126 protein-coding genes, 1 tRNA gene and 2 pseudogenes (2 of these 129 cut by a window edge) are annotated in these 108763 nt (G+C 64.6%); 54 read left to right on the forward strand and 75 right to left on the reverse strand.

Annotation, left to right across the window (positions count from 1 at the left end; translation table 11 throughout):
• Both HWV23_RS03635 and HWV23_RS03640 read left to right on the forward strand, forming a co-directional pair.
• A protein-coding gene (locus tag HWV23_RS03635; protein ID WP_246282725.1) for a bifunctional metallophosphatase/5'-nucleotidase crosses the window boundary here: on the forward strand, nt 1–895 show its 3' portion. It extends 467 nt beyond the left edge of the window; only the last 895 of its 1362 coding nucleotides appear in the window; the start codon falls outside the window, past its left edge; its stop codon occupies nt 893–895.
• A gap of 128 nt (nt 896–1023) precedes the next feature.
• Nucleotides 1024–1425, forward strand: coding sequence for a universal stress protein (locus tag HWV23_RS03640; protein ID WP_178289065.1), 402 nt, complete (start codon nt 1024–1026; stop codon nt 1423–1425).
• Here the strand turns inward: HWV23_RS03640 and HWV23_RS03645 are convergent.
• A complete protein-coding gene (locus tag HWV23_RS03645; RefSeq protein WP_425487433.1) occupies nt 1409–2512 on the reverse strand; it encodes a mechanosensitive ion channel family protein in 1104 nt (367 codons plus the stop codon). The two genes, HWV23_RS03640 and HWV23_RS03645, sit on opposite strands and share 17 nt — an antisense overlap.
• Before the next feature lie 70 nt (nt 2513–2582).
• On the opposite strand from HWV23_RS03645, the gene HWV23_RS03650 reads away from it, so the two are divergent.
• Nucleotides 2583–3320 (forward strand): proteasome assembly chaperone family protein, encoded by a 738-nt coding sequence (locus HWV23_RS03650; RefSeq protein WP_178289067.1) that lies wholly within the window; start codon nt 2583–2585, stop codon nt 3318–3320.
• Between the two features lie 3 nt (nt 3321–3323).
• Here HWV23_RS03650 and HWV23_RS03655 read toward each other — a convergent pair whose 3' ends face one another.
• Nucleotides 3324–5024 carry a YcaO-like family protein gene (locus HWV23_RS03655; protein ID WP_178289068.1) on the reverse strand — a complete coding sequence of 567 codons (1701 nt, stop codon included), beginning with the start codon at nt 5022–5024 and terminating at the stop codon, nt 3324–3326.
• Nucleotides 5025–5124: 100 nt separating this feature from the next.
• Nucleotides 5125–5934, reverse strand: coding sequence for a transcriptional regulator TbsP (gene tbsP, locus HWV23_RS03660; RefSeq protein WP_178289069.1), 810 nt, complete (start codon nt 5932–5934; stop codon nt 5125–5127).
• A gap of 277 nt (nt 5935–6211) precedes the next feature.
• Here tbsP and glyA point away from each other — a divergent pair, with 277 nt between their 5' ends.
• Entirely contained in the window at nt 6212–7486 is a 1275-nt protein-coding gene (glyA, locus tag HWV23_RS03665; protein WP_178289070.1) for a serine hydroxymethyltransferase, read from the forward strand.
• A 667-nt stretch (nt 7487–8153) separates the two neighbouring features.
• Here glyA and asd read toward each other — a convergent pair.
• The 7 genes from asd to cofD all read right to left on the reverse strand — a co-directional run bounded on the left by asd (nt 8154) and on the right by cofD (nt 13107).
• Nucleotides 8154–9188: an aspartate-semialdehyde dehydrogenase gene (asd, locus tag HWV23_RS03670; RefSeq protein WP_178289071.1), complete on the reverse strand. Its 1035-nt coding sequence runs from the start codon at nt 9186–9188 to the stop codon at nt 8154–8156.
• A gap of 117 nt (nt 9189–9305) precedes the next feature.
• Complete coding sequence (locus tag HWV23_RS03675; RefSeq protein WP_178289072.1) at nt 9306–9497, reverse strand: 30S ribosomal protein S17e; 192 nt, start codon at nt 9495–9497, stop codon at nt 9306–9308.
• Between the two features lie 90 nt (nt 9498–9587).
• A complete protein-coding gene (locus HWV23_RS03680; protein WP_178289073.1) occupies nt 9588–9833 on the reverse strand; it encodes a PLDc N-terminal domain-containing protein in 246 nt (81 codons plus the stop codon).
• Between the two features lie 86 nt (nt 9834–9919).
• The gene (locus HWV23_RS03685; protein WP_178289074.1) at nt 9920–10501 is read right to left on the reverse strand and encodes a DUF447 domain-containing protein; all 582 of its coding nucleotides are present in this window, start codon (nt 10499–10501) and stop codon (nt 9920–9922) included.
• 2 nt (nt 10502–10503) lie between these two features.
• Nucleotides 10504–11337, reverse strand: a complete 834-nt coding sequence (locus HWV23_RS03690) for a triphosphoribosyl-dephospho-CoA synthase (protein ID WP_178289075.1) — start codon at nt 11335–11337, stop codon at nt 10504–10506.
• Nucleotides 11330–12103 (reverse strand): tRNA-dihydrouridine synthase, encoded by a 774-nt coding sequence (locus HWV23_RS03695; protein WP_178289076.1) that lies wholly within the window; start codon nt 12101–12103, stop codon nt 11330–11332. Before HWV23_RS03695 ends, HWV23_RS03690 begins: the two co-directional genes overlap by 8 nt.
• Nucleotides 12103–13107: a 2-phospho-L-lactate transferase gene (cofD, locus tag HWV23_RS03700; RefSeq protein ID WP_178289077.1), complete on the reverse strand. Its 1005-nt coding sequence runs from the start codon at nt 13105–13107 to the stop codon at nt 12103–12105. Before cofD ends, HWV23_RS03695 begins: the two co-directional genes overlap by 1 nt.
• 83 nt (nt 13108–13190) lie before the next feature.
• Between cofD and HWV23_RS03705 the strand changes: the two genes are divergently transcribed.
• The 4 genes from HWV23_RS03705 (at nt 13191) to HWV23_RS03720 (ending at nt 17590) form a co-directional block, all read left to right on the forward strand.
• Complete coding sequence (locus HWV23_RS03705; RefSeq protein WP_178289078.1) at nt 13191–14342, forward strand: HD domain-containing protein; 1152 nt, start codon at nt 13191–13193, stop codon at nt 14340–14342.
• A 315-nt stretch (nt 14343–14657) separates the two neighbouring features.
• The gene (locus HWV23_RS03710; RefSeq protein ID WP_178289079.1) at nt 14658–15917 is read left to right on the forward strand and encodes an HD domain-containing protein; all 1260 of its coding nucleotides are present in this window, start codon (nt 14658–14660) and stop codon (nt 15915–15917) included.
• 71 nt (nt 15918–15988) lie between these two features.
• Nucleotides 15989–17005, forward strand: coding sequence for an amidohydrolase family protein (locus HWV23_RS03715; protein WP_178289080.1), 1017 nt, complete (start codon nt 15989–15991; stop codon nt 17003–17005).
• Nucleotides 17006–17083: 78 nt separating this feature from the next.
• Nucleotides 17084–17590 carry a universal stress protein gene (locus tag HWV23_RS03720; RefSeq protein WP_425487442.1) on the forward strand — a complete coding sequence of 169 codons (507 nt, stop codon included), beginning with the start codon at nt 17084–17086 and terminating at the stop codon, nt 17588–17590.
• Here the strand turns inward: HWV23_RS03720 and HWV23_RS03725 are convergent, their stop codons facing one another.
• Complete coding sequence (locus HWV23_RS03725; RefSeq protein ID WP_178289082.1) at nt 17591–18520, reverse strand: biotin--[acetyl-CoA-carboxylase] ligase; 930 nt, start codon at nt 18518–18520, stop codon at nt 17591–17593.
• A gap of 82 nt (nt 18521–18602) precedes the next feature.
• The gene (locus HWV23_RS03730) at nt 18603–19577 is read right to left on the reverse strand and encodes an ABC transporter permease (RefSeq protein WP_178289083.1); all 975 of its coding nucleotides are present in this window, start codon (nt 19575–19577) and stop codon (nt 18603–18605) included.
• 194 nt (nt 19578–19771) lie between these two features.
• Here HWV23_RS03730 and HWV23_RS03735 point away from each other — a divergent pair, with 194 nt between their 5' ends.
• Together HWV23_RS03735 and HWV23_RS03740 are read left to right on the forward strand one after the other, a co-directional pair.
• Nucleotides 19772–20980, forward strand: coding sequence for an ABC transporter permease (locus tag HWV23_RS03735; RefSeq protein WP_178289084.1), 1209 nt, complete (start codon nt 19772–19774; stop codon nt 20978–20980).
• Nucleotides 20977–22269: an ABC transporter ATP-binding protein gene (locus HWV23_RS03740; RefSeq protein ID WP_178289085.1), complete on the forward strand. Its 1293-nt coding sequence runs from the start codon at nt 20977–20979 to the stop codon at nt 22267–22269. The genes HWV23_RS03735 and HWV23_RS03740 overlap by 4 nt, the downstream gene beginning before the upstream one ends.
• Nucleotides 22270–22273: 4 nt before the next feature.
• Here HWV23_RS03740 and HWV23_RS03745 read toward each other — a convergent pair whose 3' ends face one another.
• A complete protein-coding gene (locus HWV23_RS03745) occupies nt 22274–23224 on the reverse strand; it encodes an asparaginase (protein ID WP_178289086.1) in 951 nt (316 codons plus the stop codon).
• 84 nt (nt 23225–23308) lie between these two features.
• Here HWV23_RS03745 and HWV23_RS03750 point away from each other — a divergent pair, with 84 nt between their 5' ends.
• Nucleotides 23309–23455 (forward strand): hypothetical protein, encoded by a 147-nt coding sequence (locus HWV23_RS03750; RefSeq protein ID WP_178289087.1) that lies wholly within the window; start codon nt 23309–23311, stop codon nt 23453–23455.
• 176 nt (nt 23456–23631) lie between these two features.
• Here HWV23_RS03750 and HWV23_RS03755 read toward each other — a convergent pair whose 3' ends face one another.
• On the reverse strand, nt 23632–23901 hold the full coding sequence (locus HWV23_RS03755) for an amphi-Trp domain-containing protein (RefSeq protein WP_178289088.1): 270 nt from the start codon (nt 23899–23901) through the stop codon (nt 23632–23634).
• Nucleotides 23902–24129: 228 nt separating this feature from the next.
• Here HWV23_RS03755 and HWV23_RS03760 point away from each other — a divergent pair, with 228 nt between their 5' ends.
• From HWV23_RS03760 to HWV23_RS03780, 5 genes are all read left to right on the forward strand, one after another.
• Entirely contained in the window at nt 24130–24405 is a 276-nt protein-coding gene (locus tag HWV23_RS03760; RefSeq protein ID WP_178289089.1) for a PadR family transcriptional regulator, read from the forward strand.
• A gap of 106 nt (nt 24406–24511) precedes the next feature.
• Entirely contained in the window at nt 24512–25666 is a 1155-nt protein-coding gene (locus HWV23_RS03765) for an acyl-CoA dehydrogenase family protein (RefSeq protein ID WP_178289090.1), read from the forward strand.
• 334 nt (nt 25667–26000) lie between these two features.
• Complete coding sequence (locus HWV23_RS03770; protein ID WP_178289091.1) at nt 26001–26213, forward strand: hypothetical protein; 213 nt, start codon at nt 26001–26003, stop codon at nt 26211–26213.
• A 38-nt stretch (nt 26214–26251) separates the two neighbouring features.
• Nucleotides 26252–26791 (forward strand): cob(I)yrinic acid a,c-diamide adenosyltransferase, encoded by a 540-nt coding sequence (locus tag HWV23_RS03775; RefSeq protein WP_178289092.1) that lies wholly within the window; start codon nt 26252–26254, stop codon nt 26789–26791.
• Nucleotides 26792–26869: 78 nt separating this feature from the next.
• On the forward strand, nt 26870–28225 hold the full coding sequence (locus tag HWV23_RS03780; RefSeq protein WP_178289093.1) for an NAD(P)/FAD-dependent oxidoreductase: 1356 nt from the start codon (nt 26870–26872) through the stop codon (nt 28223–28225).
• Between the two features lie 340 nt (nt 28226–28565).
• Here the strand turns inward: HWV23_RS03780 and HWV23_RS03785 are convergent, their stop codons facing one another.
• Together HWV23_RS03785 and HWV23_RS03790 are read right to left on the reverse strand one after the other, a co-directional pair.
• Nucleotides 28566–28895 (reverse strand): hypothetical protein, encoded by a 330-nt coding sequence (locus HWV23_RS03785; protein ID WP_178289094.1) that lies wholly within the window; start codon nt 28893–28895, stop codon nt 28566–28568.
• A 3-nt stretch (nt 28896–28898) separates the two neighbouring features.
• Nucleotides 28899–29258, reverse strand: a complete 360-nt coding sequence (locus HWV23_RS03790) for a helix-turn-helix transcriptional regulator (RefSeq protein WP_178289095.1) — start codon at nt 29256–29258, stop codon at nt 28899–28901.
• A gap of 172 nt (nt 29259–29430) precedes the next feature.
• Here HWV23_RS03790 and HWV23_RS03795 point away from each other — a divergent pair, with 172 nt between their 5' ends.
• The gene (locus HWV23_RS03795; RefSeq protein ID WP_178289096.1) at nt 29431–30273 is read left to right on the forward strand and encodes a formate/nitrite transporter family protein; all 843 of its coding nucleotides are present in this window, start codon (nt 29431–29433) and stop codon (nt 30271–30273) included.
• 61 nt (nt 30274–30334) lie between these two features.
• On the opposite strand, the gene HWV23_RS03800 is transcribed toward HWV23_RS03795, so the two are convergent.
• Together HWV23_RS03800 and HWV23_RS03805 are read right to left on the reverse strand one after the other, a co-directional pair.
• Nucleotides 30335–30643 (reverse strand): DUF7130 family rubredoxin-like protein, encoded by a 309-nt coding sequence (locus HWV23_RS03800; RefSeq protein WP_178289097.1) that lies wholly within the window; start codon nt 30641–30643, stop codon nt 30335–30337.
• Nucleotides 30644–30796: 153 nt separating this feature from the next.
• Nucleotides 30797–31201: a hypothetical protein gene (locus HWV23_RS03805; protein WP_178289098.1), complete on the reverse strand. Its 405-nt coding sequence runs from the start codon at nt 31199–31201 to the stop codon at nt 30797–30799.
• Nucleotides 31202–31317: 116 nt separating this feature from the next.
• Between HWV23_RS03805 and HWV23_RS03810 the strand changes: the two genes are divergently transcribed.
• On the forward strand, nt 31318–31947 hold the full coding sequence (locus HWV23_RS03810; RefSeq protein ID WP_178289099.1) for a DUF2391 domain-containing protein: 630 nt from the start codon (nt 31318–31320) through the stop codon (nt 31945–31947).
• A gap of 18 nt (nt 31948–31965) precedes the next feature.
• Here the strand turns inward: HWV23_RS03810 and HWV23_RS03815 are convergent, their stop codons facing one another.
• The 3 genes from HWV23_RS03815 to HWV23_RS03825 are packed head-to-tail and all read right to left on the reverse strand — an operon-like array spanning nt 31966 to nt 33801.
• Complete coding sequence (locus tag HWV23_RS03815) at nt 31966–32448, reverse strand: DUF2062 domain-containing protein (protein WP_178289100.1); 483 nt, start codon at nt 32446–32448, stop codon at nt 31966–31968.
• Nucleotides 32449–32488: 40 nt separating this feature from the next.
• On the reverse strand, nt 32489–33118 hold the full coding sequence (locus HWV23_RS03820) for a DUF2238 domain-containing protein (protein WP_178289101.1): 630 nt from the start codon (nt 33116–33118) through the stop codon (nt 32489–32491).
• Nucleotides 33115–33801 carry a hypothetical protein gene (locus HWV23_RS03825; RefSeq protein WP_211693310.1) on the reverse strand — a complete coding sequence of 229 codons (687 nt, stop codon included), beginning with the start codon at nt 33799–33801 and terminating at the stop codon, nt 33115–33117. Before HWV23_RS03825 ends, HWV23_RS03820 begins: the two co-directional genes overlap by 4 nt.
• Nucleotides 33802–33981: 180 nt before the next feature.
• On the opposite strand from HWV23_RS03825, the gene HWV23_RS03830 reads away from it, so the two are divergent.
• Genes HWV23_RS03830 through HWV23_RS03840 form a run of 3 tightly spaced genes read left to right on the forward strand, consistent with a single transcriptional unit; the run spans nt 33982 to nt 35187 of the window.
• On the forward strand, nt 33982–34236 hold the full coding sequence (locus tag HWV23_RS03830; protein WP_178289102.1) for an MTH865 family protein: 255 nt from the start codon (nt 33982–33984) through the stop codon (nt 34234–34236).
• 53 nt (nt 34237–34289) lie between these two features.
• Nucleotides 34290–34502: a hypothetical protein gene (locus HWV23_RS03835; protein WP_178289103.1), complete on the forward strand. Its 213-nt coding sequence runs from the start codon at nt 34290–34292 to the stop codon at nt 34500–34502.
• 55 nt (nt 34503–34557) lie between these two features.
• Nucleotides 34558–35187, forward strand: coding sequence for an ArsR/SmtB family transcription factor (locus HWV23_RS03840; protein ID WP_178289104.1), 630 nt, complete (start codon nt 34558–34560; stop codon nt 35185–35187).
• Here HWV23_RS03840 and HWV23_RS03845 read toward each other — a convergent pair.
• The gene (locus tag HWV23_RS03845; RefSeq protein ID WP_178289105.1) at nt 35150–35821 is read right to left on the reverse strand and encodes a metal-dependent transcriptional regulator; all 672 of its coding nucleotides are present in this window, start codon (nt 35819–35821) and stop codon (nt 35150–35152) included. The genes HWV23_RS03840 and HWV23_RS03845 overlap by 38 nt on opposite strands.
• 60 nt (nt 35822–35881) lie before the next feature.
• Nucleotides 35882–36187 (reverse strand): DUF7967 family protein, encoded by a 306-nt coding sequence (locus HWV23_RS03850; protein WP_178289106.1) that lies wholly within the window; start codon nt 36185–36187, stop codon nt 35882–35884.
• Between the two features lie 87 nt (nt 36188–36274).
• On the opposite strand from HWV23_RS03850, the gene hisD reads away from it, so the two are divergent.
• Nucleotides 36275–37540, forward strand: a complete 1266-nt coding sequence (gene hisD / locus HWV23_RS03855; RefSeq protein WP_178289107.1) for a histidinol dehydrogenase — start codon at nt 36275–36277, stop codon at nt 37538–37540.
• Nucleotides 37541–37844: 304 nt separating this feature from the next.
• On the opposite strand, the gene HWV23_RS03860 is transcribed toward hisD, so the two are convergent.
• Nucleotides 37845–38192, reverse strand: coding sequence for a hypothetical protein (locus HWV23_RS03860; RefSeq protein ID WP_178289108.1), 348 nt, complete (start codon nt 38190–38192; stop codon nt 37845–37847).
• 205 nt (nt 38193–38397) lie between these two features.
• Between HWV23_RS03860 and HWV23_RS03865 the strand changes: the two genes are divergently transcribed.
• Both HWV23_RS03865 and HWV23_RS03870 read left to right on the forward strand, forming a co-directional pair.
• Nucleotides 38398–38664 (forward strand): HalOD1 output domain-containing protein, encoded by a 267-nt coding sequence (locus tag HWV23_RS03865; RefSeq protein ID WP_178289109.1) that lies wholly within the window; start codon nt 38398–38400, stop codon nt 38662–38664.
• Between the two features lie 74 nt (nt 38665–38738).
• Nucleotides 38739–39524: an enoyl-CoA hydratase/isomerase family protein gene (locus HWV23_RS03870; RefSeq protein WP_178289110.1), complete on the forward strand. Its 786-nt coding sequence runs from the start codon at nt 38739–38741 to the stop codon at nt 39522–39524.
• 42 nt (nt 39525–39566) lie between these two features.
• On the opposite strand, the gene HWV23_RS03875 is transcribed toward HWV23_RS03870, so the two are convergent.
• On the reverse strand, nt 39567–40715 hold the full coding sequence (locus tag HWV23_RS03875) for a thiolase family protein (protein WP_178289111.1): 1149 nt from the start codon (nt 40713–40715) through the stop codon (nt 39567–39569).
• 292 nt (nt 40716–41007) lie between these two features.
• On the opposite strand from HWV23_RS03875, the gene dpsA reads away from it, so the two are divergent.
• A complete protein-coding gene (dpsA, locus tag HWV23_RS03880; RefSeq protein ID WP_178289112.1) occupies nt 41008–41553 on the forward strand; it encodes a DNA starvation/stationary phase protection protein DpsA in 546 nt (181 codons plus the stop codon).
• Between the two features lie 12 nt (nt 41554–41565).
• Here the strand turns inward: dpsA and HWV23_RS03885 are convergent, their stop codons facing one another.
• The 6 genes from HWV23_RS03885 to HWV23_RS03910 all read right to left on the reverse strand — a co-directional run bounded on the left by HWV23_RS03885 (nt 41566) and on the right by HWV23_RS03910 (nt 44933).
• Complete coding sequence (locus tag HWV23_RS03885; protein WP_178289113.1) at nt 41566–41862, reverse strand: amphi-Trp domain-containing protein; 297 nt, start codon at nt 41860–41862, stop codon at nt 41566–41568.
• A gap of 2 nt (nt 41863–41864) precedes the next feature.
• Nucleotides 41865–42032: a hypothetical protein gene (locus HWV23_RS03890; protein ID WP_178289114.1), complete on the reverse strand. Its 168-nt coding sequence runs from the start codon at nt 42030–42032 to the stop codon at nt 41865–41867.
• A 62-nt stretch (nt 42033–42094) separates the two neighbouring features.
• Nucleotides 42095–42496 carry a metal-dependent transcriptional regulator gene (locus HWV23_RS03895; RefSeq protein WP_178289115.1) on the reverse strand — a complete coding sequence of 134 codons (402 nt, stop codon included), beginning with the start codon at nt 42494–42496 and terminating at the stop codon, nt 42095–42097.
• A 34-nt stretch (nt 42497–42530) separates the two neighbouring features.
• A complete protein-coding gene (locus HWV23_RS03900) occupies nt 42531–42704 on the reverse strand; it encodes a hypothetical protein (protein ID WP_178289116.1) in 174 nt (57 codons plus the stop codon).
• Complete coding sequence (locus tag HWV23_RS03905; RefSeq protein WP_178289117.1) at nt 42705–43901, reverse strand: ABC transporter substrate-binding protein; 1197 nt, start codon at nt 43899–43901, stop codon at nt 42705–42707.
• 75 nt (nt 43902–43976) lie between these two features.
• Entirely contained in the window at nt 43977–44933 is a 957-nt protein-coding gene (locus HWV23_RS03910) for an NAD(P)/FAD-dependent oxidoreductase (protein WP_178289118.1), read from the reverse strand.
• Nucleotides 44934–45189: 256 nt separating this feature from the next.
• On the opposite strand from HWV23_RS03910, the gene HWV23_RS03915 reads away from it, so the two are divergent.
• On the forward strand, nt 45190–45354 hold the full coding sequence (locus HWV23_RS03915; protein ID WP_178289119.1) for a DUF7838 family putative zinc beta-ribbon protein: 165 nt from the start codon (nt 45190–45192) through the stop codon (nt 45352–45354).
• Nucleotides 45355–45889: 535 nt separating this feature from the next.
• Here HWV23_RS03915 and gcvPB read toward each other — a convergent pair.
• Both gcvPB and gcvPA read right to left on the reverse strand, forming a co-directional pair.
• Nucleotides 45890–47377 (reverse strand): aminomethyl-transferring glycine dehydrogenase subunit GcvPB, encoded by a 1488-nt coding sequence (gene gcvPB / locus HWV23_RS03920; protein WP_178289120.1) that lies wholly within the window; start codon nt 47375–47377, stop codon nt 45890–45892.
• Nucleotides 47374–48702: an aminomethyl-transferring glycine dehydrogenase subunit GcvPA gene (gene gcvPA, locus HWV23_RS03925; RefSeq protein ID WP_178289121.1), complete on the reverse strand. Its 1329-nt coding sequence runs from the start codon at nt 48700–48702 to the stop codon at nt 47374–47376. The genes gcvPB and gcvPA overlap by 4 nt, the downstream gene beginning before the upstream one ends.
• Nucleotides 48703–48873: 171 nt before the next feature.
• Between gcvPA and HWV23_RS03930 the strand changes: the two genes are divergently transcribed.
• Nucleotides 48874–49260: a universal stress protein gene (locus HWV23_RS03930; RefSeq protein WP_178289122.1), complete on the forward strand. Its 387-nt coding sequence runs from the start codon at nt 48874–48876 to the stop codon at nt 49258–49260.
• A 106-nt stretch (nt 49261–49366) separates the two neighbouring features.
• Here HWV23_RS03930 and HWV23_RS03935 read toward each other — a convergent pair whose 3' ends face one another.
• Together HWV23_RS03935 and HWV23_RS03940 are read right to left on the reverse strand one after the other, a co-directional pair.
• On the reverse strand, nt 49367–50617 hold the full coding sequence (locus tag HWV23_RS03935) for an ornithine cyclodeaminase, nickel-pincer nucleotide-dependent (protein WP_178289123.1): 1251 nt from the start codon (nt 50615–50617) through the stop codon (nt 49367–49369).
• 206 nt (nt 50618–50823) lie between these two features.
• On the reverse strand, nt 50824–51207 hold the full coding sequence (locus HWV23_RS03940) for a hypothetical protein (protein ID WP_178289124.1): 384 nt from the start codon (nt 51205–51207) through the stop codon (nt 50824–50826).
• 120 nt (nt 51208–51327) lie between these two features.
• Between HWV23_RS03940 and HWV23_RS03945 the strand changes: the two genes are divergently transcribed.
• The 6 genes from HWV23_RS03945 (at nt 51328) to HWV23_RS03970 (ending at nt 57304) form a co-directional block, all read left to right on the forward strand.
• Entirely contained in the window at nt 51328–51780 is a 453-nt protein-coding gene (locus HWV23_RS03945; protein ID WP_178289125.1) for an RDD family protein, read from the forward strand.
• Nucleotides 51781–52013: 233 nt separating this feature from the next.
• Nucleotides 52014–52703 carry an SOS response-associated peptidase gene (locus HWV23_RS03950; protein WP_178289126.1) on the forward strand — a complete coding sequence of 230 codons (690 nt, stop codon included), beginning with the start codon at nt 52014–52016 and terminating at the stop codon, nt 52701–52703.
• Between the two features lie 48 nt (nt 52704–52751).
• On the forward strand, nt 52752–54326 hold the full coding sequence (locus HWV23_RS03955; RefSeq protein ID WP_178289127.1) for an MmgE/PrpD family protein: 1575 nt from the start codon (nt 52752–52754) through the stop codon (nt 54324–54326).
• A complete protein-coding gene (locus tag HWV23_RS03960) occupies nt 54323–55234 on the forward strand; it encodes a diacylglycerol/lipid kinase family protein (protein WP_178289128.1) in 912 nt (303 codons plus the stop codon). The genes HWV23_RS03955 and HWV23_RS03960 overlap by 4 nt, the downstream gene beginning before the upstream one ends.
• An 86-nt stretch (nt 55235–55320) precedes the next feature.
• A complete protein-coding gene (locus tag HWV23_RS03965) occupies nt 55321–56574 on the forward strand; it encodes a PAS domain-containing response regulator (RefSeq protein WP_178289129.1) in 1254 nt (417 codons plus the stop codon).
• A gap of 25 nt (nt 56575–56599) precedes the next feature.
• Nucleotides 56600–57304 (forward strand): fumarylacetoacetate hydrolase family protein, encoded by a 705-nt coding sequence (locus HWV23_RS03970; protein ID WP_178289130.1) that lies wholly within the window; start codon nt 56600–56602, stop codon nt 57302–57304.
• A 305-nt stretch (nt 57305–57609) separates the two neighbouring features.
• Here HWV23_RS03970 and HWV23_RS03975 read toward each other — a convergent pair whose 3' ends face one another.
• Nucleotides 57610–58041 carry a universal stress protein gene (locus HWV23_RS03975; RefSeq protein ID WP_178289131.1) on the reverse strand — a complete coding sequence of 144 codons (432 nt, stop codon included), beginning with the start codon at nt 58039–58041 and terminating at the stop codon, nt 57610–57612.
• A gap of 142 nt (nt 58042–58183) precedes the next feature.
• On the opposite strand from HWV23_RS03975, the gene HWV23_RS03980 reads away from it, so the two are divergent.
• Both HWV23_RS03980 and HWV23_RS03985 read left to right on the forward strand, forming a co-directional pair.
• Entirely contained in the window at nt 58184–58534 is a 351-nt protein-coding gene (locus tag HWV23_RS03980) for an ArsR/SmtB family transcription factor (RefSeq protein ID WP_178289132.1), read from the forward strand.
• Nucleotides 58535–58588: 54 nt separating this feature from the next.
• Nucleotides 58589–58879: a DUF7521 family protein gene (locus HWV23_RS03985; RefSeq protein WP_178289133.1), complete on the forward strand. Its 291-nt coding sequence runs from the start codon at nt 58589–58591 to the stop codon at nt 58877–58879.
• Nucleotides 58880–58882: 3 nt separating this feature from the next.
• Here the strand turns inward: HWV23_RS03985 and HWV23_RS03990 are convergent, their stop codons facing one another.
• The 4 genes from HWV23_RS03990 to HWV23_RS17160 all read right to left on the reverse strand — a co-directional run bounded on the left by HWV23_RS03990 (nt 58883) and on the right by HWV23_RS17160 (nt 61209).
• On the reverse strand, nt 58883–59086 hold the full coding sequence (locus tag HWV23_RS03990) for a hypothetical protein (protein ID WP_178289134.1): 204 nt from the start codon (nt 59084–59086) through the stop codon (nt 58883–58885).
• A 118-nt stretch (nt 59087–59204) separates the two neighbouring features.
• Nucleotides 59205–60398, reverse strand: a complete 1194-nt coding sequence (locus HWV23_RS03995; RefSeq protein ID WP_178289135.1) for a redox-regulated ATPase YchF — start codon at nt 60396–60398, stop codon at nt 59205–59207.
• 84 nt (nt 60399–60482) lie between these two features.
• Nucleotides 60483–61025 carry a GNAT family N-acetyltransferase gene (locus HWV23_RS04000; protein WP_178289136.1) on the reverse strand — a complete coding sequence of 181 codons (543 nt, stop codon included), beginning with the start codon at nt 61023–61025 and terminating at the stop codon, nt 60483–60485.
• Between the two features lie 61 nt (nt 61026–61086).
• Nucleotides 61087–61209 carry a hypothetical protein gene (locus tag HWV23_RS17160; protein ID WP_281362691.1) on the reverse strand — a complete coding sequence of 41 codons (123 nt, stop codon included), beginning with the start codon at nt 61207–61209 and terminating at the stop codon, nt 61087–61089.
• A gap of 96 nt (nt 61210–61305) precedes the next feature.
• Between HWV23_RS17160 and HWV23_RS04005 the strand changes: the two genes are divergently transcribed.
• Complete coding sequence (locus tag HWV23_RS04005; protein WP_178289137.1) at nt 61306–61836, forward strand: P-loop nucleotide/nucleoside kinase family protein; 531 nt, start codon at nt 61306–61308, stop codon at nt 61834–61836.
• A 27-nt stretch (nt 61837–61863) separates the two neighbouring features.
• Here HWV23_RS04005 and HWV23_RS04010 read toward each other — a convergent pair whose 3' ends face one another.
• The 5 genes and pseudogenes from HWV23_RS04010 to HWV23_RS04030 form a co-directional block, all read right to left on the reverse strand.
• Complete coding sequence (locus HWV23_RS04010) at nt 61864–62211, reverse strand: hypothetical protein (protein ID WP_178289138.1); 348 nt, start codon at nt 62209–62211, stop codon at nt 61864–61866.
• Nucleotides 62212–62267: 56 nt separating this feature from the next.
• Nucleotides 62268–63602 carry a cytochrome P450 gene (locus tag HWV23_RS04015; protein ID WP_178289139.1) on the reverse strand — a complete coding sequence of 445 codons (1335 nt, stop codon included), beginning with the start codon at nt 63600–63602 and terminating at the stop codon, nt 62268–62270.
• A gap of 93 nt (nt 63603–63695) precedes the next feature.
• Nucleotides 63696–65060 carry a hemolysin family protein gene (locus HWV23_RS04020; RefSeq protein ID WP_178289140.1) on the reverse strand — a complete coding sequence of 455 codons (1365 nt, stop codon included), beginning with the start codon at nt 65058–65060 and terminating at the stop codon, nt 63696–63698.
• A 63-nt stretch (nt 65061–65123) separates the two neighbouring features.
• Nucleotides 65124–66744, reverse strand: a pseudogene (locus HWV23_RS04025) (spermidine synthase).
• Nucleotides 66745–66894: 150 nt separating this feature from the next.
• Nucleotides 66895–67383 (reverse strand): fasciclin domain-containing protein, encoded by a 489-nt coding sequence (locus HWV23_RS04030; RefSeq protein WP_178291600.1) that lies wholly within the window; start codon nt 67381–67383, stop codon nt 66895–66897.
• 270 nt (nt 67384–67653) lie between these two features.
• On the opposite strand from HWV23_RS04030, the gene arcD reads away from it, so the two are divergent.
• Nucleotides 67654–69111: an arginine/ornithine antiporter ArcD gene (gene arcD / locus HWV23_RS04035; protein WP_178289142.1), complete on the forward strand. Its 1458-nt coding sequence runs from the start codon at nt 67654–67656 to the stop codon at nt 69109–69111.
• 256 nt (nt 69112–69367) lie between these two features.
• Nucleotides 69368–70018 (forward strand): hypothetical protein, encoded by a 651-nt coding sequence (locus HWV23_RS04040; protein ID WP_178289143.1) that lies wholly within the window; start codon nt 69368–69370, stop codon nt 70016–70018.
• Nucleotides 70019–70140: 122 nt separating this feature from the next.
• Here HWV23_RS04040 and HWV23_RS04045 read toward each other — a convergent pair whose 3' ends face one another.
• The 3 genes from HWV23_RS04045 to HWV23_RS04055 all read right to left on the reverse strand — a co-directional run bounded on the left by HWV23_RS04045 (nt 70141) and on the right by HWV23_RS04055 (nt 72595).
• Nucleotides 70141–71514: a uracil-xanthine permease family protein gene (locus tag HWV23_RS04045; RefSeq protein WP_178289144.1), complete on the reverse strand. Its 1374-nt coding sequence runs from the start codon at nt 71512–71514 to the stop codon at nt 70141–70143.
• Between the two features lie 97 nt (nt 71515–71611).
• Nucleotides 71612–72157 (reverse strand): hypoxanthine/guanine phosphoribosyltransferase, encoded by a 546-nt coding sequence (gene hpt, locus HWV23_RS04050; protein ID WP_178289145.1) that lies wholly within the window; start codon nt 72155–72157, stop codon nt 71612–71614.
• 51 nt (nt 72158–72208) lie between these two features.
• Complete coding sequence (locus HWV23_RS04055) at nt 72209–72595, reverse strand: hypothetical protein (protein ID WP_178289146.1); 387 nt, start codon at nt 72593–72595, stop codon at nt 72209–72211.
• Nucleotides 72596–72684: 89 nt separating this feature from the next.
• Between HWV23_RS04055 and HWV23_RS04060 the strand changes: the two genes are divergently transcribed.
• Nucleotides 72685–73359 (forward strand): glycosyltransferase, encoded by a 675-nt coding sequence (locus tag HWV23_RS04060; RefSeq protein ID WP_178289147.1) that lies wholly within the window; start codon nt 72685–72687, stop codon nt 73357–73359.
• A gap of 21 nt (nt 73360–73380) precedes the next feature.
• Nucleotides 73381–73527: a hypothetical protein gene (locus HWV23_RS04065; RefSeq protein WP_178289148.1), complete on the forward strand. Its 147-nt coding sequence runs from the start codon at nt 73381–73383 to the stop codon at nt 73525–73527.
• 15 nt (nt 73528–73542) lie between these two features.
• Here the strand turns inward: HWV23_RS04065 and HWV23_RS04070 are convergent, their stop codons facing one another.
• The 3 genes from HWV23_RS04070 to HWV23_RS04080 form a co-directional block, all read right to left on the reverse strand.
• Nucleotides 73543–74562, reverse strand: a complete 1020-nt coding sequence (locus HWV23_RS04070; RefSeq protein WP_178289149.1) for a deoxyhypusine synthase — start codon at nt 74560–74562, stop codon at nt 73543–73545.
• A 69-nt stretch (nt 74563–74631) separates the two neighbouring features.
• Entirely contained in the window at nt 74632–76047 is a 1416-nt protein-coding gene (locus tag HWV23_RS04075) for a class II fumarate hydratase (protein ID WP_178289150.1), read from the reverse strand.
• A gap of 96 nt (nt 76048–76143) precedes the next feature.
• Nucleotides 76144–76377: a BolA family protein gene (locus HWV23_RS04080; RefSeq protein WP_178289151.1), complete on the reverse strand. Its 234-nt coding sequence runs from the start codon at nt 76375–76377 to the stop codon at nt 76144–76146.
• 100 nt (nt 76378–76477) lie between these two features.
• On the opposite strand from HWV23_RS04080, the gene HWV23_RS04085 reads away from it, so the two are divergent.
• Complete coding sequence (locus tag HWV23_RS04085; RefSeq protein ID WP_178289152.1) at nt 76478–77623, forward strand: tRNA sulfurtransferase; 1146 nt, start codon at nt 76478–76480, stop codon at nt 77621–77623.
• Between the two features lie 3 nt (nt 77624–77626).
• Here the strand turns inward: HWV23_RS04085 and fen are convergent, their stop codons facing one another.
• Both fen and HWV23_RS04095 read right to left on the reverse strand, forming a co-directional pair.
• Nucleotides 77627–78610: a flap endonuclease-1 gene (gene fen / locus HWV23_RS04090; protein ID WP_178289153.1), complete on the reverse strand. Its 984-nt coding sequence runs from the start codon at nt 78608–78610 to the stop codon at nt 77627–77629.
• A gap of 66 nt (nt 78611–78676) precedes the next feature.
• Nucleotides 78677–79255 (reverse strand): GNAT family N-acetyltransferase, encoded by a 579-nt coding sequence (locus tag HWV23_RS04095; protein WP_178289154.1) that lies wholly within the window; start codon nt 79253–79255, stop codon nt 78677–78679.
• A 51-nt stretch (nt 79256–79306) separates the two neighbouring features.
• On the opposite strand from HWV23_RS04095, the gene HWV23_RS04100 reads away from it, so the two are divergent.
• The gene (locus HWV23_RS04100) at nt 79307–79867 is read left to right on the forward strand and encodes a class I SAM-dependent methyltransferase (RefSeq protein WP_178289155.1); all 561 of its coding nucleotides are present in this window, start codon (nt 79307–79309) and stop codon (nt 79865–79867) included.
• Here HWV23_RS04100 and HWV23_RS04105 read toward each other — a convergent pair.
• From HWV23_RS04105 to HWV23_RS04115, 3 genes are all read right to left on the reverse strand, one after another.
• The gene (locus HWV23_RS04105; protein ID WP_178289156.1) at nt 79864–80055 is read right to left on the reverse strand and encodes a hypothetical protein; all 192 of its coding nucleotides are present in this window, start codon (nt 80053–80055) and stop codon (nt 79864–79866) included. The two genes, HWV23_RS04100 and HWV23_RS04105, sit on opposite strands and share 4 nt — an antisense overlap.
• A 102-nt stretch (nt 80056–80157) precedes the next feature.
• Nucleotides 80158–80583 carry a DUF3054 domain-containing protein gene (locus HWV23_RS04110; RefSeq protein ID WP_178289157.1) on the reverse strand — a complete coding sequence of 142 codons (426 nt, stop codon included), beginning with the start codon at nt 80581–80583 and terminating at the stop codon, nt 80158–80160.
• Between the two features lie 40 nt (nt 80584–80623).
• Nucleotides 80624–81952: an OFA family MFS transporter gene (locus HWV23_RS04115; protein ID WP_178289158.1), complete on the reverse strand. Its 1329-nt coding sequence runs from the start codon at nt 81950–81952 to the stop codon at nt 80624–80626.
• A 305-nt stretch (nt 81953–82257) separates the two neighbouring features.
• On the opposite strand from HWV23_RS04115, the gene HWV23_RS04120 reads away from it, so the two are divergent.
• From HWV23_RS04120 to HWV23_RS04135, 4 genes are all read left to right on the forward strand, one after another.
• Entirely contained in the window at nt 82258–82494 is a 237-nt protein-coding gene (locus HWV23_RS04120) for a DUF8015 family protein (protein WP_178289159.1), read from the forward strand.
• A gap of 38 nt (nt 82495–82532) precedes the next feature.
• Nucleotides 82533–83531: an ornithine cyclodeaminase family protein gene (locus HWV23_RS04125; protein WP_178289160.1), complete on the forward strand. Its 999-nt coding sequence runs from the start codon at nt 82533–82535 to the stop codon at nt 83529–83531.
• A gap of 66 nt (nt 83532–83597) precedes the next feature.
• On the forward strand, nt 83598–83897 hold the full coding sequence (locus tag HWV23_RS04130) for a DUF433 domain-containing protein (RefSeq protein ID WP_178289161.1): 300 nt from the start codon (nt 83598–83600) through the stop codon (nt 83895–83897).
• Nucleotides 83898–83903: 6 nt separating this feature from the next.
• Nucleotides 83904–84227, forward strand: a complete 324-nt coding sequence (locus HWV23_RS04135) for a DUF5615 family PIN-like protein (RefSeq protein WP_178289162.1) — start codon at nt 83904–83906, stop codon at nt 84225–84227.
• Between the two features lie 10 nt (nt 84228–84237).
• Here HWV23_RS04135 and HWV23_RS04140 read toward each other — a convergent pair whose 3' ends face one another.
• The 4 genes from HWV23_RS04140 to HWV23_RS04155 all read right to left on the reverse strand — a co-directional run bounded on the left by HWV23_RS04140 (nt 84238) and on the right by HWV23_RS04155 (nt 87000).
• On the reverse strand, nt 84238–85275 hold the full coding sequence (locus HWV23_RS04140; RefSeq protein ID WP_178289163.1) for a presenilin family intramembrane aspartyl protease PSH: 1038 nt from the start codon (nt 85273–85275) through the stop codon (nt 84238–84240).
• 77 nt (nt 85276–85352) lie between these two features.
• The gene (locus HWV23_RS04145; protein ID WP_178289164.1) at nt 85353–85580 is read right to left on the reverse strand and encodes an H/ACA ribonucleoprotein complex subunit GAR1; all 228 of its coding nucleotides are present in this window, start codon (nt 85578–85580) and stop codon (nt 85353–85355) included.
• Nucleotides 85577–85855, reverse strand: a complete 279-nt coding sequence (gene srp19, locus HWV23_RS04150) for a signal recognition particle subunit SRP19 (RefSeq protein ID WP_178289165.1) — start codon at nt 85853–85855, stop codon at nt 85577–85579. Before srp19 ends, HWV23_RS04145 begins: the two co-directional genes overlap by 4 nt.
• Nucleotides 85856–85932: 77 nt before the next feature.
• Nucleotides 85933–87000: a PGF-CTERM-anchored ABC transporter substrate-binding protein gene (locus tag HWV23_RS04155; protein ID WP_178289166.1), complete on the reverse strand. Its 1068-nt coding sequence runs from the start codon at nt 86998–87000 to the stop codon at nt 85933–85935.
• Between the two features lie 57 nt (nt 87001–87057).
• Here HWV23_RS04155 and btuC point away from each other — a divergent pair, with 57 nt between their 5' ends.
• From btuC to HWV23_RS04170, 3 genes are all read left to right on the forward strand, one after another.
• Nucleotides 87058–88104, forward strand: coding sequence for a vitamin B12 ABC transporter permease BtuC (gene btuC, locus HWV23_RS04160; RefSeq protein ID WP_178289167.1), 1047 nt, complete (start codon nt 87058–87060; stop codon nt 88102–88104).
• Nucleotides 88101–89282 carry a heme ABC transporter ATP-binding protein gene (locus HWV23_RS04165; protein WP_178289168.1) on the forward strand — a complete coding sequence of 394 codons (1182 nt, stop codon included), beginning with the start codon at nt 88101–88103 and terminating at the stop codon, nt 89280–89282. Before btuC ends, HWV23_RS04165 begins: the two co-directional genes overlap by 4 nt.
• Nucleotides 89283–89377: 95 nt before the next feature.
• Nucleotides 89378–89632, forward strand: coding sequence for a MarR family transcriptional regulator (locus tag HWV23_RS04170; RefSeq protein WP_178289169.1), 255 nt, complete (start codon nt 89378–89380; stop codon nt 89630–89632).
• Here the strand turns inward: HWV23_RS04170 and HWV23_RS17245 are convergent.
• Entirely contained in the window at nt 89629–89787 is a 159-nt protein-coding gene (locus HWV23_RS17245; RefSeq protein ID WP_425487434.1) for a DUF7563 family protein, read from the reverse strand. The genes HWV23_RS04170 and HWV23_RS17245 overlap by 4 nt on opposite strands.
• A gap of 83 nt (nt 89788–89870) precedes the next feature.
• Entirely contained in the window at nt 89871–90374 is a 504-nt protein-coding gene (locus tag HWV23_RS04175; protein WP_178289170.1) for a cupin domain-containing protein, read from the reverse strand.
• 118 nt (nt 90375–90492) lie between these two features.
• Here HWV23_RS04175 and HWV23_RS04180 point away from each other — a divergent pair, with 118 nt between their 5' ends.
• The gene (locus HWV23_RS04180) at nt 90493–91188 is read left to right on the forward strand and encodes a helix-turn-helix domain-containing protein (protein ID WP_178289171.1); all 696 of its coding nucleotides are present in this window, start codon (nt 90493–90495) and stop codon (nt 91186–91188) included.
• 13 nt (nt 91189–91201) lie between these two features.
• Here the strand turns inward: HWV23_RS04180 and HWV23_RS04185 are convergent, their stop codons facing one another.
• From HWV23_RS04185 to HWV23_RS04200, 4 genes are all read right to left on the reverse strand, one after another.
• Nucleotides 91202–92197, reverse strand: coding sequence for a PGF-CTERM sorting domain-containing protein (locus tag HWV23_RS04185; protein ID WP_178289172.1), 996 nt, complete (start codon nt 92195–92197; stop codon nt 91202–91204).
• A gap of 221 nt (nt 92198–92418) precedes the next feature.
• Nucleotides 92419–92491 (reverse strand) — tRNA-Thr (locus tag HWV23_RS04190).
• 108 nt (nt 92492–92599) lie between these two features.
• Entirely contained in the window at nt 92600–95458 is a 2859-nt protein-coding gene (locus HWV23_RS04195; RefSeq protein ID WP_178289173.1) for a PGF-pre-PGF domain-containing protein, read from the reverse strand.
• 139 nt (nt 95459–95597) lie between these two features.
• Complete coding sequence (locus tag HWV23_RS04200) at nt 95598–96584, reverse strand: class I SAM-dependent methyltransferase (RefSeq protein ID WP_178289174.1); 987 nt, start codon at nt 96582–96584, stop codon at nt 95598–95600.
• A 91-nt stretch (nt 96585–96675) separates the two neighbouring features.
• Here HWV23_RS04200 and dph5 point away from each other — a divergent pair, with 91 nt between their 5' ends.
• A complete protein-coding gene (gene dph5, locus HWV23_RS04205) occupies nt 96676–97476 on the forward strand; it encodes a diphthine synthase (RefSeq protein WP_178289175.1) in 801 nt (266 codons plus the stop codon).
• 23 nt (nt 97477–97499) lie between these two features.
• Here dph5 and artA (HWV23_RS04210) read toward each other — a convergent pair whose 3' ends face one another.
• The 7 genes and pseudogenes from artA (HWV23_RS04210) to HWV23_RS04240 form a co-directional block, all read right to left on the reverse strand.
• Nucleotides 97500–98468, reverse strand: a complete 969-nt coding sequence (artA, locus tag HWV23_RS04210) for an archaeosortase A (protein ID WP_178289176.1) — start codon at nt 98466–98468, stop codon at nt 97500–97502.
• Between the two features lie 65 nt (nt 98469–98533).
• Nucleotides 98534–99550 (reverse strand): hypothetical protein, encoded by a 1017-nt coding sequence (locus HWV23_RS04215; RefSeq protein WP_178289177.1) that lies wholly within the window; start codon nt 99548–99550, stop codon nt 98534–98536.
• Nucleotides 99547–100500, reverse strand: coding sequence for an archaeosortase A (gene artA / locus HWV23_RS04220; RefSeq protein ID WP_246282727.1), 954 nt, complete (start codon nt 100498–100500; stop codon nt 99547–99549). Before artA (HWV23_RS04220) ends, HWV23_RS04215 begins: the two co-directional genes overlap by 4 nt.
• A 175-nt stretch (nt 100501–100675) precedes the next feature.
• On the reverse strand, nt 100676–103390 hold the full coding sequence (locus HWV23_RS04225; RefSeq protein WP_178288257.1) for a BGTF surface domain-containing protein: 2715 nt from the start codon (nt 103388–103390) through the stop codon (nt 100676–100678).
• A gap of 114 nt (nt 103391–103504) precedes the next feature.
• Nucleotides 103505–103600, reverse strand: a pseudogene (locus HWV23_RS17250) (surface glycoprotein); the annotation flags it as partial.
• A gap of 843 nt (nt 103601–104443) precedes the next feature.
• Nucleotides 104444–104872: a TIGR04206 family protein gene (locus HWV23_RS04235; protein WP_246282728.1), complete on the reverse strand. Its 429-nt coding sequence runs from the start codon at nt 104870–104872 to the stop codon at nt 104444–104446.
• A 37-nt stretch (nt 104873–104909) separates the two neighbouring features.
• A complete protein-coding gene (locus tag HWV23_RS04240) occupies nt 104910–106025 on the reverse strand; it encodes an OBG GTPase family GTP-binding protein (protein ID WP_178289179.1) in 1116 nt (371 codons plus the stop codon).
• A 104-nt stretch (nt 106026–106129) separates the two neighbouring features.
• Here HWV23_RS04240 and HWV23_RS04245 point away from each other — a divergent pair, with 104 nt between their 5' ends.
• Complete coding sequence (locus HWV23_RS04245; protein WP_178289180.1) at nt 106130–106294, forward strand: hypothetical protein; 165 nt, start codon at nt 106130–106132, stop codon at nt 106292–106294.
• Nucleotides 106295–106356: 62 nt separating this feature from the next.
• On the opposite strand, the gene HWV23_RS04250 is transcribed toward HWV23_RS04245, so the two are convergent.
• Nucleotides 106357–107586, reverse strand: coding sequence for an RNA-guided endonuclease InsQ/TnpB family protein (locus HWV23_RS04250; RefSeq protein ID WP_178289181.1), 1230 nt, complete (start codon nt 107584–107586; stop codon nt 106357–106359).
• 309 nt (nt 107587–107895) lie between these two features.
• Here HWV23_RS04250 and HWV23_RS04255 point away from each other — a divergent pair, with 309 nt between their 5' ends.
• The gene (locus tag HWV23_RS04255; protein WP_178289182.1) at nt 107896–108096 is read left to right on the forward strand and encodes a VNG_1110C family protein; all 201 of its coding nucleotides are present in this window, start codon (nt 107896–107898) and stop codon (nt 108094–108096) included.
• A gap of 16 nt (nt 108097–108112) precedes the next feature.
• Here the strand turns inward: HWV23_RS04255 and HWV23_RS04260 are convergent, their stop codons facing one another.
• The gene (locus HWV23_RS04260; protein WP_178289183.1) at nt 108113–108460 is read right to left on the reverse strand and encodes a VOC family protein; all 348 of its coding nucleotides are present in this window, start codon (nt 108458–108460) and stop codon (nt 108113–108115) included.
• Between the two features lie 79 nt (nt 108461–108539).
• Here HWV23_RS04260 and HWV23_RS04265 point away from each other — a divergent pair, with 79 nt between their 5' ends.
• Nucleotides 108540–108763, forward strand: the start of a protein-coding gene (locus HWV23_RS04265; protein ID WP_178289184.1) for a DUF7523 family protein. 256 nt of this gene lie beyond the right edge of the window; only the first 224 of its 480 coding nucleotides appear in the window; the start codon lies at nt 108540–108542; the stop codon falls past the right edge of the window.

A 108763-nucleotide genomic window follows, 5' to 3' on the forward strand; every position in this document is an offset into this window, starting at 1 on the left:
GGCCCTCCGTGACCGCGGCGTCGATTACGTCGTCGCGCTGTCGCATCTCGGCCGCGGGGACGAACGCCTCGCCGCCGCCTGCGATATCGACGTGATTCTCGGCGGCCACGTCCACTCCGAGCGCGTCGAACGGACCGCCGGCACCCTCCTGACCCGGCCGGGCGGGGGCGGCAAGGTCGTCCTCGAAATCGACCTCGCGGCTAACGAGGTGACCCGCCACGCCGTCGCCGAGGCACCGCTGGATGCTGACCTCGCGGCGACCTACCGGAAACGCCTCGACGAGGCCGGCCTCGACGAAGTCGTCGGCCACGTCGCCGAGCCGATTCGCCGCACCGAAGGGGAGGCCTTCCGCGGCGAAAGCCGGGTCGGTAACTTCGTCGCCGACGCCTACCGCTGGGCCGCCGAGCGCGAACTCGGCACCGACCCGCCCGTCGTCGGCCTCCAGAACAGTGGCGGCATCCGGACCGGCGACTCGCTGGCCGGCGACGTAACCGTCGCCGACCTCATCAGTCTCGTCCCCTTCGAGGAGTCGGTCGCGGTCGCCGAACTCTCCGGAGCGGAACTGCTCGACGTCTTCCGGGAAAGCGCCGACACGACCGGCTTCGGCGAATCCGACTGGTGGCACGCCCACGTCTCCGGGGCCCGCCTCGTCTACGATTACACCGAGGACACGCTGGTCGAGGCCACCGTCGGCGGCGAACCCATCGACCCCGAGGCGACCTATCGCCTCGCAACCTCCGAGTTCCTCCTGCATACCGACGCGGAGTTCCCGACGCTCACCGAGCGCAACGCGATTCGGCGACTCGACACTCAATACGAGATTCTGGCCGACTACGCCCGCGCCGTCGGGGTCGCCCCCGAACTCGAAGGCCGCATCGTCCGGACCGGTCTCTGACTGATGCGGCTTGTCGTAACGATTTACCGGGCATCGCCAGTACGGCCGGCGATAATCGATAAAAGACTACAACACGCCGTATGAGGCGACCGGAACCTTGAGGACCGCCCCCCTGCATCCACCAACAAATGACCCTCGTCGTCGTGCCCGTCAGGTATCCGCTCTCGGAGCATTCGCGGGCGACGCTGCAACGCGCCATCGACATCGCCCGCGAGGAGAACGCCGAACTCACCGTTCTACACGTCAACCCCTATCAGACCGACCGCCGAGTGACCCGGACCGAACTCAAACAGGCCGTCGAGGAGGCGTTCGGCCAGTTGGGGTTCGCCCGCTATGTCGTCCGGTCGGGCTTCCTCGTCGAGGAGACCATCCTCGACGAAGTCGCCGAGGAAAGCGCCGATTTCGTCGTCATCGGCCAGAAACAGGCGAGTCGCTGGCGGTCGATGGTTCGCCGCCTCGTCGACGACCCCGATATCGAGGATTTCCTCCGCCGCGAACTCGACTGTCAGGTCATCACGGCGAGTCTGTAGCGTCCGTTTCATCGTCAGGCGGGTTGCCGTCCTCGCTTTCCGGCTCGCCGACCTCCGTTTCCGTTTCTGCGTCCGCGTCCGCCTCCGGTTCCTGCCGTCTCGTCGCGCCGCTCTTCTGGGCCGCTCGTTCCTCGCTTGCTTCCCGCATCGCGACCTGCATCTCGCCGCTGGTATCGTCGAAGACCAGATGCGAGTGCGGGTACGGGATTTCGATGTCGTGTTCGTCGAAGCGGCGCCAGACGTTGGTCATCACCCGCGAGCGGACCGTTGTCTGCTTGTACGGTTCCTGTGCCCAGTAGCGGAGGCGAAGCGACACCTCGCTGTCGCCGAACTCGTTGATGTAACACGTCGGCGAGGCCGGATAGCGGGCGCTCCCGATGCGGATGTCCGGCCCGCCTTTTATTACGCCGTCGGTCTCTCGGGCGCCGGCCTCCAGTTGCTCGCGGGCGGTCTGGATATCGCTCTCGTAGGTGACGCCCACGTCCAGCGTCAGCCGAATCCGGGTGTCCTCCGCGGAGAAGTTGACGACATCGCGTTCCCGCATCGCACCGTTCGGCATGACCATGAACGTGTTATCGAGGGTGAACACCTTCGTGTACAGCAGCGTGATGTCCTCGACGAAGCCCTTGGTCTCGGTGTCCTTTATCTCGATCATGTCGCCGATTTCGTAGGGCTGTTCGGAGAGGACGAAGACGCCGCTGAGGATGTTCCCGATAATCGGCGCGAGGACGATACCCACGACGGCCGAGAAGACACCGACCGAGAGCGCGAGGTTGCCGAAGCCGAGGCCGAAGAACGACAGTGCGACCATTATCGCCGCCAGCACGATGGCTGCCTGCAGGCTCCGAAGGATGGTCCGGGTCACCGACGGGCGCTTGAACCGGCGGGCGACCCGGCGGCCGAGGGCCTGTCTGGCAAGTTTCGAGGCGTAGTAGGCACCGACGACGAGACCGACCGCCAACACCAACCGAACGAGAAACATCGGAACGTAGTCGGGCAGCCACGAGGGGCGAGGCAGCGGGTCCGACGCCTCCGTCGGCGTCGGGGTCGCCACCTGTAGAACTGCCCAGAGACCGTACATACCCATCCCGACGCCGGGGGGCGGAAAAAGCGTTCCGCCCCCGAAACCTAAGACCGCTGGCCACGACGAGAAAGACATGTTCGGCACCCGCGGCCGCCCCGACTTCGATATCAAACTGGACGACCCGACCGAGACCCTCATCGCCGGGTTCGCCGAGTACGGCCTCGCCGGCCTGACGGCCGCCGACTACCTCCGGAAACAACTCGACCTCGAACAGACGGGCCACATCGCCGTCGAGCAGTTGCCCGCGGTGACGCCCTTCGAGGACGGCACGCCCCGTCACCACACCCGTCTCTTCTCGAAGTCGGACCTCGATATCACCATCGCCGTCGGCGAGTTGTTCGTGCCGACCTACGCCGCCGAACCGTTCGGCAACGCCGTCCTCGAATACACCGAATCCCACGACGTCGAGGAGGTGGTCGCCCTCTCGGGCGTCCCGACCGCCCATGGCCCCGACGACCACCGGCCGTTCTACGTCGCCAGCGAGGACTACCAAAAGGACCGCCTCGACGGCGACGACGTCGCACCGATGCCCGGCGGCTTCCTCGACGGGCTCAACGGCGCGCTGATGGAGCGGGCCATTGACGGCCCGTTGAAGGGCTGTATCTTCACCACGCCGGTCCACGAACAGGTGCCGGACGTCGACGCCGCGTTGCGCCTGCTGGAGGCCGTCGAAGCCGCCTACGGCCTCGGCGTCGATACCGCGCCGCTCGAAGAGTTCGCCGCCGCCGTCTCCGAGCAGTACGCGGAACTGGCCGCTCGACTCGAAGCCCAGCAGGAAGAGCAGCTGCCCGAAGACCGGATGTACATGTAGCGGCTACGGGAACGGGTGATGCGGTCGGTCGGGCTGGAATTCGAAGCCCAACTCTTCGGGTACCGACTGCGCACGTTCGCCGAAGTACGCACCGTTAGTGAACAGCGGCTGTGCCTCGGGGACGACGACCCGGACCGCCTCGAAACCGAGCGAGTCGACGTCCCGCGGCGTCACCCGCGCGCCGTAGGCATCGAGGGCAGCGTCGGTCACCCGGTCGACGAGTGCCGAGAGTTCGGCCTCGCCATCGGGTTCCGTCTCGGGGCCGACGCTGTCGGCGGGCACGGTCGTCTCCGGCGAAACGAACTCCCGAGCCGCCTCGGGGAAGTCGGCGTAGTGGCCGATTGCGCCCGATTCGTCGGCCGCACGGTCCGGACCCATCCGCCGGAGTTCCAGCCAGTTCTGAATCGCCTCCTCCAGCGCGCCCCGAGCGGCGGCTTCGGGGTCGAGGTCCGCCGCCATCCCCGCCGCGAAGCGGGGCCACTCGCCCTCGCGGTGGACACAGACCGAGACGACCGGCACGTCGACGTCCTGTGTCAACAGCAGGGCCGTGGCGTCGAGGCCCTCGCTTTTCGCCCGGGCCGCGAGCGTCTCGAAGCCTTCGTCGTCGACGGCCAGGCCGAGCGGGTCGTAACTCGAATACCACGACAGCATCGCCGCGTCCCGTTCGACCACCTCGTAGAGGCCCGACAGGAGTGCCTCGATGCCGTCGTTGCCGAGGCCGAGGCCGGTCGTAATCGACGGCCGGATGTGCCGCTCCGGCGGCGGGAAGACGACGAGTTCGGCCGGCACCTCGACGGCCTCGCCGGTTGCGAGGTCCTCGGCCGGATGCCAGTAGTCGATGGCCGATTCGGCGGGCGGCGAATCGGGTTGGACGAATCGCGACGGTTCGACGGGGGTCGACGGCGACGACGCGAACGCCTCGGTCCGATAGACGGCGGCGCTGTATCGCTCCAGCGCCTCCCCGAGGGCCTTCATGAACGCGGGGTCCCAGTCGGGGCCGACGCCCGCCGCGTGCTCGGGCACCTCGGCGTCCGAGAAGGGCGTCGACGCCAGCGTTGCCAGATAGTATGGCACCGGGAACGACTCCACTTCGCCGATTTCCGTTACCGGCCCGAGGCGGGCGTCGAAGGCGCCCTCAGCCAGCGACAGGGACTCCTCCAGCGAGCGCTCGGTCCGCTCGCGAGGGACCGACCCACGTGTCGGCGTCTCGCCACAGTCGCAGTACGGCAGCGGGAGGACGCGCCGCTCGGCGTGGGGAACCTCGATGACGCCGCCGAGCAGCGTCGACTGGCCGCCCGAAACGAGCGACGTGAGTTCGCGGCCGGCGAGCGCGCCCGCGAACCGGGCGGTGGCGGCGTCGCAGTCGCCGTCGTCCGTCTCGGGGTCGCTCGCTTCGATGCGGCCACGAAGACAGTCATAGCATGCCGTGCCGGGAGCGTAGCCGGAGACGGCGGCGTCGACCCCGGCGACGGGTTTGCCGCCGATGCCGCCGCGCTCGATGGCGACCAGCGGCGTGCCCGACGCTCTGGCGGCCGTCGCCGCCGTAGCGAAGGCGCTGTCGCCGACCGGCGCTGCGACGACAGCGATATCGACGCCGGCTATCGCGCCCGCATCGACGGCCGTCGTCGCCGCCGAGGCGTCCGCGAGCGCGGCCGAAACCGCGTCGATTGCGGAGCCATCGCCGACGAGGCCGACCGTCGTCACGGTATCACCGTCGAAAGGGTCGGAACGAAGCGGTCTGGGAGTCTCATACGCGCCGATTCAGGCGACGCGTCGATAAAAGCACGGAAGGAAGAAGCCGGAATCAGGCGGTAAGCATCGACTGGGCGACGCTGGCGAGGTCGTCAGCGCTGGCCTCGCGGAGCTGGTCGTCGCCCAGTTTCAGGCGCAGGCGCGGGCGGCCGACGTCGATGGGAACCTTCTCGGTGTCGATGAGGCCCATCTCCTCCATGCGGCTCTTGGTCCGCGAGAAGGTGGCCTTCGAGGCGATACCGACGTCCTCGCCCCACTTGGAGATGTCGTAGAGCAAGTCCTCGTTCTTGGCGGCGACGAGCAGCGAGATGGTCACTTCGTCAAGTCCGTCACCGTCGCCGCGGGCGGTCTCCAGCGACGCGAGGACGTTCTCGAAGTCGTCGGCGGTCGGTTCGCCGAGGTTCTCACGGAGGGTCGACTGAACCCGCGAAATCGCGGGCGTCCGGAGGTTGAAGGCCTCGGCGTCGTCCCAGGCGTCGCTGAACCGCTCGTAGGCGCTTTCGATGAACGCCTCGTCGTCGGTGGTCAGGCCGGCGACGCGGCCGTCGGCGCGAACCACCGAGACGACCGATTCGTCGTCGACCAGCAGCGTGTTGGTCGGCTCGTCGTAGGTGCGGATTTCGAGGCGGTCGGCCTCGACGTGGTCGGCCGCACGGCTCGCAACGAGGAAATCGTCCATGACGTCCTTCAGGACGCCCTCGTCGGCGAGCAGTTTGACCGTCGGGCTCTCTTCGTCCATTACCTCGACCAGTTCGTCGATGGTGTCGGCCGTGGGATTCACCACGAACAGCTCGTCGTCGGCCGCGGACAGCGCCTCTGAAAGGACGTCGGCGACGGTCCGCTCGAGAAGGTTTGATTCCATTGGCGTGGTATTTAGTATGTTCTGAAGCGTATTTAATATTAGCGGGATTATGCGCGGAAAACACGCATCCGGATAATAAATAACCGTTATTTCACGGTTGCTCGTATTTTAGTATAGCTGTCCGCGGGTTTAGGTCTGTCGAGATACCGTCAGTTTACGCGAGGAAGGTGGGTTCCTCGGTGATAGGTGGAGGAAGTCACCCTCGAACGGCCATCGACACCGGAGTTGCTTGCCAAGAACGGGTAGCTTCTTGTCTCGGCGTTCCCGACGTTTCCACATGAGCTACGATACGGTGCGTGGCGTCGACCCCGCGCTGGCCGACGCCCTCGAAGGCGAACGCGACAGACAGGAGCACACGCTGGCGATGATCGCCTCCGAGAACCACGCCTCGGAGGCCGTCCTCGAAGCCCAGTCCTCGGAGTTGACCAACAAGTACGCCGAAGGCTACCCCGGCGAGCGCTACTACGCCGGCTGTGAGTACGCCGACGACGTCGAGGAACTCGCCATCGAGCGCGCCGAGGAGTTGTGGGGCGCCGAACACGTCAACGTCCAGCCCCACTCCGGCACGCAGGCGAACATGGGCGTCTACCTCGCGATGCTCGACCCCGGCGACAAGATCCTCTCGCTGGAACTCGAACACGGCGGGCACCTGAGCCACGGCCACCCCGCCAACTTCACCGGCAAGACCTACGAGGTCGAACAGTACGAAATCGACGCCGAAACTGGCTACATCGACTACGAGGCCCTCGATTCGCTCGCCGATGAGTTCGACCCCGACATCATCGTCTCGGGCTACTCCGCCTACCCCCGAGAGGTCGACTTCCAGCGCGTCCAGGAGACCGCCGAATCCGTCGACGCCTACCACCTCGCCGACATCGCCCACATCACCGGCCTCGTCGCCGCCGGCGTCCACGAATCGCCCGTCGGCGTCGCCGACTTCGTCACCGGGTCGACGCACAAGACCATCCGCGCGGGCCGCGGCGGCATCATCATGTGCGACGAGGAGTACGCCGACGACATCGACGCCGCCGTCTTCCCGGGCGCGCAGGGCGGCCCCCTCATGCACAACATCGCCGGCAAGGCCGTCGGCTTCAAGGAAGCCCTCCAGCCCGAATTCGAGCAGTACGCCCAGCAGGTCGTCGACAACGCCAAGGCCCTCGGTCAGCGCCTCCAGAACCACGGCTTCTCGCTGGTCTCGGAGGGCACCGACACCCACCTCGTTCTCGTCGACCTCCGGGATTCCCATCCCGACACCTCCGGCACTGTCGCCGAGGAGGCCCTCGAAGAGGTCGGTATCGTCCTCAACAAGAACACCGTCCCCGGCGAGACGCGCTCGCCGTTCAACCCCTCCGGCATCCGCGCCGGCACGCCCGCATTGACGACTCGTGGGTTCGATGAAGAGGCCTGTGAACAGGTCGCCGACATCATCTACGAGGTCGTCGACAACCCCGACGACGAGGACGTCAAGGCAGAAGCATCGGCGAAGGTTGATGAACTCTGCGAGGAATTCTCCCTCTACGAGGGCGACGGTTCGATTACCGACTACGAATAACTCGCTGGACTCTCCCCGTTTTCTTTCGTTTTTTATAAATAGAGCTTGGCGACCGCTTGACTGCAAACAGCCGGAAAGCCCTCGGCACACTGGCGGTCGCTACGCGCGATATCCTCCCTCCGGTCGGATAGTGCCCGCGTACCGACTAAACTGAACGCCAGCGCGCCTCGCCCTTTCAGTCCACCGGAAGACTCGCTTCGCTCGTCTTCCGAGCCCTCGTTCGCTCCCTTCGGTCGCTCACGAGGACACCAGGGACCGTACCACGCCTGCCCTTCCCCGGGTCGCGCGACGGCCCTGACGGGCCGCACGCGCTCCCGGCCGAGTGGACTTATAAATGGCGCGCGCTGGCCGACCGCCGTGAGCGCACTCGCGAGCGGCGGTCGGGTGCCAGCGCGCGAGGGACGACCGACTGAGCGCAAGCGAAGGAGGGAGTCGGTTGGGGAGGTACGTGGCTGCGGTTGCCGGCCTGGTGGAATCGAAGGGCGAGGGCGGGTACGGGAAGCACGACCCCGCAAGCACCACAGGAGCGAACGGAGTGAGCGACGAGGAGCGCAGCAAGTCGCGCGACCGTAGCCGGCCGAGGGCTTCGGAGATGGTTGCAGTCTCTTTCGAGTAGTAGTTACCAGAAAACCGACCGAGCCAGCCCAAAACGATATTTAAAAGAGACTTACAGGTAGCCTTCTTCGAGCAGGAGTTCGCCGTTCAGGACGCTGGCCCCTGCCGCACCTCGAATCGTATTATGCGCGAGACAGTTGAACTGGACGCCGTCGGGCGTCTCCTCGATGCCGCCCGCAGCCACCGCCATCCCGTCGCCGAGCATGCGGTCCATACGTGGCTGGGGGCGTTCGGGGTCCTCGAAGACGTGGATGAGCGGGTCCGGCGACGAGGGCAGGTCGATGTTCGGGTACTCCTCCATCATGGCCGCAACCTCCTCGGCGGAGGGGTCGTCTTCGAGGTCCGCCCAGACGTTTTCGAGGTGGCCATCGAGGGTCGGCACGCGGTTGCACGAGGCCGAGACCTCCGCGGGGTGGAGGTTGACTTCGGCGCCGTCGAAGGAGCCGAGTAGTTTCAGCGACTCGGATTCCATCTTCTGGGCCTCGCCGCCGATATGCGGGAGGACGTTATCGAGGATTTCCATCGAGGTGACGCCGGAGTAGCCGGCGCCGGAGACGGCCTGCAGCGTGGAGACGTGGACGCGGTTGAGGCCGAAGCCCTTCAGGGCCGCCAGCGTCGGCACCATCGTGATCGTCGAGCAGTTGGGGTTCTTGATGAGCGCGCCGTCCCAGCCGCGTTCGTCGCGCTGGACCTCGATGAGGCCGAGGTGGTCGGGGTTGACCTCCGGGATGGTGAGGGGGATGTCCTCGTCCATCCGGCCGTTCGAGGAGTTCGAGGAGACGACGTAGCCCTCCTCGACGAAGGCGGGTTCGACGTCGGCGCCGACGCTGGAGGGCAGCGACGAGAAGAGAAGGTCGATATCGTCGGGGACCTCATCGGGATCCGTTTCGACGACGGTGGTGTCGGCGACGTCCTCCGGGATGGGGGTATCGACGCGCCACTTCGAGGCGTCTCGATAGGAGCGGCCCGCGCTGGTCGGCGAGGCGGTGAGCGCGGCGATTTCGAACTCCGGATGCGGGTCGAGCAGTTGGATGAGTCGTTGGCCGACGGCGCCGGTGGCGCCGAGGATTCCTACGCGTGTGGACATTGGCGGCGCTAGGATGAGCGGGAGGAAAACGGTTGTGAAAGTGCCAAGCATGGCCGTGGCGGCCGGTCGCCGGACGCGTGGCTACGAGGTGGCGAAAGCGAGAGAAGACAAACCCGACTACGCCGTCTGCGGCGAGCGCATCTTACGGGTGACGTACCCGGCGATGCGGTTGCGGACGCCCTTGGACTCGACGTTCGTGAGTTCGTTTACGACTTCCTTGTTGTGCTCGAAGTCGTCTCCGAAGGCTTTCGGGTATCGTTCCATGAGGAGCTTTCCGGTCTTCTTGACGTAGGCGGGTTTGATAGCCATGGTATCCGACTCTACTGCTGTGTCGTTCAAAAAAGGTTCGAAAGGCCCGCCGACGGGTCCGTGGTGTCGAACCACACGACTGCGCGGGAATCAGACCGTTCCGCGCCCGCCCGGCCCGCCGCCCTGCTGGTCGCGGCCGAGCAGGACGTAGAGGACGATACCCAAAAGCGGGGCGAGAAACACCACGATAGCCCACAGGAACGCGGGATGACTGCTGTTCTGCTTGGCGTCCGAATACGTCCAGACGACCATCGCCAGGAACAGCACCATGAACACCAACCAGATGAGCAACACGGCACCGCCGCCACCGGACTGAAGCGCGATTGTGGAGGGCATACGTCGAGTGCTCCACGTTCAACCGATAAATAACTTCCCGACGGTTGCCGGCTATTCACACGGGTATAAATCCGGTTCTGCGCCGGCTACAAATCCGTATGCTCGCGTAGTCGTTCGAAGGCCGCCCGCTCGCGAGCGCCGCCACAGCGGTCCACCACGCTCTCGAAGTAGTCGATGCGCTCCAGCAGTTCGTCGGTGTCGTATTCGGGCACGTCAAGCCGTGAGACGGCGACCGTCGCCTCGATGACGGCGTAATAGCCGCGATTCATCGTCGGCACGACCCGACGCTCGATGGACGATTCGACCGGCCGGAGTTCCCATTCGACCCACTGTGTACCGCCGCGCTCGCCCGAATCGACCTCCCGAACCTCGACGCGGGCCCACGCGTCCGCCGATTCGAGCACCGGGTCGTCTTCCTCCCGAATCGAGCAGGCCGCATCGACGAAGTCGACGGGGTCGCGCGTGAACTGGACGTAGCCCTCCCCGCGCTCGATGAAATTTCGCCACGTCCGGGTGCGTCCCCACGTCGTCGCCGTCGCCGGCCCGCCCTCCTCGGGCGCGAAAACGCCCAGCGCCGCGACGTTCCAGCGGTCGTTCGGCCCCAGCGTCGTCACGACGGATTCGGTCACACCCGACAGGTCGACGGGCCAGTCGATATCCTCGCCCATATTCACACCTCCAGACCGCGCTCCAGCGCGATGAACAGCGCGGCGGCGGTCAGGTCGGCGGTCGTCCCCGGATTGATGTCCCGCTCGACGAACTCTTCGGCGAGTGCCTCGGCGTCCTCCTCGCCGTCGAGAACCGACTGGGCGCGTTCGGTCGCCTCCGCCGCCGCGGCCTCGCCGGTTCGCGTGACGATGAAGGTGTCCTCCTCGTCGGCGAGCAGACGGAGAAAGGCCCGCGAGGCGCGCTTATAAATCGGGCCGTCGTCGGCCAGTATCCCTTCGGCGGCCGCGAAACTCCGCTCGAAGCCACCGGTCCACTCAGCGGCCACGCCATCGCGGTCCGCGGACCGCTCCATCACGTCGTAGAGGGTCAGTTCGCGCTCCTGAAGCGTCGGCACCGCGTCGCTTCCCCGCCGCACGTCGAGGGCGCCCATATCTTCGGGTGGGTCATCGACGGCCACGTCGACGTGGTCGAAGGCGCGGTAGAAATCGCAGGCGTCGGCGACCGTCGTCGCTTCGACGACCTCGCTCCCACCATCCTGCGAGAGGCGGTCAGTCGCCGCCGCCCCCACCAGCGGCGTGAGCATCAACAGGGCGCCGAACTGGGTGTTTCCGGCCGACTGGTCGCTCATGCCGGCGACGCCGCGCTCGAAGGCGCGGCCGATTCGGGCGCCGTCGGCGGCCATTCGCAGGCCCGACAGCGACCCGACCGCACCGGCCATGAAGTGCTCGAAGCGAAGGTCATCGTAATCCCGGTGCCGGTCGACGTTCCCCGGTTTCGGCGTGCCCGAGACCTCCAATAGCAGCGCCAGTTGGGCGTTTTCCGCGGCGTCACGCATCGGGCGACACCTCCGGGTCGAGGCGGTCGCCTGTCGTGAACCACTCGTCGACGGCCTCGCGTATGCGCCGGAGAACTGTCGGATTGTCCGAGGGTCGGCCGACCGACACCGCGTCGGCGCCGTATTCGAGGTATTCGTAGGCCGTTGCCCGGTCACGGACGCCGTTGTTGGCGATGAGGAACGTCTCGGGTGCCGCCTCGGCCACCTCCGCGACGACAGGTTCGCTGTCCATCGCATCGACGTGGAGCGCGTCGGCGCCAGCGTCGGCCAACCGCGCCGAAAGCGCCGGTAGGTCGACGCCCTCGACCTCGGTGCGGACCTTGACGCTCACGTCCGCACCGGCGTCGGCGGCCGTCGCCACCTGCTCGCAGAGTCGGTCGCCGTCCCGCAGCAGCGACTGCCCGGCGCCCGCAGCGCACATCTCCTCCTGTCGACAATGGGCGTTGATTTCGAGGATAGCGTCGTGGTCAGCGCAGACCGCAGCGGCTTCGGCAATCGGCTCCAGCGTCGCGCTGCGGACGTTGAACGCCGCCCGCACGTCGGCCGATTCGAGCGCCGTGAGTTGCTCGTCGATGAAAGCTATCGGGTCTTCGGGCAGGAACTCGGTTCGCTCTCTGTCGACCATCTCGCGGGCGGCCTCTCGGGTCGCCGAATCGAGCGCGATGCCGCCGAGGAAGGCACACCCGACGTGGGGCGCCGCCTGCTTCGCCCAGTCTGCGTCGGATTCGCCCGACAGCGAAGCGGCCGCAAGTCGTGGCTCGAACATCACGGCACCTCCGCGCCCGCGAGCGAGAGCGCCTCCGTGACGGCCCGACAGACGCGCGCGCCGTCCTCGGGCGTCCCGAGTTCGGTGTCGGTGCGAACGACTGGCCTGTCGAGGCCCGTGCCGTCGGCCTCGTCGAGAACGAACGCGTCGGCGAAGGGGTAGGCCTCGGCGACGCCCGCCGTCGAGGCCTCGTAGCCGGTGGCCGCCATGAGTTTCGCGGCCGGTCCGGAGAAAACTGTATCCTCGATGAAGGGCGAGACGGCGACGACGGGCGTCGATTCCAGCGCCTCGCGGAAGGCGTCCATCGCGAGCATCGGCCCGAGACTCGTGATGGGATTCGACGGACCGATAACGACCGGCGCGTCGAGCGCATCGAGGACGGCGTCGGTCGGGTCGGCCGCCTCGGCACCGCGGAACTCCACGTCCTCGACTGCGGGGTCGGCCCGGCGGTGAACCCAGAACTCCTGGAAATGCATCGGCCCCTCGTCGGTGTGGATGATGGAGGCGACGGGGTCGTCGCTCATCGGGAGGACGGGCCGGTCGACGCCCATGGCCTCACAGAGGATTTCGGTGACGTCGGTGAGGGTGTGGCCCTCGTCCAGCAGGCCGGTGCGGGTGATGTGGACCGCACGGTCGCGGTCGCCCAGTTCCATGAACTCCGCGACGCCCGAAAATCGGCGCCAGCGGGCGATATCGCGGCCGCTCGTCTGGGCCTCGTCGGGGAGATACCGCGGCCCGGTTTCGAGGCCCGCCTGCTCGGCGAGCGCGTGCAGTTCCTCGTGGGTTTCGGTGGTGTCGTCGGCGATGCCCCACCACGTCTCGCGGTCCAGCAGGTCGCCCTCCGCGAACAGCGTGGTGTCGACGTCGGGACAGACCAGCAGGCCGCCCACCTCCACGTCGTCACCGGTGTTGCAGACGACCGGCGTCTCGGCGGGGTCGAAGACGCCGTCGGCGCCGTCGAGGAGTTTCGGCGTCCCCGTCCCGCCGGCGAGGAACGTAACCATACCTCGGCTTTCGCGCCGACGGATTTGTATCTGACCGTTACGCAGACGGGGGCCTTTTGCCGACCACCCCCGAAGGCCCGCCAATGAACGCCATCAAGGACTCCGTCCACGACTGGATACCGCTGGACGACGCCGCGGTCGACCTCGTCGACGCCCCCGCCCTCCAGCGGCTCCGCCACATCAAACAACTCTCGACGGTCCGACTTGTCTACCCCTCCGCCTCCCACTCCCGCTTCGAGCACTCGCTCGGCGTCTACCACCTCGCCCGCGAGGCCCTCCAGCACCTCGGTATCGACGGCGACCGCGCCGCCCACGTCCGCGCCGCGGCGCTCCTGCACGACGTCGGCCACGGCCCCTACGGCCACCAGACCGAGGACGTGATTCGCCGCCATACGGGTCAAGACCACGACGAAATCGGTGAGTTGCTCTACGAAACGACGCTCGCGGAGGTGCTCGAATCCCACGGCCTCGACCCGGACCGCGTGGCCCAACTCGTTGCCGGCAAAGGCGAACTCGGCCAGTTGGTTTCGGGCGAACTCGACGTCGACCGGATGGATTATCTCGTCCGCGACGCCCACCACACCGGCGTCCCCTACGGAACCATCGACCACGGCCGCCTGCTACGGGCGCTCCGGTTCCGGGACGGCCATCTCGTCCTCGCCGAAAACAACGTCCATACCGCCGAATCCATGCTGCTCGCACGGTCGCTGATGGACGGCACCGTCTATCGGCACCACGTCTCCCGCATCGCCGGCGCCATGCTGGAACGGGCCTGCGAGCGCCTGCTCGATGGCGGCGTCACCGTCGACGAGTTCCGCCGGATGGCCGACCACGACCTGCTCGTCGCCCTTCGCGAAGGCGTGCCGGACCTCGGAAAGCGCATCGAGCGTCGTTCGCTTTATAAGCGTGCCGTCTGGGCGGGCCTCGACCGAGTGCCCGAGGCCGTCACCGAGATGGACCGCGAGGCCGAGCGGCAGGCCGCCCGCGAAATCGCCGACGAGGCCGACGTCGACCGCGAATCAGTCATCGTCGACATACCCTCCCGGCCCGCACTCAAGGAATCCCGCTCGCGGGTCGTCGTCAACGGCGTCGTCCAGCGGCTCGAAGAGGCCTCCGAACTCGTCGGCTCCCTCCGTCGCGCCCGCCGCGCCAACTGGCGACTCGGCGTCTACTGCCCCGAAAGCGACGTTGAAGCCGTCAACCGGGCCGCCAGCGACGTGCTGGGGCTGCCCTGACTGCCCGTTTCTACTTTTAAATCTAACCGCTGTCGCGTGCGAGAAACGCGCGCGAGGGATGAGTAACGCAGGGAGCGAAGCGACCGAGTAACGCAATCGGCTGGGGAGGTGTGTGGTCACTGTGCCGCCCTTCGAGGGTCGTTGTAGTGCTGGTTGAGTAGTCGGGTCCGGAGAGCCGACCGAGGGCTTCGGAAGGTATCGCGGTCCCGTCTCAGTATCAAGCGGCCACGGACCAATCACGGAGCCGCACGAAACCACCTGATACGTCGGTGTCGGGACGACGGTTTTTAAACTATGGCGACGAAGCCGGCAATAATGGCGACCATCAAGGACTCCGTCCACGACTATATCACGGTCGAGGGGGTTGCCGAGGACCTGCTGGATACGCCGGCCGTCCAGCGACTCCGGCGCATCAAGCAACTCGGCACCGCCGAACTCGTCTATCCCAGCGCGAACCACACCCGCTTCGAGCACTCGCTGGGCGTCTACCACCTCGCGACGCGTGCGCTCGACAACCTCGGCATCGAGGGCAAGCAGGCCGAACGCCTCCGGGCAGCCGCCATGCTCCACGACATCGGCCACTCGCCGTTTAGCCACAACATCGAGGGGCTCGTCGCCCGCCGCACCGGGAAACTCCACGACGAAGTCGAGGACCTGCTGAAAGAAGGCGAAGTCGCCCGCGTGCTCGCACTCCACGATATCGACCCCGGAAAGGTCGCGGACCTGGTAGCCGGGGAAGGGCAGTTCGGCCAGTTGGTTTCGGGCGAACTCGACGTCGACCGGATGGACTACCTCGTCCGTGACGCCCACCACACCGGCGTCCCCTACGGCACCATCGACACGGGGCGGTTCGTCCGGGAGTTGCGGTTCGTGGACGGCGACCTCGTACTGGCGGAAAACAACGTCCAGACCGCCGAATCCCTCCTGCTCGCGCGGGCGCTGATGAATCCTGTCGTCTACAACCACCACGTCGCCCGAATTTCGAAGGCGATGCTCCGGCGGGCGACCGAGGGCCTGCTGGAAGCCGGTAACGCGACCGCCGAGGAAGTCCGGCGGATGGACGACCGCGACCTCACGGTGGCGCTCCGGAACTGCCCCGAGACGGCTGAGTTCGCCGAGATGCTCGATACGCGAACCCTCTACAAGCGCGCCGTCTGGGCGGAGTTACGGGACGTCCCCGACGAGATTATCGAGGCGGACCACGAGACGGTCCGGGAGTACGAGCGGGAAATCGCCGCCCGCGCGGAGGTCGACCCCGATGCGGTCATCCTCGATATCCCCTCGCGGCCGACGATGCGCGAGTCGTCGAGTCGCGTCGTCGTCAACGGCGAGGTCCGGAAACTCACCAGCCAGTCGACGCTCGTGAAGGCGCTGCAGCGCGCCCAACACGAGCAATGGCGGATGGGCGTCTACGCGCCGGATTCGGTCACCGAGCGAGTCGGGCAGGCCACCGAGGACGTGCTCGGCCTCGATTTGGAGGCGCTGGTCGTCGACGTCCGGCGCGGGATGCACACGACGCTCGACGAGTTCGGCGCCGACGTGGGCGTCGACGCCGGGCCCGGTGCCGACGAGTAGGCCTGAGACGGACCATCTACTGGTCACCGAGTAGCGACCCGTTTTTATCCGAGACGCTCGCAGAAGTCGCTATGGAACTCTCGGGTACGATTCTCGCTGGTGAGGACTACGAACCCGTCGAGGGTCGCGTCGTCGTCGAGGACGGCGAAATCACGGCCATCGAGGAAGCCGAAACCGCCTCGTCAGATATCATCTGTCCGGCCTTCGTCAACGCCCACACCCACATCGGCGATTCCATCGCCAAGGAGGCCGGCCGCGGCCTCTCGTTGGAGGAGTTGGTCGCGCCGCCGGACGGCCTGAAACACCGCCTGCTTCGGGAGGCCTCCCGCGAGGAGAAGGTCGAGGCGATGCGCGAATCACTGCGGTTCATGGAGCAAAGCGGGACGACCGCCTTCCTCGAATTCCGCGAAGGCGGCGTCGACGGCGTCCACGCCCTGCTGGATGCGGCGGCCCACCTCGATATCGAACCGTTCGTCCTCGGCCGCGAGGAGATCGACGTACTGGATATCGCCGACGGCTACGGCGCAAGCGGCGCCCACGACGACGATTTCAACGCCGAGCGAAACGAGGCCCGACGGCAGGACAAGACCTTCGCCATCCACGCCGGCGAGGTCGACCAACACGATATCAACCCCGCTCTCGATTTGGACCCGGATTTCGTCGTCCACATGGTCCACGCACAGGAACTGCATCTCGAACGCGTGGCTGACAACGACATTCCCGTCGCCGTCTGTCCGCGTTCGAACCTCGTCACCGACGTCGGCCTGCCGCCCGTCGAGGACTTGCTGGAACGGACCACCGTCGCGCTCGGGACGGACAACGTCTTCCTCAACAGCCCCTCGATGTTCCGCGAGATGGAATTTACGTCGAAACTGTTCGACGTGACCGCCCCCGAAGTCCTGCACATGGCGACGAAAGCGGGCGCGGACATCGCCGACCTGAACTGCGGCGTCATCGAACCCGGCCGCGAAGCACGCCTGCTCGTTCTCGATGGCGACTCCGACAACCTTACGGGCGCACATGACCCCGTCCGCGCCGTCGTCCGCCGGGCCGGCGTCGACGACGTGAAACGCGTCATCGAACCCTGATATCCGGATTCTTCTCGCGTTGCCGCCTTCGAACGGTCGAAAAGGGTTTGTGTACGTGCAGCCAAATCATGTGTAGTGGTGACAATGTACAATCGAATTCTCGTCCCGACGGACGGGTCGGCGGGGATGAACCGGGTTATCGACCACGCCTCGAACCTGGCGGCGGCCCATGGCGCGGAGATGCATTTCTTCTACGTCGTCAACACGGCCAGTTTCGCCAATCTCCCCATGGAAACCTCCTGGGAGAACGTCACCTCGATGCTCCGCGACGAGGGCGAAGCGGCCCTGCAGGCCGCCGAGCGCCGCGCCGACGTCGACGGCGTCGTAACGGCGCTCGGCGAGGGCCCGCCGAGTAAGGAAATCGTCAACTACGCCGACGAGGAAGGCTGTGACCTCATCGTGATGGGGACCCACGGCCGGGGCGGCCTCAATCGCCTCCTGCTCGGCAGCGTCGCCGAACGGGTCGTCCGCTCGTCGCCCATCCCCGTGATGACCGTCCGGGTCGGCGACGACACCGAGGAAGCGCGGGGGGAGGCAAGCGAGCGTAACGCCCCCGAGTCGCCGGTCGGCGAAGCGATGGAATAGTCAGGCCGGTCGCAGGTGCTCGCAGTCGCCCGCCGACACGCGTGTTTTTCCGTCCTCGGTTTCGACCACGAGCGTTCCCGGGAACTCCACGTCGACCGCTTTTCCGACCACGTCGCCGCCCGGCGTCTCGACGCGAACCCGCTTGCCCAGCGTCAGCGATAACTCCCGCCACGCCGGCAGGACGGCGTCGGGGTCGTTGCGCAGTTCGTCGAAGCGTTCCAGCAGGTGCTGTGTCAGGTCCGCGCGGTCGATATCGCCGACCTGCTCTCGAACCGTCGTCGCCTCCGCCGGCACCTCGGAGGGGTCGACGTTCGCGTTGATGCCGATTCCGACGACGACCCACGAGACGCGGTCGGCCTCCCCTTCCATCTCGGTGAGGATGCCGACGATTTTCGCCTCGCTACCCTCGATGAGCACGTCGTTCGGCCATTTGATACCGGCATCGACGCCGACCTCGCGGAGGGCCTCGGCCGTTGCGACGGCGGCGGCCAGCGTGTAAATCGGCACCTGCGCGGGCGGCAAATCGGGCCGGCAAACGAGGCTCAGCCAGATGCCGCCCGACGGCGAGGAATACTCGCGGTCGAGACGGCCCCGGGCGCCCGACTGTTCGTCGGCGAGGACGGCGACGTCTTCGGCGCCGGTCGCGGCCAACTCGCGGGCGCGGTCGTTCGTGCTGCCGATGGTATCGTGGTATTCGACCTCGAATGGTGCGTCGATGCCGAACTCGACGGCCGCGCCGCCGAACTCCGGGACGGCCGTCAGGACGTAGCCGTCCTCGCGGCTCTCGATGTCGAAGCCCTCCTCCTCGCGGAGCGCCTCGACGTGCTTCCAGACCGCCGCCCGGGAGATGTCGAGTTCCGCGGCGATGTCCGGCCCCGAGACCGGCCCCTCGGCCAGCGCCCCGAGAACGCGTTCGCGTGTCTCCTGCATGAGCGGAGGTTTCGCGGGAGACGTATAAAACGGCGTCCGTCCGGGTCGTCGGAGCGTGGTCCCCGCGGTCGTCGCTTTGGGACTATCGCGAGCCCGTATCGACCCGCGGGTCCAGCGCCGTGTACGCGAGGTCCTGTGTGATGTTGCCGACGACGCCGACCGCGGCGATGACGAGCGTCGCCCCCATCAGGACCGGCAAGTCGCTCGTCCAGATGGCATTGTAGAAGACGAGACCGAGCCCCTCGATGGTGAACAGCGCCTCGATGACGAACATCGACAGCGCGATGAGCGCCAGCGTCTCGACGAACGCCAGCGAGACGAGCGGGATGGCCGCGTTCCGGAGGACGTGGCGGGCGACCGTCAACCGGCCGCCGCCCTTCGCTCGCACGAGTTTCGTCAGGTCCGCCGAGACGTACTGCAGCGAATAGGACCGCGCGTAACTGACGATGGCCGCCGAAAGCGTCGTCGCGACGAGCAGTATCGGCAGGACGTACTCGTAGAGGAAGGGCAGAGTCGAGGGGCGAATCGCCTGCGACCGCTGGCCGAATCGGACGCCGATGCCCGCAAGCGATAGCACCATCGCGCCGACCCAGAAGTTGGGGAGGCCGAAGAGCAGGTACGTCAGCCCCCGCGTCGACGTGTCGCTGGCCGACCGCTCGCTCATCGCGGCGTAGAGGCCGACTGCGAGGCCGACCACGAGCGCCACCGCGAGCGCGGGGACGACGTACATCGCGGTCCGGGCCGTCGCGCTCATCACCATCGGGAACACCGCCTCGCCGGTCTGGAAGGACTCGCCCCACTGCAGGGTGAACATCCCGCTCATCCAGTCGACGTACTGTTCGTGCAGCGGCCGGTCGAGACCTCGCTCGCTGAGGTACTCCGTCCGTATCTCCCGGACCTTCTCCGGCGTGGTTCCGCCGCGGCCCTCCAGCGCGAGGATGGTTTCGAGATGCCAGTTTTTCGTCCCCATAACCGCGAGAAAGACCGTCGTCAGGACGGCCCACGCGGCGATGACGCCGAGGGCGATTCGCTGGGCGACGAGTCGGAGGAGGCTCACGGGCGACCACCCGCCGAGCGGTCGGTAATGGAGGGCATACGCCGGAGGATGTTGCGGCGTCCCTTGTCAAACCTTCGTCGTCGACGGGGAGAAACCGCCGGAAACGCCCTCACCAGGTTCGGTACGGACCGTATTCCCCGTCCGATACCAACCTTTATTCGCGTGGGGGTCCCGCCCACCCGTAGTTGCCCTCCATGAGCAGACAGCGTGCAAGCGACGGCGACGGGGGCCCGCCCTCGGCGTCGGTCGCGGAGTTCGAACGCATCGACTGGGAGCGCATCGAGGAGTCGCCGCCCCGCCCCGCGCTCGAACACGTCGTCTTCCTCGTTGGCCTGCTGGCGCTGGGGGCCGTCTACACCTACCACGAGCGGCACGGCGGCGCGTATCTCGTCATGCGCTGGATCGTCACCCGTGCGGACTGGTTGCTGCTGTTTGCCGCCCTCGTACTGGTGGCCTACGGCGCCGTGCCGCTCCTTCGGACGCCCCGACGAACGGTGCGACTGGCCGCCAGACTGCGGCGCCGGCCGGCGACCGCCCTGAGCCTCGTCTTTCTCGCCGGCGTCACCGTCATGGCGCTGTGGGCGCTTCTGACCGACTTCAGACCCGACCTGACGCTCCAGAGCTTCCAGCCACCCGTCTGGGATACCGTCCCCTACGTCGTCTCACAGGGCGATTGCGTCGGCCGTCTTGCCGAGGGATACGACCCACAGCGGCCCTGTTACGGGACGTGGGAGTACCCCCTCGGCACCGACCGCTGGGGCTACGGCATGATCGACCTCCTGCTGGTCGGCGCCCGGCCGGTCGCCTACGCCGCCATCGTGACCCTCGGCGTCATCGTGCCGCTGGCGACCGCCGTCGGCCTCGTCGCTGGCTACTACGGCGGCCTCGTCGACGACCTGCTGATGGGCTACGTCGACGTCCAGTTGAGCGTGCCCGCCATCGTCATCTACCTCATCGTCTTCATGTTCGTTCTCAATTCGATATTCGTCTTCCTCGTGGCCTTCGGCCTGCTCTCGTGGGGCGGCATCGCCCGCATCGTCCGCAGCGAGACGCTCCAGCGCCGCGAGGAGGGCTACGTCCTCTCGGCCCGCGCAGTGGGCGCGCCGGACCGATACATCCTCCGGCGACACCTCCTGCCGAACGTCACCAACACCGCCGTCCCCGCCGCCTTCCACCTCGTCGCGGTCATCATCCTCACCGAGGCCGGCCTGTCCTTCCTCGGCTTCAACGTCGCCTTCCAGTCGTGGGGAATGACCGTCGGCGAAGGCCTGTTCAACGGCCCGCGGACCGTCGTCTGGTGGAACTCGACATTCCCCGCCATCGCGCTGGCTCTGACGGTCGCCGCCTGCAAGGTGGTCGGCGACGGCCTCCGGGACGCGCTGGACCCGCGGGGTGACTCATGAGCGACACCCTGCTTTCCGTCGAGGACCTGCGAACCCACATCCACACCGACGACGGCCTCGTCCGGGCCGTCGACGGCATCTCCTTCGACATCGACCGCGGCGAGACGGTCTGTCTCGTCGGCGAAAGCGGCTCCGGCAAAACGATGACCTGCGACACCCTCTCCGGCCTCGTCGAGACGCCGCCCGCCGAGGTCACGGGGTCGGTCCGCTTCGACGGCGAGGAACTCGTCCCCTTCGATGAGACGGACTTCCGCTCGATACGCGGCGCCGAAATCGGCTACGCCTTCCAGAACGCCCGGAGCGCGCTGGACCCCGTCTACACCGTCGGCGACCAGATTATCGAGGCGATTCGCCTCCACCGCGACGTGAGCACGACCGACGCCCGCGAGCGGGCTATCGACCTGTTGGAGACGGTCGGCATCTCGCCGGCCGATTCCCGCGTCGACGAGTACCCACACCAGTTCTCCGACGGCATGTGCCAGCGGGTCGCCCTCGCTATCGCCCTCGCTGCGGAGCCCGCGCTGCTCATCGCCGACGAACCCACCTCCGCGCTCGACGTGACGATTCAGGCCCGCATCATCGACCTCATCGACGACCTCCGGGCGGACCGGGACCTCGCGCTCCTCCTCGTCACCCACGACCTCCGGGTCGTCGCCGCGCTGGCCGACCGCGTCGTCGTGATGTACGCCGGCACGGTCGTCGAACGCGGCCCCATCGAGGACGTCTTCGCGAACCCCGCTCACCCCTACACGCAGGCACTCTTCGAGAGTTTCACCGGCGACGGCGACCCCGACCGCGAAAGCCTCGCTCGCGACGCCCTGCCGACCGAGGGCTGTCGGTTCCATCCCCGGTGTCCGGCGATAATCCCGCCGGAAGAGGTCGCCCTCCCCCGCGAGCACTGGCAGGGCGTCGTCGCCTTCCGGTTCCGTCTGGAACGGGAGTGGGCCGACGCGGCCGAACTCCGGGCGTCGCTACTTCGGGAACTGCCGCCGGCCGAACGGACCGATTCGGACCTTGACGCGACGGTTCGGGCCGCCTTCGACCTCCCGGACGAGGTGGCCGATACGGACGTCGAATCCGCTCTCGGGACCGCCATCGGAGCCATCGCGGCCGACGACATCGATGAGGCGCGCGAAGCGCTGGCCGACGTAGCGACGAGCGTCTGCGAGCGCGAGTCGCCGTCGCCGGACGCCGCGGAGACGAAACACCCGGTCTCCTGCCACCGATACGACCCGTCGCTTCCGGGGAACTCGGAGACGGGCATCGACCTGGGACCGTCGGAAGAGTAGCCGGCTATTCCTCGAAGCGGTCGAACCGTTCGTCCAGTCGGTCGGCAGCGACCGCGAGCATGCACTCGATGCGCGTCGCCCACGGCGTCGCGTGCGAAAAGCGGACGTGGTCGTATTCCGCCAGCGTCGCAGCGCCGCCGGGGGTGCCGTAGACCGGTTCGGTCGGCCCGGCGTGACACCGGGAGGAAAGGACGACCGGGCAATCCGCGTCGGCGATGGCCTCGCCGATTGCGGCCGTGGTGTTGCCGAGGCCCGTGCCTGCGACGACGACGGCATCGCCGCGCGATTCGGCGTCCGCGAAGGCCTCGTGGCCGACACCGGAAGCGGAGACCACCAGCGGCACCGTCGGGTGGTCTTCGGGGTCGGGGACCGGCAACCGCTCGGCGGGCGCCGAAGGCTCCCGGTACCAGTGGATGCGCTTGCGGGTCAGGCGGGCGACGGGGCCGGTTTCGGGCGACCGGAAGGTATCCAGCGCACTGGTGTGGGATTTCCGGACCGTCGCGGCGTCGTGGAGTTCCTCGTCGAAGGCGACGAACGCGCCTTCGGTGAGCCGTTCGCTGGCCGCCACCCGAACCGCACTTCGGAGGTTCGTCGGGCCGTCGCTGCCGGCCTCGTCGGGGCGGCGCTGGGCGCCCGTGACGACGACCGGTGCCGCCGTCGTGAGGTCGAGATACCGCGCAGTCTCGGCCAGCGTATCGGTGCCGTGGGTGACGACGAAGCCGTCGACGTCGTCGGCCCGTTCGGTGATACGGTCGGCGACGCGGGCACAGACCGCGGGCGACATGTCGAATCCCGGGGAATCGGCGACGCTTTCGACGGTTATCTCGGCGTACTCCTCGATTCCGGGGACGGCCTCGACGAGGTCAGCACCCGAGAGGGTCGGCGCGGCGCCCGAATCGGCGCCCTCCGCGGTCGAGGCGATGGTACCACCGGTCGCGATGACGTGAACGTGCATAGGCCCGTTCGGGGCCGGCGCGGAGTTGGGGCTTCCGGTCGCCGTGTCGCCTACTTTCATTTGTCCCGCCGCCCAGTGTCCGGTATGCGCGACGAAGAGGAGATTCGCGAGCAGTACGAGTTCCTGAAAGAAGAACTGGACGACGAGAACATGAACCACGAGGGCGTCCGGCAGATGTTTACGTACTACAAGCGGGCGCTCGGGTGGGTCCTCGAAGAGGAGTATATCTAGGGCGGCGGTTGACTTCGCCGTGGGCGGTACATTTATACCTCAATACCCGCTTGTATCAGGTGACGCTTCGCTTGGAGGGCCGAAGCGTCAGCGGGGACCTATTCAGGGCGGCAAGCGGCCGACCGGCGTTTTCTGCCGGTCGGCTGCTTTCCTCTCGCTAAACAACGCTCGACAGGTCAGGCTATATCCAGCGACTCGTCTCCGTCGCCGTTCTCGTCCCACTCCAGTTCGAACTCGAGGCCCAACTCCGAGCCGCCGGCTTCCGTCTCGCGTTCGACCTTGACCTCGAAGGCGTGGGTTGCCGGCACGTCGAGCGTGACCGACTCCTCGCCGGCCGACAGCGTCACCGCGTCGCCGCTGTCGAGTTTGTCCGCGATGGACCGCAGCATCGCCGCGGTGTCGCTTCGGGACTGTCGCTGCTCGCTTTCGAAGAGGATTTCTTCCATACCGAAGGAACGCCCCCGACCCTCATAAGCCGTAAGGGAACTGTGGTATCAGCTGACACCTCATACCAACTCACTCACACGTTCCGGTTTTTTATCACGTTCCGTATTCGCCGGTGTATTCAAAGCGGGGTGTAAACCGCGTTCTTCGGGACGGTTTCGCGAGTGGCGCCAGATAGGGTTCGATATATTTAACCTAATTCGACAGTAACATACGAACAGAACTTACCGATGCACGACCTGACAGGATTCCAGCGAGACCTACTGTACGTCATCGCCGGACGCGAAGAACCACACGGGCTAGCGATCAAAGAGGAACTCGAGGACTACTACGAAAAGGAGATTCACCACGGCCGCCTCTACCCCAACCTCGATACCCTCGTCGACAAGGGCCTCGTCGAGAAGGGCCAGCGCGACCGCCGGACGAACTTTTATACCCTCACCCGTCGCGGCCGCCGAGAGATCGAAGCCCGCCGCGAATGGGAAAACCAGTACGTCGACCTTTGATAAACGGACCGGCGTAAACCGGTTACCGTTGTAAACAAGCAGTAGAGATGCTGCAAACGTCGTTAGGAAAAGTTGGTGTTTTATACTAGCAGTCTAACATGGCGGTATGGACTTCGAACTGTCCGAAGAACAAGAGCAACTGAAAAGCGAGGTCCAGCGCTTCGCCGAAAACGAGATCATTCCGGTCGCCAAGGAATACGACCGCGAAGAGAAATACCCCTGGGACGTCGTCGATAAGGCCGCCGAGATGGGCCTGCTGGCACCCCAGATTCCCTTCGACTACGGCGGCGCCGGCTACGACGTGCTCGACACCGCCATCATCGTCGAGGAACTGTTCGCCGCCGACCCCGGTATCGGCCTGTGTCTCTGTTCGACCGGCTTCGGTACGGAGGCCATCATCGAATACGGTACCGAGGACCAGAAAGAGGAGTACCTCGAACCCGTCGCCACGGGCGACGCCATCTCCGGCGCCGCGATTTCCGAACCCGACACCGGCTCGGACGTCTCCAGCGTGAGCACGCGCGCCGAGAAGGACGGCGACGAGTGGGTCATCAACGGCAACAAGATGTGGATTACCAACGGCTCCATCGGCGACTTCTTCGTCGTCCTCTGTCAGACCGACCCCGAGGCCGAGGGCCGCTACAACGGCTTCTCTCAGATCATCGTCGAATCCGACCGCGACGGCTTCGAAGCCGACAAAATCACGGGCAAACTCGGAATCCGCGCGTCCGACACCGCCGAACTCATCCTCGACGACGTTCGCGTCCCCGAGGAGAACCTCGTCGGCACCCGCGGTGCCGGCTTCCTCCAGCAGATGAACTTCTTCGACGAGACGCGTACCGGCGTCGCCGCACAGGGTGTCGGTATCGCCAAGGGCGCCGCCGAGCGCGCCCTCGACTACGCTCAAGAGCGTGAACAGTTCGGCCGCCCCATCGGCGACTTCCAGGCCATCCAGCACAAACTCGCCGACATGCACACCGAAACCGAGGCCGCCCGTAACCTCACCTACAAGTCCGCCTGGTCGGTCGACCACTCCGACGGCCAGCTGACCAAGCTCGCCTCGATGGCCAAGGAGTTCGCCTCCCGCACCGCCGTCAGCAACGCCAACGAGGCCGTCCAGATTCACGGCGGCTCCGGCTACGTCGACGACTTCGACGTCGAACGCTTCTACCGCGACGCCAAGATTACCCAAATCTACGAGGGCACCACCGAAATCCAGAAGATGATTATCGCCCGAGAGCTTCAGGGCAAAGGGTTCTAGGACCCACGTTTTACACCGAACTTTTTGCACGGCGCGCTTCGCGCGCCGGCAAAAACTTCGATGAAAAAGACACGGCGGGCCTCCCTCAGGAAGACTCGCTTCGCTCGTCTTCCAACGCTCCCGCTCACTCCGTTCGCGGGACCTACGGTCGGCCCTTGGTCCCGCGCCTCGCTTCGCTCGGCGGATGCTCCCTCCTGTGGCCCGTCGGGCGACGCTGTATCCATGGCCTGACGGGCCTGCTCGTCGCGTGCCTTCCCACGGTTTCCGTGGGCCTCGCTTCATCCATTTGCGTCGAAACGCACCGTTTACCCGACAGCGGCGCGTCTCTTGGGTAATGCGTAGTTTCGTAGAGGACGGGTTTATCAGGGCGACGACGTTCTTCGCGCTGGCGTTCGGCCTTATGCTGCTCGGCGGATATCTGCTCGGCGAACTGCGGGCCGGCATCGAGTTCGGCCTCCCGCTGGCGGTCGCCATCGGCGTCTTCGCGTATCTGTTTGTCAAGCCGACGAGCGACGAGGACGCTGGCACGGCCGACGATGAGAACTAGCCTCCGCCTATAAGCCCCCGCGGACCGAAGTCAGGGACATGAAAATCTACACCGGTCGCGGTGACGAGGGAATGACCGACCTCCGAGACATGTCCCGAGTCTCGAAGGCGAGTCCCCGCATCGAATCCTACGGCACTGTCGACGAACTCAACAGCGTGGTCGGGCGGATTCGGCCCTCCGGCTACGACGACATCGACGAGAAACTGGCCGCCGTCCAGAACCACCTCCACATCATTCAGGCCGACTTCGCGAACCCGGACCGCGAGGACGAGGACGCGCCGCGGGTGACCGACGAGCACGTCGAGGACCTCGAAGACTGGATGGACGCCTACGACGACGAACTGGAGCCACTGGAGAGTTTCATCCTCCCGGGCGGCAGCGACGCCGGGTCGAAACTCCACCACGCGCGGTCGGTCTGCCGCCGCGCCGAGCGCCGCGCCGTGGCGTTTTCGGCCGACACCGAGGACGTCAACGAGGACGCCATCGCGTACCTGAACCGCCTCTCGGACGCGCTGTTCGTGTGGGCCCGCGTGGTCAACCAGCGCGAGGGGATTCCGGAAGAATCCCCGGAGTACTGAGGCGAGACGGCCGCCCACCCGGGGACATCGCGGCGTCGGGTCAATCCTTTTAAGCCCCACGGGAACGCCGAGGCGTGTATGCAACAGGTAGACGTCGCCATCGTCGGGGGCGGCCCCGCCGGCAGTTCCGCCGGCCACGCGGCCGCCAGCGAGGGTGCCGACGCCGTCGTCATCGAGAAGGGCGTCCCGCGGGCCGACCGCGAGACCCTCGGCCCCGACTCGACGGACGCCGCCGGTATCCTCGATTACTGGGTCGACATCATGAACCTCGGTGAGCCGATTCCCGAGCACGTCAAACACCAGGAACTCGACGCCGCGGAGTTCGTCGGCCCCAACGAATCCGTCGAGTTGACCTCGACGGGCATCGATTCGTCCTACCCCAATTTCGGCTTTACCGTCCACCGGGCCCGCTTCGACGACTGGCTCCGCGAGCGCGCCGAAAACGCCGGCGCCGAATACCGCGTCGGCACCGCCGTCGCCGAGGTCGACAGCGACCTCAGCGGCGCGCCGACCCACACGCTGACGCTCCGGGACGGCACCGAGATTCAGGCCGACTACCTCATCCTCGCCGACGGCCCCCAGCGGACGATTACGGGGACCGTCCTCGAAGACTGGCTGGCCGACGACCAGATGGCGAAACTCGACTCCCGGAAGACCAACCACATCGCCTATCAAGAGTACCGCCGGATTCCGGAGGAACTCTTCGAGGACGACCGCATCAAGTTCTGGTGGGGCTACATGCCCGGCCACACCGCCTACCCGTGGGTCTTCCCGAACGACGAACCGGTCGCCCGCGTCGGCCTGACGATGCCCATCGGGATGGACATCGACGACGTGGCGAACCGCGAGGACTACTGCCTGCTCAATCCGGAGGACGAACGCATCCCCCAGGGCGGCACCTACATCCAGCGCCTCCTCCAGCGGGAGTATCCCGGCTACGACCTCGATGACTTCCCGCTCGTCGAGGACCGCGGCAAATCCGGCGGCACCGAGACCTATCCCATCTCCTCGACGCGGCCCATCGAGTCGCCGACCGATGCCAACGTCGCCATCGTCGGCGGCGCCATGGGCGCGACCTCGGAGTTCCACGAGGGCGGCGACCACGTCGCGATTCGGACCGGCCAGATTGCCGGCACACAGGCCGCCCGCGGCCACCTCGACAGCTACAACGACCGCTGGCACAACGCCATCGGCGACGAGGTGCGGCGCAACTGCGTCTTCGCGGATATGGTCCGGGGTTACGAACCCGACGACTGGGACACTATGTTCGGCCTCATCAGCGACGTCAAGGGCGACGACGCCTTCTCGGCCCACGAAGCCGTCTACGCCGGCTGGACCGGCGCGAAGCTCTTCGCGGAGTACAAATGGAAGAAGTTCGGGTTCCGCGACGGCCGATACGCCCAGATTCGCGAAGACGACTACGGGTCCCTGTAACTTAAGCCCGCAAGCGACCTAGACTTTCTCGCGCACCTTTAGTCCCCGACAGAGCCGCCCCCACGGGCAGCGATGACGGACCGGAGAACCCGGGTGTGCGACATCATCGCTGGTCACGTTCGACCCACCGCGTCGGGTGTTACCGACGCCAATCTGCGAGGTGGCTGACGCCGCCTCGCGTATCCGGTGGCGCTGACGCGTCACCCGCCGCGACGGTGACTCCGTCTCGGCAATTGGAGACGCTACGCGTCTCTCGCCCGCCACGAGGGTTAGCCGACCGACCACGGCATGCCGCCTGGAGTGACGTCGGAAGTTAGTGTTGCGGGCGTACACTTTCGAATTATCGTAGAAACGTCTCCAGCGAGTCGACAACGCGGTCCACGAACTCGTCCGTGACCCGCCCCTGCCACGCGACGAGATCCTCACTCCGGGGCGAATGGACCGCCCACGGCGAGACGAACGATTCGCGGGGGACGCCGCCGACCTCCCAGATAGACTCGTGGAGTGGCAGTGAGGCCTCGTATCTCTTCGTTGAGACGGCAACCGCGACGTATTGTTCGTCCCCGAACGGGTGGGTGTCGTTGTTCACGATGAGCCACGGTCGTTGTCGGTCAGCACCGAGTTTGAACGGGTCGGTACTGCGGACTACGTCACCGCGTTCGGGCTCCATCGGTTATCCGTCCTCGCTCGGATGGGGGTTATCAGGAGCGACGGCATCCCAATCCTCCGAATCGATGCCGCCGTCGTCTTCGTCGAGTCGTTCGCTCACCCGATGCAGGTCGTAGGCGGCGGCGATTCGCTGCTCATCTTCCGCGATTGCCCAGTATTCTCCTCGATGGCGGACGAGGTCGCGCTCCTTCAACCGCGTAAGCGCGGTCCCAACCGTGTTCGGGTCTTCGTCGATAGCCGTAGCAATCTCCGATCGGGTGAACGCTGCGTCCCGGTGCGTGTAGAGATACGTGATGACTTGCTCGGGCACGCTCGGACCGTCCGGCAGGTCCCCCGATTCGAACTCGTCGATGCTCACCGGCATACGACGAAATTAGAGTGCTGATGTAATGAATGTACTGACGTACTTCAGTACAGGTCCGCTAATGGAGCCTCCTCCGGTAGTATTCCACGCACATTCTCGCATACAGCGACAGCCTTCTCCCCATTTAGCAGCCGGATTTATTCGTCTCCCCGTCGAATACTGTGGCTTCCCCATGTCCTCAGACGACGACCCGAGCGGTGCGACGCTGTCGTATCGGAACATCCTGGAACGCGAGATGGAAAACGCCCTCCAGGAGGTCGGCCGGCCGGGGAAGGGGTTGTTCCTCTCGGGGGTTTCGGCGGGACTGAACCTCAGTTTCGGCGTGCTGTTCATGGCGATGGCGCTGACCTACGCCGGGGGGTTCGGCTCCGACCTGACCAAACAGGCGGTGCTGGCCTTCGTCTCCGCCATCGCGTTCCTCTTCGTCGTCATCGGGCAGACCGAACTGTTCACCGCGCAGGCCACGATGGCCGTTCTGCCGGTTCTCGACGGCCGTATCGGCCTCGCGAAATTGGGACGGCTCTGGAGTATCATCTACGCAGGCAATATGCTGGGCTGTGCAGGGTTCGCGCTGCTGATTGCGACCGTCGGGCCGCCGATGGGCATCGTCACCCCGAGCGCGGCGGGGGCGCTGGCGGACGCGCTGACGGGCCTTTCGTGGTGGGTCGTCCTCCTGAGTGCCGTCATCGCCGGGTGGCTGATGGGCCTCGCGACATGGCTGGCGGCCGCCAGCCGCGACACCATCGGCCGGGTCACCGTCGTGTTGCTGATAACCGCCACCATCGGCTTCGGGCCGTTCCACCACGTCATCCTCGGGACGACGGAGTTGCTGACGGCCATGCTGCTCGGACAGGGCGTCGGTCTGCCGGTCTTCGGCGGGTTCCTGCTGGTGGCGACCGTCGGCAACGTTATCGGCGGGTCAGTCTTCGTCGGCCTGCTCAACTACGGCCACATCGCCCTGGCCGGCGATGACGCCGACGTGGATGTCGGCTCGGACGACGAGGACGCCGAATAGCGGGGCATCCCCGACCGCGCTGTTCGCTGTCAGAAGAGGTGTCGCAAGCTCGCTCGGCCGTTCAGTCTTCCTGTACTTCTTCGATGGCTTCCCGCGGCGCATCACAGCCGGGGCAGGAGTCAGGGATGTCGTCCTCGAGTTCGCCCATCTCGCCGCACTCGGTGCAGCGCCACATCAGGTATCCCTCGCCGAACTCCTGACCGGGGAGTTCCTCCTGGTCGACGCCGTCGGAGTCGGTCGTCCCGATTTCCTCGACCTCGAAACCTGCTTCGTTGAGACTGCTGACCCGGCCCAGAAACGTCCCGTCGCCGCTGTATACTGGTTCTCCGGGCTTGACGACCTCGTCATCGGGTTTGTCTGTCGCTTCCATCCTCGATTATTGGGCACAAATATACTTCAATCCGAGGAGCGGGTAACGAAGTTGGTACGTACCCGGCCACTATCCCACAGGAACCCGTCCGCATCCGGCCAGCATCGCCGAAACGTCGCGGTACCGGAGCGGAGTGTCGTGGTTTGCGCTACGTCACGTAATCCACGTTACCCGAATCCAGAGGCCGAACGCGACGGCAAAGAGGAGATGGAAGACCAGCAGACGACGAACCCCGCCGAGTACGTGTTTCTCGCTGACGTACGATGCGAGCGCCGAGACGGCGAGCATCACCGCCGCCCAGAGGCCGGCGGCCGCGAACGCCTCGACGAAGGTGGGCGGAACACCGAGCAACCCGACGACGTATAACTCGATTACCATGAACCCGAGTCCAGCGATGGCGCCGTAGCCGAGCGTTGCCTGCAGGACCCGCCAACGAACCCTGGTGGCGTCCTCGCCCGGTACCTCGAAGGGACGTGGCCCGCCGAGCACGTGAATGGCGATGGCGGCCACCGCGCTCGCGATGAGACCGCCGAGGACGCCGTTTATCAGCGTCGTCACCGTTGCCTCCCGCAGTCGAGTGGAGATGGCATACCGGACGTGGATTCGGGGTAGTGATAAATCCCGACCGCTTCGGTGGGGCGCAGCTTTTAGTCGGCGATAGGTGATTGTAGGCCATGAGCAGCGACGGCCCGGACCCGCGAGGCGACGGCATCGACGTCGGCGACATCCTCGACCAACTCGAGGAACTGGAGGGGTCGATTACCACCTCCGAAGGTCAGGAGGAACTGCGACACACGAAACGGATGCTGAAGCACCTGCCGGTCAGCGAGCGCATCTCGAAGTACACGAGTCGAGACCTGGGAGAGGCGTTCGTCGGCAGCATCATCTTCGGGTTGCCGCTTCTGGTCGAGGACGGCGTCTTCGTCATCGCTCAGTATCTCCTCGATTCGCTGGTCTCGGGCGTTCCCGTCTTCCTGGTCGCCAACGCCGTCTTCGTCGTCGCGCTGACGACGGGACTGCTCTATGCGGTCGACTTCCGGGAGATTCAGATCACGAACCCGATATTCGGGCTGGTACCGCGACGACTCGTCGGCGTCCTCACCATCTCGTTTCTGACGGCGGCCGGCCTGATGGTCATGTGGGGCCGGATGTTCATCGGCGACCCGACCTCCGTGGAGATGGTCGCCCGAATAACGGTCATCTGGACGGCGGCGTCCATCGGCGCCTCGCTGGGCGACATTCTGCCCGGCGAGAGCAAGGGAACCGACCTCACGCTGAGCAACATCGACGAACTGGTCAGTTAAGCGGAGACAGCGAGCGGCTTATTCGCTGGAGACCAGTTCCGAGATACCGAGGTCGCGTTCGTGCATCTCCCGGATGACGCGGAAGGCGAAGGCGTAGCCGGCGATGGTGAGGACCACGGCGATGATGAGGTTGCCGAGCAGAAGCCGTGAGACGACGTCCGGAGCGGCACTGAAGGAGACGGTATAGCTGGCGACGGAGATACCCTCGGGCGGCCCGAGCAGTTGAATCCCGAGCCAGAAACTCGCGGCGTAGACGCCCCACTTGGCGACGGGGTTGAGTACGACCACCGACGCCAGCAGCGCGATTTTGCTGACGCTCTCCGAGAGGGCGGCGATGACGCCGAAGGCGAGGACCCCGGTTCCGAAAGTCGGCAGTGCGGTGATGAAGACGCCGAGCGCGAAACTCCGGGCGACCTGCTGTGGCGAGTGCTCGCCCGCGAAGGCCGTCTCGAGTCGGGAACGGACCCTCGACCGATACTCCGAGAGCCGTCGTCTCACCATTATCGGATACACGCGAGCATTGACTATGAACGCTTTGACGCTATCGCTCCCCGAGCAGGTTCATCCGGACCGTATCAGCGAGCCCGGAGAGATGCGCCTGACCGAACGCGGCGACCAGTATCGCACCGAGGGAGTTGTACATCAGGTCCTTGACGGTGTCGTCGAGGCCGTGCTGGGCCAGCGGCATATCGACGCCCGTGGTGTTCGCAAGGATGTCAAGGCCGAACTCGAAGAGTTCCCAGACGACGCCGAACGCCAGGACGATAACGAGGACGTAGACGAAATAGAATCGTCGCGGCAGGCGAATTTCGTCGCTGTGGAGGTCCACGCCACGGGCGAAGGTGTAGCCGACGCCGGCGACGAGCGTGGCCGACATCGCATGGGTGATGTGGTCCCACCAGGGAATCTGCTGATAGAGGCCCGCCGACCCCATCGTGTGCAGAAACACCGCCAGCGTAATCCAGAGGCCGAGCCACGGGTCCAGCGGAATGTCGTAGTTCCGTTCCAGCAGCGACGGGACGAACGTGATACACAGCGCGATGACGCCGTTGGTGATGGCTTTCGGCGCGCCGACGAGAAGCCCGTAGACGACGATAGCGACCAACGCGAGTTGCATCCCGCGGGTGAGTCGCCGCTGGTTCGGCGGCGAGGGGCGCGGCAGCAGCGTCACCGGCGAATCACGCTCCGGAGGCGGCGCCGGAGTTGATGTCCGCGGCGTTTGAAGTACGCGTCGAAGAGCACGCCCGCGGCCACGCCGGCGAGGGCGACGTAGACCCATTCGACCATCAGGCCGGCGTTGGCGGCCTCCTGTGCGGTGTGGCCGGGCGGCAGGAGGTCGGCGCCCCGTTCCTGCAGGTCACCGAGCAGGTCGGTGCCGAAGGTGCGGTCCATGTTCCAGCGGACGACAGTCCAGGCGGCCGTCGAGGCCATCGTCGCCATGACGACGAAGAGGATGGCGAACCAGTGGGTCATCTGCAGTCGCGTGAACATGTGGAGTTCGACGGTGATCAGCAGCGCGAGCGCGGCAATCGACAGGTAGTAGGCGAACAGGCCGAGTTCGCCGCCGGCGTTCGCGCGGGCGAGAATCGGCAGCAACGCCAACACGAGCAACTCCCACGGGAGCATGACCTGCCAGTCACGATGGGCGACGGGCGGCAGGAGGACGATGGCCGCCGTCGTGGCGACGAAGGCCATCCATAGCCGGTCGAAGTTCCAGACCGTCTCGACGAAAACGGCTGCGAGAACCGCGACCAGCAACCACGCCAGTATCGCGTTCGTCCGGCTGCTCCGGAAGACTCGCGCGAGGACGTCCTCGGTGGACGTGGCGGTGTTCATCCCGTCGCTATCATCCATATCGACATAGCAGGGTGAAACACACTAAAAGACGCCGGCCGACGGCCGGCCCCGAGCAGGGAGGGTTACTCCGAGAGCGGTTCCGTAGCGTCCGCCCCATCACCTAAATCTTACATAGTTAAATGGAGCGGCAATGCGCAGCACAACATTAAATGGGGTGTACGTTGACCTACGTATGCAATGGTCGACAAAGACGATCTCCGTCAGCAGTTCATCGACGCGTTCGAAGGCGCAGACTACCCTGTCAACAGCCCCATGGACCTCGTGCCCGCCCTCCCGCAGGGCCCCGGCACGAAGTTCGAGTCCGGTGACTTCTCCATGACCGCCATGGAACTCAACACCAAGGGCGGGGACAGCCAGGAATTCCCGTACGATGACGTCGAGTCGCTCGTCGACGACATCATGGAAGGCCTCGAAGAGCAGGGCGAGATTTAACGCCACACAACCACCCTTTTATAGCCGTAGCACCGACCGAATAGCGACCGCTGATGCGACAGAACACGTTCGTGAAGCTCTCGGCGCTGGCGCTCGGCCTCGTCCTTCTGAGTTTCATCGTCATGGGCCTCTCGCGGCTGGTCGTCTCCGCCCAGACGGCCAAACTCGTTTCGGCACCGACGATGCTGGCCGGCGGTGCGCTCATCGTCCTGTTGACCGTTCAGTCGGCGCTTGCCGTCGCCGGCATCCGCCCGCTCGAAGAGTGAAACCACGATTTGAACTACCGCAAGGGGTATTCTCCCCCGGGGGCAATCACCGTCAATGAGTCTGTTGCCGAGTCGCCTCGAGGTGTCGTCGTCGCCCGACGAACCACGAGTGCTCGATATCGACGGCGACGCGGCCGGCGAAACCTTCGACGCCCTCGGGTCCGAAACCGCCCGCCGGATACTCGCCCTGATTTACGACGAGCCGCGGACCCCCGCCGAACTCGAAGACCACGTCGGTACCTCCCTACAGAACGTCCACTACCACGTCGACCGGCTGGAAACCGCCGACCTCATCGAACCCGCCGGCACCGGCTACTCCGAGAAGGGCAACGAGATGACCGTCTACGGGCCCGCAAGCGAGGCCGTCGTCCTCTTTGCCGGCGAGGACGGCGACAGTTCCCGCCTCCGTGACGCCCTGACGCGGCTGTTCGGCCTCGTCGCGACGGTGGGTATCGCGACTATCGTCTTCGCCGTCGTCCACGATTGGCTGACCCGAGAACCGGAACGAACCGACGTGACCTTCCAGACGGCGGACGCGCCGAGCGGGGCCGAAAGCGGGGCCGCGGCGCTGACCGCACTCGACCCCGTCGTCGCCTTCTTCCTCGGGGCCTGTGCGGTGGCGGTCGCCGTCGCCGCGTGGTGGTACTTTATGCCTCGGCTTCGGTCGTGGGCGCAGTCTCGATAAGCCGGGCGATTTCTTCGGGCAAACTCTGTTCGCCCTCCGGGGTTCGCACCGTAACGAGTCCGAACGGTGCGATTTCCAGCACTTCGAGTTCGATTCCGGGTTCGATGCCCGCGTCGGCGAGATAGCGCAGTTCCTCGTCGCCCTGATGGCGGATGCGCCGGACGACGACCTCGTCGCCCTCCTCGGCGGTCGAGAGCCGACTGGTCTCCTCGGCGTCGGGCAATCGGAGGTCGGCGTCGGGAATCGGGTCGCCGTGGGGGTCGACGCCGGGGTTGCCGAGCACCTCGGCGATGCGCTCGGTCAACTCGTCGGAGACGTGGTGTTCGAGGCGGTCGGCCTCCTCGTGAACGTCGGCCCAGTCGTAATCGAGTTGCTCGGTGAGAAACGACTCCAGCAGGCGGTGGTGCCGCAGGATTTCGAGGGCGACGACCTCGCCCTCGTCGGTGAGCGTGACGCCGCGGTACTCCTCGCGGTCGATGAGACCACGGTCTTCCAGTTTGCCCAGCATACTGGAGACTGTCGGCGAGGTCACGTCCATGTAATCGGCCAACTCGGAGGTGCCCACCCGTTCGCCCGTCTCGTTCTGGATGGCGTAGATGGCCTTTATGTAGTCCTCCATCACGGCGCTCAGCATTATCCCACCCTTGGCGACTGGGAGGGATAGTGTTTTTCGTCGATAGGACCGGACGCCCGCTCAGATGGCGTCGTCGGGCTCGTTCCGCTCGGCGGTCCGCTGGGCGGCCTGAGCGAGGTATTCCTGTTCGTCCGCGGACGCCTCGCCGAGTTCGCTCGGAGCGACATCCAAGGCGGCTTTCGTCTCCCGTCCGGGCCCCGTGAAACTCGTCAGCGCGCGCTCCTTGCGGAGGTAGCGCTCGCCGTCCAGCGTCGCGTAGGTGAGGATGATGAGGTTCTGCTCGTCGTCGCCGTAGGTGCGTTCGGCGAGCCACACGCGCACCGTGTTTCCGTCGCCGTCAGCGTCGGCCGTCCTCGTTGCGTTCATACCTAAACTACGGCCCGTGGCCGTATGAGTACATCGCCGAGTCCCACGATGGAAACCGCTTTCCGCTCCGCTACCCACGTATCGCACATGAACGTGAGAGCCGTAGCCGACCTCTCGCCCGGCGAGCGAGCGGCGCTGTTCGAACGCGATGCGGGCGTCGCCGAGGTGCGGGATTCGGTCCGCGACATCGTCGACCGGGTCAGCGAGGAAGGCGACGTCGCGCTTCGCTCCTATGCCAGCGAGTTCGACGACGTCGAGGTGGGCAACATCGACATCACCGACGAGGCGGAACGCGCCTACGAGGAAATCGACGACGAACTCCGCGAGGCTATCGAGACGGCCGCCGACAACATCGAGGCCTTCCACGAGCGACAGGCCCCCGAGGACTGGCGCAAGGAGTTCGACGGCCGGGAGTTGGGCCGCCGATACCGACCGCTGGAACGCGTCGGCGTCTACGCCCCCGGCGGCACCGCGGCCTACCCCTCCAGCGTGCTGATGGGCGTCATTCCCGCCAAGGTTGCGGGCGTCGACCACGTCGCCGTCGCCACCCCGCCGGCCGAGACCATCAACCCCGCGACGCTGGCCGCAATCCACGTCGCCGACGCCGACGCCGTCTATCAGGTCGGCGGCGCTCAGGCCATCGCCGCACTGGCCTACGGCACCGAAAGCGTCTCCGCGGTCCAGAAAATCGTCGGCCCGGGCAACAAGTGGGTCACCGCCGCCAAGGCCGAGGTTCGCGGCGACGTCGAAATCGACTTCCTCGCCGGCCCCTCGGAGTTGCTCGTCCTCTGTGACGAGACGGCCGACCCCGAACTCGTCGCCGCCGATATGGTCGCACAGGCCGAACACGACCCCAACGCCTCCGTGGTCTGTGTCACCGCCGACGAGGACACCGCCGAGGCCGTCGTCGAGGAGTGCGATCGGCAGGCCGCCGAACGCGAACGCACGGAGGTCATCGAGGCCGCCCTCGACAACGACGCCTCCGGGGTCCTTCTCACGCGGTCAATGCCCGAGGCCGTCCTCTTCGCCGAGGAATACGCCGCCGAACACCTCTCTATCGTCACCGAGGACGACGAGGGCGTACTGGACCGCATCGATTCGGCGGGCAGTGTCTTTTTGGGCGGCTACTCCCCCGTCGCCGCTGGCGATTACGCCTCCGGGCCGAACCACGTGCTGCCGACGGGCGGCCTCGCGAAGGTCACCGGCGGCCTCTCGGTCGACGATTTCGTCCGGTCAACGACGGTCCAGAAACTCGACGAGGACGCGCTTTCGGACCTCCGTGAGACCGTGACCACGCTCGCGCGAGCGGAAGGGTTGGAAGCCCACGCCGAAAGCGTCGAGAAGCGGTTCTAAGCCACTTTTTGCACGGGGCGCCTGCGGCGCTGCGGGCCGAAGGTCCTCTGGGCGCCAGTCCAGGGACCTATCCAGAGATTATTGGTACCACAGCACACACACCTAGAGTGCAAGGTCAGAAAGGACGCGCGGCCCACCACAGGCACGGAGTTCGTCTAATGGCACACAGCATTTGTACACCGAGAGCCGGCGGGGAGTTGCCCTACTTTCAGCGGCTGTCGCAATCGTTGTTAAACACTGATACCGATGCAACGACCAGACTCCAACAACTGTTCGAACACGAAACCATCGAATTCGACCTAAATTACGCGTTTCTGTCGTAGATGTGGTACGCTTGCAAACTTTTTGCCAGTGTTGCAACAGTAACAAGCAGAAGCGCAAGCGTCAGTGTCGCAAATCCGTACCAGAGATAGTACAAGCCCGCAAGGACGAGAGCAAGGGTGCCGATGACGGGGAGTACATAATAGAAGCATCGCTCACGACCGCTAAGCAGAAATACGCCACCGACACCGCAGACGGCGAAAAGGGCGATACATACCAGCCCAAACAATCCATCCGTACCTAAAAGGGTGAATGCGAAGGCCGACCCGACGATGCCGACCGCTACGGCACCCCAACCGCTAATCCGCAGACGCCACAGGCGAGTGTCCATACTCCGGTTGAATAAGATGAACATGAAAATACTACTAGATTCGCAGTCGCGTTCTCACACCGACTTCGGTCGGGGCACGTAGAAGCAGTAACACCCTGAATCAGTCGGTAGAGGGTATCGATGAAACGGTCGGTGTAGGTAAACGGGAACTAACAGATATTCTATGGTAATAACCCTCTTTTTGATAGGTAGTGCAGAAATGTCTATGGATGTTGAACAGTTTCGCTACGTAGCAGAAGAGGAGGAATCATTAAGCATGGCGGTTGTCAGCGCGGTTGCACAGGCGCATCATGAAGATATTATCGAACAGGATTGGATAATCAACAACGACATCAATACTGATGCGTTGGACGGCCTCTTCCAAGATGGACATTTGAATATGACGCTCCGCTTTGAGGCAGATACGACGACGGTCACGATCGATGCGGACGAGCGGGGTAATCCGGTAATCGAGATCGAATCACACCGCTAAGTTTGCACGCTCGTCCTATCGAGCATCCTTCCGCCGCCGGTACGGCTTTGATGCCGCCGGCCGCACCCTCACCTATGTCCTACGAGACACTCGCCGTCAGTCGCAGCGACGCCGTCGGCCACATTGCCTTCGACCGTCCCGAGGCCCACAACGCCCTGAACGAGCGGATGGGCGACGAGATGGTTGAGGCGGCCCACGACCTCGTCAGTGACGACGAGATTCGGGCCATCGCCCTGACCGGCAACGGCCCCGTTTTCAACACCGGCGCCGACCTGACGATGCTCTCCGGCGACGGGAGCGACGAACCGACGATTCGCTCGCTTGCCAGTCAACTCCACGAGTTCCTCAACCAGATGGTTCACGCGCCCAAGCCCGTCGTGACCGGCGTCAACGGTGTCGCCGCGGGCGGCGGTCTCGGCCCCGCTATCTGTGGCGACATCGTCCTCGCCGGCGAGTCGGCCCGCTTCGAGTTCGCCTACCCCCGCATCGGCCTCTCGGCGGACGGTGGGTCGACCTACCTCCTGCCGCGATTGGTCGGGCTCCGGCGTGCACAGGAACTGATTTTCCGCGACGAACCCGTCGACGCCGCCGAAGCAGAGGAAATCGGCCTCGCGACCGAGGTCGTCCCCGACGACGAACTCGACGAGCGCCTGACCGCGGAGGCCGAACGTCTGTCCGAGGGACCAACACAGGCCTATGCCGCGACCAAGGACCTGCTGGCGGAGAGTTTCGGTAACTCGCTGGAGGCCCAACTCGGCGCGGAAGCCGACAAAATCGCCGGCCTGACGAACACCGAGGACTTCTCGCGCGGCCACGCGGCCTTCGGCGGCGACGAGGATGCAGAGTTCACCGGCGAATAATCGCCCGGGATTCGTCGCGAAAAATCAGAGGTTGGAACCGACTTAGAGCCGTTCGATAATCGTCGCGATGCCCTGCCCGAAGCCGATACACATCGCGCTGAGGCCGTACTGGCCGTCGCACTCCTCGAGCTGGTAGGGCAGTTTGCCGACCAGCGCGCTGCCGGTGGCGCCCAGCGGGTGGCCGTGGGCGATGGCGCCGCCCCAGACGTTCGTCTTCTCCCAGTCGGCACCCGTCTCTTCGAGCCACGCGGCGACGACGCTCGCGAAGGCCTCGTTGACCTCGAAGCGGTCGATGTCGTCGATGTCCATGTCGTTCTGGTCGAGGATTTCCTTCGTGGCCGGAATCGGCCCCGTCAGCATCGTCACCGGGTCGACGCCGACGACGTGGGTGTCGACGATGCGGGCGATGGGGTCCCAGCCGTGTTCCTCGGCGGCTTCCTCGCTGGCGATGAGCAGGCCGCCGGCGCCGTCGACGATACCCGAGGAGTTGCCGGCGTGGTGGAAGCCGTTCTCCTGGCTGCGGAACGACGGCGGCAGGTTCGCGAGTTTCTCGGCGGTCGTACTCGGGCGCGGGTGCTCGTCTTCCTGCACGCGGACCGAATCGCCGTCGAGTTCCGTTTCGACGGGGACGACCTGGTCGTCGTACTTGCCGGCGTCGGCGGCCTCGCCCCAGCGGGACTGGGATTCGGCGGCGAGTTCGTCGAGTTCGTCCCGGGTGAAGCCGTAGTTCTCGGCGATTCGCTCGGCGCCCTCACCCTGCGTTGTGAGTTCGTCGAAATACTCGAAGTAGGTGTCCGTGACGCTCTGGCCGTCCGAGCCCATCGGAACGCGGGTCATGTGCTCGACGCCGCCCGCGATGAGCACGTCGTGATAGCCCGCTGCAATCTGGCCCGCGGCGAAGTTGATGGCCTGCTGGCCCGACCCGCACATCCGGTTGAGCTGGACGCCCGGGATCTTGTCGCCCCAACCGGCGACCATCGGCGCGAGGCGGCCGACGTTGAGACCCTGCTCGTCGACCGGCGTCACACAGCCGTAGATGACGTCCTCGATGGTTTCGGGGTCGAAGTCGTTGCGCTCGCGGAGCGCGGCCAGCGGTTCGGCCGCGAGGTCCTGCGGATGCGTGTCGCTGAACGAGCCGTCTCGCTTGCCGAACGGCGTCCGTACCGCGTCGACGATGACTGGCGTACTCATGTGTCCTGTGAACACACGGTAAGGGGCCCCTTGTGCGTTATGGTGCTTATAAACGGCTCATTCTTATGGGACGTCGGCCGACTCCGCGACTGTGCCGCCGTGCCCGCGCCCGGGGAACAGGGCCCAACGTCGACTGAGCAGGTCAATAAATATACATACGTAGACAGATACGTTTTGAAATATCACCTGTATAGGGGCTCGAAAATGCTCTCTTCGAGACTTTTAGGCGACACGAAAAATTGTTTGTTTGTTGAAAAGATTGAAGTGGGTCGCCGCCCAATGTAGAAACGAGATGAGCACACAGAAGTCCACCCGCCAGCAGGCAGGCACCGTCGAGGAGAACGCGCTTCGACTCGACACCGAGAAGGCCGAACAGATCATCGAGGCGCTGAACACGGACCTCGCGGACGCGTACGTCCTCTACCATCAGCTCCACAAGCACCACTGGAACGTCGAGGGCGCGGAGTTCCTCGAAATCCACGTCTTCCTGCAGGAAGTCTACGAGGACGTCGAGGACGCCGCGGACGAAGTCGCCGAGCGGCTGCAGGCCCTCGGCGGCGTCCCGCACGCCAGCATGACGACGCTGGCGGAGAACGCGACGGTCGAAGCCGAAGACGAGGACGTCTACGACATCCGCACGTCGCTGGAAAACGACCTCGAGATGATGGGCGACATCATCGAGAGCTACCGCGAGCACATCGCGCTGGCCGAGGGCCTCGGCGACTACGCGACCGAGGAGATGCTCCGCGAACAGCTCGAAACCATCGAGGAACACGCCCACCACATCGAACACTACCTCGAGGACGACTCGCTGGTCCTCGAATCCGCGACGAAATAAATCGGTTCTCTTCTATTCGACGTTCGGCGCTTTTTCGTCGGAACGGCCCGGCAGTTCGATTTCCAGTTCCAACTCCGGTTCGCCGACGCCGTCGAAATCCAGTTCCATCTCGACGGGTTCGCCGAAGGCAAAGGGGAGTTCCCACTCGTCGTCGACGATGGTCAACTCATCGCCGTCGCGGAGTTGTTCGCCGAGTTCGATGAGAAACTCGCCGGCCTCGGCGGCGTCGAGGCGGTATTCCTGTTCGAACTCGCGGCCGGTGCGAATAGTCGTTCGGTCCTCGGTGTCGGATGGGTCGGCGTCTGACATGGTTACTCGGTGACTGTGACAGTCAGGTCACTCGCAATCCAGCCGTCGCTGTTGCCCGATTCGATGAGCACCGCCTTACCCGGACTGCTCTCACAGAGCGTGAGCGTTGGACGGCCCTCGGTGGCCGTATCCGGCACCTCGTCAGAGCGCGACCCGATACCGTCTGGCATTACGTGTGTTTAGGTAGACCTAAACCAAAAAGCGTGCGGTTCGAGGCAACCGTCGACTCGGGTCAGTTGCCCTCGGCGGACAGCGCGTCGGGCGACGTCTGCGAGTCGGCGCCTTCGAGCAGAACGGCACCCAACCGCTCGGTAACCCGTGAACTGACGCTTCCCGCGAGTTCCAGCGCTTCGCCGTCCGGGTCTTCGAGGTCGAGCACCTCCCGGAAGAACCGCGCGAGCGTGCGATACGTCTCGTAGAGGTCGGCCGCTTCCTCGCGGCCCTCCGCGGTGAGTTCCGTACCCTCGTACGGTTCGTGGACCACGAGGCCGCGGTCGTCGAGTCGCTGGAGCATCTCCGTGGTGGCCGCGGGCGAGCGCCCGACCGCGTCGGCGACCCGTTTCGGCGACACGGGCACCTCGCCGTCCCGTTCGGCCATGTAGACGACCAGCAGGTACTGGGCAGCCTCGGTCATTCGTCGGCGGTCGGAGCCCCGGTCATGGATTCGGTTATCGGCGAGCTTTCATCGGGTTCTCGGCGGCGATGAACGCCTCGCCGTCGCCGTCGGCGAACGCGATGCCACCACAGTCGAGTCGCCGGACCTCCAGATGTGGAAGGGTCGGCACTCCGTAATCCTCGGGGTCGCGATAGCAGCCGGCGATAGTCCACTCCCGCGCCCGCATTCAGAACTCCCCGTTGATGACGTCCGCGACGCGCTGGCGGTCGAACAGCTGTTCGTCCTCGGGGATTTCCGGATACGGCCCCTCCACGTAGTCGGGCCACTCGCCGAAGGCCTCGGGATACAGTTGCTTGGCGGTCATCTCCAACTGGAAGAGGTTGAGAACTGGCCCCTGATAGCGCGCCCCCTGCGGGAAGACGCGGTCGTTCTTGACGGCGTCGATTTCGGCGGTCACCGAATCCGACTCGAAGTTCTCACGCATCTTCGAGAGGTCCGTCGACGGCTCGAAGCCGCCGAGGAACAGGATGACTTCGGGGTCGGCTTCGAGCAGCGTCTCGCTGTCGACGATAGTGCCGGATTCGATCTCGCCCTCGAAGGCGTCCTTGGGCTTCAGCGGCCGCGTGTGGGAGGTCAGGAACCCGGGATTGCTCAGGGTGTAGGCGTAGATGGTTTCGAGGTCCATCGCCGCAATCATGACCGTCCGCGGGCGGTCGGCGTCGGCCGGGAGGCCGGCCTCGATATCCGCCAGCAGGTCGTCGTGGACGGCCGCCAACTCGCGGTAGCGTTCGCGCTCGCGGAACGCCTCGGCGACGAGTTCGAACTGCTCCCAGAGCCCGTAGTACTCGTAGTCCGACACCCACTCCGGGGGTTCCTGATGGCGGTCACTCAGCGAGTTGCCGAACCACGGCCCGATGTTCTCCTCGACCTCCTGGATATCGCTTCGGCTCCAACTGTCGTGTTGGGTCACCCACGCCGGGTCCGCGAGATGGACGTCGCTGTCGAGTTCGTAGAGCGTCTCCTTGTCCGGTTCCCACGAGGAGTACAGTCCCGACCAGTCGAGCGAGACGCCGGGAAGCCGTTCGACGAACTGGTTCCACAGGCCGTCGTAGTAGTCCGGGGCGTGCAGGGCCGTAATGCCGTCACCGCGTCCGAGCGCGAAGGCCATGTCGGCGTGGTGGGTCAACCGGGTAAAGACCGTCTCCGGCGGCGACTCGAAACGCACGTCGCCGACGGGCGAGATGCCCACGGTGTAGCCGTCGTCGGTGTCACCGCCTTCCTGAGGCGTTTCCCCGCCGTCACCGCCGACGCTCGTACAGCCGGCCACCAGCCCCCCGCCGAGAGCGGCCGCCCCGTATCGCACGGTATCGCGTCTGCTTAGCGTCCGATTCGACGATTCATCGCGGTTCGCGTCGTCTCGCATTATATTTTAGGCCCGCCTAAAAACTTATAACTCCATCGGTTTTTAGGCCCACCTAATTCATCGCAGTCGGTGCAGTTAGTCGTCGGACGTCGGCCGGAGTCCATCGCCGTCGACGTATTCCCGAATCGCGTCGTCGTCGATTGCCGCCAGTAGCTCCGCGTCGTCGACGGCCGAAACCATCGTCTCCACATCCAAGCGGTCGGCAAGCGTCTCGTGGCCCTTCGAGGCTCGGGCGTCGGCCTCCGAAGCCGAGATGTAGGCCGCCATCGACTCGTCGATAAAGGCGTCGCGAACTGCGCGATACCGTTCGGTATCGGCCCCGACCGGTGCGTCCGCACCGTAGTACTCGTCGAAATACTCGACCCAGCGGTCGCGGTCGGTCCACTCCTCGGTCCGTTCGGCCTCGCGGCGAACCCAGTCGACGTTCTCCTCGGTGACCGCCGGCCACCAGTCGCCGTCCAATTTGTCGTCGGCGATGACCCGATGGGCTACGCGTGCGCCACGGCCCGCCGCCATAATGGCCTGCTTGTCCTCTTCGGACGGCGAGACGACGTAGAGGCCCTCGACCGGCGTCGTTCCGTCGGTGTCGGCATAGCTCTTGTCGAAGGTCTCGTGGGTCTCACCGTCGCGTTCGTACGTTTCGAACATCGCCGCCTCGTCGTCGAGGCCGCGCAGGTACTCGCCGTCGTAGCGCGTCGCCGCGACGACACGCCGTGCGCGCACCGACTCGCCTTCCTGTGGCTCGACGACGAACCCCCGCTCCGTCGGTTCGACGGATTCCACGAGGTCCGAAACCACCTCACAGCCAGCCGCCGCTACGTGGTCGTGCATCAGGTCGTAGAACGTCTCGATATCGATGCCCTCGGGGAAGCCGAGGTAGTTTTCGAGGTAGGCACACTGCCTGATGGACGAGCGGCCGCGGTCGAAGATGACCGTATCGAGGCCCTCCCGCGCGGTGAAAACCCCTGCAGAACAGCCCGCTGGACCGCCCCCGACGATAGCCACGTCGTACTCGTTGGCGTCGCTACCCATCCTACGCGTGACCTCCGGTTTCCCGCCCGTCGTTTCCGGCCGGAACCCACGGCCGGGACGATTCCGTCGCCATGTGTTTAGGCCCACCTAAAACAATAAAGCGTTTTCGACGTCTCGTCGGCCGGGGAGTGAGGAAGAACTAGAACAATTTCGTATAGCGCCATATAGTTCATATCGGCGTAAACGGCTCGATTTGGACGTTCAACACCCGGCCGAACCAGTAAACTACAACTGGCCTCCCTGCTAGGCCCCGTGTATGAGCCTCTCGCTGGAAGACGACTGCCCGGAGTGTGGCACCGAGGAATTCTACAAGGCCGCAAGCACCCGCCTCCACCTCGGAGTCAAGCAGAAGTGGCACTGTCCCAACTGCGATTACGGGTTCGTCACGATCAACGGCATCGACACCTCGGCGTCGGCCTGAGTCCGCGACCGCACTCGTTTCTGCCTCACTGTATCCGGAGCCTCGGCCCACCATTTCTACCCACCGCCTCCGTAACCACACCCAGTTTTTGCGCGCATAGCAAAACGACTGTGCGAGCAGCGGTTCGTCGAGTCCTCCCTCTCGCCCCCGCGGTTCAAAAAGGGACCAGTGGTGGGGGGGTAGAGCCCCGAACTCTGGAGTTTCCTTTACGGACGTCGAACCCCAGGTGTAGCTGCGGAGCTGGTGCCTGTCCAATCTCCGAGACCATCAGTGAGTCATGCTTGCTCCATTGGAGTGTTTGCCAATCACATTCTGGATCTCGCCAGCAATGAGTTTCGTCGACAGTCAAATCACCCCCGATTGACCGTTCCGCAGCCGCAGACCCCCACCTAATGACAATTATATAACTAGTTTAGTCACGAATGCCAGTCTCCTCACCGATATATAAACCACATATTGAGATATTAAATACAGATTCGCGCTAAAACCTCAGACATAGATAGCGGCCTGGTAACGGCTGAAAACGGAGAGTGTGCTATTCGTCGTCCAGCGCCTGCCAGGAGAGCCGCGGGTTTCGGGCGGCCGACACCTGATCGATGCGAGCGGCGGCCGTCCGTTCGGGGGCAGCCCCGAGCGTCTCGTCGGTGTCCGCGCGGGCGGCGTTGAACGCCGCGGCGAGTTGGTCGAGCGTGCGCTTGTTCTCGATTTCGGTCGGTTCGGTCATCAGTGCCTCGCCGACGATTTCGGGCCACTTGGTCGTTGGTGGGTGGACGCCGTAGTCGAGCATCCGCTTTGCGACGTCGGCGGCGTCCTGCTCGCCGGCCGAGGCGACGAACTCGTGGTGGAACGGGCCGAACGGCACCTCGTAGTCGACCTCCTCGGCGAGGTAGTTGGCGTTGAGGACGGCCTTCGCGGAGGCGTCCGACAGCCCTTCGTCGCCGAGACGGGCGATGTAGGCGTAGGCCTTCACGAGCACGAGCCAGTTACCCTGGTAGCCGTGGACCTTGCCGATGGAGTGGTCGGGTTCGTAGAGTTCGTACCTTCCGCCGCTTCGCTCCGCTCGCGGCGACTCCCCGCTCGCATTGCTCGCGGGGACTCCATCGGATTTCCGAACGTGTGGGTCCGGCAGGAACTCGGCGAGTTCCTCGGTGACGCCGACCGGGCCAGCGCCGGGGCCGCCGCCACCGTGCGGCGTCGCGAACGTCTTGTGGACGTTGTAGTGCATGATGTCGAAGCCCATGTCGCCGGGGCGGGCACGGCCGAGCAGGGCGTTGAGGTTCGCGCCGTCGTAGTAGAGCAGGCCGCCGACATCGTGGACCATGCCGGCGATTTCCTCGATATCGCGCTCGAAGAGGCCGAGCGTGTTCGGGTTGGTGAGCATGAGCGCGGCGGTATCATCCGAGAGGGCCGCTTCGAGGGCTTCGAGTTCCACGCGGCCGTCCTCCGAACTCGGAAGCGTCACCACGTCGTAGCCGGCCATCGCCGCGCTGGCGAAGTTGGTGCCGTGAGCCGAATCGGGAATGACGACCTCGCTGCGGTCGTCGCCGTTGGCCTCGTGGTAGGCCTTCGCGATGAGGATGCCGGCGAACTCCCCGGCGGCGCCCGCGGGCGGCTGGAGGGTGACGGCGTCCATGCCTCCGATACGCCCGAGGTAGTCCTGCAGTTCGTACTGGAGTTCGAGGGTCCCCTGCACGCTCCGCTCGGAGCGGCCCGGATGGACCGACGCGTCCGGCAGGGCCGCCACGTCCTCGGTGAACTTGGGGTTGTACTTCATCGTACAGGAGCCGAGCGGGAACGGCCCGGATTCGACCCCGTAGTTCATCTCCGAAAGGCGGGTGTAGTGGCGGGCCAGTTCCGGTTCGCTGAGGCTCGGCAGTTCGACGCTGTCGCGGGTGAGGTCGTCGGGCAGCGAGGAATCGACCTCGACTTCCTCGGTGTGCTTCTCCGAGAGCAGCGGTTCGTAGGTATCCTCGTCGTCGACCCAGCGCGCCTGGTCGTAGGTGAGGGGTTCGTCGTCGGTCATCGTGCAGCCTCCTCAAAGGCGGCGACGAAACCGTCGATTGCGGCCTCGTTGGTCTCGGTTACACAGACCTGTACCTCGTGTTCGCCGACGGCGTGGACCGCATAGCCCGCGTCTTCGAGGTCCGAAACGACGGCGGAAGCGGGCTGGTCGGTCCGGGCGACGAACTCCCGGAAGTGATGGCGGTCGTGGACTGGCGCGCGAACACCCTTGATGCCGTCCAAGCGGTCGGCGAGGTCACGTGCGCGGACGACACAATCCTCGGCGAGGTCGACGAGGCCGTCGGCGCCGAGCCATGCAACGTGCATCGCGGTCCGGAGGGCGACCCACGCCTGATTCGTACAGATATTGGAGGTCGCTCGCTCCCGGCGGATGTGCTGTTCGCGGGTCTGGAGCGTGAGCGTGTAGGCGCGGCGGCCGTCGTCGTCCTCGCTGGCGCCGACGAGGCGGCCGGGCACCTGCCGGAGGAACTCCTCGCGGCAGGCAAAGAGGCCGAGACCCATGCCGTAGGCCGTCGGCAGGCCGAGCGTCGCGGCGTCGCCGACCACGACGTCCGCGCCGACGCTTGCGGGTTCTTCCAGAAGGGCGAGGGCGACGGGGTCCGACCCGAGGACGAAGAGCGCGTCGTGATCGTCGGCGATGTCGCCGATTTCGTCGAGGTGCTCCTCGATAGTGCCGCGAACCGTCGGGTTCTCGGCGTAGACGACGAGCGTCTCGTCGTCGACGACATCGGCGAGGGCATCGGTATCGACGTTGCCGTCGTCCATCGGGTAGGCCTCGACGGCGATATCGTGGCCCGTGAGGTAGTTTTCGAGGGTGCCGCGGCGGCCCGCCTGTAGGGATTCGGGAACGAGCACGCGCGAACCGTCTGCCTCCCGAACCCGCGTCGCGAGCGTGGCGGCTTCGCCGAGTGCGGTCGCGGCGTCGTACATCGAGCAGTTGGCGACGCCGAGGCCGGTCAACTCCACGAGCATCGACTGGTATTCGAAGAGCGCCTGCAGGAAGCCCTGGGCGACTTCGGGTTGATACTGGGTGTAACTGGTCAGAAACTCCGAGCGGAGCGACAGGTGGTCGACCATCGAGGGGACGTAGTGGTCGTAGTGGCCACGGCCGAGGAACTCGACGAGGTCGTCGTTCTCGCCGAGCATGCGGCCGACGTGTGACCGAACCGCCTGTTCGCTTCGCGCGTCGATGCCGAAGGCACCGTCGAAGCGGACCTCCGCGGGGATGTCGAAGAGTGCCTCCTCGCTTTCCGCGCCGACCGCCGAGAGCATCGCCTCGGTTTCGGCGTCGGTATGCGGCGCGTAGGGGCTACCGTTGGCTGTCATAGGAAACTGAGCGTGTCCGACCGTTACGTGGCATGGCTAATGATTGCCCCGGTTCAGGTCGCATCCTGTTGTATACCTGAGCGCAGTTTTATTCCTATATATACACGAACGTGTGTGAGACAGTCGATTCGGCGACCGGTTTTAAGACACCTCCGGGCGAGGTATCACGTCATGACGACGTTCCTTGCAGCGACGAACACCGAGGCGACGAGCAAGCGACTCCGACGCTATCTGAAGGACCGCGTTACCGAGGACGATACCGTCTACGTCGTCAACTCGAAACGCGGCGAGGACACGCCGGACGAAGAGATTTACGAGGGCCAAGACGCGATGAAAGCGCTCGCTGAAGGCCTCCCGAACGCCGAAACCCACCAGTTAGTACGGGGGAACGACCCCGAGACCGACATCGAACTGTTCGCCGACAAGCACAACGTCGACGAGGTCGTCATCGGCATCCGCCACCGGAGCAAGACCGGGAAGATGATTTTCGGCTCGACGGCACAACAGGTCCTGCTTTCCTCCGATTTGCCCGTCGTCGCGATTCCGCTATCGAGTTAGACGAAAGCGAGCAAACGCACTGGTTCGGCGGCCGCAGACTGCTGCCGAGAAAATTGAGACCCATCAGCAGCACCAGCAGCGCTGCCGCCACGGCCGCCGAACCGTATCAGTCGTCGAGTTCGACGGCGCCATCCTCGAGCAGGTTCTCCGCGAGGATGGGAACGAAGGTTCCGATGTCGGTCACCATCCCGACCGCCTGCGCGGACCCGCGGTCCAGCAGTTGGGTGACCGTCGCGGGGTTGATGTCGACACAGACGACCCGCGCCGTCGACGGGAGACAGTTGCCCACCGCGACGCTGTGCAGCAGCGTCGAGAGCATCAGCACCATATCGGCATCGCGGGCCTGCTCGCGGATGGCGTTCTGGGCCTCGACCGCGTCGGTAATCGTGTCGGGAAGCGGCCCGTCGTCGCGAATGGACCCGGCGATGACGTACGGGACGTCCTTGTCGACACACTGGTACATGACGCCGGATTCGAGTTTGCCGCTCTCGACGGCCTCCTCGATGCCGCCCTCGCGGATGATTTCGCTGATGGCGTAGATGTGGTGTTTATGGCCGTGGCGAGCGTGGTCCAGCGTCTCGGTGTTGACCCCGAGCGAGGTGCCGTAGAGGTCCCGTTCGATGTCGTGAACGGCGAAGCCGTTACCGATGGAGAGACCGTCGATATAGCCGTTCTCGACGAGGCGCGCGAGGTCCTCGCGGGCGCCCGAGTGGATGAGCGCGGGGCCGGCGACGACGAGAACGTTACCGCCCTCGGATTTCGTCTCCTCGATGGCCTCGGCGATTTGCTGGATGGTCGATTCGGAGGGCCGCTCGCTGGAGATGCCGCCCTGCATGAAGCCGAAGGCCCCCTCCTGACCGCGGGGACGCTCGGGCGGTTGGACGCGGATGCCGGCGTCGCCAGTGACGATGCGGTCGCCCTCCTCGATGGCGTTGAGGACCTTCGTGTACGCGCGGACGCCGTCCTCGGCCTCTTCGACGATGACGGCACAGTCCATCTCGATGTCCTCGACTTCGACCCATTCGCCGTCGTAGCGAATCTGGGTGGGATGATTGGTCGTCGAGTAGAAGCCGTGCGGGACGACCTGGTCTTCCGGCGCCTCCTCCAGTTTTGCGTCGCTGGGGTCCGCCGGGTTCGCGCCGCGCTGGTGGAGGTCGTGGACGATACGCTGGAGGGTATCCTCGTCGTCCGCGGTGACGAGCATCTTGGCGTACGATTCCTGGTCCTTCTGGCGGCCGATGTCGAACTCCTCGACGTCGAAGGAGCCGCCGTGGTCCATGACGATGCTGAAGGCGGCCTCCATCATCCCCGAATCGATGATGTGACCCTCGAGTTCGACGACACGAGAGACGCTCATACGAACCGAGAGGGAAGCCCCCGATAAGTCGGTTGTGGGTCCGAACTGACGCCGCAAGCGCCGACCCGACGGCGTCACTACGGGAAATCGGGTCGAAATTGGGAGAATACTCAAGGGGCGTCTTGGCTACCGTATAGATGGGTGCGACGTGGAGAAAGGGCCACCAGCACCCGACGAGAGGCACCCTGTTCCACCCTACCCCCGCTTTATTCGGCCCGACGGCGAACGTGCCACGCCGTCTCGCTCCGTGCGACCAACCGCTCGTAGAGCGCCCGCAGTCCCGCCGAATCGGTGTTTGGCAGGACGTGGAACTCGATGCGCCCGTCCCGAACCGCGACCCGAAACGTGTCGCCAGTCTCCTCGTCGTGGACCAGATACAGCGGCATCGGTAAATCGAACCAGTCGCCGTATCGATAGAGGTCGTCCTCCAGAACCGCCTCGACCAGCGACGCTAACTCCGGGTCCTCGTAGTCGTCCGCGGGCGTCAACAGGAACACGGTTTCGCCGTCGTATTCGACGCCCCCGCGCCGCGGGTAGCGACGTACCGGGCGCTCGGGGATGGCGAACGTCGGTGTGTCGTCGTCGGCCACACGGTTGATACGCCCCGATATCGTTTAAATTCGCTGGCGATACCGCCTATATATCGGTGGCATCCCCGAGTCCCCCCGGAGTGAGTGGCATTTATCTTCTCGCCGGATGCAGACACGCCCATGGTCTCTCTCGAACGACCGCAACCTGAGCTGGGTACCGAAGGCGACGTCGTGTTCAAGCGAATCGCGGCGTTCCTGATAGACGCGGTTTTGTTCGGCGTCGTGTTCGGTGTCTTCACTAATATCGTTGCAACGATTTCCGAGACGCTGGGGCTCCTCGTCGGTGGATTGGCTACCGTTCTCTTCTTCGCCTACTTCATCTACTTCGAGGCCGAATACGGCCAGACCGTCGGCAAGATGCTGATGGATATCATGGTCGTCACCGAGGACGGCAATCCCATCGACTACCGTGAGTCGGCCATTCGGACGGTCCTCCGTATCGTCGACGCCCTGCCGTTCTTCTACCTCGTCGGCCTCGCCGCCATCTATTTCACCGACCGGAATCAGCGGCTCGGCGACCTGCTCGCAGACACCATCGTCGTCGAGACCAAAGAGAAGGTCGACAAGCTATAATTTAAATACGAACACGCGGCCAGCCGCCCCGTGGTCTGACCACGGCCGACGGCTGGTCGAGGCGGGAGTGTGGAGCGCCGCCGTTGGATAGCGAGACGCGACCGAAGGGAGCGTCTCGGAAAGGCGAACGGGCCGTAAAACGGCCCGTGAGCCACGAGGGTCTCGCTCCGCTCGGCCCTCGCATGCTCCGCCTGTTCGCCACCTATAACGCGACCCACCGCGTAGCCGTCGGTATGTGCGGCCGGTACAGTCTCTTTACGCCCCCGTCGGAACTCGAATCCCGGTTCGACGCCACCTTCGACGCCGATTTCGAACCGCGGTACAACGCTGCCCCGAGCCAGCAGTTGCCCGTCATCACCGACGAGGCGCCCGAGTCCTTCCAGCGCCTCGAATGGGGCCTGCTTCCTGGGTGGGCCGACGAAAGCGACGAGGGCCACATCAACGCCCGTGCCGAGACTGCCGACGAGAAGCCGGCGTTCGCCGAGGCCTACGAACAGCGGAGATGCCTCGTCCCGGCCGACGGCTTCTACGAGTGGGCCGACCGCGGCGACGGGAAACGCCCCTATCGCGTCGCCTACGAGGACGACCGTCCCTTCGCGATGGCCGGCCTTTGGGAACGGTGGACCCCCGAAACCCAACAGACCGGCCTCGATGCCTTCGGCAGCGACGGCGCCGACCACGGCGAGGCCGACCCGGTCGAGACGTTCACCGTTCTGACGACGGAGCCGAACGCCGTCGTCGAGTCGCTGCACCACCGGATGGCCGTCATCCTCGACGCCGACGAGGAACGCGCGTGGCTCGACGGCGAGGACGTGTCGCTCGACCCCGCACCAGCGGACGAGTTCCGTTCCTATCCGGTGTCGACTGCCGTCAACAACCCCGCGAACGACAGCCCCGAACTGGTCCGGCCGGTCGACGGATAGCCGTCGAGGACCGAACGCCTAAGCCGCCGGCAGTCGACGGCTTCGGCAATGAACCTCAGAGACCGCATCCCGCTCGTCGGCACCGACGAGGAGATGCGTCCCTTCCTCGAACGGGCGTCGGCGTGGGCGACGGCCCTCGAATACGGCGATATCCCACGACAGGTCCGGGATGCGGCCAAATCCCAACTCGTGAGCACGGTCGGCGCGGCCGTCTGGACGACCACCCATCCACTCGGGCCGAAAATCGCCGAGGCAATCGATACGTCCGGGCGTGACGCGACCTTTCTCGGCGGCGGGACGGCCGCGCCGACGGCGGCAGCAGCCGGCAACGCCGCCCTGTCGATGGCACTGGATTTCGACGATACCGTTCTCGGCGGCCATACCGGCCACAGCAGCGTCTTCGTGCCACTGGCGTACGCGGAGGCGACGGCCGCCGACGGGAAGCGTGCCCTCGTCGCGCAAATAGCGGCCAACGAGGTCGCCGCACGGCTCGCCTCGGCCGCCGCCATCGGCCCGTTTCGCGGCCAACAGACCGCGTACATCCACGCCGTCGCCGCGGCGGTCGGCCGCGCAGTCATCGAGGGCGACGACGCCGATACCCTCGCTGACGCGCTCGGGACGGCGCTCCTTCAGCCGCCGTGGCCGCTCGACGGACCGTTTCTCGGCTCGGACGCGAAGGTCTGGACCGCGAACGACCCGATTCGAGCGGGCATCGCCGCCGTCGACTCCGCCCGAGCGGGGCTCTCCGGTCGCCGTGACCTCGTCGAGAGCGAGGGCGGCTTTCTCGAATCGTTTTCCGACCTCCCGCTTTCGGAGTTCCTCGGGGGCTTCGACGAGCGGTGGCACACCCGCGCGGTGACGGTCAAGGCGACGCCCGGCTGTGCCTACGTCACGGCACCAGTCGAGGCCGCACTGGAGGCGCGAGGTCGGCTCCCACGCGGTCGCTCGGAGATACGGCGCGTCGACGTCTACGGCTCGCTGTTCGCCACTGAGGTAAACGACCGCGCCTCGCCGTATCTCGACCGCACCGAGAGCCCGGTTTCGGCGCTTACCTTCACCGTCCCGTACAACGTCGCCGCGGCGCTGGCGGACGGCGAACACACGCCGCGACAACTCGGCGAGCGGGTCGGCGACGAGAGCGTCTGGGAACTCGCCGACAGAGTGACGCTCCACCACGACCCCTCGTTTACGATGGCCGCGCTGGAATCGGAGGTACCGGTCGGGGCGATGCTCCGCCGCGTCGGCCTGCCGGTGTTGCCATACGCCGCGAAGACTGTCGGCCTCGGGCAGACCCTGCGACACCTGCCGACGCTGGCCCGGTTCGTTCGCAAGCGTCCGCTGCCGACGGACCTCTCGGATGCCGACAAGCGCATGGGCGCCCGCGTTGAGGTGACGACGACCGACGGCCGGACCGTCGAGGCGACGGTTGACCACCCGGCCGGGTTCGCGGGCAAGCCGCTGGCTGAAACCCGTGCCGTTGCCCGCAAGAAGTGTCGGACCGGACTGGAGGCCGCGGGCGACGACGAACCGACCGCTCGCGGGAAGGCCGACGACCTGTTGGCGATTCAGTCGGCGAGCACGGTTTCCCTCGATGGATTGCTTCCCACGAAGGAGACACGATGACACCCGACCGCGTCGGTGCGGTCGTCAATCCGCATGCCGGGTCGGGAAACGCCGCCGAACTGTTTGCCGACCTCGCGGCGTGTTTCCCCGACGCGGAGGTCGACGCGCGTATCACGACTGGCCCGGATGACGTGCCGGTCGCCGCCAGCGAGCAGGCTGACTGGGCCGACCTCGTCGTCCCCATCGGCGGCGACGGCACGCTCCGAGAGGTCGCGGCGACGCTGGTCGACATCGAGTCAGAAACGCCGCTTTTCGTCGTACCGGCGGGACGCGGGAACTCCACGTATCGGCACCTCTACGGCGACGAGGACTGGCGGGCGGTCGCTCGGCAACTTGCCGGCGGCATCGACCCACAACCGCTCGAAGTCGGCCGCGTCGAGGCCGACCCCGAAATCGAATCGACCTACTTCCTCCTGGGGTTCACCGCGGGGCTGTTCCGGAGCGCGCTGGACAACGCCGAACGCCTCCGGGCGCTTCCCGGCCCGCTGGCCTACGTCCTCGCAACGGCGGGCGCCGCCCTCGTCGACGACCCTGTCGAGGCGTCGGTCGATGTCGACGGCGAGCGCCTCCACGACGGGCCGGCCCGTCTCGTCGCCATCGGCGGCGGCCGCTACCGAGGGAGTGATTTCGCCCTGCTTCCGGATTCCCGTCCGGGCGACGGGACGCTTCACGCGCTCGTCGTCGAACCCGCCGGAGTTCGTGGGTCGCTGCGACTCGGTATGCTGGCTCGAACGGGACGGCTCCGGGAACATCCGGCCGTCAGTTATGCGACCGGCGAGCGGGCGACCGTCCGGTCGGCCGCCGGCCTGCCGGTGGAGATGGACGGGACGCCGATACCGACGCCGCTCTCGCGGGCAGCGATATCGGTCGTTCCGGCGGCCCTCTCGGTCGCGTACCCGTCGGGATGAGGTTCGAGCCGTGGGCGGCCCCACCGGCAGTTTCTGACAGGGATAATCGACGTGCGCTTTTTATAATTCGGGCAAAAGGGTAGGCTATGGCCGCCGAACGTGACGGAAGCGACGAGGAGGTGGACACCGGATCGGACGATGGAAACGTGATTTCGGTCGTTTATATCGACGATTACGAGGAGCTCTGCGAACTCACGGCGGTGGGACTCGAAGAGGCAAGCGACCGCCTGTCGGTGACGAAGGTGACCGACCCCACCGTCGCCACGGAATCGTTGCTCGACTACGACTGCATCGTCTCGGATTACGAGATGCCCGAACGGGACGGCCTCGAACTGCTTCGGCAGGTCCGGGTGCTCGACGACGAGATCCCTTTCATCCTCTATACCGGCGAGGGCTCGGAGGACGTCGCCAGCGACGCCATCGAACTCGACGTGACCGATTACCTGACCAAAAGCGGTGGCTCGGAGCGGTTCACGCGCTTGGCCCACCGCGTCGAAAGCGTGGTCGACGCACGGCGGGCCACCGAAGCGGCCCAGCAGACCCGCGAGCAGGCCGCCGATGCCATCGAACGCGAGCGCGCCCGGTTCCGCGCGCTCATCGAACACTCGCCGGCCGCGACGGGCGTTCTCGATGAATCCGGCACCTTCGAATACGTCAGCCCCTCCATCGAGCGAATCACCGGCCACGCACCTCGCGAACTCGTCGACGAATCCGCCTTCGACTACGTCCACGAGGAGGACCGCGAACGGCTCATCACGGAGTTTCAGCGGTGTCTCGAAAACCCGTCGTACCGCCCGACCGTCGAATACCAGTTCGAACACGAAAACGGCGATTGGCGCTACCTCGAGACGACGGGCGTCAATCGGCTCGACGACCCGGCCGTCGAGGGGTTCATCGTCAACACGCGCGATATCACCCAGCGCAAGCGGACGGAAAAGCGCCTGCGTCGGGAGCGTGACTTGACCGAGCGCGTCCTAGAGGTTACGCCGACGCCGGTGCTGGTGTTCGACAGCGATGGCGTCATCCGCCGGGCGAACGACCGGGCGGCGGAGGTCTTCGATACCCGCAAGTCGGACATCGTGGGGCTTTCGCCGTCGGCGGAAGATATCGAGTTCCGGGATTCGGACGGCGAGACTATCGGCGACGGGGAGTACCTCTGGGAACTCGTCACCAACGCCAAGCGGGCCATCCGTGACGTCGACTGTGAGGTGTCGTTTTCGACCGGCGATTATCGGCTGACCGTCAGCGCCGCGCCGCTGCAGCAATCGACCAAACCGCTCATCGTCGTCTCCGTCGACGAAATCGAGCCCATCGAGGTCATCGGCGATAACAACACGTAAGGGACCGGCGCTCCCCGCCCCGCGTATGAAGTTCGCACGCATTGAGACGCCCGACGGGGTGCTCGAAGGCGAGTACGACGACGGGACCGTCCACACCGACGACGGAACCTACGAACCCGACGAATACGACCTGCTGGCGCCGTGTGAGCCGTCCGTCTTCTACTGTGTCGGCCGCAACTTCGGCGAGAAGGTCGACCAGATGGACTACGAGATTCCCGAGGAACCCGACTTCTTCATCAAACCGCCCGTCTCCCTGCACCCGCCGGAGACGCCGATTCCGTACCCGAGTTTCTCCTCGGAACTCACCTACGCCGGCGAGTTGGCTGCCGTCATCGACACCGAATGCAAGAACGTCAGCGAGGACGAGGTCGACGACGTCGTCAAGGGCTACACCATCCTCAACGACCTCGACTGTCTGGACCAGGAACGCCGAACCGCCCGCAAGGCGTTCGACTCCTCGGGGCCGCTCGGCCCGGTCATCGCCGATATCGACCCCGTCGGGCTGGACATGACCACCCATATCAACGGCGAACTCCGCCAGGAAGACAACACCGAGAACATGTTCATCAAGCCGCGCGAGGTCATCTCGTTCCTCTCGGAGCGCTTCACGTTCAAGCCGGGCGACGTCATCTCCTTCGGTAGCCCCGCCAACCCCGGTCTCGTCGAACCGGGCGACGAAATCGAGATTTACTACGAGGGTATCGGTACCCTCCGGAACACGGTCGAATAAGAAGAGGCTGCAGTATCGCTTAGACACGCTACTTCATTCTGCGAACTCGGCTGAGACACCGATGGAACCAGCCTGCGAACCAGTCACCTCTGAGTAGCATCCGCCGAGCGGGGCCTTCGAAGAAGGCCCCCGAGGCGGTTCTCGGCGCCGACCGCAGGGAGGCGCCGTAGCGCCCGACGACTACCGCGGGCCGAAGGCCCGCGACTGGAGGAGGGCGCGCATATTTTCACCACGTTTTTGCCGAGAACCGGGGTCGCGCCCCGAAGCGGGCGCGACCCGCGTTCTCGTGCAAAAAGTGGGTGGCTTTAGCTAATATCAACGACCAACAGCGGCCGGTCGGTCGCCTTGACGACACGCTCGGTCGTGCTGCCGAGGTTGAGGCGTTTCTCGCGGCCGGTGCGGCCGTGGGTACCGAGCACGAGCAGGTCGATGCCCGCCGACTCGGCGTAGGTTTGAATTTCGCGGTGGGGGACGCCCTCGGGCGTCGCGGTCGTGACGTCGATACCGGCGTCTTCGGCCCGTTCGGCGAGTTCGGAAACGGCCTCCTCGGCTTCCTCGGCCAGTTCGGCCTGAACCTCGTCTTTGTCGTCCGTTTCGGCCGCCAGCACGACGCGTCGGTCGATGATGGAGGCGATATGCAGCTCGGCATCGTAGGCCTCGGCGGCGCCGATAGCGTGTTCGAGTGCCTCGGAGGCGTTGTCGCTGCCGTCGGTCGGCAGCAGTACTGAATCGTACATACGGTCACCTCGGTGGCCCACCCACTTGTAACGCGAGGAGTCCGGAAGTATCGCCGGAACACGCTGGGAGTGACCCGCCGACGGCGACAGTATGGCATGCGTCGGCAGTAACGTTTTTGTGCCATCGTACCCGCTTCCGTGTGTGGGCGAGGACCGCAGTATCGAAGACGTTCTGGACACCATCGGCGACCAGCACGCACGGACCGTGCTCGCCGCGATTAGCCGTGAGCCTCGGTCGGCCAAGGAACTCGCGGAGTCGTGTGACCTCTCGCTGCCGACCATCTACCGGCGGCTGGAACTCCTGCAGGACCACGACCTCGTGACCGAGCAGACGGCCGTCGCCGAGGACGGCAACCACTACAACGTCTACAAATGCAACTTCGACAGCACCGTCATTCAACTGGAAGACGACGAGTACAAGGTCCGCATCTATCGAAAGGAGAACCTTCCGGACCGCTTTACCCAACTGTGGGACGACCTCGGCGGCGAGTGAGGCGGCGCGCGAGACGCCGAATACTTTTAATAGGGCGCGCGGATTCCCCCGCACATGGTCGATGTTCTACAGGGCGTCCTCATCCTGATGCGGCTGGTCCTTTTCGGTCTCTCGCTCGGACTGACCCTCATCAGTTTTCAGGCGTACTCGAAACGCGGGAGTGACCGCCTCCAGTACGCCTTTATCGGGTTCGCGTTCGTCAGCATGGGCGTGGCGGTGACGAACCTGACGACACAGGTCGGCGTCAGCGGCGACCTCGGACGGGAACTGCTCTATCTTCAGATCGCCGAGACGGTTCCGTTCATCGTCGGCTTCACGATGATTTATATATCCCTCTATCGCTGACGCTCAGTCCCATTCCTCGATGACGACGGCCTCCGAACTACAGTAGAGACACGACCCGCCGTGGGCCAGCGCCGCGAGCTGTCGACCACAGTTCAGACAGTGGAGTAACTCGCGGGCGCTGGCGTCGAGTTCCGCACGAATAGCAGCCGACTGTGGCGGAATCGCTCGGTTCGGTCGTCGGAGGTCCCGCTCGCGGTCCTCGGGCATGGGCCTAATAAGGCCGCCTGCCCCAAAAGCCTCCGCTCATACGGATTGTTGTAGTCTTTTACCAGCGAGCGCCGAACTGTACCGAGCGCTCGCCGGTAATTTGTTACAACAATCCGTATCAGTTCGTCGTGACGAGTTCGACGACGTCCCGGTGGGAGAGTTCGTGGTCGCTACCGATCTGCCGGTTCGCGCGGCAGTCGACACCGTGCAGCAGGCCGTCACCGAGGTCCGAGTGGATGTGGTAGGCGAAATCCGAGGTGGTCGAGCCCTCGGGCAGGAGGAAGCAGTCGGGGAGGACCTTGCCGTCGGCGGTGCCGAGGCCGCCCGACGAACCGGGGAAGACCGCGACCATCCCGAGGACGTCAAAGAAGGCGTCTTCGAGGGCGCCCTGAACGCCGGTGCCGCCGTACTCCTCGACGAACTCGGCAATCTGGTCGAGGCCGGCCTGCTGGTCGTCGGAGATATCGCCGACGATATCGAAGCTATCGTCGCCGGGCGTGTACTCGACGACGCCGTTCTCGTCGGCACTTTTGAGGGCCTTCTCGGCGTGGGCGCTGGCGGGGACGATAGTGAGGTGGTCGTAGTCGGGGTCCTCGACGATTTCCTCGTAGTTTGCCTGTGCGTCGGGTGTATCCATCTTGTTAGCCGCGATGACGATGGGTTTGGTTTCCTTGCGGATTTCGCGGGCCAGTTCCTCGCGGTCGGACTCGTCCCACGCTTCGGGTTCGAAGCCGAGCCCGACGCGGCGGATGAGGCGTTTGATTTCGTCCTCGTTGGTCCGGAAGGCCGTCATCTGCTCGGCGAGTTCGGTCTCGATGTCGGTCTCCTCGACGTTGTAGGCGCCCTCGTAGCGCTCGATACCGCGTTCGAGGATGTCGAGATACCACATGTCGAGTTCGTGTTCGAGGAAGTCGATGTCGTCGCGGGGGTCGTGGCCCTCAGTGGGTTCGCCCTCGGCGTCGGTCTGCCCGGAGAAGTCGACGACGTGGACGAGCACGTCGGCCTCGTTGAGGTCGGTCAGGAACTGGTTGCCGAGACCCGCGCCCTCGTGGGCGCCGGGAATCAGGCCGGCAACGTCCACGAGTTTGATGGGGACGAACCGCTCGTCGTCGCGGCAGAAGCCGGTATCCGGCGTGCAGGTCTCGTCGAAATCGGGGGCCGCACAGGGGACGCGAACGTAGGCCTCGCCGACCGAGGGGTCGATGGTCGTAAAGGGGTAGGCGCCCTCCGGCACGTCGTTCATCGTCGCCGCATTGAAAAAGGTGGACTTGCCGACAGAGGGCTTGCCGACGAGTCCGACGGTGTAGCTCATACGCCCGGTATCCCGCTGAGACTCAAGAGGGCTTCCATCGGGCCCGCCTCTGCGAATCGGTGACAGGCATCGTGTTTCGGTGGCCTACGCGCAGTCCCACTCGCTTCTGAGCAGGCCGTAGAGGACCATATCGCGATGGGCGCCGTCGACGAACATGTACTTGCGACGGCGGCCTTCCTCGCTGAATCCGAGCGACTCCAGCAGACCACGGGAGGCGTCGTTGAAAGCGAACGCCTCCGCACCGACGGCGGGGGTGTCGTACTCACGGAAGACGTAGTCGATGGCCAGCGAGACGGCCGTCGTGCCGTAGCCCTCGCCGTGGACCGAGGGGACGAGCCAGTAGCCGAGTTCCGGCCGCTTGTAGTCGGCATCCATGACGCTCACCTGACCGATTTTCCTGAGTTCGTCGTCGGCCGGCTGGCCGGATGCCGCGGGGTCGTCTTCGAGGCAGACGACGAAGGTATCGCCGTCGCCGGGAACGTCGATTTCCTCGCGGCTTCGGACCGGATTGCCGAGCGGGTACCGGATGTCGGGGTCGGCGCTCGCCCGCTGCAAAAAGGGAATGTCCTCGGATTCGGCGAGACGGAGGGAGACGCGGTCGTCGCTGGCGACGCGTGGACCGGGCATATCACCGCGGTCCGTGGGGTCCGTAATGGGTCTTCGGGAGGGCAGCGAGACGGTCGGCGTCTCAGAGGACGAGACTGGCGAGTTGATACAGGAGGCCGATGCCGAAAATCGCGACCATGAGCGCGGTCGTCACGACGACGACCGGCGAGAGGTGTTCTTCTTCCTCGATGATGTAATCCTTCATACCCGGGTCGACGCTGGCGCCACGAAAAAGCGTTGTGTCACCGTCCAGCGACCAGAAGGAAACGCTCTTGGTTTCGACACCAGTTCGGTCACGTGGATGTCACGAACAGGTCAGTCGACAGGGGATTCGGGGGAAAGACGACCAGAACTGGTCGTCGTCTGTGGGCTTCCCGGCGTCGGTAAATCCACCGTCGCCCGCGCCGTTGCGGACCGACTGGACGCGGCCGTCCTGCGGACGGACGTGGTGCGGAAGGAACTCTTCGACGACCCGAAGTACACCAGCGAGGAGAGTACGACGGTCTACAACGAACTCCTCGCCCGCGCTCGCGACCGTCTCGCAGATGGGGAGTCGGTCGTTCTCGATGCGACGTTCAAGACCCGCAGTCGGCGGCGCGAGGCCCGCGATATCGCTGCGGAGGTCGACGCCGACTTCCGCCTCGTGCACGTCGACTGCGATACCGAGGTGGTCGAACGCCGTATCGCCGCCCGCGACGACGTCAGCGACGCCGACTTCGAGGTTCACCTCCAGTTCAAGGACCGCTTCGAGCCGATCGAGATGGACCACGAGCGCATCGACAACTCGGGCGCGGAATCCGAAACCGTCCAGCAGGTCGAAGCGACGTTCTGAGGCGGCCGGGCGAAACCCGTCAGGGGCTCAGAGGAACGCGGCAAACGACAGCAGGAAAGTCAGCAGCATGACGAGGACGCCGAGAACGCCCAGCGCCGCCACCACTGCGCCGGCGACCGTATTCTCGCTTTCGTGGAGTTTGTAGCCACAGAAGATGGCGACCGGAGCGAACACGACCGGGAGGGCAATAAGGGAAAGAACGCCGGACAGTAGTCCGAACACCAGATACGCGGTGGTGTTGTCGTCCTCGGCCGGCGCCGGGGTCTGTCGGACGCCGCAGTTCGGGCAGATTTCGGTTTCTTCCTTGATGATGTCGCCACAGCTCGTACAGTAACACTCGTCGGAGGCGGGCGTTCGTTCCGCTGACTGCGCCATTGGGCCTACGTCCTGGAGCAGCCGCTTAAGTGTTACAGTACGCCATACCGTCGCGGTCAGTCGATGGGTCGGACCGTCGCCGTCACGCCGTCGGTCGGTCGGAGCGTCGGCGTCACTCGCAGGGAGTCCAACTCCGTTTCGGCGACCTCGATATCGAAGTCCCGCACCAGTCGTGCGAGCGTGAGCGTGGCACCAGCGAGGGCAAAGCCCTGCCCGATACAGGCGTGTGGCCCCGTCGAGAAGGGGAAGTAGGCCTCGACGTCGTTCGGATTGCGCCGCGCCCAGCGGTCGGGGTCGAACCGCTCGGGGTCGTCGAAATATCGGTCGTCGCGATGGATGGACCACAGCGGGACGATGACGCCCGAATCGCCCGGGATACGGTACTCGCCGAAGTCGACCGGCTCTTCGGTCTGTCGGAAGACGGCCCACGCAGGCGGGTAGAGCCGGAGGGCCTCCCGATACGCGCGCTTGGTGTATTGCAGGTTCGCGAGGTCCTCGTGTGTCGGCGGCCCATCGCCGAGTGCGGCTTGGGCCTCCTCGCGGACGCGCTCGCGGGTTTCGGGGTTCCACGACAGCAACGCCAGCGTGTAGGTGAGACTCAGCGCCGTCGTCTCGTGGCCGGCGATGAGGAACGTCGACACCTCGTCGCGAATCTGATGTTCGGGGTAGTCGACCTCGGGGTCGTCCTCGGCCTCAAGCAGGAGCGTCAGCATGTCCATCCCCTCGTCGCCCGCCGCGAGGTCCGCGCGCCGTCGTTCGATGAGGTCCTCCGCGAGGCCGCGAATCCCCTCGGCGGCCTCACGGAACTCCGGGGACGTCCGGGTCGGCACCCAGTCGGGCATGGCGATTTCGGGGCCGAACTCGAATTCCTCGCCGGCGGCGCGCATCCACTCGTGGAAGGTGTCGGCCCGCTGCTTGCCGATGTCCTCGCCGAGCAGGATTTCGGAGGCGACCCGAACGGTCAGCGAGGTGGCAGCCCGATGGAGGTTCAGGGTCTGCGGGCCGGCCTCGGCCCACCGCTCGGCGAGCGCCTCGACGCGTTCGCCGGTGGTGTCCGCGTAGGCGTTGACCTGCTGGCCGCCGAACGCCGGCCCCATCACGGAGCGTTGCTGTCGCCACAGCGCGCCCTCGCTCTGGACGAGGCCGTTTTCGGCTATCATGGCCGCCGAATCAAGCGCTTCGAGGCGTGGGAAGTCCTCGGGCCGTTCGAGGGCCTCACGGGCGAGTTTCGGGTTCGTCAGGAGGACGAGCGGGCCCTTCCCGGGCACCGGAATCGAGGTGCCGTCCTCGAAGCGGGACTGGATACCCTCCAGAAAACGGAACGTCTCGGTGCCGAACCGCAGGGCGTTCAGAACGCCGGCGTCCGGCGGTGACGGCAGACTCCGTGACATGCGTTACACTATGGCTCTGGGTGTTTGGTGGTTTCGCCACCCCACGTCGCTGGCCGGGATGTATGACCGGCTCAGTTCGACCGGGCGCCTTCGTTACGTCTGCGAGTCGTCGGTAGCTTCGGAATCGCCATCGGCAGCCTCGGCCGCGTCTTCCCCGTCGGCTTCCCGAACCAGCAGCGTCGCGATGCGTGACCCCTCGATGCTCTCGACTTCGATGACGTGGCCGGCGATTTCGATGCTGTCGCCGGGTTCGGGGGCGCGGTCGAGCCGTTCGAGCACCAGTCCGCCGACGGTATCGTAGTCGGCGCTTTCGAGGTCGACGCCCAGCGCGTCGCTGGCGGCCCACAGGGAGACGCCGCCGTCCATCTCGTAGTCGCCGTCAGACTGGCGGCGTATCGACGGCTCGCCCGTCTCGGTGTCGAACTCGTCGCGGAGGTCGCCGACCACGATTTCGACGACGTCCTCGACGGTCGCGATGCCCTCGAAGCCGCCCCATTCGTCGATGACGGCAGCCATCTGCTGGTGCTCGCTTCGGAACTGCAAGAGGAGTTGGTCGATGCTGACCGTCTCCGGGACGACGAGCACCTCGCGGGCGAGGTCGCCCGCGGTCGTGTCCCGGTCTTCCTCGCTTGCCTGCAGGACGTCCTTGACGTCGACGAAGCCGACGACCTGATCTTCCTCGCCGACGACCGGATACCGCGTGTGGCCGGATTCCAGGACGGTCGCTCGAATCTCCGCCAGCGAGGCGTCGGCCGGCAGACTCGTCACGTCCGGCCGGGGGACCATAACCTCCCGAACGGTGGTGTCGTCGAGCGCGAAGACGCGGTCTATCATCTCGACTTCGGCGGTGTCGACGTTGCCCGCCTCGCCGGCCCGTGCCAGCACGCGCCGTATCTCGCGTTCTTCGAGCGTCTCGTCGGTCTCGGAGGCCGGCGGCACGCCGAGCATTCGCGTGAAGGCGTTGGCCGTCCCGTTGAAGACGATGAGTGCCGGATAGAAGAGGAGATAGCAGAACCGCATCGGCGGCGCGACGAAAAGCGAGACGCGTTCGGCATCGGCGATGGCGATGGTCTTCGGCGCGAGTTCGCCGAAGACGACGTGGAGGAACGTGATAAAGGAAAAGGCGATGGCGAAGGCGACCAGATGGAGGAGCGACGGCGGCAGGAGCGTGCCCAGCACGGGTTCGATGAGTGTCGCGACGGCGGGTTCGCCGGCCCACCCCAGTCCGAGCGATGCGAGCGTGATGCCGAGTTGGGTGACGGCCAGATAGTCGTCGAGGTTCTTCATCACCGCATCGAGCGTGTCGGCACCGGCCTTCCCCTCGGCGACGAGTTGCTCGACCGACGTCGAGCGAACCCGGACGAAGGCGAACTCCGAGGCGACGAAGAAGCCGTTCAGCGCCACGAGAAACAGCGCTATGAAGAGCCGACCCGCCGAGAACGCGAGGTCTACCGCCATCTTGCCCCCGCACCGTCAGCACGCCATCGAATCGTTGTCATACCGACCCTTCTCGCCCCGGCGTCAAAACGTTGGCCGAAGCGGTGTCTGCGTCACACGGCTACGGACGGTAGCCTCAATCGGCGGCCGTCGCGTTGTCCGGCACCTGTTTGACGACGTATCGCTGGCCGACCATCGGGTCCAGCAACGTATCGACCGGCGCGTGGTCGTCCCGGAGTATCGGCGCGTCGTCGCCCGGGGTCTCCCGCTCGTAGTTCTCGATTTCGGCCGCGAGGTCGATGCCGATGTCGCGCCGTTCGTTCCGCGCTCGGAGTTCCGACTGGGATATCGACTCGTCGTTTTTCGTCGCGACGACCTCGATGTTCTGGACGACGCCCGCACCGGCCGTCGGGAAGCCGTAGACCTGCGGATACACCTGCTGCATCGTCCGGTATTCGGCCTGATAGAACTTCGAAGCGGGGCCGTTCGGCGCCGAGATGATGTTCGCAAAGAGGACGCCGTCCTCCGAGAGGCGGTCCTTCGTCAGTTGCATGAACTCGACGGTGGTCAACTGGAACGGCACCTTGTCCTTCTTGTAGGCGTCGAGCACGATGAGGTCGTAGGTGTGGTCGGTCTCCCGGAGGAACTGCCGGCCGTCGGCATTGTGGATGTTGAGTTGCTCGGATTCCTCGACTCGGAAGTACTCCTTTGCGGTGTCGATGACGACGGGGTCGATTTCGACCACGTCGACGGTGGCGTTGTACTCGGAGACGAACCGTTTGGGGCCGCTAAACCCCCCGCCGCCGACGAAGAGCACGCGGTCGATTTCGTCGGGGTCCTCGACGAAAAGATACGGCATGTGGAAGTACCGGGTGTACTCGAAGACGTAGCGGTCGGGGTCGTCGAGGTCCATCGCGCTGTGGCGCTGGCCGTCGAGATACAGCGTCCGCGTGTCGCCCATGTCGGCGACTTCGAGTTCCTGATACGGCGTCTGGGTCTGGTAGACGACGTTGCCGCCGGTCGAGAAACCGATGGCGCCGCTGCTGACGGCCGTCACGAGCATGATGGTCACGCAGATGGTGGCGAACAGCGGGTCACGGTCGATGGAGGGCAGCGTCATCGACAGTGCCGTCACGACGAGCAGGACGCCGAAGATGAAGCCGATGACCTCGACGCCGAAGGAGGGAATCAGGAAGAACGTGGTCCCGAAGGCGCCCAGAATGCTGCCGACCGTCCCGAGGGCATACACCCGACCGGAGGCCTCGCCGACGGCCTCGGTTCCCGACAGTTCGGCCGCATACGGACTGACGAACCCGAGCAGGTACGTCGGCGGGCCGAAAAGCAGGATGACGGCGGGCAGCGAGGCAAACCGACTCGGCAGCGGGAACGCCGTCGTCGAGGCCACGAGCAAATCGCTCGCGAAGACCAACACTGCGACGTAGCCCGCCGTCCAGATGAACAGCCACGAGAGGCGCTTCGGACTAGCGCGGTTGGCGGCGCGCTTGCCGCCGTAGTGGTAGCCGAGACTCAGCGCCGCGAGGAACACCCCGATGATGCTGCCCCATGTGTAGATGCTGCTGCCGAACTGCGGGGCGACGATACGACCCGCGAGTATCTCCAGCCCCATGCTCGCCACCCCGGAGACGAACACCGCGAGTTCGGGCGCCGTCAGGTTGCCCGCTCGCAGGCGTCGAAACGCGTCCATGTGTTAATGGGTACCACTTTTCGGAGATAAACCTTGGCGAGGCGGTATCCTTCGGGCCACCCGGACGGGCGAGGGTGCCAGCGACACCAGCAGGTATCGACCGGTGCCGAACGGAGATGGAGGACCGATTCAGGCCGGCGGCCCGGACGACTACGGCAGCAGCACGCCGTCGATAGCGTGAATGATGCCGTTCGAGGCCCCGATATCCGTTGTCACGATACTCGCCTGGTCGCCGTTCAATGCCGTCCCGTCCACGTCGATTCGTGCGCCGTTGAGTGTCGGCACCGAAGACGCGTTCACGACCGACTGCGCGCTCCGTCGACCCGGAACGACGTGATACGTGAGAACCTCCGCCAGCGAATCGACGTTTCCGACGTTGGCTTCGGTCACGCCGATACCGTTGAACGCGGCGTCCGTCGGCGCGAAGACCGTCAGTTGGCGGTTGCCGTCGAGCGCCTCGACGAGACCGGCTTCCTGAACCGCGGCGACAAGCACGTCGAACCCGTCAGCGGCGACCGCGACGTCGACGATAGTATCACCATCGCTCGGTGGTGTGGCGGTTACTGCGCCGACCCCGCCCGCGAGGAGTGTTGTTCCCGCACCGATGCGCCGGAGTACCGACCGTCTGTTTACCTCCATCTGAACCACCAGCGAGGGGGAGGGCTGAATCGTCATCAAGCATTTTCAAAATTAGACCCAATTTCCTCCCAAACTGCCTCACGGTGCGATTTGCGTCGGTTTCGGAGGACACAGTCCGAACTCGCCGAACCGAGGCAACCGAGACGGCAGGAATACCACCCGTATACTTCGGTTGCACTACGATACCGTGGAAGTCGCCACCAGATAACATGCCCATAGATAATAAATTCATGTAGTTTAATATCCTCTAGTTATTACAATGGACTACACGTGCCTTCGCTGAACCTCGAACCGCTGACCTACGATGACATCCCGTCGGCGCGGCGTCCGAGCCTTCGACAGGCGCTGGTCCCCGTACTCGGGGTCGTCCTGTTTCTCGGCGTCGGTTCCGGGTATCTGAAACTGGCACCCCATGGGCCACTCCTCTGGAGTATCGTGTTAACCGGTGCGGTCGGCAAGTACTGGCTCGGCTACTCGTGGGAGGACCTCTACGAGGGCCTCGCCGATAGCCTGCTGATGGGCTTGCAGGCCATCCTCATCCTGTTCGTCATCTACGCGCTTATCGCGACCTGGATCAGCGCCGGGACCATTCCCGGACTGATGTACTACGGGCTCGCGATATTGACGCCGGACGTCTTCCTGCCGGCAACGGCGCTACTGGCGATGGTCGTCGCCTTCTCCATCGGTTCGTCGTGGACCACTGCCGGGACCCTCGGCGTGGCCTTCATCGGCATCGGGGCGGGCCTCGGCGTCCCCACCCCGATGACCGCTGGGGCCATCCTTTCCGGCGCCTACGCGGGTGACAAGCAGTCGCCGCTGTCGGACACGACGAACCTCGCGGCCGCGGTGACCAACACCGACCTCTACGACCACATTCGCGCGATGCGCAACGGAACGGTTCTTGCCTTCGGCCTCTCGCTCGTACTCTATGCGGCCCTCGGCCTGTATGCCGGCGACGCGATTCCCGCCGGCCGCGTCGCCGAGATTCAGGGCGCACTCGCCGGGACTTACGACCTCTCGGCGCTGGTCTTCCTGCCGCTCGTGGTCACGTTCGGACTGGCGCTCTACGGCGTCTCCGCGCTCCCGGCGCTCGTCGCCGGCGTCTTCGCCGGCACCTTCACGACGGTCCTCGTTCAGGGGCGGTCCTTTATCGCCTCCTGGGAGGTCTTCCTCGAAGGGACGGCACCCGAGACGGGCGTCACGCTCGTCAACGACCTGCTGGCCAGCGGCGGCCTCTCGGGGTCGGCCTGGACCATCTCGGTCGTCGTCGCCGCCCTCGCACTCGGCGGCCTCCTCGAACGGACCGGCGTCCTCGCCGTGCTCGCACACGAACTCGCGTCGGCCGTCTTCGGCCCGCGCAGCCTCGTTATCGGAACCGGCATCTCCGCCATCCTCGTCAACGCCTTTTCAGCCCAGCAGTACATGAGCATCGTCGTCCCGGGGCTCACCCTTCGGAACCTCTACGACGAGTACGGGCTGGCGGGCGAGGACCTCTCGCGGGCCATCGAGTCCGCGGGGACCCCGACCGGCGCGCTCATCCCGTGGCACGCCGGCGCCGTCTACATGTCCACCGCCCTCGGTGTGGGAACGCTCGCGTACTTCCCGTACTACTTCTTCGCGTTCCTATCACCGCTGGTCCTGTTCGCGACGACGCTCCTCGGCGGACGCTACGACGAGACGGCGGACACCAACCCCGTCGAGTCGCCGTCCGCAGCGGCCGACGACTGACGACGTGGGTTCCGGTTTCGTCTTTACAGAAGGTCGGCCTCGGCACTCATTGGATTTTGGTCTACCGGTAGAAATTTGACTCAAAATCCTCTGTACTCCCAATTTATCTTAGAATAGCGTCCAAACGTTAGTCGGTCTGGCTTCCAAATAGAGTTCGTAGTCGGGGAAGTTGGTTTATGATATCTTCGGGGGGAGTAGTTTGCTTAACCAGTAACACCATTATTCCGCCGGATGAACGACTTGCTATCCGAATCAGATGTCTGTTCCATTGACCACATTACGACAACTAAGGGAGCAGTTTCCAGGTTCAAGCTGGGCGCTATGGAGCGAGGAATATCCAGATGAAGGTTGTATCGAGGAGCAGCCGGACCAGTTAGTTGAATTCATAGAGTCAAACAGGAGCCAGTTGAATCCTGAAGTAGTATTCGTCTCACTAAATCCCTCAAGCGACCTTCCGACTGATTATGCCAACTTCCACTCGCCGTCGTGGAAGCACTACGATGAACGTATCAAGGAATTCGTCCAAGAGAACGAATTAGAGAACCTAACGGGGGGATATATGACCGACATTGTGCCTGACGTGGCAGACCCAAACTCCGCAAATGTGACACCCGATACAGCTGATATTGACAGATTTAGCACCCAACTATCCATCTTAGATAAATCCGAGTATCACGTTATCTGTTTCACTGGAAAGACCTTCGAAGCGCTAAAATCCAATTTCGGAGCGGAGGTTCAGCAGCACCAGCACAATATCGAATCATTCACCGAATCGCTAGAGGAGAAAACGCTACACGTCTACCGAGTCTGGTTTTATGGACTCTACGGAGTACATCAACAGAAGGTAGGGGAACTTGAGAAACAGCTCAAGTATCTCAATGATGAAGTCATAGAATCTGCTGAGTGATTTTGTGGCCTCGGCACTCATAGGGCTCGTCACCGTCGGCTGCCTACACCGACTCGGCCCGGTTGCTCGTCATCGGCCGGTCGAGGCTACGGGCAGGAGGAAAAAGACGCTTTTCGTCCGTATCAGTCGTCGTCGACGGCGGGCGCGGGCGCGTCTCGGGGGCCCTCGGGCGGTGCGTCGAATAGCGGGCTCTGGTCGCCGGGGACGAACGTGTTGAGGATGAGCGCCGACAGCGCGGTCATGATGACGGGTTCGCCGAAGAACGTCTGGGCGGCCTGCGGGAGGCCGCTGATGGCGTCGGGGCGGGTCGTGACACCGAGACCGAGGCCGAGCGCGACGGCCATGATGACCATGTTCCGGCGGTTGAGGTCGGTGTGCAAAGCGATGAGTCGGGCGCCGCTGGCGGCGACCATCCCAGCCATCAGGACGACCGCGCCGCCGAAGACGGCGCTGGGGATAGTGGTGACGACGGCGCCGACCTTCGGGCTGAGGCCGAGAATCGCGAGCATGACGCCGCTGATGCCGACGACGTGACGGCTCATGACGCCCGTGAAGTTGACGATGCCGACGTTCTGGGAGAAGGACGTGACGGGGAAGGCCGCGAAAATCGAGCCGAGCGAGGACAGCAGGCCGTCGGTAAAGAGGCCGCCGCGGAACTCCTCGTCGTCGGGGTTGCGGCCCTCGGCGGCGGTGATACCGGACATGTCACCGACGGTTTCCATCGCGGAGACGAGGAAGAGGAACGCGAAGGTGATGATGGCGACGGGGTCGAACTCGAAGCCGAAGCGGCCGGGCGCCGGGATGGCAACCCATGCAGCATCGAAGACGGGCGAGAAGTCGACGAGACCGAAGGCGACGGCGACGGCGTAGCCGACGCTGATGCCCACGAGAATGCTGAGGAGGCGCGCGACGCCGCGGGTGAACATGTTGAGGACGACGGCGATGCCGAGCACGAGGGCGGCGAGGCCGATGTTATGCAGGGCGCCGTAGTCGGAGGCGCCGACGCCGCCAGCGGAGTAATCCATCGCGACGGGGATGAGATAGAGGCCGATGATGACGACGACGAGGCCGGTCACAAGCGGTGGGAAGAAGGGTTTGATGCGTTTGAACTGCCAGCCGATGAGTCCCTCGACGGCGAAGCCGGTGACGAGGATGGCGCCGAAGACGGCCGCGAGGCCCTGATTCGCGCCGATAGTCGTCGCCGCGCCGACGAAGGTGAAACTCGTCCCCATAACGATGGGGAGTTTCGCGCCGATTGGCCCGACCGTGTAGGCCTGCACGATGGTCGCCAGCCCCGAGAACAGCAGGACCATCTGGACGATGTAGGCGGTGTCGGCGGGATTGAGGCCGACCGCGCCGGCGACGATGAACGCGACCGCCGTCGCCGGGACGATCATCACCGCGACGTGCTGGAGGCCGAGCAGTATCGATTTCGGCAACGGGGGCTTCTCGTCTCGCCCGTATTCGAGGTGTATCTCACCGTCAGTTTCCGACATGTATGGCCGGCAGGTGCATACCCACCCTCATAATATTATGGTGTTTACGCGCAAATGTGCTTCTCAGAACAAGCGTTTACACAAGAATGTGTATACTTTAATGAATCGTGACGCCGTCCTCGTCGACGGAGATATCGAGGAGGCTGGTAACCTCGTGGTCGACGTCGTCCATCGCGTTGTCGCCGGCCTTCCGGAAGACGACGACGATGTCGGCGATGTCGGCGCCGATTTCGTCGAGCGCGCCGCAGATGGCCGCCAGCGTGCCGCCGGTCGACAGCAGGTCGTCGACGATGAGGACGCGGTCGCCCTCCTCGATGTCGTTGATGTACATCTCGGATTCGGAGTAGCCCGTCGCCTTGTGGAGCGACACCTCGTTGGGCAGGCCATACGAGCGCTTGCGAATGACGACGAGCGGGATGTCGGTCTGCAAGGAGAGGGCGGTCGCCAGATGGATACCCATCGCTTCGGGGGCGACGATTTTGTCGACGTCGAGGTCTGCGCGGCGGATGACGCCGCTGACGGCCTCCCGGAGGAGGGCGGGGTCGAGCATCGGGACCCCGTTGCTGATGGGATGGACCAGATACTGGTAGCCGTCCTTGTCGATAATCGGTGCCTCGTGTAGGGACTCGCGGAGGCGTTCCATGCCGTCGGTTCGGCCATCCCCCGCAAAAGCCGTTCGTTCTCGGCGTGCGGCCTATTCGTCCTCGGAGGGGATGAAGCCGAGGCTCTCACCGATGCCGAAGATATCGAGGTCCCGAAGCAGTTGTTCGAACTCCTGTTCCGTCGGGTCGACGAGCAGGATGTCCTCGTCGAGGTCGAGCGTGAAGTCCTCCTCGCCGAGGTCGACGAAGAGGTTGCCGTCGGTGAGTGTCCCCGAGACGGCGTCGCTCTCCTGGACGAAGTCCTGCAGGAGTTCGCCGACCGACTGGCTTCGACTGGCCGCCTCCTCAAGCAGTTCGACCGCGACGTTCGGCGCCGAGGAGGGGTCCTCGGCGGCCTCTCTGAGAATATCGCCCAGGTTCCGGGAACTGTCTTCGAGTTCGGCGCGCAACTCCTCGAACAGGTCGGCGGCGTCGGACATATCGGCCGTATCGTGGCGTTCCTCCCGCAAATGCGTGGTGGTTCGATGGCCTGAACGCTTTTATTCCAGCACGTCGACAGGTTCGTTCGATGACGCGTGTGAGTTTCGTCGTGCCGGCGCGCAACGAATCCGAGTATATCGGCGACACGCTATCGAGTATCGACGGCCAGCGGACCGACGAATCCTACGAGGTCATCGTCGCCGACGGCGGCAGCGTCGACGGCACCACGGATATCGCCCGCGAACACGGTGCCGATGTCGTTCAGGAGGGCGGCCAGAGCATCGCCGGTGGGCGTAACGCCGGCGCCGAGGCCGCCGAGGGCGAGTGGCTGGCGTTCATCGACGCCGATACGCGAATCGACCCCGCGTATCTCGAGACGATGCTGTCGTTCGTCGACAGGGAGGGACTGGTCGCGGCCTCCTCGAAGTGTCGGATGACCGGCCCCGCACGCGCGAGACTCGTCGAGTGGACCATCAACCACGTTTTCCCACGACTCGCTGCGCCCGTCCTCCCCGGATTCAACACGTTCGTCCGGCGGGACATCTTCGAGGCCGTCGGCGGCTATCCCGACGTACCCAACGAAGATACGGCCTTCAGCCGTACACTCGGCCAGCGGTATCCGACCGGCTACCATCCCGACGGCCTCGTCGAGAGTTCCGGCCGCCGCGTCGCGGATTCGGGACTGACCGGGACGCTGTATCACTACCTCCGGCTTGACTGGGGGCGACTCCGTTCGGACCGGGGACGAGATATCGTTAAGTGATACCGCGACACACGTTCGGATATGTCCGCGACAACCACACAGCGCTGTCTCGAATGTGGATTCGAAGCACCGGCCAGCGACGACGCGTGGGGGCGCGTCGAACACCCGCCGCTGGGCGAGTTGGCGCAGTGTCCCGAATGCGGAAGCACGAACACGGCGGGCATCTGACCCGCGAAACAGTCCCTATTCCACCCTGTCGAGGGCGCCGGCGACGACGAGCGGGAGCGTAATCGTCGCGTCGGCGTATACCGAGACGTTCCGGGCGTCCTTCTTGAGTTTGCCCCACGAGCGGGCTTCGTCCAGCGTCGCCCCCGAGAGGCCGCCGGTCTGGGGCGGGTCCATCGTCAACTGCACCGCGTAGTCGTAGGCATCGGGCGTCACGAGCATCGTCTGGAGGACGTAGTTCTTGGGGACGCCGCCGCCGACAACGATGGCGCCCGTCGAATCGGCCTCGTAGGCGAGGTCGTTGAGCGGCGACATATCTTTTAAGGCGTCCAGCGAGAAGCCGGTTACCTGCGAGCGGAGCCACGCCTGCAGGCCAAGCACGGAGTCCTGAATCGCAGGGACGTAGACGGGGACGTCGTTCTCGTAGGCCGCCGCCGCGATACCGGAGTCCTCGTCGATGTCCTCGCGGTCGTTGACTGCGGCGTTGGCCCGGCCGAGTTCGCTGGTGAACTCCGCGATGGAGACGACCTCTTCGCCGATTTCGTCGAAGACTTCCTCGCGGAGATGGTGCTCGAAGAGCGCGAAATGCTCCTGCGGCAGGTAGACGTTATAAATGCGGTCGACCTCCTCGTCGCGCAGTTGTTCGTCGAACTCGCGTTCGGACATCTCGTCGTGTTCGGCCTGCCCGTGGTGATGCTTGCCACCGATGGCCTCGATGGAGTCGTGGGTGAGGTTCGCGCCGGTCGTGACGAGGGCGTCGACGTGGCCCTCACGGATGAGGTCCGCGACAATCTGCCGCATCCCGGCGGGAACCATCGCGCCCGCGAGGCCGAGGAAGACGGTCGTGTCCTCGCTATCGAACATCTCGCCGGTGACGTCGATGGCCTCGCTGAGGTCGGCGGCACCGATACCGGCCTTCCCGTACTCCTCGGCGAGGTCCGCGACGGACATGCCCGCCGAGACGTTAGCGTGTTCGACCGGGTCGTGGTGGAACTCCTCCCGGTCCGGTTCGGGGTGGTCGTGGTCGTCGTCGCTCATTACCGAAGAATCGGGGCGGCGGCTTTTCAAGCAAGCGATAGCACGGAAGTCGAAAAAAGGGAACGTCGGTTAGTCGTCGCCGAGGATGACCCGCTCGGTCATCGCGGCGGGGTCGAGCACCTCGTCGGCTTCCTCCTCGGTGAGGTAGCCCTGACTGACGGCGACCTCGCGGACCGATTTGCCCTCCTTGAGGGCCTGCTTTGCGACCTTCGAAGCCTTGTCGTAGCCGATGGCGGGGTTGAGCGCCGTCGCCAACGCCATGGACTGGTCGACCTGCTTCTTGCAGTGGTCCTCGTTGGCTTCCAGTTTGGCGACGAAGCGCTCGCCGAACAGTTCCGCGCTGTTGGCGATGATGTTCGCGCTCTGGAGGAAGTTGTACGCCAGGACGGGCTTGTAGAGGTTGAGGTCGATTTCACCGCGAGCGGCGCCGGCCGAAACCGCGGCGTCGTTGCCGACCACCTGCTTGTGGACCTGATTAACCGACTCGGCGACGACCGGATTGATTTTGCCGGGCATAATCGAGGACCCGGGCTGGTTCTCGGGCTGTTCGATTTCGCCGAGGCCGTTCCGCGGGCCGGAGGCCAGCAGGCGGAGGTCGTTGGCGATCTTGTTCATCGACCCGGCGACGGTACGGAGCGCGCCGTGGGCTTCACTCATGGCGTCGTGAGCGGCCTGGGCCTCGAAGTGGTTGCTGGCTTCCTGGAACTCCAGGCCGGTCTCCGAAGAGATGTGCTGGGCGGCACGCGAGGGGAACTCCGGATGGGTGTTGAGACCCGTCCCGACGGCGGTACCGCCGAGGGCGAGCTCGCCGAGGCTGTCGCGGACGCCGGCGACGCGCTGGATGCCCTTTTCAATCTGGGCGCGGTAGCCGCCGAACTCCTGGCCCAGACGGACCGGCGTGGCGTCCTGCAGGTGGGTGCGGCCGGTCTTGACGACGTCGTCGAATTCCTTTTCTTTCGCTTCGAGGGCGTCGGCGAGCGTCTGGAGACCGGGGATGACGTCACGCTCGACTGCTTCGAGGGAGGCGACGTGCATCGCCGTCGGGATGACGTCGTTGGAGGACTGCCCGTAGTTGACGTGGTCGTTGGGGTGGATTTCACGCGTGCCGATTTCGCCGCCGTAAATCTCGGTGGCGCGGTTGGCGATGACCTCGTTTGCGTTCATGTTCGAGGACGTACCCGACCCCGTCTGGAAGATGTCGACCGGGAAGTGCTCGTCGTGCTGGCCGGCGATGACCTCGTCGGCGGCCTCGATGATGGCCTCGGCCTTGTCCTCCTCCAGCAGGTCGAGTTCACGGTTGGCCTTCGCCGCGGATTTCTTGACGATGCCGAGCGCGCGGATGAACCGGCGCTGGAACGTCAACCCCGAGACGGGGAAGTTGCCGATGGCGCGTTGGGTCTGGGCGCCCCAGTAGGCATCCGCCGGGACCTGCATCTCGCCGAGACTGTCCTCTTCGGTACGGTATTCCTGCTCGTCGTCAGCCATACGCGGAGCGTCGGACCAAGGTAGGTAAAAATCATCGAAACACGCATCGAACCGCCGCAACCGACAAGCGTCGTTCCACTCGGTTTGCCGCCTGCCTCACTCGGGCGTCCGCGTCGTCAACTCCAGAGCGTGAATCTCGGTGGTCATCGCCTCGCCGAGGGCGTCATAGACCATGTCGTGCTGGTCGAGGAGCGACTCCCCCTCGAAGGCCGGCGAGACCACCGTCGCCCGCAGATGGTCGTCGTCGTGGTCACCGCGCGTACGTTCGACCGTCGCCTCGCAGTCCTCGATTGCCGACTCGATGCGTTCCTTGACCTCTTCGGGAGTCATACCCGTTGGTGGGCGCCGGGGAAGGAAAAACACCCCGTCCCGAACGCGGACGGCGTCCCCACAGCGGCACGCATTTATCCGCCGACCGTCGAGTTTCGGTATGGATTGTGTCGTCGTTCGCTACGGCGAACTCAGCACGAAGGGCCGGCCCGTCCGCCGCAACATGGAGGAGCAACTGCGCTCGAACCTTGCGGCCGCCCTCGATGCCCGCGACATCAACGGCGACGTCGACCGGACCGCGGGCCGCCTCATCATCGACACCGAAGCGACCGAGGCCGCCGTCGACGCTGCCAGCGACCTTCCGGGCGTCGTTTCCGCCAGCCCTGCCCGGACCGTTGACCCGGACGCCGAGGTCATCTACGAGGCGCTTGCTGACCTCGCCCGTGAGCGCGAAGGCGAGTTCGAAACATACGCCGTCCGCGCCTCACGCGCGGGCGACCACCCGTTCACCAGCCCACAACTCGAACGCGAGGGGGGCGCCGCCGTCGGCGAGGCCGTCGATGCCGCTGTGGATTTGGACAACCCCGACGTGACCTTCGAGGCCGACGTGCGCCATCAGGTCGCCTACGTCTTCGCCGAGCGTCGGAAGGGGCCCGGCGGCCTCCCCGTCGGCACTCAAGAACCGCTCGTCGCGCTCGTCTCCGGCGGTATCGACTCACCCGTCGCTGCCTTTGAGGCCATGCGCCACGGTTCGCCGGTCATCCCCGTCTACGTCGACTTAGGCGATTACGGCGGCGTCGACCACCGCGCCCGCGCCATCGCGGCCTGCGAGCATCTCGCCGCCCGCGCGCCGAACCACGACATCACGCCCTACGTCGTCGACGGCGGGGAGTCGGTCGACCACATCGCGGGCCACGTCGACCGCGGGCGGATGCTCTCGCTGCGGCGCTACTTCTTCGCCGTCGCTGAAGCTATCGCCGAACAGGAGGACGCCGCCGGCATCGTCACCGGCGAGGCGCTCGGGCAGAAATCAAGCCAGACCGCGCGGAACCTGCAGGTGACCAGCGCCGCCGTCGATATGCCGGTTCACCGGCCACTCTTTTCGGTCGACAAACCCGAAATCGTCGAGCGGGCGAAGGTGCTGGGGACCTTCGAGGACGCCGGGATTTCGGCCGGCTGTAATCGGCTTGCGCCCGACAAGCCCGAAACGAAGGGCCGACTGGAGGGCCTACTGAAGGTCGAACCGGACGATATCTTCGAGCGGGCGCGTGCGGACGCGGCCGACGCCGAACGGGTCGATATTTAAAAGCTAGCTCCAGCGGTCGAGCCCCGTCTGGACGACGGATTCCTCGATGCGCTCGAAGCCGCGTTCGACCTCGTCGGCCGGGACTCCCCACTCGTCGGTGACGTAGGATTTCGCGGCGTCGAGGTCGGGGTTGATGTCGGTGTCGTACTCGTAGTCGTCGGTCACGTCGGGGTCGAGGAACATATGCTGGATGCGCTCGGCGTTGGGGATGTCATCATCACGTGATTCAAGCACCCCCCAGAGGTCGCCGTGTTCGTTGATGAGTTTAATCGCGGTTTTCGGGCCGACGCCGGAGAGGCCCTCGTTGAAGTCCGTACCCATGAGGATGGCGGCGTCGACCAGTTGTTCCCACGTCAGGTCGTGCTTTTCGAGGGTTCGGTCGAAGTACATGCACTCGGGGTCACCCTTACTGGTGAGTTGCCGGAGGGTCTTGGGCGCGCCCAAAAGCAGGCTGTCGTAGTCCTCGGAGCCGGCGTAGTCGACGTCGCCGTTGCGGGCCATGTGGGCGGTCTGTGCCTCGCCTTCTGCGGGCGCTTCGAGATAGGGCACGTCGAGCAAATCGAGTAACTCCCGTGTCGTCTCCTGAATCGTGTCGGTGAGCCGCTGGGTACGGGATTCGAGGGCGGCGATATCGGCGGCTTCGGCGCCCTCCTCGCGGGCGGTTTCGAGTTGGTCTTCGTACTCTTCACGCTGTTCGCGCCGCTCGGCAATCTCGTCGTCTTTGAGTTCGGTGACGCCGCCGTCGAAGACGAAGACGGGCGTGATGTCGTGTTCGAAGAACTTCGGCAGCCCCTGGACGACGCCGATGAGGTTGGCGACTTCCTCGCCGTCGTCGGTGGTGTAGGCCTCGCTTCGAGTGAACTTGACCGTCGTCGTCAGATAGCGGTACAGCCAATTGTGGGCGTCGATGGCGACCACTGCGCCCGTCAGTTCCTCGAAGGGTTTGGGCTCGAGGACCGCCAGTTGTCGGATATCCGCGTTTCCCATTGGCGGGCGTTCGCCGGCCGGCGGCTTGAAACCGTCGGGGTTGCGGCCGCTCAATCGGCCCGCTGGTCACTCGTCAGACGGCGGTTCCGCACCGTGTTTTCGTTCCAGAAAATCCGTCTCGGCTGCTGACAGCTTTCGTCGTCGGTAGACGTCGAAGCCCGCCTGATACTGCTCCGTCGGTTGCTCGGCCCGCTCGCGCGCCGGCCGTTCGAGGACGAGTTCGGCGACGCCCGTCTCCTCGCCAGTGAAGGCGAACCCAGCCTTGTAGAGCGCCTCGTAGGCGAACGGGTTGTTAACCGCGATGCGTACGCGCTCGTAGCCACGGGGGCCCGCACGCTCGGCGACGAACGCACAGAGGCGCGGACCGAGTCCCTCTCCCCGGCAGTCCTCGCGGACCGTCACGTACCGGAGCCACAACGTCTCGGAATCGGTCCGGTCTTCGTTGAACGCCACGGCCGCGAGTATGTCTTCGTCCCACTTGCCGTCCGTAGCGGCGTCTCGGGCGTCCGCCCGTCGAATCACCGCCTTGCCCGTATTCGACATGACGAACTTCCCGGCGTAGCTGAACTCGCGGTAATCCAACCGGAGCGTCGGCCCGTCCTCGGGCCAGCCGAGAAGTACGGGAGCGGCGGTATCGGGCGCCATAGCTTGATTACGGGGGCAACGGAGTTATGCTCGGCGCTTGATGAAGCAGGTATGAACCGCTGGGACGTGACTGCCTTCGACGCGTTCGCCCCGCTCTACGACCTCGTGATGCCAGCGGCCGATTCCGTCTCCCTGAGAAAGGGTCTGGCCTGCGCGGACCGCGAGGTCGAGCGCATCGTCGAGGTCGGCGGCGGGTCCGGCCGAGCCGCGAGGGAGGTCGGCGCTGCGGTGCTCGACCCCGCTCGCGGGATGCTCGAACGGGCGCAAGCGAAAGGTCTGGAGACGGTACAGGCCAGCGCGACGGACCTGCCGCTGGCGACGGAATCGGTCGATGCGGTCCTCGTCGTGGACGCGCTCCATCACTTCCCGAATCATGACCGTTGTCTGTCGGAAATCGCTCGCGTCCTCGCGCCGGGCGGCGTCCTCGTAGTTCGGGAGTTCGACCGCTCGACACGACGGGGGTATCTGCTCGAACTCGCCGAGCGAGCGGTCGCCTTCGATTCGACGTTCTATTCGGCAGCGGAGTTAGGCGAGCGTATCGACGCCGCGGGGTTGGACGCACGGCCCGTCGAATACGGCTTCGGGATGACCGTCGTCGGCGTCAAGGACTAATCCGAGTCGCTCGCGGACTCGAACTCGACATCGAGCCCATCGACGTCGATTCCCTCCGCACGGCGGTGGTTGAGCACTCTGGTCGAATGGACCACCGGGTGGTTCAACAGTGTGAGCGCACCTGCGGTCACGTCCGACCCGGCGTAATACTCGATTTCGCTCCCGGGCTCCCCCCGTGGTTTGTGCATTGGTAACCCTCGTTCCTACGAACTGAGAGCACACCACGAAAAGACCTTATCCCGGACATGCACCGTCCTTTGAGTACCCGGGCGAAAAGCGTCGAAGCGAAGTTATCGCACTTTGAAGTAGATGAACCGCCAGACTGCGAGGACGACGGCCCCACCGGCAGTGATGACGGCGATGAAGGTGAGTTGGACGTTTCCTTCGACGAACGGCGTCGCACGGATTGCGAACCCGATAACTGCGGCAGGTATCCACGAGCGAATCGCGAGCGGAATCGAGGAGTTGGGTGCGGAACCGGCGCCCGGCGAATACGCGCCGATGAGAGGTGCGGCGATGAGCCAGCCGACGATGAAGGGCGCGGCGGCGTTGACGAAGGCGAGCGGTTCGGTCATGAGGACGTCGATAGGCGAGAGGCCCGGTCGGTGTTGGGCCGTGCCGACCAGCAGGAACGCCAGCAGGACGACGATGTCGCCGACCGCGATGGGCCAGGTGCCGGCGTCGAGTCGCTGTTCAAGGAACGATTGGTCTGCCATGTCCGGCCGTTCGGTGTCACCCTTACAAGTCCTTGCGGATTCACGCGAGGAGGCCGGACCCGGAGGGCGGCCGGAGAAGGAAGGCCGCGAGGCCGGCGGCGATAGCGAGGCCACCGCCGAGAGCGACCGTCGGGACCCACCCGTAGGCAGCCACGAGGTAGCCCGCGACGGTGCCGGCGAAGATTCCGCCGCCGACCTTGGCGGTGTAGAGGACCGCGTAGTTCGACGAGGAGTGTTCGGCCCCGTAATACTCCGAGAGGATGGACGGGAAGAACACATACAGCGGCGAGGAGAAGAACATCGCCAGCAGGACCATCCCGACGAAGGCGATGCCGATATCGGCCGTTCCCGCGCCGACGAGGCCGAGTCTGAAGAGGCCGGCCAGAAGGAAGGACCCGGCCATGACGTACTTCCGCTCGAAGCGGTCCGAGACCTCGCCCAAAATCATCCGGGAGATGCCCGCCGAGATGGGCAGAAGCGTCGCGGCGATAGTGGCGACGAGCGCCGTGAAGCCGAAGTGCTGGGCGACGCTGACGACGTTGGCGATGACGACGAGGTCGGCGCCGGCCATCGCGACGAACATCGCAAAGAGCAGCCAGAACTGCCAGGTTCGGAGCATTTCGGTCGGTGAGTAGGCATCGCCCCGAAGCGAGGCGGCGAGGTCCGAGTCGTCGGTCTCGTCGTCGCCGAACCAGTCCTCGGGCGGGTCCCGGAGGACGGCGGCCCCCACGAGCAGAACGACGAGAATCGCGAGGCCGACGTTCCGAAGCACGTCGGCGTAGGCCGCGACCGTCGCGTTCGCGCGGACGTAGGGCACGACGAGGGCGCTCCCGCCAGCGAATGCCATCGTCCCGATGCCGGTCGTCAGGCCAGTCCGGTCGGGGAACCACTTGACTGCGGTGTTGACCGCAACGGTGTAGATGATGCCGACGCCGACGGCGCCGAGCGAGTAGAGGACGTAGAGTTGCCACAGCGAGGTGGCGTAGGCGAGGCCGACGTAGCCGCCGCCCGCCAGAATCGCCGCGAAGAAGGTCAACGCGCCGGGACCGCGGCGGTCCCGCCACCAGCCGGCCGGGAACTGCGAGAGCGACTGGAAGACGACGTAAAACGAGAACACCGCGCCGAGGGCGGGCAACGCGAGGTCGAGACTCTCGGCGAGCGGCCCCTCGATGGACGACCAGACGTACTGGTAGGGGCTGACTGCCGCCATCATCCCGGCGGCCGCGACGATTTGCCACCAGCGCGAGAAACCGAGCACGTCGCGGGCCCGCCCGTCGTAATCGATGCCCGCCGTCGCATCGACGTCCGTTTCGGACGGATCGCCGCCCGAGTCATCAGCCGGGGGATCTCCCGGCGAATCGTCACTCATCGTCCGGCGATTGCGGGCCCCTCGGAATAAACGAACGGACTCGTCGACGACCGGTTCGGCTCCCGCAAACGCCGGCAAAACCGTATTCGCGACGCGTATATCACCGGCACCTCGACGGGCGATATCGGGGTATCTGTAATTCCGACGTATATCGCCTGACTACGAGATTTAGGGCCAAAACCATTTCATAAGTTATGGAGATTTAATCCAACACATACACAGAGCCGACACGTCGCTACTCCGTTTCGTATCAGACTGTTTTAGGAAACACTTATACCAATATTCCTCATAGTTGTGCATGTATTATGACGGGTTATTACGACATCGTGCTGGGGCTGATTCCCCTTTCGCTCGCCGGCCTGACCGCGATCCTCCTCGCTGCCGGGATGTCGTTATCCGCCTCCGTTCCCATCGCCTCCGTCGTCGCCTTCGGGCTGATGGGCCATGCGATGTTCGTCAACGCGCCGGTGGCTACGCCGGCCTCCAACGGCGGACAGACGGCCCCCGATACCTCGGCCTCCGGGAACGGCTCCCTCGAATAGTCGCAGTCACTAAACGCACCGCGCTCGAAGCGCTTTCTATGACCGACGTCCTGTTCCTGCGAAGTGACGAACTCGCCGACCTCGGAACGGCAGCCGAATACGTCGACTGGGTCCGCGAAGGCTATGCCAGCCACGGCAACTCCGGGTCCGCCGAACCGCGAACCAAACTCGTCAGCGGCGACCCGCCGGGAATGTGTACCGGCTACCTCGCCATCCTCCCCGAGGTCGGCGGCATGGGCGGCTACACCTACGCCGCCGGCTTCGGCGACGAGGACGTCCACCTCGCGCTGCCGCTTTTCGACGCCGAATCCGGCCGCATGGTCGCGATGCTCGACGGCGCCTCGATGAACCCCTTCAAGACCGGCGCAGTCGGTGCCCTCGGCGTCGACGAACTCGCCCGCGAGGACGCCTCGACCTGTGCAGTCATCGGCTCCGGCACGCAGGCCCGCGGCCAGCTGAGAGCTGCCGCGACCGTCCGGGACTTCGAGACGGTGCGGGTCTACTCGCCGACCGAGGAGAACCGTGAAGCCTTCGCCGAGACGTTCGACGAGCGCCTCGATGCGGACGTCTCGGCCGCCGACTCCTCGGGCGACGCTATCGCCGACGCCGACGTCGTCATCACCGCGACGAAGGCCTCTGACCCGGTCTTCCACGACCACGAACTCCCGGACGGTGCCCACGTCACCGCGGTGGGCCAGTACGACCGGGGTAAACAGGAGATCCCGCCCGAAACCGTCGCCCGCGCGACCTACGTCCCCGACCTCCGAGAGCGGGCCCTTCAGGACGCTGGGGCCTTCCTCCACGCGCTGGACGGCGGCCTTATCGACGAGGACCACGTCCACGCGGAACTGGGCGAAGTCGTCGCCGGCCACGAACCCGGCCGGACCAGCGACGACGAGATTACGGTCTTCGACAGCGGCGGGACCGGCATCGAAACCGTCGCCGCCGCGTGGTATCTCTACCAGCGCGCCGACGAGCAGGGCCTCGGCGAACCCATCGAGTTCACGCCGGGCAGCCAGGCCTGGACGGACGAGTAATCGGGAACGTTACCCTCGATTGACGGCCGCCACAGGTTTATACAGCAGAAAGGCAGAATGATAGGTATGGTGGACATCGTCCAGGAACCCTCGATTCGGTCCGGTCAGCCCCGCGTTGACGGGACGAGAATCACGGTCCTCGACGTCAAGCGGCGAGTCATCGACGAAGACGAGGACCCACACGTCGTCGCCGGTGAGTTCGATATCTCGATGGCGACGCTCTTCGACGCGCTCGCCTACTACTACGAGAACCGCGAGGAATTCACCGACCGGGAGCGAGCGTACGCGGCCGACCGAGCCGAGGGCGAACACCGGACTCGGGAACTGTTGGCCAGCGAGACGGATCTCTCCGAGCGGGCTGATTGACCTTCGATGGAGGTTCTTGCCGACGTGAACGTCCCTGAGGAGTACGTATCCGCACTTCGTGGTGACGGTCACGAAGTCGTCTACAGTCGAGAAGTATCCGAGCTCGGCCCTGAAGCGACCGACGAGCGCCTCGTTCGATACGCCGAAACAGAAGGACACGCACTCCTTTCGACCGACGTTTCCGACTTCGCCGATCAGGATGCGGACGTTCCGATTCTGGTCGCGCCACAGGACATGGCTGGTGGCGAAGTCCGTGCCGCCGTCGCTCGTTTAGAAACACTCCCGCTGGACCCCAGCAAGACGGACCCGATCTGGTTAACCGCGCTATGAATAGGTCCATTCAAACATACGACGCCACGCCCAGCGCGTCGACCAGCGCGACGCCCGCCAGCAGCGCGCCGACGAGATAGCCCGCAATCGCACCGCCGTTGAGCAACGGGAGTCCGGCGTGGGCCCGTCCTTTCATCACCATCCACATGAGCGCCAGCAGACCGACCAAGGTGCCGACCATCGCGCCGAGCGCCGGCAGCGTGATAGCGATACCCGGAACGTCCAGTAGCGCGGCTCCGCCGGGGCGGAAGAAGGCCGCCGACGCGACGAGAATCGTCGGGATGACCGCGTCACCGAGGCCGATGAAGAAGGCATCGCGGGCGAAGGGGTCTTCGGGGGGTTCCTCGCCATCAGGTTCCTCCTCGGCTGCTTCGCCGGCCTCCGTTTCTTCCGGCTTCGATGCTGATTCCTCGTCGGTGTCTTCCCCCTCGGTAATCGTCTCGGGGCCTTCCTCCTCGAGGAACGAGTAGGACAGCGTCAGCGGAATCACGAGGACGACGGGCAGGCGGAGTTCCATGACACCCGAAGCCAGCGTGAGCATGTGTTCGGTGCCGTACACCGAGATAGCGTCGTAAACCGCCAGAACGACCAGCAGGAGGATAGCCGGCAGGAGGCCGAAACTGATGCCGAACAGCCCTGCGGCGCCCGCGCCCATGACGATGCCCGCGGCGTCGATGACGTACCACTCCGGATAGACCAGCAGGCCGGCCCCGAGCGCCAGCGCCGCGAGGACGGCAAGGACGTTCAGGCCCGCGACGGTGAGGACCGAGGGGACGACCACCGAGAAGACGTAAAACGAGAGGGAGACCGACGCGAAGACGATGAGCCCCTGAATCAGGCGGTCGACGTCGAGTTTGATGGCCGCGAGCATGAACAGCGTCGCGACGAGAATCGCGCCGACGTACAGCAAGCTGTTGGTCGGGTCGCTGGGGTCCTCGACGGTCTGATAACCGGCGTCCATGAAGGGCTGGACCAACGCGAGCGAACCGAGCTGGACGAGCAGGAAGATACCGACAGTGGCGGCAACGGCGGCGTAAGCCCGCTTCATACCCTACACTCCGGCGGCCGGCGTTTGGGCGTTGCGGTTAGGCGTCACGAACCGCGAGAACAGAGGACGAAACGGTGCTACCTGACGTAGAGTTTCTTGCCGAGGAGGTTGGGTAGCGACACCGAGTCCCGCGGCGAGACGGCGACGTACGGACGCTCGACGGGGCCGAATACGTCGACGACGCGGCCGATATCGTCGAGGTTCTGGTCGACGACGGGCGCGCCGAGGCCGGGATGGTCGTCGTCCGAACACCAGACGACGGCCAGTCCCTGTGCGGTTCGGACGACTTCGCCGATGCGTTTCATTCCCGGAGGGCGGAGACGTAGGCGGCGACGGCTCCGAGGAGGTCGGATTTGCTCGCGTCCTCCGCGCCCTTGACGACGACGCGGCCGCGGGGTTCGTACTCCTTGGGGTAGGTCTTGTCGCGTTCGATGACCGCGTCGTAGCCGACCTGCTGGACGGCGCTGGCGATTTCGTCGACGGTGGGTTCGGGGACGGCGAGGTCCTCAGAGACGCGTCGCCCCTCGTTTCGGGAGCAGTTCGCGTCGAGATAGGCGGGCCAGATGACGTTCTCGACCATACCCGAGGGTGAGCGTCGGCGTCGTAAAAAGAGGGCGGTTGGCGGGCGAAACGGTGTGTTGGTGGTTGGCGGGCGAGCTATCGACGGCGGGCGAGGAAGGACGCACCGAGCAGTGCGCCAATAGCGACGGCGACGCCGAAGCCGGCGCCGTCACCCTCGGAGTCGGTTTCCGTTGCGGTGGCGGTTTCGGACCCAGTCGCCGTTTCGGTCTCGGTCCCCTCGGCGAAGGCCTCGGGGTGGAACGCCTCGGCCATCACGCGGAGCGGTTCGACGACGCGTGGAGCGGCCTGACTGACGAGGTCGGCGTCGACCCGGAGCACCTGGTCGTTCTGGACCGCGGTCGTGGTCTGGAAGGGCTCTCTGCTCGTGTTGATGGCACCAGTGTCGTCCGTCGAGACGATCCAATCGGGGTTCTGCTCGACGATGGTCTCGTCGGATATCTGCTGGAAACTGGTGATGCCCGCCTCGGCGGCAAGGTTGGTTCCGCCTGCGGTCTCGACCATGTCTCCGATGAACGTCCCCTCCCCGGCGACGGTGCCGTAGAAGTAGTAGAGAACGCGGGGGCTGTCCTCGCCCGAGACGGCCTCGCGGATGGATTCGACCTCATTGCGGGTCTCGTCAGCGGTCCGAGCGCCCGCTTCGCAGTTGCCGACGAAGTGGCCGTAGAGTTCGGTCTTGGCGTAGATGGCCTCGAACGAGGATTCGAACGGCGCGCGGTAGACCGTCTGGTTCGCATCCCGGAGTTGCTGGATGGTCGCGTTCTGGACGTAGTTCGGCGCGACGACGAGGTCGGCGTCGAGTTCGACGACCGTCTCGACGTTGACGCTTCCGTCGTCGTTCAGCACGGCGGTTCGGTTCCGACTGCCGTTGAGATACTCGGTGTAGGAACGGACCGGCATCCCGACGACGCGGTCGGAGGCGTTGACCTCCCAGAAGGTCTGTGCGGAGGCCGCATCGAGTGCGACCACGGTTTCGGCCGGTTCATCGAGCGTGACGCCGGTTCCCGTATCGTCGGTGACGGTCAGTGGGAATTCACAGTCCGCGGTGTCACCGCCATGGCTCGCGGCCGCGGGCGCGGCGGCGAAGCCGACGAGGGAAACGACGAGGAGCGCTGACAACGCCAGCGCGCGGTACGTTGCTGTCATCGTTGGAGGCAACAAACGAACGCAATAAGTATTTGGCTAAAGCAACTACGTTTGTACATGGTTCTCCGCCGGACGCTCGCGTGGTCTGCCGGCCTGACGGCGCTTCTGGGCTGTGTCGTCGTCACCAGCGCCACCATCGGGTCCGCGGATATCGGCCCACAGGCGGCGCTTCTCGCCGCGCTCAACGGCCTCGCCGTCCCGGTCCCGACCCTCGACGGCATCGCGTGGGTCCGTCCGTTCGCCTTCGACCTCCCGGAGACGACCGAATACATCGTCCGTGGGCTTCGACTGCCGCGCATCGTGCTGGGCGCCATCGTGGGGTTCGCCCTCGCGCTCGCGGGGACGGTCATGCAGGGGTTCTTCCGAAACCCGATGGCCGACCCCTCGATTATCGGCGTCTCGACGGGCGCTGCCGTCGGCGCCGTCGCCTTCATCGTCCTGCCCGTCTCGGTGTCCTACGGCCTGCCCGCCTTCGCATTCGTGAGCGCGCTCGTCGCCGCCTTCGGCGTCTACCTCATCGCCAGCGAGGACGGCCGCACGCCGGTCGCAACGCTCCTTTTGGCCGGTGTCGCCGTCCAGACGTTTCTCGGCGCGGTCATCTCGTATATGCTCCTGTATGCCGGCGACAGCCTCGAAACCGCGGTCTACTGGCTGATGGGCCACCTCCAGCACAGCACGTGGGGGCGGGTCCGCATCGCCGCACCCGTCGTCGCCGTCCTGTTTCTCGTTTTGCTGGCCTACGCGCGGGACCTGAACGTCCTCCTGCTCGGCGAGGAGGACGCCCACACGCTCGGCATCAACGTCGAACGGACCAAGCGGATTCTGCTTGCGGGGTCGACGACGGTCACCGCCGCCGCCGTCGCCGTCTCCGGCGTCATCGGCTTCGTCGGCCTCATCGTTCCCCACATGATGCGGCTGCTGGTCGGCCCCGACCACCGCATCCTCATTCCGACGAGCGCGCTGGCAGGCGCGGTCTTCCTCGTCGTGACCGACACCATCGCCCGCATGGGCCCCGGCGAGATGCCGGTCGGCATCGTCACGGCGGCGCTGGGTGCGCCCTTCTTCCTGTATCTCCTCCGACAGCGGGAGGTGCATTCGCTGTGATTTCCCTCGACGGTGTCGGCATCTCCTTCGGGGCGACCACGGTCCTCGACGGCGTCTCGCTGGAGGTCCCCGAGGGGCAGTTCCTCGCGCTGGTCGGCCCGAACGGCGCCGGCAAGACGACGCTGCTGCGGACGATAAACGGCCTGCTCACGCCGGACCGCGGCCGCGTCACCGTCGACGGCGAGGACGTAACGAACCTGTCGACCAAGGAGGTCGGTCGACGGGTCGCGACGGTGCCACAGGAAACCTCGGTCGCCTTCGAGTTCGACGTCGAGGACGTGGTGTCGATGGGCCGGACGCCGCATCGCTCCCGCTTTACGCCGGCCGATACCGCCGACCGCGAGGCCGTCGAGGCAGCCCTAGAGCGAACCGATACGACCCGATTTGCCGACCGGTCGGTCGACGACCTGAGCGGCGGCGAACGGCAGCGCGTCCTGCTTGCGCGGGCGCTAGCCCAGGAGACGCCCGTCCTCCTGCTTGACGAACCGACCGCTAGCCTCGACATCAACCATCAGGTCCGAACGCTCTCGCTGGCCCGTGAGTTGGTCGACGAAGGGAAGACAGTCGTCGCAGCCATCCACGACCTGGAGTTAGCAGCGCGGTTCTGTGACGCGATGGCCCTTTTAGCCGACGGGGAAATCGTCGCCGTCGGGCCGCCGGAGGAGGTTCTCAGCGCCGAACGCCTCGAAACCGCCTTCGGCGTCCGGACGGCGGTGGCGACGAACCCGGTGACCGGGACGCGGTCGGTGACGCCGCTGTCGGACGCCCCACCCGGTGACCGCCGGGTCCACGTCATCGGCGGCGGGGAACGGACCGCCCGCGTCGTCGGCCGCCTCGTCGATAGCGGCATCGACGTGACCGTCGGCATCCTCCCGGAGGGAGACGCTGCCGTGGCGACCGCACGAAGCGTGGCAAGCGACGTGGTTACGGCGCCGCCGTTCGAATCGGTTCCGAAGGACCGGACGGATGCCACGAGAGACCTCGTGAGCGCGGCCGACGTGACCGTCCTCGCGGCGCCCGTCGACGGCGCGAACGCGACGGTGGCGCGGGTTGCCGACCCGCTCGTCGCGCTTCCCGGGACCGACCCGCCGGAACACGCGCGGATGGTCGACGAACGGGACCTGATGACGTCGGTTCGCGACCCGCCGAAATCCCGCTCGTCGCGGACACAGCAGTGAGGTCCCCGTCGTGAGAGAACGGCGTAGCAATACCTTCCGGAGCACCAATAATGTTATGTGGTACCAGTGCACACACAAGGTCGGAGGGAGTTCGAATGGCCACCAGCCCGGAATGGACCCATCCAGCCGACGAGCGCATCCTGCAATACCTCGATGAGAACCCGCCCGACTACGTACCCCTCATCGCGAATCGCCTGGGGATGCACCTCGGGTACGTCGAAACGCGGGTCGAGACGCTCGTCGAACACGGGCTCGTGGAGCCGGTGACTGGAGAGGAGATCTACGCTGTCACGTCTCGGGGAGAAGAGTACCTCGCTGACGATACCGCCGCGATTGCCGCGGGCGACTAGTTCTGCCGAGTCGACCGGGCTTCCCGTACCTCGGCCCCGTCCCTGAGTTTATCCTCACAGTTCGGACACACACGGACCGTCGACATATCCTGCGGAGCAAACACACGTACGTAATTTTCGGTGACGAAGCCATCGCAGTTGCGACAGTGTGGCATGTGTTACACAGCAAACACCAAGTGACAAGTATCTTTCCCCTATATGCTGAAAAATACGGCGATGGATGCGGAATACGTCGGTCTCAGAACGTCAGTTCGTTACCACACTCCAGACAGGTGAACTCGAAGGAACCTTCCTCGGTCAGCGACATCCCGTGGCCCGTCTCCTCGCCGCACTCGCTGCAGTGGAGGACCGATTCGATGTCCTCCCAGTCGTGTTTCGAGTCGGGCGCGCCGAAGGCAAAGCCGACGACGGGGTCGTCGTTGTCCTCGTCGTTGAAGCCCTCCTGATACTGGCCCGGCGGGAAGCGGATGACTTCGCCAGCGCCGACGGTGACCTGTTCGGTGGCGTCGCTGCTCGGTTCGTCGGCCACGTCGAAGGTCGCTTCCCCCGACTGGACGTAGAAGAGTTCCTCCTGGTCGTGGTGGGTGTGAAGTCCGCCGGAGAAGGATTCGCCCGGCTCGAGTTCGAAATAGTTCATCGCAAAATGTTCGGTGCCCAGCGCGTCCGAAACCGGTCGGCGGACGCTGTGGACGCCGAGGGGGCTTCGTTCGATATCGACGTCGTCGATGGCGACTTTTCGCATACAGGCCCCACTCTCCGGGGGCGTATAAACTGTTTCCCGGTTCACGCCGGATGCGAAAATACCGTGGCACCCCAAACGATTACCATATTGGGCCCAGTAGACCGGATAGAAACGCCCCATGCGATATTTCGACCTCGTCTTGACCCCGGAACACAACGGGATTCACCCCGTCGACGCCCAGTTGGCCACTATCGAGGGGCTCGAACGGGATTCGCTGTTGCACATCGACGCGTTCGGGGACGGGACGGGCGTGCTGCTCTACCGACTCGTCGGCGACAAGGACGCCGTCGTCGGCGTCATCGAGGACCACGAGGACGTCATCAGTTACGACATCCTCGACGTCGAAGCCGAGGACACCTTCCATCTGTATCTCCACGTCCACCCGGGCGAACCCGCGGGCACCCTGATGGCGCTGTGTTACGAGTTCGCGCTCATCATCGACACGCCCATCGAGTTCACCGACCGCGGGGGCGTGCTCGTGACCATCGTCGGCACCCACGACATGCTCCGTGAGGCGCTGAAAGCCGTTCCCGACCACATCAACATCTCCATCCAACAGGTCGGCCAGTACTCGCCGGGCACCCGCGACATGCTGTCGATGCTGACCGAACGGCAACGTGAGGTGTTCGAAACCGCCGTCGAGATGGGCTATTACGACATCCCACGACAGGTCAATCAGGGCGAACTCGCCGACCGACTCGACTGTGCGCCATCGACCGTCGACGAGCACCTCCGGAAGGCCGAATCGAAGATGCTGTCGGCGCTGCTCCGGAACACCGGCGCCGAAACCGACGAACGACACGCCAGCAACTAGAAAAGCGGACCGGCTATTCGCGACGAGCGACCAACAGCCCGGCAGTCAGCAGGCCGACCAGCGCCGCGATACCACCGAATCCGGGGCCCTCGCCGGGCGTCGGCGTCATGTCTGCGACGGATTGGCCGGTATTACCGCCGCCGTTCTGCTCGTTACTATCGCCACCGGGGGCTTCAGTCGTCTCCGTCTCCGACGACCCACCGCTGCCGTCGTTCCCACCGGCAGCAGACGTCGCTGTCACCGTGGGCGTCGATGTCGCGGTTGTCGTCGGTGTCGCCGTCGGCGTGGACTCGCGCGTCTCCGTCGCCGTGGCCGTCGGCGTTGGGGTCGGCGTCGATTCCGACGTAGAACTGTCGCCCTCCGCGGACGGCGGCGGGCCGAGTTCCGCGCGGGCTTCCTCTTCGTTTTCGAAGTCGCCGACCCAGAAGTAGTGGGAGGTGAGGTGGACTTCCTCGTAGTTGCCCGCGTAGGTCGTCCCGTTCACGAAGCCGGAGAACTGATACCAGCCGGCCTCGCCCGTGTTCTCGACACAATCGCCCAGCACGGCGACCGTCGCGTCGGGCGCATAGAGGTTGATGGTATCGCCGCCGAAGTCGTCGGGGCCGTAGAGGTCGAGGGTGATACGCCGCTCGTTGACGTTGTAGGTCTTCATGTGCTGCAACAGGCTCTCGTCGACCTGTGTGCCCGTGTTGTTGTTCCCGCGGTCGATGCCGAACACGCGGGCGTCGTCGGGGGCACACGCGCTGAAGTCCGCCTGCTCGCTTTCGAGCCAGTAGTAGTCGACGATTTCGAGCCCCCGGTCGGCCTCGAAGGCGTCGGCGCCCGCCGAACTCATCACGTACGTCGCTTGCGTCGCGCTCGGACTCCTGTCAGCGTTTTCCTGTGGATACACCGTGAAGTTCGCCGGCGACCCGTGGGATGCAGCCCCCACCGATGCGAACCCCGCCACCAACGCCGCCGCGAAGACGAGGGCGACGAAAACCGATAACCGAAGATGAAGCCGTGTCATGGTCTTTACTGTAGGCGCATCTTCGATTGTGGACGGATAACCGCTGTGACACCGTAAGCCAGTTTCTACCAGTTGTTACCATCAAGCGACAAAGAAGTACAACAGATGGCGAAGACAGGAGCGAAGGAAAGCCGGAGGAGGGATTTGGACCACGGTCGGAGCGGAGCACCGACCTGATTCAAATCCTCCCTGCCTCCTCGTCTCACCGTGTTCAACAGAAGAGCCGGAGGAGGGATTTGAACCCTCGACCTAATCCTTACGAAGGATTCGCTCTGCCAGCTGAGCTACTCCGGCACTACATTCCAACGTGGGGGGATAATCGTCATAAGGGTTGCGAACTCCGGTCGCCGCGTGGCGAAATCGCGGGGAGGAAAGCCGACCGCCGTCCGAAGGCAGCCGCCCTCAAAGGCTGTCGTTCTGCTGGTACATCCGGGCACCAGCGATGGTAAGCACGAGCGCGAGGAGACCGACGAAGCCGAGCGCGGCCGTAATCGGCGAGTCGATTAGACCGGCACGTTCGCCGACCGGTTCGTCCTCTGTAGCAGTCGCCGTCTCGGTTTCGGTCTGTTCGGTCGAATCCTGCGCGTAGACCGCATACAGCGAGAAGCCGGGTACCTCGGATTCGTAGACGTATTCGCCGCCCTCACTACTGACGAGTTCGGGCTGGTGGACGTCCCAGCCGCCGTCGGTGTAGTGGCCGAGGCGGATGGATTCGGGGCTGCCGCCGGCCGCTTCGAGTTGGGACTCGTCCAGCGTGAATTGGATGGTCGCCTGCTCGTCGGAGATGTTCTCCGGGACGGAGATCTCCATCGCCATGAGCAGTTCACCGGGCGTCGCCGGGACGCCATCGGGGAGTTCGTCCATCTGCGCGATGGTCGCCTGTCCGCCAGCGCCCGCGACGAACGTGATGCTGTCGACGCTGACGTTCTCGAAGTCGACTTCGACGCCCTCCTGTCCGGGCGCAGTATCGGCTATCTGCTGGGCGTCGAACGCGACGGCGCCCGCGGGCGGTTCGACCTCGGACCCATTGGCCGGGTCCGTCGACGTCTCGTTCTGTGACGTGCCGTCGTCAGTCTCGGTGTTGTTTCCAGTGCTGGCATCATCACTACTGCCAGCACCAGACCCACCGCCGCCACCACCAGTACCGGCGCCGCCGCTGCCACCACTACCGCCGTTACCGGCACCGCCTTCATTGCCACTTCCGTCGCCGCTTCCGTCTTCACTGCCATCCTCACTACCGTCTTCGCTTCCGCCACCACTCTCATCGTCACTGCCGTCGCCGCTTCCATCACCGCTGCCATCCTCACTACCGTCTTCGCTTCCGTTACCGTCGTTGCCACCGGGGATTTCCCCGACTGCCGCCACCGTCTCCGTCGACTGGATGACGGGCGCATCGCCCGCGTTCGTTTCGACGCTGAACGCTGCCGCGTCGCCGTCGGTGGCGCTGGTGGTATCGAACCGGATACCGTCTCCATCGGCGCTCTCGATGTGGATACTGTCACCGGCAGCGGTCGCCGAGGCGTTCTCGTCGACCGAAACCACGATGGCGTTCTCGGAGACCGACACCTCGGAGGCGTCCGACAGCGCACCGCTGACGGTCAGCGACTGTTTGGTGTCGAAGGCGATGCCGCCGTCACCCTCGAGACCGACCACGACGTCGCTTCCGGGTGCGATTTGGTGGCCTGTCGTGTCGTTGATACGGACGGCGAGCCCGTTGCTACCGGTCGTGCTGTTCACGCCGGAGTCCAGTTGAGTCGCGTCACCCTCGACGGTGATGTTCGGGGTTCCGACTGCCAATCCGTTGCTGGTCGTCACCTGTACCGGGTCGAAGGGTCCGTTGTCGACCGGCGTCGTGACGACATCGAGACCGCTCTCGAAGTCGGCCGCGTCCGCGTCGGTCGGCCCCTCGAAGCCCGACGTGTTGAACCGGACGTTCGAGAGGGTTACCACCTCGCTGTCGTTGATGTCCCTATCGACCGACACGAGAAGGTGGTTGGCCTCGATGGTCACGGGCACCTCGGTGGCCGACAGGTCACCGTCGGATTCGATAGTTGCCGTGGTCTGGGCGGACGTATCGAAGGAGAGGGAATCGCGGTGCTGGGTCGGAATCGCGACGGTGAGGTTCTGGTCGGCGTCGTGAATCCCCGTCGTGAAGGAGTCCCGGCTGGAAATCTCGACGGTCGTCCCGTTCTCGGGAGCACCGTCGAGCCCGCGAGGGACTGCATAGTCGTCGGCAAATCGGGCGTCGACGCGGTCCGGCAGCAGTCCGTAGGTAGTGGTGTGGCCGTTGATTTCCCATGTAACCTCGCTCGCATTCGCGTCCGCGGGAACGTCGAAGGTCACCCCGTCAAGTTCGAGGATGGCAGTGTCGTTGCTGGAGCCGTCGAAGCGCGCCACCTTGACGCGGATTTCGGTCGCCGAGACGCCGTCGCTCGGGATGTACGCCTCGCCGCTGGGGGAACTGACGGTGATATCGCCGACGTTCCGGTCGTGGAAGTCGATAGGCTCCCCGTCGAGCGAGAGGGTCACTTCGAACTGGGAGGGCAGGTCGCCTTCGTCGCCGCGGAGCACGAGGTTCCGGGCTGGCTCGCTGGGCGTGCCCGTGGGCGCGCCGAACATCGTCTGGTTTTCCGCGCCCGCGGTGACCGCGGCGGAGAATCCACCGTTCTCGTCGGTCGCGGTCAGTTCGTGGTCGAACGGTTCGACGCGTAGTTCGTGGGTCGCGGTCTCGCCGTTGACGCTCCATCGGAGGGACCCGGTGTCGTCGCTACCGGGGTCGAACCGGAGGGTCCGGATTTCGACCGCGACGGGCGGCGAGGAGAGGACGGCGTCGCTGGTCACGTTGAACGCGACGCGGTCGGGGCCGACGTGGGTGACTTCGATGCCCTCGGTCCGGCTCGCGCGTTGCTCGTCGCCGTACTCTCCGATGACGACCAGTTCGATGTCCTCGGGACCCTGGTTGTCCGCGAACGCGATGTCACTGTCGGGAACTCGGAGTTCGCCCTGGAACTCGGTCGGGAACGATTCGTTGGTCGCTTCGACCCGGAGGGTGTCGTCGTCGCTTTCGACACCGTCGGGGAGCTGGTCATCGAAACCGGCGATGAGCGTGGAGGCGTTTCCCCCACCCCCATCGCTCGCCGTCAGGCCGTGGTGCTCCGCTACCGCCGTTCCGGCGAAGGCGACGCCGCCCGCGAGAACGGACAGCGCCACGAGGCCGGCGAGCAGGAGGGCGCGGAGTTCGTGAGTGTGTTCGTCGGTCATGGTTCGGTTCGAGCCAGCCGATATGGCTCCGTCTTGGCTGGCACCACCCACTATCAAACAAAAGGGGTTGTGACAAACGCGTCCAAACGACGGGCATAGCCGGGGGTTATTAACTACGTAAGAGAGGCCCGAACCCCCGCTATCGACGGAATCGGACGTCGAGACAGACGTTGAGTTCGTGGGGCGCGTACGAGCGCACCTCGTGTTTCGTCTGGACGGTCACCTCGTAGTCGGGGGCGGCCGCCTCCCGAATCGCGCGCTCGCCGGGGCCGAAGGGGTCCGACTCGTGTTGGATGTCGTAGTAGTGGAGGACGCAGTCGTCGCCCGCCAGTTCGACGGCCGTTTCGAGGAACTCGTCGGCGCTGTGGGGGAGGTTCATGACCAGTCGGTCCGCCCAGTCGTCGTAGCCCGATATCTCCCGGACGTCGCCGTGAATCGCCGTCACCCGCTCGGCGACGTTGTTCCGTTCGGCGTTCCGGCGCAGGTACTCGATTGCGGCCTCGTTGAGGTCGGTGCCGACACATTCGGCACCCTGCTTTGCGGCCGGGATGACGAAGGGGCCGACACCGGCGAACATATCGAAGAACTGCTCGCCGTCCTCGACCTGTTTGACGACGCGTCGGCGTTCGGTGGCGAGTCGCGGCGAGAAGTACATCTCCGCGATGTCGACCTCGAACTCACAGCCGTACTCGCGGTGGACCGTCTCGGTGCTATCACCGACGAGCAGGTCCCAGTTGCGGATGCGGAGTTCGCCCTCGATGGGCGAGGCACGGTTAACGACCGTATCCAGCGGCAAATCGGAATCCGCGATGGCCTCGGCAATCCCCCGTGCCCGCTCGTCGTCGTCCTCGTCGATGATGGCGATGTCGCCCAGTCGCTCGTAGGAGGGTTCGAATCCGAGGATATCCGCGGGCAGCGTCTGCGTCTCGCGGCGGTCGACGTCGCGGTCGACGACATCGAACTCCGATACGAGTGCGTCGAGGTCCGCGGACTCGTCGAGAGGAATGTAGATATCGCCGTCGACGACCTCGATTTCGTAGGTTCCCGAGAGGGCGTCCAGTTCGGCGATGCGTTTGCGGGCGGCCTCGCCGCGTTCTCTGGGGACGCGCACGCACGGAACAGTCATTGGCCGTGTTCCGCCCGGCGCGGCGGTAAGGCTGACGATGCGGCGCGGTCGGGAGCGCGACGCTTTTGCCGCCACCGCACCCAGACCGTGTATGCTCACTTTCGTTGGCCTCGGCCTCTACGACGAACGCTCCATCACTATCGAGGGACGCGATGCCCTCCGGGACGCCGACCGCGTCTTCGCTGAGTTCTACACCAGCAAACTCGCCGGTGCAAGCGTCGATGACGTCGAAGCCGCCCACGACGTCGATATCGAAGTTCGGGACCGCGCGGGCGTCGAACAGGACCCGGACCCCATCCTCGATGCTGCCGAAGACAGCGACGTCGTCTTCCTCACCGCCGGCGACACGATGATTTCGACCACGCACGTGGACCTGCGCCTGCGCGCCCACGACCGCGGCATCGACACGCGTGTTATCCACGGGACGACCGCCGAAGCAGCGGCGGCCTCGCTGACGGGCCTCCAGAACTACCGCTTCGGGAAGGCGACGACGCTCCCCTTCCCTTACGCCCACGGCGCCGACGGCGTCCCCGGAAGCGTCCTCGATACCATCGCCGATAACCGCGACCGGGGCCTGCACACGCTCGTCTATCTCGATATCAAGGTCGGAACCGGGCCGAAGGGGCCGGACCCCGACCACGAGGAGTACATGACCGCGGATTACGCCGCCAACCTCCTTTCGGATGAACTCGATGCCGTCGGCGTCGTCGTCGCCCGCGCGGGGAGTCAGGACCCCGTCGTCGCGGCCGACAGCCTCGATGCCCTCGCCGAGGAATCCTTCGGCGGCCCGCTGCATCTGCTCGTTATCCCCGGCGACCTCCACATGCTCGAACACGACGCGCTATCGGAACTCGCGGGCGCACCCGAGACGGCGCTCCCGGACCCGGTCTGAATCGCAGCGGCTTCGACCGAAAATCAGTCGTCGTCCGCGCCGGCGGCCGCCGTCGCGTCATCGGCGTCGGGCAACAGCCCGAGTTCCGCCGCCGTATCGCGGTCCTCGCCGGTCACCATATACGCGATGTCGTCGATAATGACGAGCAGTTCGGGGAGTTCCCGGATGACGAACCACGCAATTCCGACCAGCGCAACCACCGATAGCGTCTGGCTGATGATGCCCTCCGCGACGATGTGGGAGACCAGATAGGGGTCCGTCTCGCCGAACAGCGAGAGGAGATACGGCCCGTACCAGCCGTCGAACCACTGGTGGCCGAAGGCGAGGCCGATGAACGTCGTTCGGATGATGTTGAGGACGTAGATGATCGGAATCGCGACCGCAAGCGCCCGGAACTTGCGGCGAAGCGGCGCCTTGACCGCGGCGATACAGCCGATGAAGATGGCCATGCTCCCGAGGGCGGTACAGGCCATCACGATGTTGTAGACGATGCCGGCGTGGTTCGGGTCCGGCGTCTCGAAAAAGAAGGCCGCCTCGAAACCGGCGTAGGCCGGTCGGCGCTCGGCGATGGGGCCGAGGTTCGGGTCGTAACCGAGCGCGTCCATCAGCAGGGCCGTCTGACTGGCGACGTGTTCGACGAGCAGTTGCCGGATGAACGGGAGCGTCTCGGCCGGCAAATAGACCAGCCCCATCACCGCAACTGCTCGACTCAGGACGAACAACGAGTCACGGCCGCTCGCAAGCAGGTAGCCCGCATAGAGACAGGCCGGGACGCCGACCAGCGCCAACAGCGCCTCGATGATGCTGTTGGAGACGAAGAAGAAATGCGGCGCCAAGAGAAGCCAAAAAACGGCGAAAAGCGCCCACGTCCCGCCGACGACGTAGCGTGACAGGTCCGGATAGCGTCGCTCGGCGAGGGCGCCACCGCCGAACAGGGCCACGACGACCCACGCGAGCGGGTCCGTCACCGCCAGCACGTCGAACGGGAGCATCTATCCGAGCGAAGGAGTGGCCGCCTAAAGTCCTTGTCGGCCCGTGTGCTGACCGCACCGAACCGTCACCAGTAGACCGCGTCCGCCCGATGGTCCGCATCGTAGGCCTTGATTCCCTCGCCGCGCAGGCCGGTGATGTTGAGGTCATGGTACAGCGTCGAGTAGGTGTAATCGACGAACGTCATCGGCAATCGTAGCTCGCCGTCTTCCCGAATCGCCGTCAGGAGAGCGGTAAAGGCGTGTTTGTGTCGAGTGTCCCGAACGTAGCCGGCTGCCAGGGGAATCGTCTGGTTCCACGGCGCGATAGCCTGAAACCCCTCCATCGACCGATAGACGAGTTCCCAGCAGAACAGCCCCGTCGAATCGGCCTCCAGCAGCGACTCGAAATCGACGGGGTCCTCGAAGGCAGCCCGGAGGTCCGCCGCACCGAAGATGACGTTATCCTCGATCGATCCCGCAATATATCGCGGCACATCGTAATGGCCGTGCTCGCGAAAGCCCGCCATTAGCCCCTCGACCAGTGCCTGCGTCTCAGCGGGGTCCGTCCCGGTGAACGTCTCGACGATATCGGGGTCGACCGTCCGGTCGCGTCGCCGACGAACCGCAGCCACCATATCAGGCCGAGTTTCGGCGCCAGTCACCCGCTCGAAGAACGCCGACGGTTGGCTGAACCCGAAGGTGTAGTTGCCGGCTTCGAAGTCCCGTGTGTCGACGAACAGTTCGGTCAGCCGACCGCCGAGCCCGTACCTCGAATCGAGGTCTTCGGCATCGCCTCGCGTCGCCGATTCGAAATCCAGCACGTACCGCTCGTCATCGGCGCGCAGTTCGACACCGTCATCGATCACACGGAGGCGAGCCGAACCGATATTCTCGCCGTAGACGGTCCGCATATTTGCCGAAACGGCGGCGGCGAGATCCTGTTTCTTGAGGTTCGTCCCCATACCGAGTTCGCCGTAGCCCAGAATCGTGTTGTGGGCGGCTTTCGCCGCACCGACCGCGGTGAGCGCGCCACCCGCCCCCATGAGGAACTGCCGCCGTGAGATGTCCTCGAGGTCTTCCGGCAGCCGTGAGTCCTCGCTCACGCCTCTCGGTCACCTCCGTCGGGTGCTGCTTCCGGACCCCGGAGCGACACCTCGTTGCCCGTCAGCAGGAAGAGCAGATCCTCCGCGATATCGAGGATTTCGGGCACCCAGCGGGCGACCAGCCACGCGATGCCGATGAGCGCGAACACCGCAAGCCCTTGGGAGAGCACCCGGTCAGCGAGGAAGAACGACACCAGCGCCGGGTCCTCCAACCCGAAGGCGAACATGATCGGGCCTTCCAGCCACGCCTGGTCGAACCACTGGTAGCCGTTCGCCAGGGCGATGAAGGCGTTCCGTCCGATATTGAGTATCCAGATGATGGCGACCGCTACGACTGTCCCGATGGCTTTCCGGCGGATCGGCGCCTTGACGGCCGCGATGAGGCCACCGAAAATCGCCATGCTCCCGATGCCCGTACACGCGAAGACGATACGCGACGCCCGGTCGGTCGCCGGGAAATAGAACGTATTCAAAAGCGACGTCTCCCCGGTGATGTCCTGGACGAGACGCACGCCCTCACCGTAACCAAGCGTATCGATGACCAGCATCGTCTGCCGGGCGACCGCTTCGATCAACACCCCACGCGCCAGCACCGACGTCTCGAAGGGCAGGTAGATGAGTCCCATGAAGGCGACCGCTCTGGACAGCACCAGCAGGGAGTCTCGGCCCTGATAGAGCAGCCAGCCGACGTACAGACAGCCCGGAACCGCGACGAGGACCAGCACCGACTGGACGATACTGCGGTGGACGAAGACGAAGTAGTGAATCAACAACAGCCAAAAGACCGCGAAGAGTCCCCACGCACCGACCGTCAGTCGACGGGCGATTTCACGGCGGTCCTGCCATTCGGCGAGGACGCCAGCGAGAAACACCGCGACGACGACCCACGCAAGCACGTCGGTGATCGGAATGACCGACGTCTCCGCCATCGAAAGCGCAGGCAATCCCATTACCTGAAAATACGCGACGACGAGTATATGTCTTGTCGTCGTGGCCGCCCACGCGACACAACCGCCGGCGACGAAGCAGGAACTCCGTTGCTATCGACAGCCGCGTCGCTTCGTGTGTAGCGCGTCAAAAAATGAAGACCGCAATCGCAAGGACCGGAAACGGAGTTCCGGTTAGTTAGAACGCGTTGCGACGGGCAGCCAGGAGCGCGGCACCGAGCAGCGCGATCAGGGCGAGGCCGGCACCGAAGCCGGGCTGGTCCTGGGACGTGGTCTCAGTGGCGGTTCCGGGCTCAGGCGTCGCAGTACCCTCGGACGGCGTCGCCGTCGGCGTCGCCTCGGTCTCGACAGTCAGCGTCGTGCTGGCGCTGTCGTCAGCGGAGGCGACCTCGACGGTGACGTCACCGGAGAGGTCGGACGTGCTGATAGTCGACTCGACGGTCGTCGACTCGTTGACGTCCAGACTGACTTCCTGACTGTCGACTTCCGTGTCGTCGACAAGGATCGAGACAGTCTGGTTGCCTGCGACGTCACCATTGTTGGTGACATTTGCGGACACGTCAACGTCCTCGCCGGCCTCGACGGATGTCGAGCTTAGCGAGAGGTCGGAGACCTGGAAGGACGCGCCAGAGACTTCACCAACGACACCAGGCGTCTCGGCGTCATCCTCGAAGGACTGACGACGGATACTGGCGGTGAAGTTCTGACCCGAGTTGACGCCCGAGAAGTCGAACGTGGCAACGAAGTTGCCCTCGGCGTCAACGGTTGCGTCTGCGGTCTCGAGGAACGGGCTTTCGCCGGTTGCACGGGCGCGGACGGTCAGTTCCGTACCGGGTGCGACGGTCGTTTCGCCGGTGATTTCGGCTTCCTCAGTCGGCGAAACGCGGACCTCGCCACCACGTGTATCGAACGAGGCCTCGCGGTCAACGAGAGTGTAGCTGCCGTTGGCAGATTCTGCCTCGGCACCGCTACGGACGAATTTCTTTTCGTACGCCTCGGTGACCGTGAAGTTGGCCGTGAACTCGTCGTTGATTTCCGCGTTCTGCTCGTCGACGAATTCGTCGGAGTCGACGATGACGTACAGCGTGTCGTTTTCGAGATCGCTAACGACACGCGTGTTGGACGTGGCCATCGAAGTCGCATCACCAGTGGCGGCACCGGGGAGAGTCAGATTGATGGGGTCCGCGTTGATGCCAGCATCTTCCTGTTCGATGAAGAGGCTGACGTTCCCAGCATTCTGATGGGCTGCCAGGTCACTGATGGTATCGTAGGACCCTTCGAACCCGGAGACTTCAATCTCGTGGACAACGGTGTCACCGTTGAAGTTCAGACTGGAGTCACGGTCGGGATCCTTGACCGCAATGGTGTCGTCCTCGGTGAGACTCCCTTCGTTAGCAGCTTCGTTGATATCCTCAACTTCAGTGAGCTGGTTGAACGAAGCGTAGGGAGCGGTGTGGACAGTAACGCTGGTGTCCTCACGCTGCTGGAGGTTGACAACAGCAACGTTGTATTCTTCGGGGGTGTCAGCGTCACCGCTGTGCTGCTCTGCGATTACGTCGTAGAGCGCGTCGCCCAGGACGTAATTGAGGTCAGCTCTACTCTGGCTGAAGTTCGCAACGCTGCCTTCATCAACGCTGTAGAGCTTGCTCTCGTTGGTGGTCCGACCGAGCCAGTACGTGTTGATGTTGAGTACGACCTCATCATCATCGTTCGGCTGGACTTCGAAGCTCGCGTTGTAGTTCACGTCCTCGCCGCCGAACGTGAGATTGTACCGATCGAGTTCTTCGGACGTCGCGGAGATGGTGACGATGTCACCGCGGTGTTCGTTGATCTGCGTCTCCTCGAATTCGACAGTTGCGTCGGCCGCTTGGCCGACGGAGACCGTAGCGTTAGCGGTCGCGGTCGTGTCAGTCGCTTCGAGATCAAGTGTGAACTCGTCGCCTTCCTCGATGTCGTATTCTTCGAGGAATGTGGCGTTGAGCGCAACCTCGCTATCGATACCGGTAATCTCGATTGTGTCGTCACCCACCGGCGTGGGGCTTTCCGAACTGAAGACGTCCTCAAGCTGATCCTGCGTGAGGTTGTCCGACGAGATGTTGAGGTTGTAGTTGTTACGGTTGGAGTCAACTTCAAGATCGATGGAATCGCCGAGTTCGACCGTGTCGTCGGCGAATTCGGCGCTCATGTCCTGAAGTGCGAATTCGACTTCGGGGCTGGCACTGGTGTTGTGAGCCGTGTCGATCACAGCACCGGTGTTATCAGTTATTACAGCTTCGCGCTGTGAACTGTTAGCCGAGTTCGCAGCGGTAATGACGTAGTTGCCCTCGAAGTTGTCCGTCGAGATCACACGAGTGCGGGTGCTACTATCGACGCTAAATTCCGTCTCAAGGTCGCCAACGGCAGCACTAAAGGTCGACGCAGTGTCGTCCCATTCTCGAATCTGGAAATTCGAGAGATCCTGACCCGTGGTGGAGCTAGCATCAAAGACGAGCTCCTGACCCTGCCAGCGGGTCGTACCGGAGTCCCAGGACGCATCGGCGTTAGCTTCGTTCGCGGCTTCGGTTTCACCACGCGTGAGCGTTAGCGTGCCAGTATCCTGCGCACCGCCGGATTGCGGATTGAACTGGATGACACCATCGTAGGTGTTGCTGGAATCACTCGGGTTCTGCCAACCGGAGCTCTGGATCGTGAGGGTTACAGTTTCTCCATCAGCCGGGTCGAAGGAATTATTGAGGCTGACAAAGAGGCTGTCACCACCGTTGCTCCGTTCAACGGAACTGACAGAACTCGAACTCGCGCTTCCACCGGAGGTGGAGAGGCTAACGTCGGAGCTGCTAATGTCCGACTTAAACCCGTTGTCAAAGTTACTGTCGCTACTGAAGTCGATACTCATCGAATCGACACTAGGTTCTCCGCCTTGTTCTGTTATCGATGCATCTAACTGAGCGTCGTCACCGGCTGTATCCGGTGATGGGCTGAATTGCGCTGCATTAGCTGTAGCAGCAGCACTCCCTGCGAACGCCATGGTTCCTGCGAAGACCCACAGGACCATCAGCGCTGCAAGGAATACCGCGCGCAGCTTGCTATTATTATTGTCTGTCATAGTTTGTCTTTAGTCTGCATCGGCGACCGTACGTCGTACACGGTGGGGCACTTCATTCCGCCCACATCGGTACTCAGTACTGTCACCATGGGTAGGGGTACGTCATGAACAACTATTGGACACTATAAATGCTTTGTGGGGGTGCACGGATGTTGACAACGTATGACGCGGCCATATTCCGGCTGTAGCGGCGATTTGGTACTCTGTACCACACATGTCTGACACCCCGAACTAGTACTTAAATGCCAGAGATAGACGCCCCATATCTGGTCGCCGGCCGTAATCGACCAGCGACGTCTCAACCCACCACAAATCTTCATAATCGGCTCAACGTCCGAAAGGTAGGCGTCTCCCGTGCTGAAAATCCAATTAGGAAAACGGAGACGAACAGTCCAAACTCGATACGAGAACGGAATCACATAGCGCTGTATTACGGGAATACAGCCGATTAGGTCGATGACAAATCCCTAAGTCACCATCTCATATATTACTGGGAATCAAAACCGCACGAGGGCGGCCAATTATGAAGGATAAATCGTCCTACGAACAGAGGGGCGACAGTCAGGTTTTCGACCAGTCACGGATTCTTAACGCGTTCAAAACGCCGATAGACGGGCTCTATAGGGAGTTCGAATTACAGAGGTGCTACGCGACTAGTTGCTTGTTCGGCCTACTCACAGTGGTAATCTTCCGGACCAGTAACTAGCTATGAAGAGTGAAAATTCAGTTCATAACCCTATTTTCGAAAGGTAGCGGGCTTGAATCTGATTATGAACATCCAACGTGCCCTCGAACAACCGACCGTGATACGAACAAATCCGAACGAAGCTGTGAACGGCCCGCCTACTCCAGCGACCCGAGTCCACGTTTCTTCATCGCTGGCCAGTAGACCCACCAGATGACTATCCATGTCGCCACGGCGCCCACCGGGAGTACGACGACACCGGAGCCGAACCCATAGGCGCGATACAGACCGACGGCCACCTGTGCGTGGGAGATACCGGTGAAGAAGAGCAGACCGCCGGTAAGCCGTGGGTCCTCACGATCCACCAGACCCGTCAGGGCTGACGCAAGCGCGCCCGCGTAGAGAAGAACGCCGGCCGGCCACGCCTGAAGACGTCGGGGAAGGCCGGCAGTATAGACGAAGAGATACGAATAAAGGTCCGTGAGATGGAACGGGTTGGTGTTAACCAGGCCGAACGCGAAAACGAACGAGGTCTCGCGGCCAGCGACGATAACTGTCCACGGCAGCAATCCGAGCAGACAGACCACAAGAATACGACGCGTCGATGAAACTTCGGGGCGCACGTTATTTCCGGGCGACGATACGCAGGATGTCCTCGTCCTGCAGTTCGTGGTCGCGGCCGACCTGCTGTTCGTCGTGTTTGGCGCTCGGGCCGGTCACCCGGGCAAAGCGGAACCGTTCGTCGAAGCTCCCGCCGAGTTTGTCGATGGCGTCGTCGACGGTGTTGTCCTCCTCGGTGAGGATGAGCGGTTCGTCCTTGTCGACGCCGCGGCCGGGCTTGTCCATGTAGATGCGGATGAGCCCGAGCCGCTCCCAGATGCTTTCCTTCAGCGAGTCGAGACCTTTCTCCTTCTCGGCGCTGATGAAGACGGCCTCCTCGGGGTCGATATCGTGCTCCCGGAGGTTTTCCTTGACCGTGTCGACGTAACTGGGCTCGATGAGGTCGACCTTGTTGACCGCGACCATCGAGGGGAGGTACTCGCGGTTGTCCTGCAGGGCGTCGACCAACTGGTCGATGGTGAGGTCCTCGCGGATGGTGACGTCGGCATTGATGAACTCGTACTCGCGGAGGACGCTCATGATGGTCTCGTCGTCAAGGCTCACCTGGTCGGAGGTGGTGAGGTTGATGCCGCCCTTGTGCTTTTTGCGGATGTTGACCTGCACGGGCTCTTGGTCGAGGCGGACCTTGTTCTTGTAGAGTTCCTCCGAGAGGCGTTCGTACTGGTCGATTTCGAACGCCGAAAGGACGAACAACACGAGGTCGGCGGTCCGGACGACCGAGAGGACGGCTTGCCCGCCACCACGGTTCTCGGCGGCACCCTCGATGAGGCCGGGCACGTCGAGGAGTTGGATGTTCGCGCCCTGATAATCGAGCATGCCGGGGTTGACGTCCAGCGTCGTGAACTCGTAGGAGCCGACCTCGCTTTCGGCGTTCGTGAGGGCGTTGAGGAGCGTCGATTTGCCGACGGAGGGAAAGCCGACCAGCGCGACGGTGGCGTCGCCGTGTTTTTCGACGGCGTAGCCGCCGCTGCCGCCACCGGAGGACTGTCGCCGTTCCAGTTCCTCCTTCTTCTCGGAGAGTTTGGCCTTCAGACGGCCGATGTGCTGTTCGGTCGACTTGTTGTAGGGCGTATTGGCGATTTCCTCTTCGAGCTCCTCGATCTCCTCTTCGAGCCCCATTGTATGGCCGAAGACACTGCCACCGAAAAAGCCGTTCGGTTGGGCGTCTCCGAAGCCCTCGCCGGGAACGGCGGGATTAACAGCGGCCGTCCCCGAATCGCGGTATGGAGGACAAGAAGAAACTCGCCTACACGCTCGCCTGCGTCGGCCTCACGTTCGTCGGCGTCTTCCATTTCGTCTTCTCGACGCTGTTCGGCTACGGCCTGCGGGCGGTCAGCGGCCTCCTCATCGCCGCCGGCCTGTTCGGCCTCTTCGTGCTCAACGCATAGGGGCTGTCAGGGGCCAACACATCACCCTTGGGAGGGGTTTCAACAGTGTGAACTACCCCACATTACTCACCCTCAGCGTGCGCCGTTCGCTCTTGGAGGATGGGGCTTCCTGTTTCAATGACGCGCTTTGCAGATACGTGCGTATCCACAGGGAACGCAGTCTCCACAGGCGTAGATTCGGAGTGAACCACACCTAGTTCTTCGAGGCCGCGGGAAAGAATATTCCACGCCGCGTTCGCGTCCCTGTCCGCCTTGAAACCGCACGAGGGACACGAGTGTTTACGAACCCACAGCGGCTTAGCCGTCTTGACACCACAGGACGCACATTCCTTCGTCGTGTTCTTCGGGTCAACCGCTACGAGGTGTGTTCCCTCACGCTCGCATTTGTATTCCAGCATTCGAAGAAACATTCCCCACGCTGCGCCTGCTCGGTTCCGGGAGTTACCGGGCTGTTCGACCAATCTTTTTGCTTCCAAGTCTTCGACAGCCACCAAGTCGTACTTCGTGGCGTAGTAGTTCGAGAGTTTATGCAGGAAGTCTCGGCGCTTCCGCTTCAAGGCAGCGTGCCGTCGAGCCACGATCTTCCGCTGTTTCTCCCAATTTTTGGAATTGTGTTCTTTCCGTGAGAGGTTGCGTTTGGCGCGTTCGAGCCGGTCACGTTCTTCATTGAAATCGGGGGGTTCGATGGCGAATCCATCAGTGTCGTGGGCGTACTTGAGAATCCCTACATCGATACCGACGACCGTCTCGGGAGTCTCCGGTTTCGCGGGGATGTCTTCGTCCACCTCGATACCGAATGTAGCGAACCATTCCCCTGTGGGTTCCCGTTTGACCGTGACTTGTTTGATGGTCGAGTTTTCGGGAATGTCGCGGTGGAGATGAATCGGGATCTCCCCAATTTTGCTCAACCACAACACAGGCCGCCCACTCGTATTCTTGAGTTTGAAGCCGGACTGGTTGTAGGTGAGCGATCGATAGTCCCGAGGGCGTTTCCACTTAAGCATCCCCACGGCACGTCCACTCTCTTTCTGGGCTTTTAGTGTAGAGAGGTTGTCGTAGACGCGCTTGACGACCATCTGCAACACTTTTGAATGGATATCTCCAAGGTCGTCCCACCACTTCTTGAGCTCTGGGAGTCGTCCCTGTACCTCGTAGCGTGCGGGAGTGTCTTCGGATTCATTGATCAGGTAGAGAACGTGATTGTACAGTTGCCTACAAGTATCGACATGGTATAGAAGCGTCTCTGCCAAGTTTTCTGTTGGGTTGAGTCGATACTTGTAGTTATACTGCATGGTTTACTTGTCCGATTCGGGCACTACTTCTTCGCCTTTGTTTTCAAACCTATGCATCAACAGTATGTTGACAATAAATGAACATCAAGGTGGTGGACGGTGGACTGAACTTCGCAGGCCTTGAGAACCGTAAGGCGCTGTATCCCTTCCGCACTGCGCGGCTTGGGTGCTAAACACCCTGCGTTGTCATCCGAATATCTCCGATTCTCGTGATCACAGGAGAACTTCGTCCTCTCGAACGGTTCCCTGAGGGGAGGGAGTTAGCGCCTTTCAATAGTTTAATATCCGGATACAAGAAACGAACCGGTGATGGTCGACCCATCTAGTCTCCGCGACAGCACCCAGATCGTTCTGCCGCTGGACGCGCTGGATGGGCTTCGCTGCGAACTCGAAGCGGAGTTTACGGTAACCGTCCACGAGGAAGGCGGGGTCGCCCGTATCATCGGCAGTCCCGTCGTCATCAAAGACGTCAACGACTTTCTCGTTCGGAACGGCGTCTCCCTGCCGTAGTCCGTTCGGCAACCACTCAGTCTCCGGTTTCGTGTTCGAACACCTGCACCTCGACCGTCCGTCCCTCAGGGTCCGCCGCGAAGAACTGGTAAATCTCGTAGGTCTCGTTGTATCGTGGTTCGTCGTCCGCGACGGTATGTAACTGGTCGTAGAGCAGGTCCACCCGCTCGCGGGAGTCGACGACGAACGTCAGGATACCGTCCGTCTCGGCTTCCTCCCGGTCACAGAAGCCGAACCGGAAGTCCCCGGCGGCGAGGATGGTACAATCGGACTGTTCGAGCCATACCTCGGCACCGACAGCCTCGGTGTAGAACTCGACTACCTCCTCGAGGCGCTCGGTCCGGAAGAAGACGATGCCGTCCATGGCGGCCTCTCGGCCGGCGTGGGCAAAAAGCCGCCTCCGCAATCGACAGTTGCTTGTCGTCCTCCGCCGACCACCGGATATGACCGTCGCTGCCGACACTCGCGAGGCCGTCCGGGAACGGCCGTTCCTCGAAACCGCCCTCCGGGCCGGCGTCGTCAACTACACCGCCGCCGCTCGCTTTCTCGACGTCGGCGAGCAGGAAGCCGTCGCCGCCGCGCTCCGACGCTACGCCGAGGAACTGGCGGACTACGAGGAACCGAACCGCCGCGCCAGCGTTTCGATGAAATCCGGCGTCGGTGCCGT

The organism is Natronomonas halophila (assembly GCF_013391085.1).
Lineage (GTDB): Archaea > Halobacteriota > Halobacteria > Halobacteriales > Haloarculaceae > Natronomonas > Natronomonas halophila.

Coding starts and splice junctions, on each gene's coding strand:
- HWV23_RS03765 (WP_178289090.1), top strand. CDS start 24,512: ATGGACTTCGAACTGTCCGAAGAACAAGAGCAACTGAAAAGCGAGGTC.
- HWV23_RS04065 (WP_178289148.1), top strand. CDS start 73,381: ATGTCCGCGACAACCACACAGCGCTGTCTCGAATGTGGATTCGAAGCA.
- tbsP (WP_178289069.1), bottom strand. CDS start 5,934: ATGGAATCAAACCTTCTCGAGCGGACCGTCGCCGACGTCCTTTCAGAG.
- artA (WP_178289176.1), bottom strand. CDS start 98,468: ATGCTCCCGTTCGACGTGCTGGCGGTGACGGACCCGCTCGCGTGGGTC.
- HWV23_RS03715 (WP_178289080.1), top strand. CDS start 15,989: ATGGAACTCTCGGGTACGATTCTCGCTGGTGAGGACTACGAACCCGTC.
- HWV23_RS03865 (WP_178289109.1), top strand. CDS start 38,398: ATGGATGTTGAACAGTTTCGCTACGTAGCAGAAGAGGAGGAATCATTA.
- HWV23_RS03825 (WP_211693310.1), bottom strand. CDS start 33,801: ATGGATGATAGCGACGGGATGAACACCGCCACGTCCACCGAGGACGTC.
- cofD (WP_178289077.1), bottom strand. CDS start 13,107: ATGGTTACGTTCCTCGCCGGCGGGACGGGGACGCCGAAACTCCTCGAC.
- HWV23_RS03875 (WP_178289111.1), bottom strand. CDS start 40,715: ATGAGTACGCCAGTCATCGTCGACGCGGTACGGACGCCGTTCGGCAAG.
- HWV23_RS03845 (WP_178289105.1), bottom strand. CDS start 35,821: ATGCTGAGCGCCGTGATGGAGGACTACATAAAGGCCATCTACGCCATC.
- HWV23_RS03645 (WP_425487433.1), bottom strand. CDS start 2,512: ATGGGTATGTACGGTCTCTGGGCAGTTCTACAGGTGGCGACCCCGACG.
- HWV23_RS03910 (WP_178289118.1), bottom strand. CDS start 44,933: ATGGGTAGCGACGCCAACGAGTACGACGTGGCTATCGTCGGGGGCGGT.
- HWV23_RS03950 (WP_178289126.1), top strand. CDS start 52,014: ATGTGCGGCCGGTACAGTCTCTTTACGCCCCCGTCGGAACTCGAATCC.
- HWV23_RS03970 (WP_178289130.1), top strand. CDS start 56,600: ATGAAGTTCGCACGCATTGAGACGCCCGACGGGGTGCTCGAAGGCGAG.
- HWV23_RS03725 (WP_178289082.1), bottom strand. CDS start 18,520: ATGCAGGAGACACGCGAACGCGTTCTCGGGGCGCTGGCCGAGGGGCCG.
- HWV23_RS04225 (WP_178288257.1), bottom strand. CDS start 103,390: ATGAGTATCGACTTCAGTAGCGACAGTAACTTTGACAACGGGTTTAAG.
- HWV23_RS17160 (WP_281362691.1), bottom strand. CDS start 61,209: ATGAAGGATTACATCATCGAGGAAGAAGAACACCTCTCGCCGGTCGTC.
- HWV23_RS04155 (WP_178289166.1), bottom strand. CDS start 87,000: ATGACAGCAACGTACCGCGCGCTGGCGTTGTCAGCGCTCCTCGTCGTT.
- HWV23_RS03960 (WP_178289128.1), top strand. CDS start 54,323: ATGACACCCGACCGCGTCGGTGCGGTCGTCAATCCGCATGCCGGGTCG.
- HWV23_RS03800 (WP_178289097.1), bottom strand. CDS start 30,643: ATGGAAGCGACAGACAAACCCGATGACGAGGTCGTCAAGCCCGGAGAA.
- HWV23_RS04140 (WP_178289163.1), bottom strand. CDS start 85,275: ATGAAGCGGGCTTACGCCGCCGTTGCCGCCACTGTCGGTATCTTCCTG.
- HWV23_RS03650 (WP_178289067.1), top strand. CDS start 2,583: ATGTTCGGCACCCGCGGCCGCCCCGACTTCGATATCAAACTGGACGAC.
- HWV23_RS03930 (WP_178289122.1), top strand. CDS start 48,874: ATGACGACGTTCCTTGCAGCGACGAACACCGAGGCGACGAGCAAGCGA.
- HWV23_RS03945 (WP_178289125.1), top strand. CDS start 51,328: ATGGTCTCTCTCGAACGACCGCAACCTGAGCTGGGTACCGAAGGCGAC.
- artA (WP_246282727.1), bottom strand. CDS start 100,500: ATGGGATTGCCTGCGCTTTCGATGGCGGAGACGTCGGTCATTCCGATC.
- HWV23_RS03790 (WP_178289095.1), bottom strand. CDS start 29,258: ATGCCGGTGAGCATCGACGAGTTCGAATCGGGGGACCTGCCGGACGGT.
- HWV23_RS04055 (WP_178289146.1), bottom strand. CDS start 72,595: ATGTCCGACGCCGCCGACCTGTTCGAGGAGTTGCGCGCCGAACTCGAA.
- gcvPB (WP_178289120.1), bottom strand. CDS start 47,377: ATGACCGACGACGAACCCCTCACCTACGACCAGGCGCGCTGGGTCGAC.
- HWV23_RS03830 (WP_178289102.1), top strand. CDS start 33,982: ATGGTCGACAAAGACGATCTCCGTCAGCAGTTCATCGACGCGTTCGAA.
- HWV23_RS03795 (WP_178289096.1), top strand. CDS start 29,431: ATGTCCTCAGACGACGACCCGAGCGGTGCGACGCTGTCGTATCGGAAC.
- HWV23_RS04260 (WP_178289183.1), bottom strand. CDS start 108,460: ATGGACGGCATCGTCTTCTTCCGGACCGAGCGCCTCGAGGAGGTAGTC.
- HWV23_RS03640 (WP_178289065.1), top strand. CDS start 1,024: ATGACCCTCGTCGTCGTGCCCGTCAGGTATCCGCTCTCGGAGCATTCG.
- hisD (WP_178289107.1), top strand. CDS start 36,275: ATGAACGTGAGAGCCGTAGCCGACCTCTCGCCCGGCGAGCGAGCGGCG.
- HWV23_RS04145 (WP_178289164.1), bottom strand. CDS start 85,580: ATGAAACGCATCGGCGAAGTCGTCCGAACCGCACAGGGACTGGCCGTC.
- dpsA (WP_178289112.1), top strand. CDS start 41,008: ATGAGCACACAGAAGTCCACCCGCCAGCAGGCAGGCACCGTCGAGGAG.
- HWV23_RS04200 (WP_178289174.1), bottom strand. CDS start 96,584: ATGACTGTTCCGTGCGTGCGCGTCCCCAGAGAACGCGGCGAGGCCGCC.
- HWV23_RS04245 (WP_178289180.1), top strand. CDS start 106,130: ATGGAGGACAAGAAGAAACTCGCCTACACGCTCGCCTGCGTCGGCCTC.
- HWV23_RS04075 (WP_178289150.1), bottom strand. CDS start 76,047: ATGGCTGACGACGAGCAGGAATACCGTACCGAAGAGGACAGTCTCGGC.
- HWV23_RS03785 (WP_178289094.1), bottom strand. CDS start 28,895: ATGGAGCCCGAACGCGGTGACGTAGTCCGCAGTACCGACCCGTTCAAA.
- HWV23_RS03995 (WP_178289135.1), bottom strand. CDS start 60,398: ATGAGCTACACCGTCGGACTCGTCGGCAAGCCCTCTGTCGGCAAGTCC.
- HWV23_RS04240 (WP_178289179.1), bottom strand. CDS start 106,025: ATGGGGCTCGAAGAGGAGATCGAGGAGCTCGAAGAGGAAATCGCCAAT.
- HWV23_RS04100 (WP_178289155.1), top strand. CDS start 79,307: ATGAACCGCTGGGACGTGACTGCCTTCGACGCGTTCGCCCCGCTCTAC.
- HWV23_RS04130 (WP_178289161.1), top strand. CDS start 83,598: ATGGTGGACATCGTCCAGGAACCCTCGATTCGGTCCGGTCAGCCCCGC.
- HWV23_RS04185 (WP_178289172.1), bottom strand. CDS start 92,197: ATGACACGGCTTCATCTTCGGTTATCGGTTTTCGTCGCCCTCGTCTTC.
- hpt (WP_178289145.1), bottom strand. CDS start 72,157: ATGGAACGCCTCCGCGAGTCCCTACACGAGGCACCGATTATCGACAAG.
- HWV23_RS03955 (WP_178289127.1), top strand. CDS start 52,752: ATGAACCTCAGAGACCGCATCCCGCTCGTCGGCACCGACGAGGAGATG.
- HWV23_RS03745 (WP_178289086.1), bottom strand. CDS start 23,224: ATGCACGTTCACGTCATCGCGACCGGTGGTACCATCGCCTCGACCGCG.
- HWV23_RS04070 (WP_178289149.1), bottom strand. CDS start 74,562: ATGAGCGACGACGACCACGACCACCCCGAACCGGACCGGGAGGAGTTC.
- HWV23_RS03840 (WP_178289104.1), top strand. CDS start 34,558: ATGAGTCTGTTGCCGAGTCGCCTCGAGGTGTCGTCGTCGCCCGACGAA.
- HWV23_RS04195 (WP_178289173.1), bottom strand. CDS start 95,458: ATGACCGACGAACACACTCACGAACTCCGCGCCCTCCTGCTCGCCGGC.
- HWV23_RS03755 (WP_178289088.1), bottom strand. CDS start 23,901: ATGGAAGAAATCCTCTTCGAAAGCGAGCAGCGACAGTCCCGAAGCGAC.
- HWV23_RS04170 (WP_178289169.1), top strand. CDS start 89,378: ATGGCCACCAGCCCGGAATGGACCCATCCAGCCGACGAGCGCATCCTG.
- HWV23_RS03835 (WP_178289103.1), top strand. CDS start 34,290: ATGCGACAGAACACGTTCGTGAAGCTCTCGGCGCTGGCGCTCGGCCTC.
- HWV23_RS04105 (WP_178289156.1), bottom strand. CDS start 80,055: ATGCACAAACCACGGGGGGAGCCCGGGAGCGAAATCGAGTATTACGCC.
- HWV23_RS03895 (WP_178289115.1), bottom strand. CDS start 42,496: ATGACCGAGGCTGCCCAGTACCTGCTGGTCGTCTACATGGCCGAACGG.
- HWV23_RS03695 (WP_178289076.1), bottom strand. CDS start 12,103: ATGTTCGAGCCACGACTTGCGGCCGCTTCGCTGTCGGGCGAATCCGAC.
- HWV23_RS04180 (WP_178289171.1), top strand. CDS start 90,493: ATGCGATATTTCGACCTCGTCTTGACCCCGGAACACAACGGGATTCAC.
- HWV23_RS03915 (WP_178289119.1), top strand. CDS start 45,190: ATGAGCCTCTCGCTGGAAGACGACTGCCCGGAGTGTGGCACCGAGGAA.
- asd (WP_178289071.1), bottom strand. CDS start 9,188: ATGTCCACACGCGTAGGAATCCTCGGCGCCACCGGCGCCGTCGGCCAA.
- HWV23_RS03750 (WP_178289087.1), top strand. CDS start 23,309: ATGCGCGACGAAGAGGAGATTCGCGAGCAGTACGAGTTCCTGAAAGAA.
- HWV23_RS03935 (WP_178289123.1), bottom strand. CDS start 50,617: ATGAGCGTCTCTCGTGTCGTCGAACTCGAGGGTCACATCATCGATTCG.
- HWV23_RS03770 (WP_178289091.1), top strand. CDS start 26,001: ATGCGTAGTTTCGTAGAGGACGGGTTTATCAGGGCGACGACGTTCTTC.
- HWV23_RS17245 (WP_425487434.1), bottom strand. CDS start 89,787: ATGCCACACTGTCGCAACTGCGATGGCTTCGTCACCGAAAATTACGTA.
- HWV23_RS04085 (WP_178289152.1), top strand. CDS start 76,478: ATGGATTGTGTCGTCGTTCGCTACGGCGAACTCAGCACGAAGGGCCGG.
- HWV23_RS03735 (WP_178289084.1), top strand. CDS start 19,772: ATGAGCAGACAGCGTGCAAGCGACGGCGACGGGGGCCCGCCCTCGGCG.
- HWV23_RS04045 (WP_178289144.1), bottom strand. CDS start 71,514: ATGTCGGAAACTGACGGTGAGATACACCTCGAATACGGGCGAGACGAG.
- HWV23_RS03760 (WP_178289089.1), top strand. CDS start 24,130: ATGCACGACCTGACAGGATTCCAGCGAGACCTACTGTACGTCATCGCC.
- HWV23_RS03775 (WP_178289092.1), top strand. CDS start 26,252: ATGAAAATCTACACCGGTCGCGGTGACGAGGGAATGACCGACCTCCGA.
- HWV23_RS03890 (WP_178289114.1), bottom strand. CDS start 42,032: ATGCCAGACGGTATCGGGTCGCGCTCTGACGAGGTGCCGGATACGGCC.
- HWV23_RS03705 (WP_178289078.1), top strand. CDS start 13,191: ATGAACGCCATCAAGGACTCCGTCCACGACTGGATACCGCTGGACGAC.
- HWV23_RS03810 (WP_178289099.1), top strand. CDS start 31,318: ATGAGCAGCGACGGCCCGGACCCGCGAGGCGACGGCATCGACGTCGGC.
- HWV23_RS04005 (WP_178289137.1), top strand. CDS start 61,306: ATGTCACGAACAGGTCAGTCGACAGGGGATTCGGGGGAAAGACGACCA.
- HWV23_RS03965 (WP_178289129.1), top strand. CDS start 55,321: ATGGCCGCCGAACGTGACGGAAGCGACGAGGAGGTGGACACCGGATCG.
- HWV23_RS04175 (WP_178289170.1), bottom strand. CDS start 90,374: ATGCGAAAAGTCGCCATCGACGACGTCGATATCGAACGAAGCCCCCTC.
- HWV23_RS03815 (WP_178289100.1), bottom strand. CDS start 32,448: ATGGTGAGACGACGGCTCTCGGAGTATCGGTCGAGGGTCCGTTCCCGA.
- HWV23_RS04255 (WP_178289182.1), top strand. CDS start 107,896: ATGGTCGACCCATCTAGTCTCCGCGACAGCACCCAGATCGTTCTGCCG.
- HWV23_RS03885 (WP_178289113.1), bottom strand. CDS start 41,862: ATGTCAGACGCCGACCCATCCGACACCGAGGACCGAACGACTATTCGC.
- HWV23_RS04115 (WP_178289158.1), bottom strand. CDS start 81,952: ATGAGTGACGATTCGCCGGGAGATCCCCCGGCTGATGACTCGGGCGGC.
- HWV23_RS04000 (WP_178289136.1), bottom strand. CDS start 61,025: ATGCCCGGTCCACGCGTCGCCAGCGACGACCGCGTCTCCCTCCGTCTC.
- HWV23_RS03990 (WP_178289134.1), bottom strand. CDS start 59,086: ATGCCCGAGGACCGCGAGCGGGACCTCCGACGACCGAACCGAGCGATT.
- HWV23_RS03675 (WP_178289072.1), bottom strand. CDS start 9,497: ATGGCTATCAAACCCGCCTACGTCAAGAAGACCGGAAAGCTCCTCATG.
- HWV23_RS04110 (WP_178289157.1), bottom strand. CDS start 80,583: ATGGCAGACCAATCGTTCCTTGAACAGCGACTCGACGCCGGCACCTGG.
- btuC (WP_178289167.1), top strand. CDS start 87,058: ATGGTTCTCCGCCGGACGCTCGCGTGGTCTGCCGGCCTGACGGCGCTT.
- HWV23_RS03870 (WP_178289110.1), top strand. CDS start 38,739: ATGTCCTACGAGACACTCGCCGTCAGTCGCAGCGACGCCGTCGGCCAC.
- HWV23_RS04125 (WP_178289160.1), top strand. CDS start 82,533: ATGACCGACGTCCTGTTCCTGCGAAGTGACGAACTCGCCGACCTCGGA.
- HWV23_RS03680 (WP_178289073.1), bottom strand. CDS start 9,833: ATGCCCTCCACAATCGCGCTTCAGTCCGGTGGCGGCGGTGCCGTGTTG.
- HWV23_RS04020 (WP_178289140.1), bottom strand. CDS start 65,060: ATGGCGGTAGACCTCGCGTTCTCGGCGGGTCGGCTCTTCATAGCGCTG.
- HWV23_RS03985 (WP_178289133.1), top strand. CDS start 58,589: ATGGTCGATGTTCTACAGGGCGTCCTCATCCTGATGCGGCTGGTCCTT.
- HWV23_RS03740 (WP_178289085.1), top strand. CDS start 20,977: ATGAGCGACACCCTGCTTTCCGTCGAGGACCTGCGAACCCACATCCAC.
- dph5 (WP_178289175.1), top strand. CDS start 96,676: ATGCTCACTTTCGTTGGCCTCGGCCTCTACGACGAACGCTCCATCACT.
- HWV23_RS04010 (WP_178289138.1), bottom strand. CDS start 62,211: ATGGCGCAGTCAGCGGAACGAACGCCCGCCTCCGACGAGTGTTACTGT.
- HWV23_RS03905 (WP_178289117.1), bottom strand. CDS start 43,901: ATGCGAGACGACGCGAACCGCGATGAATCGTCGAATCGGACGCTAAGC.
- HWV23_RS03710 (WP_178289079.1), top strand. CDS start 14,658: ATGGCGACCATCAAGGACTCCGTCCACGACTATATCACGGTCGAGGGG.
- fen (WP_178289153.1), bottom strand. CDS start 78,610: ATGGGAAACGCGGATATCCGACAACTGGCGGTCCTCGAGCCCAAACCC.
- HWV23_RS04080 (WP_178289151.1), bottom strand. CDS start 76,377: ATGACTCCCGAAGAGGTCAAGGAACGCATCGAGTCGGCAATCGAGGAC.
- HWV23_RS04040 (WP_178289143.1), top strand. CDS start 69,368: ATGTCTGTTCCATTGACCACATTACGACAACTAAGGGAGCAGTTTCCA.
- gcvPA (WP_178289121.1), bottom strand. CDS start 48,702: ATGACAGCCAACGGTAGCCCCTACGCGCCGCATACCGACGCCGAAACC.
- HWV23_RS04015 (WP_178289139.1), bottom strand. CDS start 63,602: ATGTCACGGAGTCTGCCGTCACCGCCGGACGCCGGCGTTCTGAACGCC.
- HWV23_RS03780 (WP_178289093.1), top strand. CDS start 26,870: ATGCAACAGGTAGACGTCGCCATCGTCGGGGGCGGCCCCGCCGGCAGT.
- HWV23_RS04120 (WP_178289159.1), top strand. CDS start 82,258: ATGACGGGTTATTACGACATCGTGCTGGGGCTGATTCCCCTTTCGCTC.
- HWV23_RS04030 (WP_178291600.1), bottom strand. CDS start 67,383: ATGGAGGTAAACAGACGGTCGGTACTCCGGCGCATCGGTGCGGGAACA.
- HWV23_RS04060 (WP_178289147.1), top strand. CDS start 72,685: ATGACGCGTGTGAGTTTCGTCGTGCCGGCGCGCAACGAATCCGAGTAT.
- HWV23_RS04250 (WP_178289181.1), bottom strand. CDS start 107,586: ATGCAGTATAACTACAAGTATCGACTCAACCCAACAGAAAACTTGGCA.
- HWV23_RS04135 (WP_178289162.1), top strand. CDS start 83,904: ATGGAGGTTCTTGCCGACGTGAACGTCCCTGAGGAGTACGTATCCGCA.
- HWV23_RS03860 (WP_178289108.1), bottom strand. CDS start 38,192: ATGGACACTCGCCTGTGGCGTCTGCGGATTAGCGGTTGGGGTGCCGTA.
- srp19 (WP_178289165.1), bottom strand. CDS start 85,855: ATGGTCGAGAACGTCATCTGGCCCGCCTATCTCGACGCGAACTGCTCC.
- HWV23_RS04095 (WP_178289154.1), bottom strand. CDS start 79,255: ATGGCGCCCGATACCGCCGCTCCCGTACTTCTCGGCTGGCCCGAGGAC.
- HWV23_RS03685 (WP_178289074.1), bottom strand. CDS start 10,501: ATGGGCGAGGATATCGACTGGCCCGTCGACCTGTCGGGTGTGACCGAA.
- HWV23_RS03900 (WP_178289116.1), bottom strand. CDS start 42,704: ATGCGGGCGCGGGAGTGGACTATCGCCGGCTGCTATCGCGACCCCGAG.
- HWV23_RS03850 (WP_178289106.1), bottom strand. CDS start 36,187: ATGAACGCAACGAGGACGGCCGACGCTGACGGCGACGGAAACACGGTG.
- HWV23_RS03975 (WP_178289131.1), bottom strand. CDS start 58,041: ATGTACGATTCAGTACTGCTGCCGACCGACGGCAGCGACAACGCCTCC.
- HWV23_RS03690 (WP_178289075.1), bottom strand. CDS start 11,337: ATGCGTGACGCCGCGGAAAACGCCCAACTGGCGCTGCTATTGGAGGTC.
- glyA (WP_178289070.1), top strand. CDS start 6,212: ATGAGCTACGATACGGTGCGTGGCGTCGACCCCGCGCTGGCCGACGCC.